This window comes from Cellulomonas sp. P1_G12_2 (genome assembly GCF_056405535.1).
The window spans coordinates 754,694-866,603 of the sequence record NZ_JBFUBX010000002.1; the positions used below are offsets into that span (position 1 = coordinate 754,694).

A 111,910-nucleotide genomic window follows, 5' to 3' on the forward strand; every position below is an offset into this window, starting at 1 on the left:
CCGGGAAGCTGGGCTACATCTACGCCATCCCGATCCCGCAGACCCTGGCCAACATCAACGCGTTCACGCTCGGTGCGCAGTCGGTGCGGCCGGACGTCGACGTCACCGCGGTGTCGACGACGAGCTGGTGCGACCCGGCCACGCAGGCCGACCGTGTGGCGTCGCTGCTCAGCTCCGGTGTGGACGTGATGACGCAGCACCAGGACTGCACCAAGACGATCATCGAGGCGACCGAGGCCGCCGGCGCCTTCACGGTCGGCTACCACGCGGACGCGTCGTCGCTGGCGCCCACGGGCTGGCTCACCGGGTCCGAGTGGAACTGGGGCCCGCTGTACACGGACATCGTGCAGACGGCGATCGACGGCGGCTTCACCGGCAGCGAGTACAACGGCAACTACCGCGCGAACATGGCCAGCGGCGAGAACCCGTTCGTCGCCTCCGCGTTCGGCCCGAGCGTGTCCGACGAGACCAAGGCCCTCATCGCGGCGGCGGCGGAGGAGCTCGAGGCCGGCGGCAGCCCGTTCACCGGCCCGATCACCGCGCAGGACGGGACCGTGAAGGTCCCGGACGGCCAGACCCCGCCGATCGAGACCATCGAGCAGATGGACTACTTCGTCCAGGGCGTCACCGGCACCGTCTCCTGATCCTCCCCGGGGCCGGTTCGTGCGAGCCGGCCCCGGGCTCCCACCCGAGGAGACACCATGCACGTCACCGGCACCACGCCGTACCCCTGGCCGTTCGACGGCGACCTCGACGGCACCCGCACGGCGCTGCTCGTCGTCCTGCCGGCGGGGGACTGCGAGCTCGCCGCGCCCGTGGGGCCCCTCGCCTCGGCGGTGCAGGCCGCGGGGGGCAGGGTGATCGTCGTCCGCACGACGGCGCCGGCTCCGGACCCGGCGGCGGGCCCTCACCCGCACGGGCTCACGGCGGACCTGGAGATGCAGGCCGGCGGGGTCGACGGCTTCTACGCCAGCGACCTCGACCTGGTCCTGCGCACCGGCCGCACCCGGCGGCTGGTCGTCGTCGGCGTCGGCCTGGAGACCTGCGTGCACTCGACCCTGCGGGACGCGAACGACCGCGGCTACGAGTGCCTGCTCGTCGTCGACGCCTGCGTGCCGATCGACCCGTCCCTGGTGGCCGCGTCGATCTCCAGCATCGAGATGTCCGGCGGGATCTTCGGCGCGGTGGGGTACTCCACCGAGGTCGTCGAAGCACTCGCACCCCAGCCCGCCCTGCGCTGACCCGAGGAGACCACGATGACCGACCAGCTCACGACGACGACGGTGGCGTACGGACCCGTCGTCGCCGACCCCTACGCCTGGCCCTACGACGGCACGTTCTCCGCCGAGACCACGGCCGTGCTCAACATCGACTGGCAGCAGGACTTCTGCGGCCCCGGGGGATACGTCGCCGCGATGGGCTACGACCTGGAGCTGACCCGGGCAGGGCTGGCGCCCACGGCGGCGATGCTCGAGGTGGCACGCGAGCTGGGCTTCCATATCATCCACACCCGGGAGGGACACCGTCCCGACCTGTCCGACCTGCCCGCGAACAAGCTGTGGCGCTCGCGGCGGATCGACGCCGGCATCGGGGACCTGGGGCCGTGCGGCCGGATCCTCACCCGCGGCGAGCCCGGGTGGGAGATCGTCCCCGAGGTGGCGCCCCTGCCCGGCGAGGTGGTCATCGACAAGCCGGGGAAGGGCTCGTTCTACGCGACGGACCTCGACCTGATCCTGCGCAACCGGGGGATCACGCACATCATCCTCACGGGCATCACCACCGACGTCTGCGTGCACACCACCATGCGCGACGCCAACGACCGCGGGTACGAGTGCCTGCTCCTGTCCGACTGCACGGGCGCCACGGACTACGGCAACTACCTGGCCGCGCTGAAGATGGTGACGATGCAGGGCGGCGTGTTCGGCGCGGTCGCGGACTCGGCGGCCCTGCTGGCCGCACTGGCGAACCCGGTGACCGTCTAGTCCGAACCATCCGAAGACTGCGGAATCGCCCGAATCTCTTGCTGCAAGTTGCTGCAAGCGGATACGGTCGGCGACACCTGCCTCGCACATCGACGTGCGGGGAGACGAAGGAGTCGCCATGTCGCCCGCCGACGCCCCCGTCCGCCCCCTGTCTCGAGCCTTCGCCGCGCTGACCGCCCTCGCGGTCGTCGGCGTCGGGCTCGTCGCCGCGGTAGGAAGCCCCGCCGCAGCCGCCGACCGCACGGTCGCCCTCGTCGGCAGCCTGCAGAGCGAGCTCGGTTGCCCGGGGGACTGGCAGCCCGACTGCAACACCACGGACCTTGCCCTCACCGCCACGGAGGGGGTCTACTCCGCGGACTTCACGGTCCCGGCCGGAGCGTACGAGTACAAGGTCGCGATCAACGACACCTGGGACGAGGCGTACGGCAAGAACGGCGGTGCCGACAACATCCCGCTGGTCATCGAGGGTCCGTCGACGCTGCGGTTCACCTACGACGACACCACGCACCGCATCGCGCTGACCCCGCTCGACCTGGGTGCGGGCTACACGCCGGCGGACGACGCCCTCGTCGCGACCCCCGTGCGCGACCCCGGTGCGAACCAGCAGTTCTACTTCGTCATGACGGACCGGTTCGCCGACGGCGACGACGCGAACGACACCGGCGGGCTCACGGGCGACCGGCTGGCCACCGGGTTCGACCCCACCGACAAGGGCTTCTACGAGGGCGGCGACCTGGCCGGCCTGCACAGCAAGCTCGACTACATCGAGGGCCTGGGCACCACGGCCATCTGGCTGACCCCGTCGTTCAAGAACCGTCCGGTCCAGGGCACGGGCGCGGACGCCTCGGCCGGGTACCACGGGTACTGGATCACCGACTTCACGCAGATCGACCCGCACCTGGGCACCAACGCCGAGCTCGAGGCACTGATCGCCGACGCCCACACGCGCGGCATCAAGGTCTACTTCGACATCATCACCAACCACACGGCCGACGTCATCGACTACACCGAGGGCCAGTACGGCTATATCGACCAGGCCACCAGCCCGTACACCGACGCGGCAGGCACGGAGTTCGACCCCGCGACCTACGCAGGCACCGACACCTTCCCGACGATGAACGCCGCGACGAGCTTCCCGTACACGCCGGTGATCAAGCCCGAGGACGAGAACGTCAAGGTTCCCGCCTGGCTGAACGACCCGACGCTCTACCACAACCGCGGGAACTCGACCTACACCGGGGAGTCGACGACGTACGGCGACTTCTCCGGCCTGGACGACCTCATGACCGAGAACCCCACGGTCGTGAACGGCTTCATCGACGTCTACAACGACTGGGTCGACCTGGGCGTCGACGGCTTCCGCATCGACACCGCCAAGCACGTCAACTTCGAGTTCTGGGAGAAGTTCGCGACGGCGGTGCGGGACCACGCGACCTCGGTCGGCAACCCCGACTTCTTCATGTTCGGCGAGGTCTACGACGCCGACCCCGCCAAGCTGTCCCCGTACCTGCGCGACAGCGACATGAACGCGGTCCTCGACTTCACGTTCCAGTCGGCTGCCGCCAACTACGCGAAGGGCTTCTCGGCGGGCGGCCTGAAGGCGCTCTACGCGGGCGACGACATGTACACGACCCCGACGACGAACGCGCAGGCACTGCCCACGTTCCTGGGCAACCACGACATGGGCCGCATCGGGTACTTCGTGAAGAGCGCGGACAACCCGGAGCAGCGCTCCGAGCTGGCGCACTCGCTCATGTACCTGACGCGCGGCCAGCCGGTCGTGTACTACGGCGACGAGCAGGGCTTCGCGGGCGTCGGCACGGGCGGGGACAAGGACGCGCGGCAGTCGCTGTTCGCCACGCAGGTGACCGAGTACGCCAACCAGACCCTGCTCGACGGCACGACCGTCGGCTCGGTGGACCGGTACGGCACCGACACGGCGCTGTACGACCACATCGCCGAGCTGGGCGCCCTGCGGTCCGCCCACCCGGCCCTGCAGGACGGCGCCCAGATCGAGCGGTACGCCTCCGGAGCGGTCTACGCGTTCTCCCGGGTCGACGCCGACGAGAAGATCGAGCACCTCGTCGCGACGAACAACGGCACCGCGCCGACCACGGTGACCATCGACACCCTGACGCCGGGCGCGACGTTCGCGCCGCTGTACGGGACGTCGACGAGCGTGACGGCCGCCGCCGACGGCACGGTCTCGGTGACGATCCCCGCCCTGGGCGCGATCGTGCTCAAGGCCGGGACGACCGTCGCCGCACCGGCCGCGGCGGGACCCATCACGCTCACCGTCCCCACCGCGGGCGCCGGGTTGACGGGACAGGCCGCCGTCGGCGCTGACGTGGCCGACGACGTCTGGAGCCAGACGTCCTTCGCTTACCGGGTCCTCGGCGACGACGCGTGGACCTCCTTGGGCACCTCGGAGACGACGTCGCCGCGGGTGTTCCACACGGTCTCCGGTCTGCCCGACGGCGCCGTGGTCGAGTACCGCGCGGTCACCGTGGACGCCGCCGGGAACAAGTCCGCCGCGTCCACCTACGCGAGCGTCGGCGTCGCCATCGACGGCGTGGTCCCCGACACGGGCCCCGTGAGCCCGACGTCGGTGTCCGTGCCCGGGAGCCACAACAGCGAGATGGGCTGCGCCGGTGACTGGGAGCCCGCCTGCGAGGTGGACCAGCTGACCAAGCGCGCGGACGGCGTCTGGTCCGGCACGTTCGACCTGCCGGTCGGCACCTACGAGTACAAGGTCGCCATCAACGGCTCCTGGGACGAGAACTACGGCGCCGGCGGCGTGGCGGGCGGCGCGAACGTGACGTACAGCGTCACGACGGCCGGACCGGTGACGTTCTACTACGACGAGACGACGCACTACTTCTCGTCCACCGCGCAGGGCCCCATCCTCACGGTGCCGGGTTCGTTCAACAGCGAGGTTGGCTGCGACGAGGACTGGGCGCCGTGGTGCATGACGACCTGGCTGCAGGACCTTGACGGTGACGGGACGTTCACGTATGTCGAGTCGGACCTCCCGGCCGGCTCGTACGAGGCCAAGGTGGCGCACAACCTCAGCTGGGACGAGAGCTACGGCGCCGGCGGTTCGCCGACCGGGGGGAACATCCCGTTCTCGGCGCCGGGCGGCAAGCCCGTCACGTTCTCCTACGTGCTGGCCACGCACCTCCTGACCATCACGGTCACCGACCCGCCGCTGCCCGGCACCGGGCAGGCGCAGGCGCACTGGATCGACCGCGACACGATCGCGTGGCCCGCCGCGTGGGCCACCGACCCCACGGCGAGCACCTTCGCGCTGCACGCCTCGCCCACCGGCGGGTTGAAGGTCCAGGACGGCGTGCTGGTCGGCGACGACGGCAACCCCGTCCCGCTGACCTACGACCCGGCCGGGCTCACGGCGGCGCAGCGCGCGCGGTTCCCGGCGCTGGCCACCGGGTACGTGGCGCTGCACCTGCCCGACGACGCCCCGACGGCCGACCTGCTGCGCGGCGCGCTCCTGGTCACCCAGGCGGCGTCCGACGGCACCTACCAGGCGGCGACCGGGGTGCAGATCCCGGGTGTGCTCGACGACGTCTACGCCGGCGACGCCCAGGAGCGGACCCTCGGCGCCACCTGGAAGAAGGGCGTCCCGTCGCTGGCCGTCTGGGCACCGACGGCGCAGAAGGTCGACCTGCTGGTCTGGCCCGGGACCTCGTCGACCGAGCAGCGCGTGGCCGCCACGCGTCAGGCCGACGGCACGTGGACCGTGGCAGGCAAGAAGTCCTGGGCCGGTGCGCGGTACCTCTGGGAGGTCACGGTCTACGCGCCGACGACCGACAAGGTCGAGGTCAACCGCGTGACCGACCCCTACTCGGTGGCGCTCACCCTCAACTCGACGCACTCGGTGCTGGTGGACCTGGCCGACCAGGACTTCCGCCCGCGCCAGTGGGAGAAGGCGAAGCAGCCGGTGGTGCGGCCCGTGGACCAGACGATCTACGAGCTGCACGTGCGGGACTTCTCGATCAACGACGAGACGGTCCCGGCGGCCAAGCGCGGCACGTACCTCGCGTTCGCCACCGACGGCGCCGGGCGCACGCACCTGCGTGAGCTCGAGAAGGCGGGCCTCACGACGATCCACCTCCTGCCGACGTTCGACATCGCGTCGATCCAGGAGGACAAGGCGCTGCAGAAGACCCCGGACTGCGACCTCGCGTCGTACGCACCGGACTCCGACCAGCAGCAGGCCTGCGTGACTGCTGTGGCCGACGCCGACGGCTTCAACTGGGGCTACGACCCGCTGCACTGGACGACGCCCGAGGGGTCGTACGCGGTGAACGCCGACGGCGGCGCGCGCGTCGCCGAATTCCGCACCATGGTCGGGGCGCTGCACGCCGACGGCCTGCAGGTGGTGCTCGACCAGGTGTTCAACCACACGACGGCCAGCGGTCAGTCGCCGCAGTCCGTGCTCGACCGCGTGGTGCCCGGCTACTACCAGCGGCTCAGCAAGACCGGCACCGTCGAGACGTCCACCTGCTGCCAGAACATCGCGACCGAGCACCAGATGGCGCAGAAGGCCATGGTCGACTCCGTGGTGACCTGGGCCCGTGACTACAAGGTCGACGGGTTCCGGTTCGACCTCATGGGCCACCACTCGGTGGAGAACATGGAGGCCGTCCGGAGCGCGCTCGACGAGCTCACCCCGCGGAAGGACGGTGTCGACGGGAAGAAGGTCTACCTGTACGGAGAGGGCTGGAACTTCGGCGAGGTGGCGAACAACGCCCTGTTCACGCAGGCCACGCAGGGTCAGCTGGGCGGCACGGGCATCGGCACCTTCTCCGACCGCCTGCGCGACGCCGTCCGGGGTGGGGGACCGTTCGACGAGAACCCGCGCATCCAGGGCTTCGGCTCCGGCGGCGGCACCGACCCCAACGGTGACGCGATCAACGGCTCGGAGGCCGACCAGCTGGCCCGGGCCGCGCACGACGCCGACCTGGTCCGTCTCGGGATGGCCGGCAACCTGCGCGACTACGCGTTCCTCACCAGCGCGGGCACGGTCCAGACGGGCGCGGAGCTCGACTACAACGGCCAGCCGGCCGGGTACGCCGACTCCCCGGAGGAGGTCATCACCTACGTCGACGCGCACGACAACGAGACGCTGTGGGACTCGCTCACGTACAAGCTGCCCACGGACACCCCCATGGCGGACCGCGTGCGCATGAACACCGTCTCGCTGGCGACGACGGCCCTGGCCCAGACGCCCTCGTTCTGGCACGCGGGCGCCGACCTGCTGCGGAGCAAGTCGCTCGACCGGAACAGCTACAACTCCGGCGACTGGTTCAACCTGCTCGACCTGTCCGGCCAGGACAACGGCTTCGGCCGCGGTCTGCCCCCGGCGGCCGACAACTCCGCGAAGTGGCCCATCCAGCGGCCGCTGCTGGCCGACCCGGCGCTCAAGCCGTCGCCGGCCGACATCGCGACGGCGTCGAAGGCCGCGGACGACCTGCTGCGGCTCCGGTTCTCCACGCCGCTGTTCCGGCTCGGCTCGGCCGACCTCATCGAGCAGAAGGTCAGCTTCCCGGGCTCCGGCCCGGACGCCGACCCGGGCGTGGTGGTCATGGCCATCGCCGACGAGCCCCGCTGGGACTCGGCGACGCGGCGCTGGGCCACGGACGTGGACCGCGCGCTGGACGGCGTCCTGGTGGTCGTCAACGGGTCCGACGAGGCGACGACGCAGACCGTCGCCGACCTGGCCGGGCACCGGCTGGCGCTGTCGCCGGTGCAGGCCTCGGGCAGCGACCCGGTGGTCAAGGCGACCACGTGGGACAAGGCCACCGGCACGGTGACCGTCCCGCCGCGCACGGTCGCGGTGCTCGTGGAGAAGGCGGGCCACGGCCACGGCTGGTGGCCGTGGGGGCGGTGACCTCCTGAGGTGACGACGGGGCAGGGCCGGCACCGGTCCTGCCCCGTCGTCGTGCGGACCCGCGGGACCGCCCCCTACGGTGAGGTCGTGTGCGGGTGCCGCACGCGCGGCCCGGCAGCCTGCGACCACGCCGGCTCGGCCCTCACGGAGGAGGCAGTCGTGGCAGCCCTCGACGACCTGACAGCGTCGATCCCGATCGACCAGCTCGCCGCGAAGCTCGGTGTGGACACCGCGACCGCCCAGAGCGCCGTCGCCGCGGCCCTCCCGGCGCTGCTCGGCGGGATCGAGGCGAACGCCCAGGACCCGGCGGGCGCCGCGTCCCTCTCGGCCGCGCTCGGCACCAAGGACCCGGCGCTCGTCGAGGGCGGCGTGGACCTCGACCAGGTGGACACCGACGACGGCGCCAAGATCGTGCGGAACGTCTTCGGCGCGAACCAGGACCAGGTGGTGGCGGCGCTGGGCTCCGACTCGCGCACGCCCGACCAGTCCATCATCGCCAAGGTGCTCCCGATGCTCGCGCCGATCGTCATGGCGTTCCTGGCCAAGCAGCTGGCCGGTCGGTCGGGAGGCGCGCAGGGCGACGCCGGCGGTGGGGGCCTCGGTGACGTGCTCGGGGGAGTGCTCGGTGGCGGAGGCTCCTCGGGCGGCGGGCTCGGCAGCGTCCTCGGGGGGCTGCTCGGTGGCGGCGGCTCCTCGGGCGGGATCGACATCGGCGGGATCCTGGGTGGCCTGCTCGGGGGCGGCAAGCGCTGACCTCCAGGCACACGTAGGGCCCGCGACCGATGACGGTCGCAGGCCCTACGTGCGTGCCGGGTTGCGGAGACCGCGGCGGGTGGTCACGCCAGGGGGAGTCAGCCCTTGACGGACCCGGACATGAGGCCGCCGATGAAGTACTTCCCGAGCAGGATGTACACCAGCAGCGTGGGCAGCGACGCGAGCAGGGCGCCCGCCATCGAGATGCCGTAGTTGGTGAGCAGCGCACCGTTGGCCAGGTTGTTGAGCGCCAGGGTGACCGGGCCGTTCTGGCTGGAGGAGAAGAACACCGCGAAGAGGAAGTCGTTCCACGCCGAGGTGAACTGCCAGATGAGGACCACGACGAAGCTCGGGACCGAGATCGGCAGCACCACCGACCAGTAGGTCCGCAGCATCCCCGCACCGTCCACGCGCGAGGCCTCGACCAGCTCCTCGGGGATGGACATGTAGTAGTTGCGGAAGATCAGCGTCGTGATCGGCAGACCGTAGATGACGTGCAGGATGATCAGCGACGGGACGCCCGAGGGGATCCCGGCACCGAGGATGAGCTGCAGCAGCGGGATCATCACGGCCTGGTAGGGGATGAACATCCCGAACAGGATCAGGGTGAAGACGATGTCCGCACCCCGGAAGCGCCAGCGCGCCAGGACGAAGCCGTTCATCGACCCCAGGAACGAGGAGATGATCGCGGCCGGGATCACCATCTGGAACGTGCGCCACAGCGACGGCGACAGGGCCGTCCAGGCGGCGCTCCAGTTCTCCGTGGTCCACACCTGCGGCAGGTTCCAGGCGCGCGTCGGGGTGGCGTCACCGAGTCCCTTGAAGCTGGTCACAATGAGCACGTAGACCGGGATCAGGACCAGGAGCGTGAAGAAGATGAGCAGCGCGTACTTGGCGGTGCGTCCCTTCGAGAACCGGCTGCGGGTCAGGTCCGCGGCGGGTGCGGCCGGGCGGCCGAGGGGAGCGGTGAGCTCCGCGGGCGTGACGGTGGTCATCAGTGCTTCTCCGTCCGGTTGAGGTGCACCAGGTACGGGATGATGAGCACCGCGACGATGACGAGCAGGATCGCGCCGACGGCTGCGGCGTTCGAGTAGTCGAAGCTCGACTTGAACACGTACATGTCGATGGCCGGCACCTTCGTCTGGTAGTTGGCCGGCTTCGAGATCGACATGATCAGGTCGAACGCCTTGAGCGACATGTGGCCGACGATGATCACGGCGGACAGGGCGACGGGGCTCAGCTGCGGGAAGATCACGTGCCGGTACGTCTGCCAGTTGCTCGCGCCGTCGATCTGCGACGCCTCACGCAGCTCCTCGGGGATGCCGCGGAAGCCGGCCAGGAACAGCGCCATGACGTAGCCGGACAGCTGCCAGATGGCGGGGATCGCGATGGCCGCGATGCCGACGTCGACGTTGTTCCACCAGTTGTTCTGCAGGAACGGCAGGCCGATCATCTGGAACAGCCGGTTGAGGCCGGAGGCGTTCTCGCCCTGGTTGGAGTTGAGCAGCCAGCGCCACACCACGCCCGAGGCGACGAACGAGACCGCCATGGGGAACAGGTAGATGGAGCGGAAGACGCCCTCGAAGCGCACGGGCCGGTCCAGCAGCCACGCCCAGACGAACCCGAAGAACATGGTGCCCACCAGGAAGACGACGGTGTAGATCACCAGGTTCCGCAGCGAGTGCTGGAACTCGTCCGACTGGAACAGCGAGATGTAGTTCTCGAGGCCGACGAAGCTGACGGGGGCCTTGCCGTTGGCCTGCGCCGCGTTGTGGACGTCCTGCATCGACGTGTTCGCGTTCACCGCGAGGAGGCCGTACACGAAGACGCCGAGCAGGATCAATGTCGGCGAGATGAGCAGGAGGGGAGGCCCCCACTTACGGATCTGTCGGGGCACGCGTGCCTCCTGGAGTCGTGACGAGCATTCGGACGGGTCGGGCGGTCGGGTTCAGCCGACCCGGGTCGAGCGGGCGCTGCACGCGGCCCCGCCCCGGCCCTGGGATCGCCAGGGCCGGGGACGGGACCATGTCATGCGGTGAGCCGGATCAGCCGGCGTTCGCCTCGGCGGCCGCGACCAGGTCGGCCTGGAAGCCGGCGAGGTCGCCACCACCGGTGGTGAACTTGCTGGTGGCGTCCGAGATCGCGTTGGCCCAGGCGGCCGGGGCCGCTGCGCCGTGCGCCAGCGAGGAGACGATGGTGTCCTGACCGAAGGACGTCATCGCGGACTGCTGGTACTCCGAGAAGTCCTCGGGCTTGGCGTCGTTGCGGGCCGGGATGGAGCCCTTCGCCTTGTTGAACGCGACCTGGCCGTCGAGCGACCCGATCGTCTTGAGCCACGCCTTGGCGCCGGCCGGGTGCGGGGCCCCGACGGGAAGCGTGAACGAGTCGGCGAGGAAGTCGAAGACGCCGTCGGTGCCGGGGACCGGCATGTAGACGTAGTCGGCGGGAGCCTTCTTGCCGGCCTCCTCGAACGCGGCCACGGCCCAGTCGCCCATGACGTTGAACGCGGCGTTGCCGTCGATGACCTGCTGCGTCGCGTCGGGCCAGTCGAGACCGTCGCGGTCCTCGTTCGTGTAGCTCATGAGCTTCTCGAAGTCGGTGAGCGCGTCGGTGACCTCGGGGCTGGCCCAGTCGGTCGACCCGTCCCAGAGACCGTTGTAGCCGTCGGCGCCCAGGCTGGACAGGAGGATGGTCTCGAACAGGTTGACCTGGGTCCACGTGGTCGCCACCGAGAGCGGCGTGCGACCCGTCTTCTCCTTGACGGCGTCGAGCGCGACGAACCAGTCGTCGAGCGAGGCGTACGTCGCGGCCGGGTCGAGGCCCGAGTCCGTGAGGAGCTGGGTGTTGGCCCAGACGACGTTGGCACGGTGGATGTTCGACGGGATCGAGTAGATCTTGCCGTCGACGGTCAGGCGGTCGACCAGGTCGGCCGGGAACGCGTCGCGCAGGCCGAACTCGTCGTACAGGGCCGAGACGTCCTCGACCTGGCCGGCGTTGATGTAGTCGGTCAGCTCCGCGCCCGCGTGGGCCTGGAACGTGTCCGGCGGGTCGTTGGCCTGCAGGCGCGTCTGGAGCAGGTCCTTGGCTGCGGAGCCGGCGCCACCGGCGACCGCGCCGTTGACGAACGTGACGTCGGGGTTCTGGGTCTCGAACACGCCGACGAGGGCGTCGAGGCCGAGCTTCTCGGACCCGCTGGCCCACCAGGTGAAGACCTCGACCTCGTCGCCGCTGCCGGTTCCGCCGGTCTCGTCATCGCTGCCGCTGCCGGTGCTGCACGCGGCCAGCGCGAGGCTGGCGACGGCGAGACCTGCGGCCATGGCGGTGAACTTGCGTGCTGTACGCATGTGACTCCTACGCCTTCTTTGCCGTGGGTATGGGGTGCTGCTGGCCGGGGGTGGGGTTCCCGCGGCCCGGGGTGCTCGCCCGGCGGAGCGGGAGCGTCTGCCGGACGATCGGTCGGAGGCCCAACGTCGCGCCTCGCCCGATCCGGGTCACATCACATAGCCGGGGCCACATTGAAGTCAAGAAGTGAACACATGAGTGGCCAAATCGTGATCTCGTCTTCACCCGCTGGAGACGCGGGCCTGCCCGGGTGGCGGCAGACCTCCTGGTCTGGGGCATTTCTCCGCCGTCGTCGCAGGTCGGCGTGCGTGAGCGAGCACTCCCGTCGGTCGGCCGCACGCGCGTCGAGGAGGTTCACCCAGGTGCGCGCCTGCCGCTGTGTATCCTGCGCCGGTGGGCAATGACCGGGTCACCCCGGGCTCGCAGACTTCACTGCGTGAAGCCAACCGGGCGCGGATCGTCAGCGCCGTCCAGCAGCGTGGCTCCCTCACGCAGGTCGAGCTGGCCGGCGTCACAGGCCTGTCCCCAGCCACCGTGTCCAACATCGTCAAAGAGCTGACGTCCGCCGGTGTGCTGCACACGGCGCCGACGTCCCGCAGCGGACGCCGGGCCCAGCAGGTGACCCTCGCCCGCAACCTCGGCCTCGTCGCCGGCATGCACTTCGGGACCCGGTCCCTGCGCGTGGCCCTGTCGGACGTCGCCCACCGGATCGTCGCCGAGCAGCGCATGCCGCTGCCCCCCGACCACCGCGCCGACCAGGGCCTCGAGCGCGCGGCCCTCCTGCTCACCGAGATGGTCGACTCGGTCGACGCGACCCTGCCCGAGGTCCTGGCCGTCGGCGTCGGCGTGCCCGCTCCGGTCGACGTGCGCACCGGCCAGCTCTCCTCGCTGGGCATGCTGCGCGGCTGGGACGGCGCACGGGTGCCGCAGATGCTCGGCGAGCGGCTCGGCCTGCCCGTGTACGTCGACAACGACGCCAACCTCGGTGCGCTGGCGGAGGTCCGCCTCGGCGCGGCCCGCGGCAAGCAGCACGTCGTCTACATCCGCGCCTCCCACGGGGTCGGCGGGGGGCTCGTGCTCGGCGGCGAGGTGTTCCACGGCCGGGTCGGCGCCGCCGGCGAGATCGGGCACACGACGATCGACGACCAGGGCCCCGTGTGCCGCTGCGGCAACCGCGGCTGCCTGGAGATGTACGTCGGCGCCCCGGTCCTGCTCGAGATGCTGCGGCCCAGCCACGGCAACCTCACGCTGCGCGACGTGATCGCCCGCGCCGAGGCCGGCGACACCGGGTGCCGGCGCGTCATCGCAGATGCAGGGCACCACCTCGGCGTCGCCGCCGCCAGCGTGTGCAACCTGTTCGACCCCGAGCTCCTGGTGGTCGGCGGGGAGCTGGCGGACGCGGGGGAGCTGCTGCTCGAGCCTCTGCGCATCGCGCTCGCGCAGCGCACGATCCCGAGCACGGCCGGTCCGGTCCCGGTGGTGGGCGCGGAGCTCGGCGCCGCCGCCGAGGTGCGCGGGGCGCTCGCCGTGGCGCTCGACACGGTCACGATCGCCGGCGCCGGGGCGGTGGTCGTATGACCCGCTCGCTGACGGCGGCCCTCGCCGTGGCGCTCGTCCTCGCGGGGTGTGCGGCCGCCCCGACGGACGCGGCCCCCTCCGACCAGGTGATCGCCTTGCTGCTCCCGGAGTCGAAGACCGCGCGGTATGAGGCGGTGGACCGCCCCGAGTTCGAGAAGGTCGTCCACGACCGGTGCCCCGAGTGCACCGTCGTCTACGCCAACGCCGACCAGGACGCCGCCACGCAGCAGCAGCAGGCCGAGTCCGCGCTGACGCAGGGCGCCGGGGTGCTCGTGCTCGACGCCGTCGACGCCGCGGCGGCCGTGAGCATCGTCGGGCAGGCGCACCGCCGGGGGGTGCCGGTCATCGCGTACGACCGGTTCATCTCCGACGCCGACCTCGACTACTACGTCTCGTTCGACAGCCGTCGCATCGGCCGGTACCAGGGTGAGGCGCTCGTGCGCGAGCTGGCGGCCGGCCGGACCGGGCCCGACGATCCGCCCCAGGGCGTCCTCATGGTCAACGGTGCGGCGACCGACCCGAACTCGGCGGCGCTCGAGGCCGGCGTCGCCGACGCGTTCGCCGACGCGCCCATCGAGATCCTGGCCTCGTACGACACCCCCGACTGGAGCCCGGACAAGGCGCAGGAGTGGGTGACGGGGCAGCTCACGCAGTACGCGGGCCGGGTCGACGCCGTCTACGCCGCCAACGACGGGACCGCCGGCGGGGCGATCTCGGCCATGAAGGCCGCCGGGCTGGACCCCGTCCCCCCGGTGACCGGGCAGGACGCGGAGCTGGCGGCGATCCAGCGGATCGTCACCGGCGACCAGTCGATGACCGTCTACAAGGCGATCGGCGGACAGGCGCGCACCGCCGCGGAGCTGGCCGTCCGCGTGCTGCGCGGCGAGGTGCCGGTCACCACCGCCCGCGTCGCCGGTGTGCCCTCCTTGCTGCTCAGCCCCGTGCCCGTGACCCTGGACAATCTGCACCGCGTCATCGTCGACGGCGGCGTCTACACCACCGAGGAGATCTGTGTGGATCCCTACACCGACGCCTGCGCGGCCGCAGGCCTGCTCGACGGAGGGGCGCCGTGAGCGAGCCGATCCTCGCCCTGCGCGCCGTGTCCAAGAGCTACGGGGCGGCGCGCGCCCTCGTCGACGTCGACCTGCAGGTGCACGCCCACGAGGTCGTCGCCGTCATCGGGGACAACGGCGCGGGCAAGTCGACGCTCGTCGGCGCCCTCACCGGAGCGCTCGTCCCGGACACCGGCGACGTCCTGGTCGACGGCCACCCCGTGACGCTCTCGGACCCGTCGGTCGCGCGCGGGCTCGGCGTGGCGGCGGTGTTCCAGGACCTGGCCCTGTGCGCCAACCTCGACGTCGTCGAGAACCTCTACCTCGGGCACGAGGCCGAGCGAGGGCTCCTGCTCGACGAGGTCACCATGGAGAAGCACGCGTGGGAGCTGCTGAACCAGCTCGCCGCGCGCGTGCCGTCGGTGCGGGTACCCGTCGCCGCCCTGTCCGGCGGTCAGCGGCAGGCCGTCGCCATCGCCCGGTCGCTCCTGGGGGAGCCGCGGGTGATCGTCCTCGACGAGCCCACCGCCGCGCTCGGGCTGCGCCAGACGGCGGAGTTCCTCACGCTCGTCGAGCGGCTGCGCGAGCGCGGGCTCGGCGTGGTCCTGACCAGCCACTCCCTGGCCGACGTGCAGGCCGTGGCGGACCGGATCGTCGTGCTCCGGCTCGGTCGCGTCAACGGCGTGTTCGACGCCGCGCGGACCAGCTACGAAGAGCTGCTGGCGGCCGTGACCGGGATCGCCCGATGAGCGCCGTGGTCGCCGACTCGGGCCTCGTCGCGACGACCTGGCGGCGACTGCGCACCGGCGACCTGGGCGTGCTGCCCGTCGCCGTGGTGCTCGTGCTGATCGGGGTCGTGTTCCAGCTGCTCAACCCGCACTTCCTGTCCAGCGACAACCTGGTCAACCTCACGCAGCAGTCGGCCGCCACGGGCGTGATCGCGCTGGGGGTGGTGCTCACCCTGCACGTGGGGCAGATCGACCTGTCGGTCGGCGCAGTCTCCGGGCTGGCCGCCGCCGTCGTGGCCGTGGGCTCGGTGCAGCTGGGCTGGCCGCTGTGGCTCTCGGTCCTCGCCGCGCTCGCGGTCGGGGTGCTCGTCGGGTCCATCTACGCGTCCTTGCACACGCGGCTGGCGGTGCCGAGCTTCGTGTTCACGCTGGCCGGGCTGCTGGTGGTCACGGGGCTGCAGATGCGCGTGCTCGGGCCCACAGGGTCGGTCAACCTGCCGTTCGAGTGGTGGCTGGTGCGGTTCTGCCAGACCGCGTTCCTGGCGCCCGCGACGTCGTGGGCGATCGTCGCGCTCGTCGTCGTCGCGTACGCCGCCGGACGTGCCATGGACCGCGTACGTCGGCTCCGGGTGGAGCTGCCGGTCGCGCCCCTGTGGCAGGTCGTGGCCCGGGTGGTCGCGCTGGCGGCGGTGCTGTCCGTCGTCGTGGCCTACCTCGGCACCAACCGTGGCGTGGGCGCGGTCTTCGCGCTCTTCGTCGGGCTCGTCGCGCTCACCGACCTGCTGCTGCGCCGGACGCGCTGGGGCCGGTTCGTGCGCGCGGTCGGCGGCGACGCCGAGGCCGCCCGCAAGGCCGGTGTTCCCGTGCGACGCGTGTTCATTTCCGCGTTCGTGGCGTGCTCGACGCTCGCCGCGCTCGGTGGGGTGCTCGCGGTCGGTCGCCTCGCGGCGGCGAACCAGGGCAGCGGCGCCGGGGACACCAACCTCACCGCGATCGCGGCAGCCGTCATCGGCGGGACCAGCCTGTTCGGCGGGCGCGGGTCGGCGTGGTCGGCGCTCGTGGGCATCCTCGTCGTGCAGTCGATCTCCACGGGGCTCACCCTGCTGAACCTGGACCAGTCGGCGCGCCTGGTGGTGACCGGCCTGGTGCTGGCCGTCGCGGTCACGATCGACGCGCTACAGCGCCGCGCCCGCGAGTCCTGAGGCCCAACCGGCGCCGGCCGCGGCCCGCCGGCGGGGAGCCGTCAGGTGCGCGTGCAGGCGGTCCCGTTGAGGGCGAAGCTCGTCGGGGGCGTGTTGGTGCCCGTGTAGGCGCCGTTGAGGCCGAACTGGGTGGAGCCGCCCGCGGGGACGGAGCCGTTCCAGGCGGCGTTCTTCGCGGTCACCACCGACCCGGACTGCGTGGTGACCGAGCTCCACGCCTGCGTGACGGTCTGGCCGGACGGGTAGGTCCAGGTCAGCGTCCACCCGTTCAGCGCGACCGCCGACCTGACCGTGATGTTCGCCGTGAAGCCGGTGTTCCACTGGTTCATGGAGTAGGTGACGGTGCAGGCACCTGAGGGCGTGGGTGCGGGCGTCGTGGGTGCCGGCGTCGTCGGGACGGGTGTGGTCGGGGCCGGCGTGGTGGGCGACGGGGTGCTCGTCGTGTCCAGGCCGAAGAAGTGGATCGCGGCGGCCGCGTCCACCGGCAGGTTGTGGCCGACGCCCTGCAGGCTGATCGCCTCGACGGGTGCCCGGTCGCCGGTCGCGCCGTAGCGGGTACGGGTCTGGCCGCTCGCGGGGGAGTCGGTCGACGCCGGCGTCGCGCTGACGCCCAGTACGTTGGTCCACTGCTTGATCGCCTCGCCGAAGTTCACGTAGCTCAGGGTCGTGTCCTCGGACCCGTGCCATAGCTGCACGCGCGGCCGTGCTCCCGTGTAGCCGGGGTAGGCCGCGCGGGCGAGGTCGCCCCACTGCGCTCCGGTCAGCACTCGGCGACCGCCCGAGCAGTCGCTGTTCCAGGGGGCCTGCGACGTGGTGCCGGGCGGCGGCGACGTCGTTGCGAAGCACGTGGCCGGCACGCCCGAGAACGCGGACCCGGCAGCGAACACGTCGGGGTAGGTGGCCAGCAGCACCTCGGTCATCATCGCGCCGGACGAGACGCCCGTGACAAACACGCGGCTGGTATCGGTCGTGTACTGCTGCTGCACGTGCCGGACCATCGACACGATGCTCGTCGGGTCGCTGGCGCCGCCGTGCGTCAGGGCCCCCGACGAGCTGACGTCGAAGCAGCTGCCGCTCCGGTTGGCCTGCGGGTAGACGACGATGTAGCCGTACCGGGTGGCCAGCTCGTCGAACTGCCCCCCGTCGTAGATTGCCTGGGCGGACCCGGTGCACCAGTGCACGACCACGAGCACCGCGGGCTTGGCCGGCAGCGAGTCCGGCACGAACAGGCTCATGCCGAGCTGGCCGGGGTTGCTGCCGAAGCTCGGGACGCTGACCAGCGACGCGGCCTGCGCGGCCGGTGCGGTGGTCAGCGCGGCGGCCGCGAGACCGAGCACGCCGAGGGCGAGGGTGGTGGCGGCCGCGACGGTGCGGCGCAGGGACGGCTTCATCCCCGGAGCGTGCCCGACCGCCGTCCCCCGAGGTCAGGGCACGAAGCGTTTAGCGAAAGACGATGGTCCGGTGCCCGTCGAGGAGCACCCGGTGCTCCGCGTGCCATCGGACGGCACGGGCCAGGGCGCGGCGCTCGACGTCCTGCCCCAGGGCGACCAGGTCCTCGACGTGGCGGCTGTGGTCGACGCGCTCGACGTCCTGCTCGATGATCGGGCCCTCGTCGAGGTCCCCGGTGACGTAGTGCGCGGTGGCGCCGATGAGCTTGACGCCCCGGTCGTGGGCCTGCGCGTACGGGCGGGCGCCCTTGAACGACGGCAGGAACGAGTGGTGGATGTTGATCACGCGGCCCTGCAGGGCCCGGCACAGGTCGTCGGACAGGATCTGCATGTAGCGCGCCAGCACGACCAGCTCGACGTCGAGCTCGCGGACCAGCTCGAGCAGGCGCGCCTCGGCCTGCGCCTTGGTCGCCGCGGTGACGGGCACGTGGTGGAACGGGATGCCGTAGAAGTCGGCCAGCGGCTCCAGGACCGTGTGGTTGGACACCACCGCGACGAGCTCGATCGGCAGGTTCTCCGAGCGCTGGCGGAACGCGAGGTCGTTCAGGCAGTGCGCGGCGGTCGAGCCCATGACGAGCGTGCGGACCGGCCGGCCCACCACGTCGAGCGACCAGTCCATGGCGAACTGCCGCGCGACCGGCGCGAACGCGGCCTCGAGCTCGTCGCGCGGCGTCGACGCGGTGACCTGCACCCGCATGAAGAACAGCCCGGACAGCGGGTCCCCGAACTGCTGGGACTCGGTGATGTTCCCCCCGTGCTCAGCCAGCAGCCCGGCGACCGCGTGGACGATCCCGGGGCGGTCGGGGCAGGAGAGGGTAAGAACCCAGTGCGTGGCTTCAGAGGAGACGGGGGACACGGTGTCCGAGAGTAGTGGTCGTGCGGATCGGCTGACACGATGGGCCGCATGACGCAGCCCGACCTCGAGATCCGTTCGGTGACCGTCGACGACGCCGGTGAGCTGCTCACGCTGCGTCGCGCGGCGTTCGTCACGGAGGCCCAGCAGTACGGAGACCCGCACATCCCCCCGCTCACGCAGACGCTCGAGGAGCTCGAGGCGGACCTGCAGCGCGACGGCGTCATCACGCTCGGCGGCTGGTACGGGCACCGGCTGGTCGGCTCGATCCGGATGCTCATCGAGGGCACCAAGGCCACGCTCGGCCGGTTCGCCGTGGCTCCCGACCTGCAGGGTCAGGGGTTCGGCACCCAGATGCTCATGGCGATCCTGCCGCACCTGCCCGAGGGCATCGAGGAGGTCTGGGTGTTCACCGGCCGCGACTCGGTGCAGAACCTCGCGCTCTACGCCAAGCACGGGTACGAGCACCAGCACGACCAGACGGCCGGCGACCTGACGTACGCGTACCTGCGCAAGATCCTCGGTGATGGGTCCGACGAGGCCTGAGCCTTGGTAGCCTCTACCCGTCGCGACTGGCGCAGCGGGTGGGTCACCACCGGGGAGCGACGCAGCAGCAGACCAACGGGTCGGACGCCTGGGCCCCCGGTCACCACACACGAGTGTGCGGGTGCCGGACGCGCGCGTACACGCTGACTGCGAAGGAGTGCCATGAGCATCCCCCTGATGGACCAGAACATCTCCCAGCTGGACCCCGAGATCGCCGCCGTCCTCGACGGTGAGCTCGCCCGCCAGCAGGGCACGCTCGAGATGATCGCGAGCGAGAACTTCGTGCCGCGGGCCGTCCTGCAGGCGCAGGGCTCCGTGCTCACCAACAAGTACGCCGAGGGCTACCCCGGCCGCCGCTACTACGGCGGCTGCGAGCAGGTCGACATCGCGGAGAACATCGCGATCGCCCGCGCCAAGGCCCTGTTCGGTGCCGAGCACGCCAACGTCCAGCCCCACTCGGGCGCCACGGCCAACGCGGCTGTGCTGCACGCTCTGATCAACGCGGGCGACAAGATCCTCGGCCTCGAGCTGGCCCACGGCGGCCACCTCACGCACGGCATGAAGATCAACTTCTCCGGCAAGCTCTACGAGGTCGGCGCGTACGGCGTGGACCCGCAGACGTTCCTGGTGGACATGGACGTCGTGCGCGAGAAGGCGCTCGAGCAGCGTCCCGACGTGATCATCGGCGGCTGGTCCGCGTACCCGCGCCAGCTCGACTTCGCGGCGTTCCGGTCGATCGCCGACGAGGTGGGCGCCAAGCTCTGGGTCGACATGGCGCACTTCGCCGGCCTGGTGGCCGCCGGCCTGCACCCGAACCCGGTGCCGCACTCCGACGTGGTGTCCTCCACGGTGCACAAGACGATCGGCGGCCCCCGCTCCGGCTTCATCCTGAGCCGTGAGGAGTACGCGAAGAAGATCGACTCGGCCGTGTTCCCCGGCCAGCAGGGTGGCCCCCTCATGCACGTGATCGCCGCCAAGGCCGTCGCGTTCAAGGTCGCGGCCACCGACGACTTCAAGGACCGCCAGCAGCGCACCATCGACGGCGCCCGGCTCATCGCCGAGCGCCTGTCCGCGCCGGACGTGGCGAAGGCCGGCGTCTCGGTGCTCACCGGCGGCACCGACGTGCACCTGGTGCTCGTCGACCTGCGGCACTCCGACCTCGACGGCCAGCAGGCGGAGGACCTCCTGCACTCCGCCGGCATCACCGTGAACCGCAACGCGGTGCCGTTCGACCCGCGCCCCCCGCGCGTCACCTCCGGCCTGCGCATCGGCACGCCGGCGCTGGCCACGCGCGGCTTCGGCGACGCCGAGTTCACGGAGGTCGCCGACATCATCGCGACCGCCCTGATCAACGGTGCCTCGACCGACCTCGACGCGCTCAAGGCCCGGGTGCTCAAGCTCACCGACGCGTTCCCGCTGTACTCCGACCTGCAGCAGTACTGATGACGGCGCAGCTCCTCGACGGGACCGCGACCGCGGCCCGGATCAAGGCTGAGCTGACCGAACGCGTCGCGGCGCTCGCGGCGCGGTCGGTCACGCCCGGGCTGGGCACGCTGCTCGTCGGCGACGACCCCGGCTCGCGCTGGTACGTGGCCGGCAAGCACAAGGACTGCGCCGAGGTCGGCATCGCCTCGATCCGGGAGGACCTGCCGGCCACGGCCACGCAGGACGAGATCGAGGCGGCGGTCCGGCGGCTGAACGAGGACCCGGAGTGCACCGGGTTCATCGTCCAGCTGCCGCTGCCGAAGGGCATCGACACCAACCGGGTGCTGGAGCTCGTCGACCCCGACAAGGACGCCGACGGCCTGCACCCGACCAACCTCGGTCGCCTGGTGCTCCGGGTCAACGAGCCGGTCACGTCCCCGCTGCCGTGCACGCCGCGCGGCATCATCGACCTGCTGCTCCGGCACGACATCGACCTGCGCGGTGCGGACGTCGTCATCGTCGGACGCGGGGTCACCGTCGGGCGCTCGATCGGGCTGCTGCTCACGCGTCGGGAGATCAACGCGACCGTGACGCTCACCCACACGGGCACCGAGGACCTCGCCGAGCACACCCGGAACGCCGACGTCGTCATCGCGGCGGCCGGCGTCCCGGGGATCATCACGGCCGACATCATCAAGCCCGGCGCGGTCGTCATCGACGTCGGCGTCTCGCGGTCCACCGACCCGGAGACGGGCAAGAGCCGCGTCGTCGGCGACGTCGACCCCGGGGTGCGCGAGGTGGCCTCGTGGGTGTCACCGAACCCGGGCGGGGTCGGGCCGATGACGCGGGCGATGCTGCTGACCAACGTCGTGGAGACGGCGGAGCGACTCCTGGGCTGAGTTCTGCCCCGACCGGGGCCAGGCTGTCCTTGTGACGGCCGGCCCCGGTCGTCGGAGAGGAGCCCTGTCATGGGCATCGTCCGTCCGCACCTCTGGTTCGACGACCAAGCCGTGCCGGCCGCGCAGTTCTACGCGTCGGTGATCCCGCGCACGACGATCCACTCCGTCGTGACAGCACCGCCCGGCACGCCCGGCCTCGCCGAGGGTGCCGAGTTCATCGTGGAGCTGACGATCGACGGCATGCGCACGACGTTCCTCAACGGTGGCCCGCACTTCACGCTCGACGAGGCCTTCTCGTTCGTCCTGGACTGTCAGGACCAGGCTGAGGTCGACCACTACTGGGAGGTCCTGACCGCCGACGGCGGCCGACCGAGCCAGTGCGGCTGGCTCGTCGACAAGTTCGGCGTCTCGTGGCAGGTGGTCCCCGTCCAGCTCGACGACGTGATGTCGCGTCCCGACGCCGAGGGGGTCGCTCGCGCGATGGCGGTCATGCTCACCATGGGCAAGCTGGACATCGATGCCCTCGAAGCGGCTTACGCGGGCACGTGATCGAGACGCGGCCGGAGCTGTCCGTGGTCTGGGGTTGGATGGTCCGGTGCTGACCATCGCGAGCGTGAACGTCAACGGCATCCGGGCCGCCTACAAGCGGGGAATGGGTGCCTGGTTGGAGGCCCGCAACCCGGACGTGGTGCTCCTGCAGGAGGTCCGTGCGTCGGACGAGATCCTGGCGGACCACCTGCCGGCGGGGGAGTGGCACCTGGCGCACGAGGCCAGCGAGACCAAGGGCCGCGCGGGCGTCGCCATCGCGAGCAGGCTGCCGATGACGGCGGTCCGGATCGGCCTGAAGACGGGCGTGACGGGGGACTCCGGCCGCTGGGTCGAGGCGGACCTGGAGCTGCCCGCGCACGAGGGCGCACCCGCACGGAGCATCACGGTGGTGTCCACCTACCTGCACTCCGCCACCGCGGGGATGCCGTCGATGGACGAGAAGTACGCGTTCCTCGACCACGTCACCGGACGGCTGGCCGACATCGCGGAGCAGGGCGGCTACGCGGTCGTCGCGGGGGACGTGAACATCGCGCACCGCGAGGCCGACATCAGGAACTGGAAGGGCAACCTCAAGTCCGCGGGCTTCCTGCCGCGCGAGCGCGCCTACCTCGACCGGTGGTTCGACGACCTCGGCTGGCACGACCTCGGCCGCGAGCTCGGCGGTGAGGGGCCGGGACCGTTCACGTGGTGGTCCTGGCGCGGCAAGGCGTTCGACAACGACGCGGGCTGGCGCATCGACTACCAGCTGGCGACGCCGGACCTCGCTGACGCCGCAGTCCGCGCAACCGTGGACCGCGCAGCGACGTACGCGGAGCGGTTCTCCGACCACGCCCCTGTGGTGGTCGAGTACGACCTCTGACCGGTCCGCACGGAGCGGGCGCGGCGCTCCTTCCGGACCACGCGGCGGGCGTTCCCCGCTGGCTACGGTGGTCGGGTGACGAGCGCGCCGTGGACCGGACCGCCCTGGGGGCGCGTCCGGCCGGGCTGGGTCGTCGTCCCCGCGACCTTCCTCGCACTGGTCACGGTCCTCGGCTGCGCGGCCGCCAGCCGGCGGCATCCGCAGGCCAGGGCGTTCGACCTCCTCGCCGCGGTGCTCCTCCTGCTCGCTCCCGCCGGCCTCGTCGCGGTGGTGCAGCGCGGACCGGTCGCGGTGCTCGGCGCGGTGCTCGCGGTCGCCGGTCCGCTGACCTACCTGGCGCTCGGCTACGAGCCGGGACCGGTGCTCGTGCCGCTGGCCTTCGTGGTGGTGGCCCTGGGCGCGACGCGGCAGCGGTGGCTCTCCTGGGGCGCGGGCACCGCCGGTGCCGTCGGTGTCGCGGTGCTCGCGGCGACGACCCCGTCCCCGAGCCCGGTCTACGCCACTCTCGCGGTGACCGGGCTCCTCGTCGCGATGCTCGTGGGGGAGGGCGCGCGCGGCCGCGGGGAGCGGATGCAGGCGCTGCGGGCGGCGCAGCTGTCCCGGCAGGAGTCGGCGGTCGCGGCCGAGCGGTTGCGGATCGCCCGGGAGCTGCACGACGTGCTGGCGCACTCGTTGTCGGGGATCACCGTGCAGGCCGGGGTGGGCCTGCACCTGATGGAGCGGGAGCCGGAGGCCGCTCGGCGCGCGCTCGTCGAGATCCGGGAGGCCAGCCGGGACGCCCTCGACGAGGTCCGGGACGTGCTGGGCGTGCTGCGCGCGGACGGTGAGGCCCCGCGGGAGCCGGCGCGGACCAGGAGCCTCCAGGGTCTGGTGGACCGGGCGCGCGACGACGGCCTGCGCATCGAGGCGGACGGGCTCGACGCGCAGGTCGGCGACCAGGTCGGCACGGTGGTGCTCCGCACCCTCCAGGAGGCGCTCACCAACGTCCGTCGGCACGCTCCCGGTGCATCCGTGCAGGTCAGCCTGGCTGTGGGCGAGACGGTGGTGCTCGACGTCCGGGACGACGGACCCCCCGTCGGCACGCTGGTCGAGGGGTACGGGCTGCGCGGCATGCGCGAGCGGGCGGAGGCCCTCGGCGGCACGCTGACCGCTGCGTCCGGGCCGACCGGCTTCCACGTCCGGCTGGAGGTCCCGCGGTGATCCGGGTGCTGCTGGCCGACGACCAGGGGCTGGTCCGAGGTGGCTTCCGTGCCCTCATCGACGCCGAGCCGGACATGACCGTGGTCGGCGAGGCGGTCACGGGCGACGACGCGGTCCGGCTCGCGCTCGAGCTCCTGCCCGACGTCGTGCTCATGGACATCCGCATGCCGGGTACGGACGGTCTGACCGCGACGCGCCGCATCGTCGACGACCCGCGCGCCGCGCGGGTGCGGGTGGTCGTGGTGACCACGTTCGAGCTGGACGAGTACGTGGCCGAGGCGATCCGCGGGGGAGCGTCGGGCTTCCTGGTCAAGGACACCGAGCCGGCCGCCTCCTGCGGGCCGTGCGCGTGGTGGCGGCCGGTGATGCGCTCCTGTCGCCGACGGTCACGCGCCGGCTGCTGGCCACCGTCGCGCGGGCGACGCGGGAGGTCGCGGAGCCGGCCGCCCTCTCCAACCTCACCCCCCGCGAGCGCGAGGTGCTCGTGCTCGTCGCCGAAGGGCTGTCCAACGACCAGATCGGCGCGCGGCTCTTCCTGAGCCCGCTCACCGTCAAGACGCACGTGCTCCGGGCGGGCACGAAGCTCGGCGCCCGCGACCGTGCGCAGCTCGTGGTCGTGGCCTACGAGTCCGGGCTGGTGCGCCCCGGCTGGTCCGCCTGACTCCGCTCGGAGCGACCACGACGCTCCGGGGGGACGACGACGGGCGGTCGGTGCCCGAGCGACGGTGGTGGTGCGGTCGACGGTCGGCCGCCGCGTCCTCGGAGGTCGTCATGCTCACCACGCTCGTGTCCCACCCCGTCGGCTACGGCTGGGGGTGGGGACCCGGACCCTGGTTCCTGCTCGTCCCCCTGTTCTGGTTCGGCCTGATCGCCGTGCTCTTCGCCCTGGGTGGCCGCCGCCGCCGGCGCTACTGGGCGGGCTGGGACGGCCAGCGCGACGGGGGAGGCGCACGGACCGTGCTCGCCGAGCGCTACGCCCGCGGGGAGATCGACGAGACCGAGTACCGGGCACGCCTCGAGGTGCTGCTCGCCGCGGAGGGGCCCGCGCGCTGAGGTCAGGCCTCCGTCGCGTCTGCCTGCGGGTCGGCCGAGACGGGGGCGCCCGGCAGGTCGCGCATGCCCAGGAGCGGCGAGACCACGACGGGCACCGCGGCGAGCGCCATGATCCCGACCGACACCCAGAGCGTCGGGAGCACGCCCAGGTGCGTGCCGAGCCAGCCGCCGAGCAGGCCACCGATCGGCATCGAGCCCCACACGATGAACCGCACGGACGCGTTCATGCGACCGAGCAGCGGCGGCGGGCACACGCGCTGGCGGAAGCTCACCTGGGCCACGTTGTAGACGATGACGGCGAACCCGAACGCGGCGCCACCGGCGATGAGCAGCGGTGCGGCCGGGACCACCCCGGTGGACGCCAGGGGCATCAGTGCGGAGGCGGGTGCCATGACCAGCGCGGAGAGGGGGATGATCCGGCCCTCGCCGATCCACTGCGCGAGCCGGCCCGCGACCACGGCTCCGAGCAGCCCGCCGATCGCGCCGGCGGAGACGATCGCGCCCCACGTGGCGGTGCCCAGGTCGAGCGTGCGCAGCACGTAGATCACGGTGACCGCACCGGCGAGCGACCCCGCGAAGTTGCCCAGCGAGGTGCATGCGACGATCCGGCGCAGGTACGGCTCGTGCAGGACGAACCGCAGTCCCTCGGCGATCTCGACCTTCAGCGGCCGGCGCGTGCTGGGGTGCGGGGGCGTCTCGACGTGCCGGATGCGGCCGACGGCGAACGCCGAGACCAGGTACGTGACCACGGTGACCGCGATGAGTGCGGGCGCGGTGATCACCCGGAGCAGCAGACCGCCGAGCGCGGGGGCGGCCACCTGCGCGACCGAGGCCGTGGCCTGCAGCTTCGAGTTGCCCTCGACCAGGTGCTCGAGGCCGACCAGTCCTGGGATGTAGCTCTGGTGCGACACGTCGAAGAACACCGTGGCGGCGCTGATGACCAGGGCGGCGACGACGAGCAACGGGATCGACGCGTGCCCGGTGGCTGCGGTCACCACGACCGCGGCGAGCACGGTGGCGCGCACGAGGTCCGCCACGATGAGCACCCGGCGCTTGCGCATCCGGTCCACCCAGGCGCCCGCGGGCAGCCCGATCACCAGGAACGCGGCGTACTCGGCGGCGGTGAGGACGCCCATCTCCCACTCGGTCGCGGCCAGCTGCTGGACCGCGAAGATCGGCAGCGCCAGGGCGGTCAGCTGCGCCCCCAGCTGGCCGAGGGCGTCGCCCGTCCAGAGTCGGCGGAAGTCCGGGTGGTGCACCAACGAGCGGGGGCGCTCGGGTGCGACAGTGGTGCGGTCGGTGCTCATGCGACCAGCATGGGACGACTGATTGGGAAATGTCAATCACTGTGGGAGGATGGTCTGCGTGACGGAACCCGCACCCGCTGACGACGCCTCGACGGCCGACGCGGACGCCGATGCCCGGGCTCTGGCGAGCACGCTGCGCATCCGGATCCTGCGGCTGTGCCTCGACGAGCCCCTCACCAACCGGGAGATCGCACAGCGGCTCGGCCGCAACCCGGCGACCGTCCTGCACCACGTCCGCACGCTCGTCGACCGGGGGTTCCTCGTCGCCGAGCCGGTGCGCCGGGGGGCGCGCGGCTCACGCGAGGTGCCGTACCTCGCCACCCGGAAGTCGTGGCGCACTCCGGGCGGTCCGGGCATGAGCCGGATCCTCATCGACACGTTCCTCGAGGAGGTCGCGCTCGTGGACCCGCAGGAGGTCCTCGTGACCCGCCTCGGCCTGCGGCTCGACGACGACGGCCTGCAGGAGCTGCTGTCGCGCGTGCAGGCGATCTTCGAGGAGTTCGCCGCGCGACCGACCGAGCAGACGCAGACTCCCTACTCCGTGTTCTGGTCGCTGCACGAGGACGTGACGCGTCAGACGCCCCCGCGCAGCGCGGCGATGGGTTCGATCGATGCGGCCTTGAGCGACGGGTAGAGCCCGGCGAGGAGCCCGATGACGCCGCCCGCCAGGGCCGCGACGCCGACCATCCGCAGGTCGAGGATGGGGGTCCACTCCTGCGCGGCGCTGACCCCGACGACGACGGCCACCCCGAGGGCGGCCCCCAGCATCCCGCCCAGCAGCCCGACGACCACGGACTCGACCATGAACTGCGCGCCGATGTCCCGCCGGGTGGCCCCCAGCGCCCGCCGCAGACCGATCTCGCCGACACGCTCCAGCACGGACAGCAGGGTCACGTTCGCGATGCCCACGCCGCCGATGAGCAGCGCCACCCCGCCGAGCGCCAGGAAGATCGTGTTCACGTCCGCCTGCACGCTCTGCCGCACCTTCGAGGTGGCCGGCGGCGTCTGCACGTCGATGGTCTCGGGTGCGTTGGGGTCCAGCGCGGTCGCCAGCTGGCTGCCCACCACGGGCCCGGCGCCGACAGCGAGGTGCAGGTGGAGCTCGCCGGGCGCCGCCAGGGCGAAGTCCGCTCGCGCGGTCCCCTCCGGCATCAGCACGCCGCCCAGGACGTCGGAGCGCCGCACCACGTCGTCGATGATGCCGATGACCTGGTAGGCGCGGTCGCCGATGAAGATCGACGGCTGGCGGTCCACGCGGACCACGCCGAGCCGCCGGGCCGCGTCCACCCCGAGCACGACCACGCGATCGGCGCGGTCGTCGTGCCCGGCGTCGAAGTAGCGGCCCTGGACCACCCGGCCGCCGATGGCGTCGAGCGCCCCGGGTGAGGTGGCGATGACGTCGGGCGCGGCCGTGCGGGCGGCCGACGGGTCGTGCACCGGCACCGCGGTGATCTCCGCGTCGCCGACGTCCACGGTGGAGAAGGTCCCCGCCGCCTCGACGCCCGCGAGGCGCTCGGCGCGCTCCGACGCGTCCCACGGCAGTGTGCCGATCGCGCGCTCGGAGCCGTCCCAGCCGTTGTTGGTCTCCGGCTCGGCGACCGCCTGCGTCGCGGCGACCGCGTCGAACTGCTTGTTGATCTGCCCCGACGCGGTCTGCGCCAGCCCGACGGTCACCACCACGGACGCGATGCCCAGCACGGTGCCCAGGATGGTCAGCAACAGCCGACCCGGGCGCGCACCGATGCCGGCCGCGGCCTCGGCGAGCAGGTCCCGGAACCCGAACCGGTCGGTCCGCGCCACCCGCTGCGCCAGGGCGGTCACGGGATCTCGCGCAGGTAGCCGTCGGCGATGCGCACCCGGCGCTGCGCACGCGCGGAGACCTCGTCGTCGTGCGTGATCACCAGCAGGGTCAGCCCGCCCGAGTGCAGCTCGTCGAACAGGTCGAGCACGCTCGCCGAGCTCTCGGAGTCGAGGTTCCCCGTCGGCTCGTCGGCGAGCAGCACCCGCGGCTGCGCCACGACCGCGCGCGCGACGGCGGCCCGCTGCCGCTCGCCGCCCGACAGGACCGTGGGGACGAAGTCGACCCGGTGGCTGAGCCCGACCCGGTCGAGCGCGGCCACCGCGCGGTCGCGACGCTCGGACCGGGGCACCCCGCTGTAGAGCGTGGCGAGCAGGACGTTCTCGAGCACGGTCCGGTGCGGCATGAGGTGGAAGGCCTGGAACACGAACCCGATGTGACCGGCCCGCAGCGCAGCGCGCTCGCGCTCGCCGGCCCCGGCCGTGGGGATCCCGTCGAGCAGGTACTCGCCCTCGGTCGGCTTGTCCAGCAGGCCGAGCAGGTTCAGGAGCGTGGACTTGCCCGAGCCGGAGGGCCCGACGACCGACAGGTAGTCGCCGGACGCCACCGCGAGGTCGGCCGGGTGCAGCGCGTGCACCGGAGGGTCGCCGGGAAACTGGCGGGCGGCACCCCGCAGCTCGAGCACCGGCGCCTGTGGCTCGAGCTGCTCGGGTGCGTCGAGCAGGTCGAGGACGGTCACTCGTCCGCCTCCGTGTCCGTCGTCTTCTTCTCGGTGTCGGCGACGCCCACGACCACCAGGTCGCCGGCCACGAGCGGGCTCTCGGCGCTCGAGATCTCCACGAAGCCGTCGGCCGCCAGCCCGGTGGTGACGGTCACCAGCGAGCTGGCCTTCCCGCCCGTGCCGGCGAGCTCGACCCGGGACTCGCCACCCGGCCCGGCCGTCAGCGCGGCAAGCGGAACCGCGAGCACCTCGCCCTGCGTCGAGCTCACGGGCACGCGCACGCGCACGTTGGTGTTCTGCAGCGCGAACACCTGCTCGGGCGTCAGGCTCCCCAGCGTGAAGACGACCGCCCGCCGGTCACCCTTCGGCGCGGCGGGCTGCTCGGGCTCCTCGCCCTCCGGCGTCCCGGGCTCGGTGGTCGGCGTCTCGACGGAGTCCTTGACCGCAGCGACGGTGACCGGGAGCTCCTGGTCGTCGAGCGTGATCGACCCCGTCGCGCCGACCGTCAGCAGCTCCGCGTCGGCGCGCGTCGCGCTCCCCGTGATCTGGATGGTGGCACCGGAGACGCTCATGAACTCGCCCGTGACCGTCCCGCCGCGGATCGCGCTGACGACGTCCACCCGACGGGGGAGCGTCGGCACGAACACGACCTCGCTGGCCGGCAGCGGCGTGAGCGTCGCCGCCTGTGCCTCCGTCTGGAGCTCCCGGGCGGCCGTCAGCTGCGCCTGCGCCGACGTCACCGCGGCACGCTCGGACGCGACGTCCTTCGCCGTGCCGGCCTCGGCGCGCTCGGCCTCGGCCTGGGCGAGCGCGCCCTGCGCCTGCACCAGCGCGGCCTGGCTGCACGGCGCGTCCTCGGTGGGTGCCGCGCAGCGGGTCTGCTCGTCCGCGAGCGTCTGGCGCGCGACCGCGACGGCGGTGTCCAGGCCGATGATCACCGACGACGCCGGCCCGGCGGCAGCAGCGGCCAGCTCGCGCTGGGCGGCTGCGAGCCCGTCCTGCGCGGACCGGACACCCTCGCGCGTCGCGGTCGCCGTGTCCTGCAGGTCCTCGCCCGCGGCAGGGGGCTCGTACCCGACCTTCTGGTACAGCGCGCGGACGCCCGCCGCGGTGGCGGAGTCGTACGTGTCGGTGGCCGGGTCGCCCGCGTCGATGCCGAGCGAGGCGAGCGCGGCCTTCAGCTGGCGGACGTCCGGGCCGGAGACCCCGGCTCGGAGCGACCGGTACGTGGGGAGGTCTCCCGGCAGGACGATGACGGGCCGGCCGACGATCTCGAGCGCGACCGAGGCCGCCCCGATCTGCGCACCCACCTGCGGCACCTGCCCGGTGACGACGGCGGGACCGCCGAGGTCGCCGGTCTCGACGCGCAGGGCGACCGGGTCGTCGTACCCGACGTCGCCGCGGATCACGAGCTCGTTCGAGATCACGCGGTTCTCGACCGGCACCGTGATGGGGCCCGCGGTCGGGGGAGCGGCGTCGGCGGCTGCCTTGCCCGGCGACACGATCAGCTGGCTCAGGAACAGTCCTGCGGCGAGGCAGACGACGGCGACGACCGCCATCACGACGATCGTGCGGCGCCCTCCGGTGACGTGGGTGCTCACGTCTTGTCCGCCTGCGCCGCCTTCTCGACCATCGCGTCGAGCTCGTCCTTGTGGGCGTCGATGAAGTCCTGCTCCACCGCGAACTGCGCCTCGAGCGCCGCTCGCGCCGAGCCCGTGCTCGTCTGGCACGTGCGGTCGGCCGTCGCGGTCGCGATCTCCTCGTCGCGGAGCTCGGCCAGCGCCGCCGGGTCCTGCGAGCCGTCCTCCTCGTCGTACGGGATCTCGTTGACCGCCTCGTAGACGCTGTTCTGCGCCTCCTGCGGGTTGGCGAAGTCGTAGCCTTCCTCCGCCATGCACTCCGCCCACTCGCGGTAGGCGGCGATGGTCCGCTCGTCCTTCTCCACGTCCGTGTACAGCTCGGACATGCCGTCCATCAGGTCCTTGAACTCCGGGTCGTCGTAGACCTGGCCCTCCTCGTAGACCTCGTGCTGGGCCTTGCCCTGGCAGCCGGCCGTCGTCCAGTCGTACTCCTGCTCCACCGCGGTCTCGTCGTCGGTGGGCTCCTCGGACATCGTCTGCTTGCCGTACAGCGCCTCGTAGAACGCGGTCTGCTCACCCTCGCTCATGGTCGCCAGGTAGTCGGCGTTCGGGTCCACCCACTCCTCGCCGCCGCCCTTGTTCATCGGCATCTCGGCGTACGTCGTGGCGCCGTAGCCGTACTGCTCGGCGAACTCGAGGGAGTCCCAGGCGGGCATGTCGCCCTCGTCCTCGATGCTCTGGGTCATGCCCGAGGCGTCCTGCGGCGTGTACTCGAAGCCCTCGTCCTGCATGCAGGCGGCGACGATCTCCTCCGACCGGGCCTGCTGGGCCTCGGCGTCGGAGGGGTCCTGCGAACCACCCAGCTGCTCCCAGTACACGGCGAGCGGGCTGTCCTCGTAGGTCAGGGTGCCGTCGTCCGTGGGATCGCTCCCGCCGCTGCCGCAGCCTGCGAGCAGCGTCACCGCGACCGCCGCGGCGGCGAGCGCGGAGGTGGTGCGCGTGGATCTCATCGTGTCGGCCCCTTCGGCGGTGGAGTCACAGGTGGTCTCACTCGTGTCGACGATGACCATAGCGGCGCAAAGTGGGTCAAAGATCCACCTTGAGGGTGATCTCCTGGGCGCCGTCGTGACGAGCGCCGGGCGTCCGCCCCTCCGCGGACGCCCGGCGTCGTGGTCACGCCCTCGACCGTAGGGAGCCGGTGTGCCGTCGCACATCCACCGCAGGTCGCACAACCTTTTCGCCCTGTCAGACGTCAGTATCGGATGGCGTCGATCACCTTGACCCGGACGGCGACGATCGCGGGGATCAGTCCGGCGAGGGCGCCGACCGCGACGGCCGCGGCCATGCCCACCAGCGCGGCGCTGACCGGGAGCGGTGGCATGTCCTGGATGCCGCTGCCGAAGATCCGCTCGACGGGGATGTTCTTGATGATCGCGACCGCGAGGACGACGCCGACGAGCCCGGCCACGACCGTCGCGACGACCGACTCGAGCATGACCCCGAAGAACACGCGCCCGGAGGTGGCGCCGAACGAGCGCCGGATCCCGATCTCCCGGATGCGGTAGCGCACGGTCACCAGCGCGATGTTCACCAGCCCGAGCCCGCCGAGCAGCAGCGCGAAGGCGCCGATGCCGATGCCGACCCACTTCGTCGCCCGGTCGAGCCCGCCGGTGTCGTAGTTGTTGTCCTGGACGTCCACCTGCCAGCCCGGTGCGACTGCCTGCATGTCTCGCTTGATCTGGTCGGCGAGCGCCGTCGACTGCTCGGTGGGCACCCACAGGAACATGGACGGCACCTGCGGGGGCATCATCGGGTTGGGCACCACCGGTCCGGAGCCGCCGGACTGCATGCCGGAGCCGTCCGGGCCGATCCACCGGTGGTACTGGTCGTACAGGACGTAGGCGACGGGTTCGGCATCGGACCAGTCGTCGTGCAGCACGCCGACCACGGCAGCCGTGACCGGCGCCCGGTCGCCCAGCTGCACCGTGGGGTGCGACGAGAGGTCCGACAGCCCCTGGGCCTCGAGGAACGCCTCGTTGACCACGAGCGTGGGCGCCATCGCCTCCTCGTCGGCGTCCGTGAACCAGCGGCCCTGCACCGGCACGATCCGGTTGATCGTGCCGAGGTCGGCGTCGACGGCCTGGACCTGCGTCGCCCGCGTCCCGTCGGGGTACCGGACCACGGCCTGCGTCCACTCGTTGCGGCTGGCGTAGGTGATGTCGTAGCGCTCGAGCACCTGCTCGAACTCGGCGTCCCAGCCCGTCGGCGGGGTGGCGTCCTCCCCGGAGGACCAGGCGTTGACGTTGAGCGTGACCACGCGGCCGGACTGGCGCTCGGTCTGCTCCTTGAACGACTGGTTGAGCATGGAGACCAGCGCGGTGACGCCGGTGATGGCGGTGACCGCGCAGGCCACGCCGATGAGGGCGAGCAGGACCCGGAGCTTGTGGATCCGCAGCTCTCCCCAGGCCTCGACGATCGCGCCGACCGCGCCGGTCATGCGAGCACCTCTGCCTCGCCGGTGGGCTCGGGCAGCCGACGCTCGGTGCGGGCGGACCGGTCCGCCACGAGCGTGGGCACGTCGCCCACCCAGTCGGCGGTCGTGTCGAGGCTGATCGGCACCAGCACGCCCTCGGTCAGCCGGTACTGGCGCTCCGCCCGTGCCGCCACCGCGAGGTCGTGCGTGATGGTCACCAGCGCGGCGCCGGTCTGCGACGCGATCTCGTCGAGCAGGTCCATGACCTCGGCGCCGGTCTCCACGTCGAGGGCGCCGGTCGGCTCGTCGGCCAGGATGACCCGCGGCCCGCGCACGAGCGCCCGGGCGATCGCGACCCGCTGCTGCTCGCCGCCGGACAGCTTGTCGGGCATGGTGTCCACCCGGTCGCCCAGGCCGACGCGCTCGAGCATCTCCGCGGCCAGGCGCGTGCGCGACCAGAACTGCCGGCCCCGGGCGTAGAGCAGCGGAGCGGACACGTTCTCGAGCGCCGTGCGACCGGGCAGCAGGTTGAACTGCTGGAACACGAACCCGAAGTCCCGCCCGCGGCGCTTGGTGCGCGTGCCGTTCGAGAGCTTGCCGATCGGCACGCCCTCGAGCAGGTACTGGCCCGTGGTCGGCGCGTCGAGCAGGCCGAGGATGTTGAGCAGCGTCGACTTGCCGGTGCCGGAGCGGCCGACGATCGCGACGTGCTCGCCCGCGTCGACCGAGAGGGTCACGCCCTGGAGGATGTGCAGCAGCCGGTCGTCGGGCAGCCGGACCGTCCGCGTGACGTCGGTGAGCTCGAGGAGGCTCATCCGCCGCACACAGCCGGGTCGTAGTTGAGGGTGCAGTCGACCGGCTTCCCGGCGCCGCCGGGCACCGGGATGAACTCGAGGATCGTGTCGCCCGCGGCCAGGCCCTCGGTGATCTGCACGTTCTCGCCGTCGGTGAGGCCCAGCCCGACGGGCCGCTTCTCGTCGCTGCCGTCGGCGGCGACCACCCAGACGTTCCCCTTCTGGACCGTGCCCTGCACCGCCGTGATCGGGACGACCACCACGTCGGCGGCCGTGCCGTTGGTGATCTCGACCGACGCGCCGAGGCCGGGAAACGCCGTGACGCCCGCCGGGATCGCGCACGTGACCGTGCCCGACGCGCTCGTGACCCCGGTGGAGTCGGGTTCGGAGCCCGTGGCGGGGGCTGCGCCGACGCGCAGCCCGGTGCAGTCGAACGGTGCCGGCCCGCCCGTGAGCGTGACGCTGGCCTGGGTCGGGGCGCCCACCAGGCGGTACTGCTGGTCGGGGGTGAGGGTCCCGGTGACCGAGAGCGTGCCGGGGGCCACCTTGCCCACCTCGTCACCGACCGAGACCACCTGGTCCTTGAGCGTGGGCAGCGACAGGGTCCCCGCGACCGGCGCCTTCACGGTCTCGATCACGACCTTCGGTTTGCGCTCGGTGGTGGTCACCTCGCCCGTCTCCGGGTTCGTCTTCACGATCGGGTCCTGCGGGGTCTCCTGCCGGATCTCCAGGATGGGAGCGCCCGCGGCGACCGCCGCGCCGTCCGCGGCGAGCAGCTTGGACACCGTGCCCGCCAGCGTGGCCCGCACGACGACGGCCGGGTCGGAGGTGACCGACGCCTGCACGGTCACCGCGTTGGTCACGGTGCCGGTCGCCACCTCGACGGTCGGCTCGACGATCGCCCCGGTGGGCTGCAGGGAGTTGTCGACGGTGCTGACGTCCGCACCGGCGAACGCGATCTTCACCAGGGCGGCCGCGATGATCGCCCACAGGATCAGGCGGATGGTCGGGAAGATGATCCGGCGGGTGACCCCCACGGTCGGGCTCCTCGTTGTCGATGGGACGGCCAGCGGTGCGACCGGAACGTACCGACCCCGCGCTGATCAGGGGATCCGTCGGGAGGATGATGTGCGTCCGGTATCGCGGGCCAGACACTACTGCGCGGTGCGTACTAGACGTCAACCACCGTCGCGGCGTGTCACGACGGCGAAGGTGCAGGCCAGCTCAGCTCCCACGCGTCCAGCTCGGCTCGGTGCTCGTCGACGTAGGTGCGCTGCGCGACGGCGACCAGCCCGTCCCGGGTGCGGGTGAGCCCGACCTCCTCGTCGCACCCTCGTTCGGTCGTGGCCAGCTGGATCTCCCGCTCGAGCAGCGCCGGTCGGACGTCGACCGGGATGCTCCCCGACCCGGTGGACTGGTACGGCGCGACCTCGTCCGCGATGAGGCGCATCCCGTCGCCGAACGCGTCCAGCTCGGGATGGCCGCGCTCGGCGGCGCACGCTCGCCACTGCGTGGCGGCGGCGGTCACCTGCGCGTCGTCGTCGACGGCGTCCTCGATCCGGGTCGTCTCGTCCCGGAAGTGCTGGTAGGTGGCGTCCTCCCACCACGTCCACGCGGCCTGGTCCGCCGGCCCTGCGCAGCCGTCGACGTCGGCCTGCGGGTCGTCCGCCGCCGCGCCGAGCAGCGCCTGGTCGTAGGCGGTGCGCTCGGCCTCGGACATGGCCGCGAGCGTCTCCTCGTTCGGGTCCGGGGCTGCGGTCGACACCGCGGTGCCGACGCCGTCGACCAACCCGTAGCCGTGCTCCTCCGCCCACGCCAGGGTGGAGTGCTCCGCGGTCACCTCGACCAGCTCGGAGTGCCAGGCGCCCTCGGGGCGAGGCACGTAGTCGAAGCCTTCCGCGTGCATGCAGGACGCGATCGCCTCCTCGGCGGCGACCGCGCGCGCGTGGTCCCCGGTCTGCATCCTCGCCGCGTACTCGCCGAGGTAGTCGCTCAGCGGACCACCGCCCTGCGCACCCGAGGCGCCCGAGCACCCCGCGACCAGGACGAGACCGACCACCGTCGCCGCGCGCGCACCCCGCATGACGCAGGACGCTACGAGCGCGCGACCGTGGCTCGCATCGAGCGCGGGGCGGACAACGAAACCCGCCGCTCGTTCGTCAGGTCAGGACGCGGCGCCCGCGGCCGTCGCCACCAGGAACGCCGGTGCCCGCAGACCCTGCGCCGCGAACGCGTCCGCGACCGCCTGAGCCACTCGGTCCACCTCGTCCGCGGCGACCAGCGCGATCGCGGACCCGCCGAACCCGCCCCCGGTCATCCGCGCTCCCGTGGCACCCGCCTCCCGAGCGGTGTCGACGACGAGGTCCAGCTCCCGGCACGACACCTCGTAGTCGTCGCGCAAGGAGGCGTGCGACTGGTTCATCAGGGTGCCGACGAGCCCGACCTCGCCGGCGTCGAGCAGGGCGACGAACCAGGTGACCCGGTTGATCTCGTTGACCACGTGCCGGACGCGGCGCACCTGGACGTCGTCGTCCAGCTTGCCGAGCGCCCACTCCAGGCCGCGGGGGTCGTCCGAGATCTCGCGCAGCGTGTCGACGCCGAGGCGCTCCGCCGCCGCCTCGCACGACGCGCGGCGGGCCGCGTACTGACCGTCCACGAGGGCGTGCTCGGCGCGGGTGTCGACGACCAGCAGGGCCAGGTCGTGCGCGGCGAGGTCGAAGGGGACGTGCCGGACGGAGCCGTCGAGGCAGTCGAGCAGGAGGGCGTCACCCTCCTGGGCGCGAAGGGCGGCGGCCTGGTCCATCCCCCCCGTCGGCGCCCCGGCGATCTCGTTCTCGGCGCGCACGCAGAGCGACGCCAGCGTCGCGCGTCCGTCGTCGGACCCCGCCAGGCCGAGCGCGAACACGGCGTCTAGGGCGACAGCCACCGAGGCCTCGAGCGCGGCGGACGACGAGAGCCCGGCGCCGTACGGCACGCACGAGTCGACCGCGACGTCGAACCCGGAGACCGTGTGCCCCGCCTGGCGCAGCGCCCACGCGACGCCGACGACGTAGCCGGCCCAGCCCTCGACCGTGCCGGGTGCGACGTCCGCCAGCTCGATCGTCCGCAGCCCGGCGGGCTCCTGCGCGGAGACGAGCCGCACCGTGTCGTCGTCTCGCCGCCGCAGGGCCACGTAGGTGCGGTGGGGGAGCGCGATGGGCAGGCAGAGGCCGCCGTTGTAGTCCGTGTGCTCGCCGATGAGGTTCACGCGGCCCGGCGCCGACCAGGTGCCGTCGGGCTCCGCCTCGAACCGGGTGCGGAACAGCCCGGCGGCGCGGTCGGCGCCCTCGGCGGGGGTCCAGGCCTCGAGCCACTCGGGTGTCATGCCAGCTCCTGCAGTCGGGTCGCGATGCGCTCGGGGGTGGTGTCGCTGATCCAGGCACCCATGCCGGACTCGACGCCCGCAAGGTACTTGAGCTTGCCCGGCGCGCGCAGCACCGAGAACAGCTGCAGGTGCAGGCGGGAGTCGTCGCGACCCTCGCGCACGGGGGCCTGGTGCCAGCCGGAGATGTACGGCAGCGGGATCGCCTCGCCGTCGGGGCCGACGAAGAACCGGTCCAGCCGCTGCAGCAGCGACAGGTAGACGGTCGACAAGTCCTCGCGCTCCGCGTCGGTCAGCGCCGGCAGGTCGGGCACGTCGCGCCGCGGGGCCAGGTGCACCTCGACGGGCCAGCGCGCCGCGAACGGCACGTACGCCACCCAGTGCTCAGACTCCAGCACGATCCGCTCGCCGTGCGCCAGCTCGGCGTCGAGCACGTCGCGGCCCAGCAGGCGGCCGGTCTGCTCCCGGTGCGCACGCGCCTGCGCGAGCATCGCGGTCGTCTTCGGGGTGAGGTACGGGAACGCGTAGATCTGCCCGTGCGGGTGGTGGAGAGTGACGCCGATCTCCTTGCCGCGGTTCTCGAACACGAACACCTGCTCGATGCCCGGCAGAGCGTTCAGCGCCTCGGTCCGCTGCGCCCAGGCCTCGACGATCGTCCGCATCCGGCCCGGCGTCACCGTGCTCAGCGACGCGGTCGAGTCCGACGAGAAGCAGATGACCTCGCAGCGGCCCGCGGCCGGGCGGACGGTCCACAGGGGCGCGCCGTCGCGCTGCACCGGGACGTCGGGGATACCCGGCACGGCGAGCAGCGACGGGAACCGGTTCTCGAACACCACGACGTCGTAGTCCTCCGCCGGGATCTCGCCGTCCTGGTAGACCGCGCCGGGCTTGGCGGGGGCGAGCGGGTTGGCGTCGGCCGGCGGCAGGAACGTGCGGTTCATGCGCTGGGCGGCCATCGGGATCCACTCGCCCGTGAGGGGGTCGCGGCGCAGCTCCGGGCCGGTGACCGGCTGCGGGACGCCGTCGGCGTCGGGGACAGGGGCGAACCGGTCGACCAGGGGGCGTGCGTCCTCGAGCGTGCGGGTGGCCGCGCCGGAGACGTAGGGCTCGGAGTCGTCGAAGTAGAGCAGCTCCCGGCCGTCGGCGAGCGTGGTCGTGGTCAGTCGGACGGTCACGGGGTGGCTCCAGAGGTGTCGACCAAGACCAGGGTGGTCGCGGTCAGGTGTCGTCGGGCGTCGGCGGGCAGGCCGTCGTCGGTGAGCAGGGTGTCGACGTCGTCGAGCGGGGCGATGCGGGCCAGGCCGACCACCCCCCACTTCGTGTGGTCGGCGAGCACGGTGGTCGCCGCTGCGCAGGCCATGAGCGCGCGGTCGGTGGCGGCCTCCGCGAGGTTCGGGGTGGTCAGGCCGTGGGCGTCGAGCCCGTGCACGCCGAGGTAGGTGCGGTCGACGCGCAGGCTCGCCAGCGTGGCGTCGGCGACAGGGCCGACGAGCGCGTCGGACGGCGTACGGACTCCGCCGGTGAGGATCACCTCGATGCCGTGGGCGCCGTGCAGGGCGTCGGCGATCCGCAGGCCGTTGGTGACGACCGTGAGCGGACCGATGCCCGAACCGGCGAGCAGCTCGGCGAGCAGGTACGTGGTGGTGCCGGCGGAGAGCGCGACGGCCTGCCCGGGCTCGATCGTCGCCAGCGCCGCGCGCGCGATCGCCGCCTTCTCGGCGCCCGCCCAGGAGCGCTTGGCCTCGAAGCCCGGCTCGTCGGTGGGTCGTCCGGGTGCGTCGGGGGCGACCGCTCCGCCGTGCACCCGCCGGACCAGGCCGGCCCGGGCCAGCTCCGCGATGTCCCGCCGGACCGTCATGTCCGAGACGTCGAGGCGCTCCACCAGGTCGGCGACCCGCGCGGCACCCTCGGAGCGCACGGCGGCGAGGATCCGCTCCTGGCGCTGGGAGGCAAGCACCCGAACAGCATCGCACTCAAACAAACAAACTTCAACACGCGCTGGTCTCGATGCCGGCCGGCGATCTGCGACGTCCGCACATGAGGCTGCTCTGGCGCTCGGATGTGCGGACGTCGCGGGAGAGTGCTGGGCAACGTCCGCACATCGGGTCGCCAGGGCGCTCGGACGTGCGGACGTCGTGCTCGCTACCGCGGGGCGCGCGTCGAGCGTCAGCGCCCTGCGGGGGTCAGACCCAGGGAGCGGCCCGCCAGGCCGCGGCGGCGGGCGGCCAGGGAGCGGGCGACCTCGCGCAGAGCCTGCGCGGCGGGGGAGTCGGGGGCGCTGAGCACCACCGGGGTCCCGTCGTCGCCGGCCTCGCGCAGCCGGACGTCGAGGGGAACCTGGCCGAGCAGCGGGACGTCCCCGCCCGTGATCCGGGTGAGGTTGTCGGCGACGGTCCGCCCCCCACCGGAGCCGAAGATCTCCAGCCGCGAGCCGTCCGGCTGCTCGAGCCACGACATGTTCTCCACCACGCCGACCACGTGCTGGCGCGTCTGCACGGCCACGGACCCGGCACGCTCGGCGACCTCCGCGGCGGCCACCTGCGGGGTGGTGACGACGACGAGCTCGGAGCTCGGCAGCAGCTGCGCGACGGAGATCGCGATGTCCCCGGTGCCGGGCGGCAGGTCGAGCAGGAGCACGTCGAGGTCGCCCCAGAACACGTCGGCCAGGAACTGCTGCAGCGCGCGGTGCAGCATCGGCCCGCGCCACACGACCGGCTGGCCGGGCGGCACGAACATGCCGATGGAGACCACCAGGACGCCGAACGCCTCGGGCGGGAGCAGCATGTCGTCCACCCGCGTCGGCTGCCGGGTGACCCCGAGCATGCGGGGGATCGAGAAGCCGTAGATGTCGGCGTCGACGATGCCGACCTTCAGCCCGTCTGCCGCCATGGCGACCGCGAGGTTGGCCGTGACGGAGGACTTGCCGACGCCGCCCTTGCCGGACGCGATCGCGTACACCTTGGTCAGCGACCCGGGCTGCGCGAACGGGATGACCGGCTCGGTGTCGGTCCCGCGCAGCAGCGTCCGCAGCGCTGCGCGCTGCTCGGGTGACATCACACCGAACACCACGGACACGTCCGCGATCCCCTCGACGGAGGCCGCCGCGGCGCTGACGTCGCGCGTGAGCGTGTCCTTCAGCGGGCAGCCGGGGGTGGTCAGGTCGATCCCGACGGTCGCGCGCGCGCCGTCGACCTCGACGGAGCGCACCATGCCGAGCTCGGTGATCGGGCGCTTGATCTCCGGGTCGAGGACGTGTGCGAGCGCCTCGCGGATGGCAGCGAGCAGGGGGTCGGTGGGGTCCGGCATGCGGCCCATCGTAGGCGGCGAGCGGACTAGCCCCGGGGGGCCTTCCGTCCCCGTTCCGACGGCTCCGGGCTCTTGTCGGGCTCGGCATCGCGCTCCGCCGTGAGGTCCTCGAGCATGTTGCGCAGCTCGGAGCGGACGAAGTCGCGGGTGGCCACCTCGGACAGGGCGATGCGCAGCGCCGCCATCTCGCGCGCCAGGAACTCGGTGTCCGCGAGGTTGCGCTCGGAGCGCTGCCGGTCCTGCTCGGCCTGCACGCGGTCGCGGTCCGTCTGCCGGTTCTGCGCGAGCAGGATCAGCGGGGCGGCGTACGACGCCTGCAGGGAGAGCACGAGGGTGAGGGCGGTGAACCCGTTGGCCGCCTTGTCGAACCGCAGGTCGTCCGGGGCGTACACGTTCCAGGCGATCCAGACGAGGCAGAACAGCGTCAGGTAGATGATGAACCGCGGCGTGCCCAGGAACCGGGCGATGCTCTCCGAGATCTTGCCGGACGCGTCCTCGTCCAGCTGCGGCTTGCGGATGAACCGGCGCCGCGTCTCCAGCGGGGTGTCGAGGCGCTCAGCCACGGGTCACCCCCGGCCCCGGCCCGCCGAGCACGCCCGTGCCCGAGAAGTTGCCCTCGTCGTCCGTCTCGCGCCAGTCCTCGGGCAGCAGGTGGTCGAGGACGTCGTCGACGGAGACCACCCCGAGCAGGCGCTTCTCGGAGTCCACCACCGGCAGCGCGAGCAGGTTGTAGGTGGCCAGGTTGCGCGTCACGGCCAGCAGCGGGGCGTCGACGGGGATGGACTCGATGTCGGTGTCGACGATCGAGCCGATGGCCTCGTGCGGGGGCTCGCGCAGCAGCCGCTGCAGGTGCACGACGCCGATGAACCGGCCGGTGGGCGTCTCCAGGGGCGGTCGCGCGACGAAGACCATCGACGCCAGCGCGGGCGTCAGGTCCTGGCGGCGCACGTGCGCGAGCGCCGCGGCGATGGGGGTCTCCGGCCCGAGGATCACGGGTTCGGTGGTCATCAGACCGCCCGCGGTGTTGTCCTCGTAGGCGAGCAGGCGCCGGACGTCCTTGGCCTCCTCGGGCTCCATGAGCTCGAGGAGCTCGGCGGCCTGCTCGTCGGGCAGCTCGCCGAGCAGGTCGGCGGCGTCGTCGGGCTGCATGGCCTCGAGCACGTCCGCGGCGCGCGTGCGGGCCAGGCCCTGCAGGATGCCCACCTGGTCGTCCTCGGGCAGCTCCTCCAGCACGTCGGCCAGCCGCTCGTTGTCCAGCGCGCTGGCCACCTCGAGCCGTCGCGTGAGGCCGAGGTCGTGCAGGACGTCCGCGAGGTCGGCCGGCTTGAGGTCCTCGTACTGCGCGAGCAGCAGCTCGGCGCCCTGGGCGGCGCTGGCCTGGCCGAGCCCGGTGACCTCGTCGACCGAGACCAGCAGGGTCTCGCCGCGTCGGCGCAGGATTCCTCGCCCGCCCGGCGGCTGGCGGCGGACGAAGATCTTCGAGATGACCCAGTCGCCGTTGCGCTGGAGCTCGATGGCGACGTCCTCGATCGTGGCCGGGCCGGAGCCGTCGACGAACTCGACCGTGCGGTCCAGCAGCTCGCCCACGGCGAGGGTCTCGAACGCGCGCTGCTCGAACCGGCGCATGTTCACCAGGCCGGTCGAGATGACCTGCCCGGAGTCGATGGAGGTGACGCGGGTCAGGGGGAGGAACACGCGCCGTCGGGCGGCCACCTCGACGACGAGCCCGACGGCCCGGGGCATGCCCTTGGGGCGCACCAGCACGACGACGTCGCGCACCCGTCCCACCTGGTCACCGAGGGGGTCGAACACGTTGGTCCCGGCAAGGCGCGCGACGAACACCCTGGTCCCGACGCTGCTCACGTCGGCCAGCCTAGACCGGGCTCCGGCTGCCGGCCGCCGCCATGCCGGTCGTCCGGGCCTGGCGATCCCTGCGACGCTGGGGGAGGATCGCCGCATGTCGTTCTCCGGTAACGCTCGTGCCCCGCGCACCCCCACGCCACCGCAGGGTGAGACGGTCGCGTCCTACGCCACCTACCTCGAGGCGCAGAAGGCGGTGGACCACCTCGCGGACAAGGCGTTCCCCGTGCAGCTGGTCACGATCGTCGGCGCCGACCTCAAGATGGTCGAGCGCGTCACCGGGCGCCTCTCCTATCCTCGGGTGGCCCTCGGCGGGTTCCTGTCCGGCGCCTGGTTCGGCCTCTTCGTCGGCCTGCTGCTCAGCCTGTTCACCACGCCGGGCGCGCAGAGCCCCTTGGTGCCCGCGATCTTCATCGGTGGCGCCTTCGGGCTGCTGTTCTCGGTGATCACGTACTCGTTCACGCGGGGCAAGCGGGACTTCACGTCGACCAGCCAGATCGTCGCGTCGTCCTACGCCGTGCTGTGCCGGGCGGAGCAGGCGCACAAGGCCCGCGAGCTGCTGCGGGAGATCGGTGGCGTCCAGTCCGGCTGGCCCGCGCGGCCGGCCGCCCCGATCACCACCACCAGCCCGTCGGATCCGTCGGCTGCGTACCCGCCGGCTGCGGCCCCCGCGGACCCGTGGGGCTCTCCGACCGTGCCGCCGGTCGCGCCGCCCGGACCACCCGCTCCGCCGACCGGACCGCCGTCCGACCAGCCCGTGCCTCCGCCCGCGCCGAGCGTGCCTCCGCCCGCGCCCTGAGCCGGGCGGCCCGGCGCTCGCGGAAGGTCGGCTCCGGGTCGACCTGCGGGGCGTCGGGGAAGCCGCTGCGTGCCTCCCGGAGCGTCGCGGCCTTCGAGAACAGCAGTGCGAGGTTCGGGCCGTCCATGTCTGCCTCCTGTGTCGGGGATGTCCCTCTCACAGGTGGTGACGCGGGCGGGCGCGCCCGATCGACACTCAGCGGGCGAGCAGTCCCGCCATCCATGCCTCGATGGCGTCGGGCTCGCGGGGCAGGGCCGCGGACAGGTTCTCGTTGCCGTCGGACGTGATGAGCACGTCGTCCTCGATCCGCACGCCGATGCCCCGGTACTCCTCCGGCACCAGCAGGTCGTCCGACTTGAAGTACAGGCCGGGCTCGATGGTGAACACCATGCCGGGCTCCAGCACGCCGTCGAGGTAGAGCTCGGCCCGGGCGACCGCGCAGTCGTGCACGTCGAGGCCCAGGTGGTGGCTGGTGCCGTGCACCATCCAGCGGCGGTGGTGCTGGTTCTCGGGCAGCAGCGCCTCCTCGGCCGTCACCGGGAGCAGACCCCACTCCTCGAGCCGCTCGGCGATCACCACCATCGCGGCCTCGTGCACGTCGCGGAACCGGGCACCCGGCACCGCGGCCGCGAAGCCGGCGTCGGCGGCGTCCAGCACGGCCTGGTAGATCCGGCGCTGCACCTCGGTGAACTCGCCGTCGATCGGGAGCGTCCGGGTGACGTCGGCCGTGTAGAGCGAGTCGACCTCCACGCCGGCGTCCACCAGGACCAGCTCGCCCGGCGTCACCTGGCCGTCGTTGTCGATCCAGTGCAGCGTCGTGGCGTGGTCGCCGGCCGCGGCGATCGTCTCGTAGCCGACCGCGTTGCCCTCCTGGCGGGCGTGGCCGACGAACGTGCCCTCGATGACGCGCTCGCCGCGCCGGTGCGCGACCGCCTGCGGCAGCGCGCGGACGATCTTCTCGAAGCCCTCGATCGTCGTGTCGACGGCGAGCCGCATCTGCTCGATCTCGTGCGCGTCCTTGACCAGCCGCAGCTCGGACAGTGCCTCGGCCAGCCGCTCGTCGCGCTGCCCGGCAGCCTCGGTGGCGCGGATCTCCTCGACCAGCTCCTCGATCGCCTCGTCGGCCTCGGGGACCACCCGCACCTGCACGCCGTCCTCGCCGACGTCCTTGGCCAGGGCGTCCCGCAGGTCGTCGAGGTGCGCGGTGCGGATCCCGGTGAGCGTCTCCAGGTCCTCGAGCGTCGGGCGCGCGCCCACCCAGAACTCCCCGGAGCGCGAGTCGGAGAAGAACTCCTCGGTGTCCCGGCCGGCCAGCGGGCGCATGTACAGGACGGCCCGGTGGCCGCCGCCGTCGTCGCCGGTGCCGTCCTCGACCGGGTGCAGGACCAGCACGGCGTCCGGCTCCTGCTCGGCGCCCAGCCCGGTGAGGTGAGCGAACGCGGAGTGCGGGCGGAAGCGGTAGTCGGTGTCGTTGGAGCGCGGCCGGTGAGTGCCGGCGGGGATCACGAGCCGCTCGCCCGGGAACTGCGCGGAGAGGGCCGACCGGCGCGCGGCGGTGTGGTCGGCCGCGGGGCCGCGCTGCAGGGCCGACGGCGGGCGCTCGCCCCAGCCGGAGGTGACGAACCGCAGGAACTCCGCGGAGCCCGGCCGCTGGGACCGGTTGCTACCCCGGTCGGCGAGCGGCTGGGTGGGGGCGGTCTCCGGCGTCAGGTCCTCACTCATGGCGTCATCCTCCCACCCGTCCCGGTTACCGTGACCCCGTGCGCATCGACCTCCACACCCACTCGACGGCGTCGGACGGGACGGGCGCACCCGCGCAGGTGGTGGCGGACGCGGCCGCGGCGGGTCTCGACGTCGTCGCCCTGACGGACCACGACACGACGGCCGGCTGGGCCGAGGCGGAGCAGGCGGCGCACGTGCACGGCATCGTGCTGGTCCGGGGGACCGAGGTGTCGGCCCGGTCCAGCGGCATCAGCATCCACCTGCTGTCCTACCTGCAGGACCCGACGCATCCCGCGCTGACCGACGAGCTCGACCGGACGCGCGACGCCCGCCTGAACCGTGCCCGGCAGATCGTGGAGCTGCTCGCCGTCGACGTGCCGATCACCTGGGAGGACGTCCTGGAGCAGGCGCGCGACGCCGTCGTCGTCGGACGGCCGCACATCGCCGACGCCCTGGTCGCACGTGGCGTGGTGCCGGACCGGGACGCCGCGTTCGTGCACCTGCTGGCCTCGGACGGGCCGTACCACGTGCCGCACTACGCCCCCGACGGTCCCGCGGCCGTCCGTGCCATCCGCGAGGCCGGCGGGGTGCCCGTCTTCGCACACCCCGGCGCCGACGCCCGCGGCCGGATCGTGCCCGACCGCGTGTTCGACCGCCTCGCCGCCGCCGGCCTCGGTGGCCTCGAGGTGGACCACCGCGACCACTCACCCGCCCAGCGGATGCGCCTGCGGGGCATCGCCGACCGCCTCGGCCTGCTGGTCACGGGGTCGAGCGACTACCACGGTGACGGGAAGGCCAACCGGCTGGGGGAGAATCTCACCGCGCCCGAGGTGCTCGCGGCGATCGAGGAGCGAGGGACCACCGACGTGATCAGACCATGACCGACGTGTTCGACGCCTATCTGTTCGCGTCGGTGTTCATCACGCTGTTCGTGATCATGGACCCGCCCGGGGTGGTGCCGATCTTCCTCGGCCTCACCGGTGCGATGACCCGCCAGCAGCGCAACCGCGCCGCGCGGCAGGCAGTGCTGGTGGCCCTCGGGGTGATCGTGGCGTTCGCCCTGTTCGGGCAGTCGCTGCTCGACTACATGCACATCACGCTGCCCGCCCTGCAGGCCTCCGGCGGGCTGCTCCTGCTGCTCATCGCCATGGAGCTGCTGACCGGGAAGATGGAGGAGCCGCAGCCGTCGGGCAACGGGAAGGTCAACGTCGCGCTCGTACCGCTGGGCACGCCGCTGCTGGCCGGCCCCGGCGCCATCGTCGCCACCATGGTCTTCGTCCAGCAGTCCGACAAGACCGTCGCCGACTGGACCGCCATCGCCGCCGGGGTGGTCGCCGTGCACGTGGCGCTCTACCTGGCGATGCGGTTCGCCAACGTCATCCACCGCATCCTGGGCGACTCCGGCACCATCCTGGTCACCCGGATCGCCGGCCTGCTGCTCGCGGCCATCGCCGTCCAGCTCGTGGCCGACGCGGTGACCGCGTTCATCCAGGCGGCATAGCGAGAGGGCGCGTGCTCCGCTGAGCACGCGCCCTCTCGTCCGTCCTGCTGTCAGGCCTCGGTGGCCGTCGCCTGCGGGGCGCCGCCCTCGCTGGCCTGGCCGCTGCGCGTGCGACGACGGCTGCGGCTCCGGCGGCCGCTGCCCCCGGTCGACGCACCCTCGGCACCCTGCTCGGGCGCGGCGCCGTCCACCGGGGCGGAGCCCTCGGCACCCTCGCCGCCCTCGCCACGACCGCGTCCGCGGCCGCCACGGCGACGGCGGCTGCCCTCGCGCGCCTCGCCGGAGTCGTCCGCCGGCCGCTCGGTGCGCGGGCCTGTGCTCGTCGGCGCCGACGACGCGGACCGCGTCTCGCCGGAGCGCGCGCGGGAGTCGCCGGAGCGAGAGTCGCCCCGACGCGAGTCGCCCCGCCCGCCGCCGCGGATCGCGTCCGAGTGCGTGGTCGCCGGACGCCCCCCGCCGCGCTTGCCCGTCTCGCCGAGGTCCTCGAGCACCTCGGCGCCCAGGCCCTCGCGGGTCTGCTGCGACTTGGGCAGACGTCCCTTGGTGCCCTCGGGGATGTCGAGGTCCTCGTACACGTGCGCCGAGGAGGAGTACGACTCGATCGGCTCCGGGATGCCCAGGCCGAGCGCCTTGTCGATCAGGCCCCAGCGCGGGATGTCGTCCCAGTCCACGAACGTGACCGCGGTGCCCTTGGCGCCCGCGCGGCCCGTGCGGCCGGTGCGGTGCAGGTAGGTCTTCTCGTCCTCGGGGCACTGGTAGTTGATGACGTGCGTGACGGCCTCGACGTCGATGCCGCGGGCGGCCACGTCGGTGGCGACGAGGACGTCGACCTTGCCGTGGCGGAACGCGCGCAGCGCCTGCTCGCGGGCGCCCTGGCCGAGGTCGCCGTGCAGCGCGCCGGCGGCGAAGCCGCGCTCGACCAGGTCGTCGGCCACCTTGGCGGCGGTGCGCTTGGTGCGGGCGAACACGATGGTCAGGCCGCGGCCCCGGGCCTGCAGGATGCGGGCCAGCATCTCGACCTTGTCGAGCGCGTGAGCGCGGTAGACGACCTGCTTGATGTTCTTGACCGTCTGGCCGTCGTCGTCCGGGTCGGCCGCGCGGATGTGCGTCGGCTGCGTCATGTAGCGACGCGCCATCGCGACGACGGCGCCGGGCATGGTGGCCGAGAAGAGCATGGTGTGACGACTGGCCGGCGTGGCCGCGAGGAGGGTCTCGACGTCGGGCAGGAAGCCCAGGTCGAGCATCTCGTCGGCCTCGTCGAGCACGACCGCCTTCACGTGCGACAGGTCGAGGTGCTTCTGCTTGAGCAGGTCGATCATGCGCCCGGGCGTGCCGACGACCACGTCGACGCCGGTGTTCAGCGCGGCGATCTGCGGCTCGTACGCGCGGCCGCCGTAGACCTGCAGCACGCGGACCTTCCGGCGGGAGCTGGCGGTGGCCAGGTCGCCGGCCACCTGGACGGCGAGCTCACGCGTGGGGACGACGACGAGCGCCTGCGGCTTGCCGGCGTGGGGCAGCTGCTCGTAGCCCTCCTCACCGGGGGCGACCACGCGGTGCAGCAGCGGGACGCCGAAGCCGAGGGTCTTGCCGGTGCCGGTCTTGGCCTGGCCGATGATGTCGTGGCCGGACAGCGCGACCGGCAGGGTCATCGCCTGGATGGGGAACGGGTGGGTGATGCCCGCGTCGGCCAGCGCCTGGACGATCTCCGGGCGGACGTCGAAGTCCGCGAACGAGGCCTCGACGGCCTGCACGGAGGACCAGGTGTTCTTCAGGGGGCGGGTCATGGGCTCGGCCAGAGCAGAGACCTGCTCCGGCGTCTCGTCGGTGGTGGTCACGAGGACTCTTCACTGCGAAGGGTGGTGTGCCGCGCGCTGCCGGGGCCGACGGGTGTCGGAGCGTCCCGGGCGACAGCGGAGTTCACCACGCGGGTTGGCCGGCAGCCGATCGTGCAAGTCGACTCGCGCGCGTCGTCCGGACGGGTCCGGGGCTGCGCGAGAATTGGTGTGATCGTCGAACGAACGGGGATACCGAGACGACCGGGCAACCGAATTACCTGCACAGTCTATCCGACGCCTCCCGCCGGCCGGTCGACGCCCCGCCGGGGCTACGATCCTCGGATGACGACGACGCACGCAGGCACCGGTGCCGAGGCCTCCCCGACCGCGACCGCGGCCCCTCCGGTCGGCTCCCTGGAGCACGCGGACGCCGTGGAGCTGCTCGGACTGGTCGCCCAGCTGGAGCACGTCGCGTTCGCCCGCCTCGCAGCCGACTCGGCCCTCGCGCCGACCATCGAGCAGCGCCTCGAGCTCAGCCGGTTCGCCGCTGCCGCCGTCGAGCGACGGGACCGCGTCCTGGCCCGCATCGCCGAGATCGGCGGGGACCCCGTCGCCGCCGTGCGGGTGTACGGCGACGTGCTCGACGACTTCGACGCCCGCACACCCCCCGGCTCCTGGTGGGAGCGGCTGCTCAAGGCGTACGTCGGGTACGGCGTGGCCGACGACTTCTGCCGGCTGGCCGCGGAGGGCCTGGACGCCGGGTCGCGCACGGTGGTGCTCGAGGTGCTCGACGACGCCTCGCACGCGGAGCTGGCCGTCGCGGAGCTTGACGCGGCGGGGTCGGCGGACGGGGTGCTCACCGCGCGGCTCGCCCTGTGGGGTCGACGCCTGGTCGGCGAGGCGCTCGGGGTGGTGCAGAGGCTGCTCGTCCAGCGTCCGGCCCTGGTCCGGCTCGTCGCACTCGGCTCCGCGAGCCAGGCCGACGCCCCGCCGAACGCCCCGACCAAGCTCTTCGGTGAGCTGACCGCCCAGCACACCCGCCGCATGGCCCGCCTGGGCCTGACCGCCTGACGCACGCGAGAGCCCCGCCCGGACGGATCCGGGCGGGGCTCTCGCGTGCGTCTGTCAGATGTTGCCGAAGCCGACGCGTCCCTTGCTCTCCGAGCCGATCTCGACGTAGCCGAGGCTGGCCGTCGGCACGATGACGCGGCGGCCGCGCACGTCCACCAGCTCGAGGGCCGGCCGGCCGCTCAGTGCGGCGGCCACGGCGGCAGCGACCTCGTCCGGCGTCTGGTCGGACTCGAGGCTGATCTCCCGGGGCAGGTTCTGCACGCCGATGGTGATCTCCACCGTCATCTCCTTCACGTCCTTACTCCACGCTGTGGTTCTCGGGCGGCCTCGGCCGGTGGGCCGTGGCACGTCGTCCGATCCTAGGCGTCCTCGTAGACGAAGTCGGGCCGGATCAGGGCGGACACCCCGCCCCAGGCCAGCTGCGTGACCAGCTCGACGGTCCGTTCAGGCCCCACGTCGCTCGGCTGGCGTAGCCGGTGCGTCGCCGCGCCCTGCGCCATCGCGATCAGGGAGATCGCCAGCATGCCCGCGTCGTCCAGCGACAAGGCTGTGACCTGCGAGAGGACCACGGTGATGCGGCGAGCGGCCTCGGAGGAGGCGTGCTCGACGCGGGCGCGCACGTCGGCGTCGTGCGTGACGTCGGACTCGAAGAGCAGCGCGGAGGACTCTCCTGCGCCCTCGACGAACATGATGTACGCCTTGACGATCGCGGCGATGACGTCACGCCCGTCCCCGCGTCGCACCGGCCCCTGCTCGATGCCGGCCACGGCCTTCTCGACCGCGACCAGCAGGTCGGCGCCGTTCTGGTCGACGACGGCCAGGTACAGGTCGAGCTTGGAGGGGAAGTGGCGGTACAGGACGGGCTTGCTGACCTCGGCGCGGTCCGCGATGTCGTCCATCGAGACGTGGTGGAAGCCCTCGGAGGAGAACAGCTCCTGGGCGACGCGGAGCACCTGGGCGCGGCGCTCGTCGCGCGCCATCCGGGGGCTGCGGTGCCTCGGGGTCGAGTCGTCTGTCCCGTCCGTCATCCCGCGATGGTAGCCACGGGATGTGTCCGGGATGCGACGATGGCTCGGTGACGGCCCCGGAACTGCTCCGGACGGACCAGGGATCGACGCGTGCGTCTCGACGCCCGTCGGTCCCTCGTCGTCGTCCGCGCGCGGGCCACCGCCTCCGCTCCGGCTCCGCGCGGCGCATGCTCCCCGGCCTCGTCGCGGTCGCGCTCGGGCTCACGCTCGGTGCGGGCGGCGGGTTGTGGGCGGTGAGCGCGCCGCGTGCCGCCGCGATGGTCGACGACGTGCTGGGGACCTCGTCCGCCGCCCCGGTCGAACCCGTGGAGCGCATCGGCTCGCAGAGCCGGGCGCTCGGCGAGCGGGCGTCGCTCCTGCCGAACCCCGTGGCGGTCCCGCACGGGATGCTGCCGACGGAGCAGCCGCCGAGCATCGTGGCGCTGCCGCCCGGGCTGACCGCCGCCGACGTGGCCGCGGGCCTCCTGTCGAACGAGATCCCCGAGTCGGGACCGGGCACGCTGAGCGTCGTGCCCGGCACGGACCCGGGGCCCGGCACCGGGACGGTCCGCACGGTGCGCGTGGAGGTCGAGGACGGGCTCGCGGTCGACGGTGCCGCCTTCGCGGCGACGGTGATGGCGACCCTGAACGACCCCCGCGGCTGGGGCGCGGACGGCTCGCTGTCGTTCGCGCGCACCGACGGGGAGGCCGAGCTCCGGGTGGTCCTGGCGTCGCCGTCGACCGTGGACGACCTCTGCGCGCCGCTGCGCACCGGCGGGGAGGTGTCCTGCGGGCGCGACGGCCACGCGGTGCTCAACCTGCGTCGGTGGGTCCTGGCGACCGCGGAGCTGGCGCAGGACAAGGTGATGTACCGGCAGTACCTGGTCAACCACGAGGTCGGCCACCTGCTCGGGCACGGGCACGAGCGGTGCGGCGGCGCGGGCCAGCTGGCGCCCCTGATGCAGCAGCAGTCGTACAAGGCGGCGCCCTGCATCCCGAACGCGTGGCCGTTCCCCTGAGCACCTGAGCACGGTGCGCGGGTCGTGCGCACGGGTGTCGGTGGCTCGTGATGGGATCGACCGCGTGACCAGCTCTCCGCACGCCCTGCGCCTCGTGCGCCCGGCGTTCGCGGACGTCCCCGTCAGCGGCCCGGGGGCTGTCGTGGAGCTGGACCCCGACCAGGCGGCGGCGGTGTCCGCCAGGGACCGCGCGCTGCTCGTGCTCGGCGCGCCCGGCACCGGGAAGACGACGGTCGCGCTCGAGGCGGTCGTGGCGGCGGTCGAGGCGGGGATGTCGCCGGAGGACGTGCTCGTCCTGTCGTCGGGTCGCCGGGCGGCGGCGGACCTGCGGGACCGGCTGTCGGCGCGGCTGCGGCGGACCTCGGGGCGACCGCTCGTGCAGACCGCGGCCGCGGCGGCCTTCTCGGTGCTGCGCGCCCGGGCGTCGCTGCTCGGGGAACCGCCGCCCACGCTCGTCTCCGGGGCCGAGCAGGACCTGCTCATCGGCGACCTGCTGGCCGGGCACGCGGCGGGCGAGGGCGTTCCGCTCGCCTGGCCGCCCGAGGTCCGGCCGGACGTGCTGGGCCTGCGCCCGTTCCGCGACGAGCTGCGCGACCTGCTGATGCGCGCCGCCGAGCGCAGCCTGACCCCCGTCGACCTGGCCGCGCTCGCGGACCAGCACGGTCGGCCCGCGTGGGCCAGCGCCGCGCGGCTGTACGAGGAGTACCTCGACGTGGTGCAGCTGCGCACCGGCACGCCGGACCTGGGCGCCCGCCTCGACCCGGCGGTGGTCGTCGACGAGGCGGCGCAGGCGCTGCTGACCTGGGAGGACGAGGTGCCGGGCACGGTCCGCCCGCGCTGGCGGCTCGTGGTGGTGGACGACCACCAGGAGAGCACGTCGGCGACCGCGCGCCTGCTGCGGGTGCTCGCGGACGACGGTGCGCGCGTGCTGCTCCTGGCGGACCCGGACGCGGCGGTGCAGACGTTCCGGGGCGCGACACCGTCGCTGGTCGGCCGAGCCGGTCTCGACGGTCCGGGACCGGGGGAGCTCGGTGCTCGCACGGTCGTGCTGCGCACCGCGTGGCGGCACGACCCGGAGCTGCGCGACGTCGTCGGCCGGATCGCCGAGCGTGTGGGTGCGGTGGGCGGCGTCCAGCACCGGCGCGCGGTCCCGGCGCGGGCGGGCGGCGGGGAGGTCCGGGTCGCCGTGCTGCCGAGCACTGCGCAGGAAGCGGCCTTCGTCGCGCACGCGCTGCGCAGTGCGCACGTGGAGCGGGGCGTCGCGTGGAGCGAGATGGCGGTCGTCGCCCGCTCGGGGGCACAGGTGACCGCGCTGCGGCGCGCGCTTGCCGAGGCGTCCGTGCCGGTGAGCGTGCTGGGCAGCGACGTCCCGCTTCGCGAGGAGCCGGCTGCGCGGCCCGTGCTGGACGCGATGCGCGTGTGCGTCGGTGCAGCCGCGCTCGACGCCACGACGGCCGCGCGCCTGGCCTGCTCGCCCCTCGGGGGCCTCGACGCCGTGGGTCTGCGGCGCGTCCGTCGTGCCCTGCGCACGCACGAGCTCGCCGCGGGCGGCGGGCGCACCAGCGACGCACTCCTCGTCGAGGCGCTCTCGGGTGACGGTGCGGACGCACTGCCGGCGGCTGCGCGTCCGATCGCCCGGCTCGCCCGCGTCCTGGCCGCGGGGCGCCTGGCCGCGTCGCTCCCCGCCGCCGACGCGCAGACCGTGCTGTGGGCCCTGTGGCGTGCGGCAGAGCAGGCGGAGCCGTGGCGGCGGTCGGCGCTCGCCGGGGGAGCGGCGGGCGAGCGCGCGGACCGGGATCTCGACGCGGTCCTGGCGCTGTTCCGCGCGGCGGAGACGTTCGTCGACCGGATGCCGCGCTCGTCGCCGGCCGCGTTCGTCGACTGGCTCCAGGCGCAGGACCTGCCCTCGGACTCGCTCGCGGCGCGCGCCCGGCGGGCGTCGGTGCAGGTGCTGACCCCGGCGGGAGCGGCCGGCCGGGAGTGGGACGTCGTCGTGGTGGCCGGGGTCCAGGAGGGCTCCTGGCCCGACCTGCGGCTGCGTGACTCCCTCCTGGGCGCGCAGGAGCTCGTCGACCTGGTGGCCGGCCGCGCGGTTCCCGGTACCTCCGACGACGCCGAGTCCGCCGCGGCGGCGCGCGACGCGGTGCTGGCGGACGAGTTGCGCTCCTTCGTGGTGGCGTGCTCGCGTGCCCGTCGCTCGCTCCTGGTCACGGCCGTGGACGACGCCGACCACCAACCGTCGCCCTTCGTCGACCTGGTCGACCCGTCCGACGACGAGGGTGAGACCCGCCGCACCAGCGTCCCCAGCCCGCTCGACCTGCGGGGGCTCGTGGCCCAGCTGCGGGCCCACCTGGAGCAGGCGGCGCTGGACGGTGTCGAGCCGGACCCGGCCGCGGCCCGCACCCTGGCGCGGCTGGCCGCGGCGGACGTCGCCGGTGCCGACCCCGCGCAGTGGCACGGCCTCGCGGAGCCGTCGAGCGAGGCGCCGCTGTGGGAGCCGGACGAGCGCGTGCCGGTCTCTCCGTCCAAGGTGGAGACCGCGCAGCGGTGCGCCCTGCGCTGGGCGCTCGAGGCCGCGGGCGGGACGTCGTCGGCGAGCGGTGGGCAGAGCCTGGGCACCCTGCTGCACGCCATCGCGCAGGAGCACCCGCGCGGCTCCGAGGAGGAGCTGTCCGCGGCGCTCGACCGCCGGTGGGGCGAGCTCGGGCTGGGCTCGGGCTGGCCGGCGCTCGCGACCCGGCGCAAGGCGGACGCGATGGTGCACCGGCTCGCCGTCTACCTGCGGACGGCCGGTGAGCCGCTGCTGGTCGAGGGGTCCTTCGCCGTCGACACCGACCGTGCGTCGCTGCGGGGGTCGGCGGACCGGATCGAGCTCGTGCAGGACGGTCCCGCCGGACCGGTGGTGCGTGTGGTGGACCTGAAGACCGGTGCCAGCCCGCCGAGCGTCGGCAAGGCCGCCGAGAACCCGCAGCTGGGTGCGTACCAGCTGGCGGTCGACGCCGGCGCGTTCGACGGGCTGCCCGAGGGAGCCACGAGCGGGGGCGCGCAGCTGGTCTTCCTCGGCACCGGGGCGACGGCCGTGATCCGGTCCCAGGAGGCGCTCGGGCCGGAGGTCGACGAACCCAGCTGGGCGCGCGCGATGGTCGACCAGGTGGCCGACAAGATGGCCGCCTCGACGTTCCAGGCCACCACCAACGACCTGTGCGACCGCTGCCCCGTGCGGCGCTCGTGCCCGGTCCGTGGCGAGGGCGGACAGGTGGTCGCATGACCCTGTCCGCCGCGCAGATCGCTGCCCTGGTGGGCCAGCCGCCGCCCACGTCCGAGCAGCGTGCCGTGATCGAGGCGCCCCTCGGGCCGTCGCTCGTCGTGGCCGGTGCCGGGTCCGGCAAGACGGAGACCATGGCCGCACGGGTGGTCTGGCTGCTCGCCAACGGCATCGTGGCCCCGGACCAGGTGCTGGGTCTGACGTTCACGCGCAAGGCGGCCGGCGAGCTGGCCGAGCGGGTGCGCAAGCGGCTGCGGACCCTCGCGCGGGCGGCCGCGGCCCAGGGCGTGGTGCTGGGCGGCGAGGTCGACCCCGAGCGCGGTGCGGGCCTGGCGGGCCTGGCGCGGCCGACGATCTCCACCTACAACTCCTACGCGGCGTCGCTGGTGTCGGACCACGCGCTGCGGCTCGGGCTCGACCCGTCGGCGCGGCTGCTGGGGGAGGCGGCGCAGTGGCAGCTGGCGTCCGAGGTGGTCGAGGCGTGGAGCGACGACCTGGACACCGACGCCGCCACGTCGACCGTGATCGAGGCGGTGCTCGCGCTCTCGGGTGCGCTGGACGAGCACCTGCTCGACGCGGGCGGTGCCCGGAGCGGGATCGAGGGCATCATCGAGGCGATCGCGTCGACGCCGGCGGGCTCCCCGCCGCGCGAGCCGTACGCCGAGATCAAGAGACTGCTGCGGTCGCTGGGGGAGCGGGTCCGCGTCCTCGAGCTGGTCGGCGAGTACCGGGCGAGCAAGCGGGCGAGCGACGCGATCGACTTCGGCGACCAGGTCGCCCTGGCCGCGCGGCTCGCCCTCGACGTGCCCGAGGTCGGTGCCGGCGAGCGGCAGCGGTTCCGGGTGGTCCTGCTCGACGAGTACCAGGACACGTCCTACGCGCAGCTGACCCTGCTCGGCGCCCTGTTCGGCGGCGGGCACCCGGTGACCGCGGTGGGCGACCCGCACCAGTCGATCTACGGCTGGCGCGGGGCGAGCGCCGGCGGGCTCGAGGGCTTCCCGACGTCGTTCCCCCGGGTGCACCCGGACGGCTCCCGGTCGCCGGCGGACGTCCACCTGCTGTCCGTCTCGTGGCGCAACGACCGGCTCATCCTCGCGGCCGCCAACCACGTGGCGGCACCGCTGCGAGCGTCGGCCACGCGCGTCGCGGCGCCTGTCCTGGAGGCCCGACCGGGTGCGGGCGAGGGGCACGTCCACGCCCACGTCGCCGAGACGGTCGAGGACGAGGCGCGGGCGGTCGCACAGTTCGTCCGCGACCGCTGGCGGCCCGCCGGACCGGGACGCGACCGGGTCACGGCGGCGGTCCTGTGCCGCAAGCGGTCCCAGTTCGAGACCCTGCGCCGCGCCCTGCGCGATGCGGGGCTCCCGGTCGAGGTCGTCGGGCTCGGGGGGCTGCTCTCCGCGCCCGAGGTGGTCGACCTGGTCGCTCTCCTGCAGGCCGCGCACGACCCGTCCCGCGGCGACGCCCTCATGCGGCTGCTCACGGGGGCGCGCACGCGGCTCGGTGCCGCGGACCTGCACGCGCTCGCGGCGTGGTCCGGCGAGCTCGCGGCGCGCCACGGTGGCGACTCCCGGTCGCGCGGGCGGGCGGCCGCCGTCGCGGGCGACGACGTGGTGGTCGAGGCGGACGCGGTCGACGAGCGCAGCATCGTCGACGCCCTCGACGCGATCACCGAGCTCCCGGTCGACGGCTGGACCAGCCGCGGCGGTCGGACGCTCAGCGCGGTCGGCCGGGCGCGGCTCGCCGACCTGGCGCTGTCCCTGCGTGTGCTCCGGGCGCACACCTACCTGTCCGTGCCGGAGCTGGTGGGCGAGGCGGAGCGGCTCCTCGGGCTCGACATCGAGGTCGCCGCGCGGGCCAGCACGTCGCCGGGCCGCGCGCGGGCACAGCTGGACGCGTTCCGGGACGTGGCCGTGGAGTTCGCCCGGTCTGCCGACCACCCGAACCTGGGCGGCTTCCTCGCGTGGCTCGAGGCCGCCGACTCGCGCGAGAACGGTCTGGACATGCCCGTCTCCGAGCCTGACCCGGACGCGGTGCAGCTCATCACCGTGCACGCGGCCAAGGGCCTCGAGTGGGACGTCGTCGCGGTCGCCGGGCTGGTGGACGGCGGGCTGCCCGCCACGGCGACCCAGGGCAAGGACGGTCCGAAGGACTCGGCGTGGCTGACCGGGCTCGGCTCGCTGCCCTACCCGCTGCGCGGCGACCGCCACGACCTGCCGGTCTTCGCGTACTCCGGGGCCGACGACCCCAAGGAGCTGGAGGAGCGACGCAAGCAGTTCCTGCTCGACGCCGGGGACCACGAGGTCGCCGAGGAGCGCCGGCTGGCCTACGTCGCGCTCACCCGCGCGCGGTCCGACCTGCTGCTCACCGCGGCGTGGTGGGGCGACGGCACCCGGGTCCGCAAGGTCTCGACGTTCCTCACCGAGCTCGCCGACGCCGGTCTGGTGCAGACCGGCGGCTGGGACGAGGCCCCGGACGGCACCGGGACGAATCCGCGCGCCTCGCTGGTGCTCACGGCCACCTGGCCCGCCGACCCGTTCGGCACCGACACCGGGCCGACCCGGCGCGCGCACGTCGAGGAGGCGGCCGCTCGGGTGCGCGCAGCGATGGCCCGGCACACTTCGCGCGGGGCGGACGAGGCCCGGCAGCTGACGGCCGACCCCGCCGACGACCCGCCGGTGCCGGACCAGGAGATCGCCGCGCACCCCTGGGACGTCCTCGCCGAGCGTCTGCTCGCCGAGCGCGAGCGGGCACGCACACCCTCGGGCGAGGTCGAGCTGCCCGCCCACCTGTCCGCCTCCGCGCTGGTCCGGCTCGAGGGCGACCCGGCCGAGTTCGCACAGCACCTGCGCCGCCCGGTGCCGGCCGAGCCGTCGCCGCAGGCCCGCCGCGGTACGCGGTTCCACGCCTGGGTCGAGGGTTGGTACGGCAGCGCCTCCCTGGTGGACGTCGACGCCCTCCCCGGTGCCGACGACGACTCCGCGGTCCTCGACCTGGACGAGCGTCAGCTCCGCGAGGCGTTCCTGGCCACGGAGTGGGCGAACCGCTCCCCGGTCGCGGTCGAGGTGGACATCGAGATATCGGTCGACGGCTACGTGCTGCGCTCGCGGATCGACGCGGTCTTCCCCGACCTGGCGGCCGGCGACGGAGAGCCTGGAGTGGTGGTGGTCGACTGGAAGACGGGTGCTCCGCCGAAGGACGCGGCCGCCCGTGCCTCGCGCGAGCTCCAGCTGGCCGTGTACCGGCTGGCCTGGTCGCGGTGGACCGGTACCCCGCTCGACCGGGTGCGCGCCGCGTTCTGCTACGTCGGTGCGGGCGTGACCGTCTACCCGGAGCGCCTGCTGGACGAGACGGAGATCGCCGAGCTGCTGAGCGCGGCGACCCGCGGTCCGCAGGCTCCGGGAGCCGTCACGCCGCAGGTCAACCGACGCGGCGCGCGGCCCAACACCCCCCACCGCAGCCGTGGGGGCTGGGAGGCGTCGAAGGCGCGACCGCGACCGGCTGCCCCGACCCTGTTCGAGACCGACTGAGTGCCGGTCACGCCATCAGCGGCTCGGCCTCGGCGTCCCGGCCCTCGTGCGTGTGCGCGTCGAGGTCCTCGAGCATGGCGACGGCGTCGTCGATGATCTCCGTGTCCTGGGTGCGCACCCCGTAGAGCAGCCAGCGGGCGAGCGCGAGCTCCCCGGCGAGCAGGGCGCGGTCGACCAGGTGCGGGTCGGTGAGCTCGGTCCGGCGCAGCTGGTACGCCTCCATGACCGAGTCGGTGGCGTCCGGGTGGGCCGCGACGAGCAGCCAGGCGAGATCGTCCGCGGGGTCGGCGACGCAGGCGTCTCCCCAGTGCAGGATCCCGGTGACCTTGTCGCCCTGCACGAGCACGCGGTCGCTGGTGAGGTCGCCGTGCACGACGGTCGGGCGGAAGCGCCACATCGCGACGTCCTCGAGCCGCTCCTCCCAGCGCCGCAGCAGCGCGGGCGGGACCTTCCCGGTGCGGGCGGCCTCGTCGACCTCCGCCTGGCGGCGCTGGCGGTACTCGCCGGCGTCGTACGCGGGCAGGCCGGCGTTCTCGACGATGACGGTGGGCAGCTCGTGCACCGCGGCGATCGCGCGGCCGAGCGACGCGGCGAGGCCCGGGCCCGGAGCGAGGCGCTCGAGCCGCAGCGGGTCGCCGGGGATCTCCGCGTGCACGGCCGCGCGCCCGCCCTCGGGCAGGTGCGCGAAGCCGGCGGGGGCGGGCACGGCGAACGGCAGCTTCCCGCGCTCGGACTCCGCCGCGAGCATGGACAGGAGCACGACCTCGGCCTCGAGGGCCGCACCGGCCGCGGCGTGCTGCGGGGCCCGCACGACCCAGCGGTTGCGGTGGGCGTCGATGACGACCGCCGTGTCGAAGTCGGACCCGGGCTGGGCGGGTCGTCGGACGTCGAAGGCGTCGAGTCCCGGGACGGCGACGGTCGCCAGCGCTGCCAGGGCGAGGGGGGATCGGACCACGCGCCCAGGATAGGCGGGCTGTGCAGCCGTCCCGCCCGAGGCGCTCGGCGTGTTGCGCCCGATTGATCCCGCCGCGCCCGTTTCCGCGAGCCCGGTCGTGGCTCCCCGCGTACGGTGACCGGCGTGATCGTTCCGGATGACCTCCCGCTGTCCCGTGCCGGCATCGACCGGGCAGCGCTGCTGCGCACCGAGGACGGGTTCGTCCGCACGGCCCTCGCCGACCCCGCCACGCGCGTGCTGCTCGTGTGCGACGCCGCCGTGGTCACTGCGGCGGGAGGCCGGACGGTCGCGCTGCTCGACCCCGCGGACGTGGCCCGGCTGCTGCCGGCCGACGACGAGGCCTGGCTGCTGCTCGGCCAGGGCGACGGCGGCGAGGTCTACCTCGCGTGCCGGGTGGCGGACCGCCGGCCCGCGCCCGCGGTGGGGGAGGCGTCCGACGTGCTCGTGCACGCGGCGCCGACCAGCACGGGGCCCGCGATCGCGCCCACGCTGCCCGACGGAATGACCTGGACCGGGCTGCGGGACATCGGCGCGGACCTGTCGGCGGACGAGGCGGGGCTGGCCACGACGGCGGTGGCGCTCGACGCCTGGCACGCCCGGCACCCCCGCTGCCCGCGGTGCGGCGCCGAGACGCGGGTGGCGCAGTCGGGCTGGACGCGGGTGTGCGTGGTCGACGGGTCGGAGCACTACCCGCGGACCGATCCCGCGGTGATCATGGCGGTGGTCGACGCCGACGACCGGATCCTGCTGGGCCACGCGGCCCACTGGCCGGCCGGTCGGTGGTCCACGCTCGCGGGGTTCGTCGAGGCGGGCGAGTCGCTCGAGCACGCGGTCCGGCGCGAGGTCGCGGAGGAGACGGGAGTCGTCGTCGGCGAGGTGTCCTACCGGGGCAGCCAGCCGTGGCCGTTCCCCGCGTCGCTCATGATCGGCTTCCGCGCGCAGGCCGAGTCCACGGACGTGCACGTGGACGGCATCGAGCTCACGGAGGCGCGGTGGTTCTCCCGCGCCGAGCTCGCGGACGCCGTGCGGACCGGCGACGTCATCCCGCCGGGGCGCGCGTCGATCGCGCGGGCGCTGGTCGAGGAGTGGTTCGGGGGACCGCTCAGCTGAGGCGGTCGCGGACCTGCGCGAGCGACGGGTTCGTCGCGGCGGACCCGTCGGGGAACACGATCGTGGGGACCGTCTGGTTGCCACCGTTGAGCGACTCGACGAGCGCGGCCGCGTCGGGGTGCTCCTCGATGTTCACCTCGGTGTAGCCGATGCCCGCGGAGTCCAGCTGCGTCTTGAGCCGGCGGCAGTACCCGCACCAGCTGGTGGAGTACATCGTGAGGGTGCCGGTCTCGGGCAGGGTCTGCGTGGTCATCGGTCCTCGTCGGTCGGGAACTGTGGGCGTCCTAGGCGAGATCGTCGCCCAGGGCAGCAACGTCCGCAAACCCGGAACACTTCCCGGGTCGCTCGAACGGGCGTTGTCCACCGGTCGCGTCGGGGGTGTGGGCCGGTGCTGCGAGACTGTGCCCGATGTCCGCCGAAGCCCTCCTGGACGCCCTCGACCCCGAGCAGCGTGCCGTCGCGACGACCCTGAGGGGACCCGTCCGCGTGCTCGCCGGTGCGGGCACGGGCAAGACCCGGGCGATCACGCACCGCATCGCCTACGGCATCCAGGTGGGGGCCTACCGGCCGGCCAACGTGCTCGCCGTGACGTTCACCGCCCGCGCCGCGGGGGAGATGCGGACCCGGCTGCGGCTGCTGGGCGCGTCCGGTGTCCAGGCCCGGACGTTCCACGCCGCGGCGCTGCGCCAGCTGGGGTTCTTCTGGCCCAAGGTCGTCGGCGGCCCACCGCCCCGGATCCTCGAGCAGAAGGTCAAGCTCGTCGCGCACGCCGCGCAGCTGGTCGGCATCGAGACGGACCGGGAGAGCGTGCGGGACCTGGCGTCCGAGATCGAGTGGGCCAAGGTCTCCCTGGTCACGGCCGACGACTACGCGAAGGCGGCCGCAGCCACCGACCGGCCGGGGCCGGGGGGCATCGATCCGCAGTCCGTCGCGCGGCTCATGGCGGCGTACGAGTCCGCCAAGGACCAGCAGGGCGTCATCGACTTCGAGGACGTGCTCCTCCTGCTCGCGGCCATGCTCGCCGAGCGGCGGGACGTGGCGGACTCGGTCCGGGAGCAGTACCAGCACTTCGTGGTCGACGAGTACCAGGACGTCAGCCCGCTCCAGCAGTACCTCCTCGACATGTGGTTGGGCGGGCGGCAGGAGCTGTGCGTCGTCGGCGACCCGAGCCAGACCATCTACTCGTTCGCCGGCGCCTCCGCCCACCACCTCACGTCGTTCACCGCCACGTACCCGCGCGCCACCACCGTCGAGCTCGTCCGTGACTACCGCTCGACCCCGCAGGTGGTGAGCCTGGCCAACCACGTCATGCACGCGTCGCGCAAGGCGGGCGGACCAGCCCCGCTGGAGCTGCGGGCGCAGCGCGCCGACGGGCCCGACGTCTCCTACGTGACCTACCCGGACGACGACGCGGAGGCGGCCGGTGTCACCGCGGCGATCGCCGAGCTGGTGCGCGGTGGCGTGTCCGCCGCCGACATCGCGGTCCTGTTCCGGACCAACGTGCAGTCCGAGGCGTTCGAGGCGGCCCTGTCCGACCGGGGCATCGCCTACCAGGTCCGGGGGAACGCGCGGTTCTTCGCGCGGGCGGACGTGCGCAAGGCGATGGTCCTGCTGCGCGGTGGTGCGCGGGCGGTGGATCCCGACCTGCCGATGCCGGACGCGGTCCGGGACATCCTGCGCAACGCGGGCTGGACGGAGAACCCGCCGGAGGGCCGCGGCGCGGCGCGCGAACGCTGGGACGCCCTGCAGGCACTCGTGACGCTGGCCGACTCGCTGGCTGCGGCCCCACCGACGGGCAGCGGTCCGCCGACCGTCTCCGACCTGGTCGCCGAGCTCGACGAGCGCGCGTCCGCGCAGCACGCCCCGACGGTCGAGGGCGTGACCCTGGCATCCCTGCACGCGGCCAAGGGCCTCGAGTGGGACGCGGTGTTCCTGGTGGGGCTGTCCGAGGGGCTGCTCCCCACGGTCCAGGCCCAGACGGACGCCGCCCTGGCCGAGGAGCGGCGCCTGCTCTACGTCGGGATCACCCGGGCGCGCGTGCACCTGCACCTGTCGTACTCCCGTGCCCGTCACCCGCGTGCCCGGGCGAGCCGCACCGTCTCGCGGTTCCTCACCGACCTCTGGCCCGACGAGCGCCGCCGCCCGGGTGTGCCGCGGCGCGAGCTCGACGACCGCCAGCAGGCCGTCGTCGACGCCCTCACTGCGTGGCGCGACGCCCACGCGGCCGAGCTGCGCCGCCAGCCGGCGTCGGTCCTGACCAGCGCAACCATCCGCGCGATCGCCGAGCGGTGCCCCGGCACGCTCGAGGAGCTGGGCTCGGTCCGCGGGGTCGGACCGATGACGCTGGCGGACGTCGGCGAGGACGTGCTGGAGACCGTGCGCGCGACAGTCCGCCAGCCCGCCCGTTGAGCCGATCGGGCGATGGCAGAAACTCGTCGAGGAAACTTCGGTTATTCGGTTGTCCGCCCCGCGAGCCCGGTCCTAGTCTGGGCGACGTCCTTGTTGAGGGACCGCGCCGAGAGGTGAGGGTCCGAGCCGGAGAGGGGGTGGGTGCACCGATGAACACAAAGATCCAGACGCCGGACGCTTACGCGTTCCTGCCGCGATCTGTCGCGCCCACCATGTTCCGGTTCCAGGGGATCGCTGCGCCCATCGGCGGCAGCACCCTCGAGCTCACCGGCGGGTCGAAGCGTCGCACGGCGACCGATCCCCGCACGCAGCTGATCCGGACTCCCATGATCTGACCTCGACAGAGGCATCAGGCCGCGGAGTCCGAACTCGGACCCGCGGCCTTTCTGTTTCTCCCGGTTGATCCGGGTGGGACGGGTTGGCAGTCGGTCCGGCACCGACGCAACACGCTCACCAGCAAGGACATCAGGAGGACATCGTGCGGCTCACGACGCTGCTCGACACGGTGAACCAGGGCGGATCCGGCGCGTGGCCCCTCACCGACAGCACTTCGGCGACCGACGACCGCCAGACGTTCGACCAGCTCGTCGCCGACTTCATCCCGTGCCGGGCGGGCGACCCCGAGCTCTGGTTCGCCGAGCGGACGGCCGAGGTCGAGCAGGCCAAGGCCCTCTGCCGGGAGTGCCCGCTGATCGAGGGATGCCTGGCCGGCGCCATCGAGCGCGCCGAGCCGTGGGGCGTCTGGGGCGGCGAGGTGTTCGTCGGTGGTGTGGTGGTCGCGACCAAGCGTGGTCGCGGCCGGCCGAGGAAGAACGCGGCCCCGGCGGCCTGAGGCACTCAGCCCGGCGCGCCCACCAGCGACGCCGGGAGGGCGGTGCACCCACACTCGGGGTGCACCGCCCACGTGCGTCTGCGGGGCACCGCGTCCGGCAGGGCGACCTCGTACGTGACACCGGCGCCCAGGCCGACGAGCCCGTCCAGGTGACCGAGAACGACCGCGGCACCGATCCCCGCGCAGACCGCGGCGGTCACCGCCGGCTCGCTCGGGGTCGCACCCGTCCGCAGCTGGGCGGCCAGCGTCGGCCACGCCTCGTCGGCGTCGCCGCGGTGCAGGTCCAGGCAGCGCAGGCACGGACCGGTGCCCGGCACGACGAGCGGGCCGACGACCGTGTCGGCCTCCCGGACGACGACCCCGAGGTGTGCCGTCGCCCCGGAGACCAGCGCGGGAGCGCGCACGGGGTCGGCCGCTCCGTCCTCCACCAGCACTACGACGTCCGGCCGGCGGTCCGAGACCGTCGAGACGTGCGGCGCCACGTCGCGCAGCAGCCGCGCCGCCACGTGCTCGCGCGCGGACCCGGCGTCCGCCCACCGGTACCCGCAGACGCCGACGTCGGTCGACCGCACAGGACGCTCGTCGTCGAGCAGCAGGGTGCCGACGCCCGCGGCCGCCAAGCCGACGGCGACGCCCAGCCCGGTCGGCCCCAGCCCGAGGACGGCGACCACCCGATCCGCCCGTGCCCGGACGAGACGGCTGCCGTCCCCGTCGGGCCGCAGCAGGGACCACACGTCCGCGTCGACCGCCACCGGCCCGCGCAGGACGGCTGCGGGCGGCCGCGCGTCGGTGAGCTGCGCGTCGACGAGCACAGCCACTAGCGCGAGGGCGCACTCGGCATCGGCCGCGCGCGCGACGAGCTCGGTCAGGTCCGTCCGAGGGTCCACCGACATCAGGAGGTCCGCGTCCCCGGGGGTGAGGTCCGTCAGGCGGACGGCCCAGCGCGGGTCGGTGCCCACCTGGACCTCGGTGGTGGTGCGTCGCAGCACCCGCAGCCCGGCACGCAGTCGCATGGGTCCCCTCTCGGCGTCGGGGCCACCCTGGCAGCCCTGTCGCGGACCGCGCGGGCGTCGTCCACAGGGCCGGACATGCCGAAGGGCACCGTCCGTCGCGGACGATGCCCTTGGGCGGGTGTGGTGGTGCTCAGGCCTTGCCGAGGATGCGGTTGAGCTTGGTGCCGCACACCGGACAGACGGCCTTGGCCATCCTGCGACCGGATTCCGAGATCACGACGTCGCCCTCGGCCTCGCGCTTCTCCTTGCACTTCACGCAGTAGAACTCGCCTGCATACGTCTCAGCCATGTGGCCCTCCCTCGGTGTCCGTGCACCGGACCGGGGAACCGCCGGCCGGCGGCTCGGACGTGCTGGTGCAACAACGCCCGCGCGACGTCCACGGTAGTGCTCAAGACACCCACAGCCCGCGGAATCGTGCAGGACGCGCCGTGCGCCGACGGGTGAACCGGAGCCCGTGGGCCCTGCGCGCTAGCGTGCACCTGTGCAGCCCACGCAGGACCTGTCGCAGGTCGAGATCCGCCGCTCACGCAAGCGCGTGCGCACGGTGACGGCCTGGCGCGAGGGCGACCGGACGATCGTCGCCATCCCGGCACGGTTCACGCGGGCGCAGGAGCGCGAGTGGGTGCGCCGCATGCTCACGCGCCTGGCCACGCAGGAACGCCGCCGCCGCCCGTCGGACGACGAGCTCATGTCCCGCGCCACGGAGCTGGCCGCCAAGTACCTCGGCGGTCGCGTGCAGCCGACGTCCGTCCGGTGGTCCACCAACCAGGGCCGCCGGTGGGGGTCGTGCACGCCGTCGGACGGCTCCATCCGGATCTCCGACCGCGTGCGCGGCATGCCGCGGTGGGTGCTCGACTACGTGCTCCTGCACGAGCTCGCGCACCTGCTGCACGCCGGGCACGGCCCGGACTTCTGGGCGGAGCTCGACACCTACCCGCGGACGTTGCGCGCCCGGGGGTTCCTCGAGGGGTACGCGTACGCGGCGGAGCGTGGAGCCCAGGCGTCGCCGGGGGAGTCCGACGAGGACGCGGACCGGCCGGCCGACGAGGTGGACGACGGCGGGATCGACGAGCCGGAGGACGTCGTGTCCGACGAGGTGGACGTCGACGAGCTCACGACCGGCACCGACGACGAGGCGCTCGGGCAGCTCGAGCTGGACTTCGACGACCCGGGAGCGCGAGAGGCGCGCTGACGCGGCAGCCGATGGCGGGCAGGGCCGCGGTCAGGCCGTCGGGTCGGCGTCCGGGTCCTCGCCGAGGATCTCGGCCAGGGCGCGGTCCACCTCGGCGGCGTCGTCGACCGCGGTCGCGCGGCGGGCCGCGTAGCCGGACGGGTCGTCGAGGTCCTCGGTGCCGGGCAGCAGGTCGGGGTGGTCCCACACGGCGTCGCGCGCCGAGGCGCCGTTGTCGCGCGTGATCTGCGCCCACAGTGCGGCGGCGTCGCGCAGGCGCCGGGGCCGCAGCTCGAGGCCGACCAGGTTGGCGAACGTCTGCTCGGCAGGCCCGCCCGCGGCACGGCGGCGGCGGATCATCTCGCGCAGGGCCATGGTGTGCGGCAGGTGGGGGAGCGCAGCGGTGGCGGTGACCTCGTCGACCCAGCCCTCCACGAGCGCGAGGGCCGTCTCCAGCCGCTCGAGCGCAGCCTTCTGCGCGTCCGTCGTGTGCGGGGCGAACACCCCGCCGGAGAGCGCCTGCTGGAGCGCCGCCGTGTCGGTGACGTCGATCGAGCGGACGGCCTCCTCCAGCTGGTCGGCGTCGATCGTGATGCCGCGCGCGTACGCCTCGACGGTGGCGAGCAGGTGCGAGCGCAGCCACGGGACATGGGTGAACAGGCGGGTGGCGGCCGCCTCCCGCAGAGCGAGGAAGAGGCGAACCTCCTCCGCGGGGGCGTCGAGACCCTCGGCGAACGCGTCGACGTTGGCCGCCACGAGCGCAGGGGCAGGCTTGTCCAGGAGGGGGAGTCCGATGTCGGTGGTGCCGAACACCTCGTGCGCGAGGGTGCCCGCGGCCTGGCCCACCTGCATGCCGAAGACCGCGGACCCCAGCTGCCGCAGCAGCTGAGCCGGCTCGATCCCGCCGGGCAGCGCGAGCTCGCCGTCCGACCCGTCGGGCAGGGCACCGCCGAGCGCGCCGACGAGGGCGACGGACAGCGACGACGCGACCGGTTCGGTCAGCGTGCGCCACGTCGGCAGGGTCGCCTCGACCCACTCGGCGCGGCTCCACGCGCGGGGCGTGCCGGTGGACGGGGGCAGGTCGGTGGCGGCGTCGAGCCACAGCTCGGCGACCGCGAGGGCGTCGATCACCTGCCGGGTCTGGCCGGTGCTCAGGGACGGGTCGCCGCCCGCGGCGGCCTGCTGCCGCGCCAGGTCGTGGGCCATCTGCCAGTTGACGGGGTCGTCGCCCGAGGCGGACAGCAGGGCCTGGACCTGGGCGAACACCTGCTGCAGCGCAGCCGGGTCGTCGGGCAGCCCGGACGCGGCGGCCATCGCGCCGGGGTCGAAGCCGCGCTCCTGCAGCTCACGGATGGCGTCGTCGGCTCCCTCGCCGAGCATCGCGCGCATGACCTGCTCCCAGGCGGGCACGCCACCATCGGCTCCGGGGACAGCGGAGTTGTCGGGGCTCACGTGGACCTCCTGCGACGATGGGGCCGGCTGCGAACCACGGTAACCACGCAGCACAGGAACGAGGGATGGTGGCCGGGCAAATTCGCTCAGGGCGCAGCGCGCGACCGGGGACCTCTCGCGGCGCAGGACCGGGTGAGCCCGAGCGCCCCGACGACGTCGTGGTGATCGGGCGGGGACCGATCGCGTCGGCCGTCGGGGCCGCCTGGGGTGGGCACGTGCGGACCCTTGACGAGGTCCCGGAGCAGAACCCGCAGGACGCGCTGGCGGGCGCCACGGTCGTCGTGCTCGTCACGCACTCCGGGGACCTGGTCGCGCCGGTGGACAAGGGGCGCCGCGAGCGGGAGGCGGCGATCGTCGCGCACACCCAGCGGGTCCTCGGTGCCGCGCGGGCGGTCGGGGCGCGGCACGTCGTGGCGATCGGGTCCGCGGTCGTCTACGGCGCCTGGGCCGACCGGCCGGAGATCAACGACGGCGACCCGCTGCCCCGCACGGAGGACGCTGCCCGGGACGGACTGGTGGGTGACCTCCTCGCCGCGGCGGCCGTGCTCGAGCGCGGGGCACGCCGCAGGTCCCCGCTGGTCACGCAGCTGCGGCCGGCGGCGGTGGTCGGCGCCGGCGTCGACACCTTCGTCACCCGGCACTTCGAGGCTCCCCGCCTGCTCACCGTGCGCGGCGCCGTCCGTCCGTGGCAGTTCGTGCACGTGGACGACCTGGCCGCCGCGACGCGGTTCGCGGTGGACCACGCGCTCGCGGGCGTGCTCACCGTGGGGGCGCCGGACGTGCTCGATCCCGCCCAGGTCGAGGCGGCGTCGGGGATGCGCCGGGTCGAGCTGGCGGCCGCGACCGCGTTCGGCACGGCGGAGCGGCTGCACCGCGTGGGAGTCCTGCCGGCGCCCGCCTCGGAGCTCGCTTTCGTCGTCTACCCGTGGACCGTCGCGTCGGACCGTCTGCGCGCGGCGGGGTGGGAACCGCGGTGGTCCAGCGCCGCCTGCCTCGACGTCCTGCTCGAGGGGGTCCAGGGCCGGCTCGCCGTCGCCGGACGCCGGGTGGGCACGCGGGACGCCGCCGCGCTCGGGGCGGCGGGAGCTGCTGTCGCGCTCATCGGCACGGCAGCCGTGTGGCGGCAGGCGCGGGCGCGTCGGCGGGGGTGAGCGCGACAGGGGATGATGTGGGCGTGCTGGAGCAGCCCACCTCCCCGTTCGATGTCGACGAGCCCCCCGGCGAGCCCGAACGCGTCAGCCCGCGCTCGCTCACGCTGTCGGTCGGCATGCTGGTCACCGCGCTGCTGCTCGCCGTGCTCGTCATCCTGCCGGTGCCCTACGCGATCAGCAGCCCGGGCCCGACGCGCGACGTTCTCGGTGAGCACGACGACACGCCGCTGATCCAGATCGAGGGCGCCGAGACGTTCGAGTCCACCGGTGAGCTGCGCCTGACCACAGTGTCCGGCACGGGCGGTCCCGGCTTCCCGTCCAGCGCGGTCGGCGTCGTCCAGGGCTGGCTCTCGCGCTGGACCGTGGTCCAGCCGGTCGAGCTGCTGTACCCGCCGGACCAGACCCAGGACGAGATCGACGAGTCCAACGAGGCGGAGATGGTCTCCTCGCAGGAGAACGCCGCGGTCGCCGCGCTCACCGAGCTGGGGTACGAGGTCCCCGCGACGCTCGTCGTGGCCGGTGCCGTCGAGGGGACCGACGCCGAGGGCAAGGTCGAGGAGGGGGACGTCATCGTCGCCCTGGACGGCATCGCGGTACCCGACTACCAGGGGCTGATCGCGCAGCTGGAGCAGGTGGAGCCGGGGGACACCGTCACGCTCACCGTGCGCCGGCACGGCCAGGCCGTCGACATCCCGGTCGTCACCGGGGAGAAGGACGACGGTCGCGCGCAGATCGGCGTGTTCATCGACCCGTCCTTCGACATGCCGGTGGACGTGACCATCAGCATCGACGACATCGGCGGACCGAGCGCGGGGACCATGTTCGCGCTGGGGATCATCGACAAGATGACGCCCGAGGACGAGGCGAACGGCAAGGACATCGCGGGGACGGGCACCATCGACGTCACCGGCGAGGTCGGTCCGATCGGCGGGATCCGGCAGAAGCTTGCGGGCGCCACGCGCGACGGGGCGACCTGGTTCCTGGCGCCTGCCTCGAACTGCGACGAGGTCGTCGGGCACGTGCCGGACGGGCTCCGCGTCGTCTCCATCGAGACGCTGCACGACGCCCGCGAGGCGATGACCGCGATCGGCGCCGGGACGGCCGACGACCTGCCGACCTGCCGCTAGTCAGTCGAGCGTCGAGCGCACCGCGGAGACCAGGCCCGGCACCAGGTCGGGACCCTGACCCACCTGGTCGGCGCTGTCGTTCGCGCGGCTGCGGACGGCGCACCACGACGGCCCGTCGCGCAGCGCCCCCACCACCAGGCGCACGTCCTGGCGCTCGGGATGGGCCAGGAGGTACTCGAGCGCGGCGTCGGTGTCCCGCGGCATCGCCTCCTCGGCGGCCGGTGGGAGGACGACGCGCTCCACGGTGACCGCCATGCCGTCCACCGTCGACGGCCACGACAGGCCGGCGAGCAGGGTCTCCAGGTCCGGCGCCGCAGGCAGCTCCTCCTGCTCGACCGACGTCAGGTGGTCCGGGTCGGACCGCGCCGCGACCAGCACCGCCGGGTCCAGCTGAGCGGCGAGGCCGGGCTCGGTCTGCAGCATCGCCTGCGTGCGGACGAGCGCGAAGACGCGGACCGGCCCGTCCCAGCCTGCCTCGGCGACGTGCTGCTCGATCTCGCGGACGGATCCGGCCAGGGCGGCCAGTGCGGGGGTGGGTTCAGTCACGGGTTCATGGTCGCATTCCTGTGGGAACCTGTGCCTCGACCGGCACGTTCAGCGTGCGAGTGGTGTGCGTCCTGTGCGTGCCCCGCTGTCAGCTCTTGTTCCCGATCTTGTACCCGATGACGAGGACCGCCACGCCGTGACATTCGGAAGCCCGCCGCCGCCCCGGACCAGCCCGCCCCGCGCGCGCCGGCGCGGAGCACTCGCACCCACGCTGGTCGTTCTCGGCGTGCTCGTCGTCCTCGTGCTCCTCCTCGCCCAGGTGTGGACGGAGGTGCTCTGGTACCGCCAGCTCGGGTTCGGGGGAGTCATCGCCACCGAGTGGGGCACGCGCGCCGTGCTGTTCACGCTCGGGTTCCTCGTCATGGGCGGGGCCGTCTACTGGAGCCTGAACTTCGGCTACCGGTCACGTCCCGTGTACGCCCCGTCGACGCAGGAGCAGGCGAACCTCGACCAGTACCGCGAGGCCATCGAGCCGCTGCGCCGCCTGGTGATGATCGTCGGCCCCGCCGTGCTCGGCCTGTTCGCCGGTGCGGCCGCGTCCCAGCAGTGGCAGACCATCCAGCTGTGGATGCACGGGGGGACGGTCGGCAAGACCGACGCCCAGTACGGCATCGACCTGGGCTTCTACCTGTTCACGCTGCCCGGCCTGCGGTTCGTCGTCTCGTTCCTCATGGCCGTCACGGTCCTGGCCGGCATCGGCGCCGTGGCCACCCAGTACCTGTACGGCGGCCTGCGCGTGGGCGGTCCGAGCGGCGGGACCCCGCGCACGACCCGCGCCGCCCGGGTCCAGCTGACGACCATCGCGGCCGTGCTCATGCTGCTCATCGCGGCGAGCTACTGGCTGGACCGCTACTCGATCCTCATGAAGTCGGGCCAGAAGTTCGTCGGCGCCTCGTTCACGGACGTGCACGCGGTCATCCCGTCCAAGGCGATCCTCGCGGGCATCGCGATCTTCGTCGCCGTGATGTTCATCGTCACCGCGATCCGCGGCAACTGGCGCCTGCCCGCCATCGGCGTCGGCCTGATGATCGTCGCGGCCATCGCCGTCGGCGGCATCTACCCGGCAGTCGTGCAGCGGTTCCAGGTGCAGCCGAACCAGCAGGACGCCGAGGCGGAGTACATCCAGCGCAACATCGAGGCGACGCTCGACGCGTACGGGCTCGACGACGTCAAGACGACGGAGTACAACGCGGAGGTCACTGCCGAGGCCGGCGCGCTGCGCGAGGACGCCGACACCACCGCGTCGATCCGCCTGCTCGACCCGCAGATCGTCAGCCCGTCCTTCAAGCAGCTCGAGCAGATCCGCGCGTTCTACGACTTCCCCGACTCCCTGTCGGTCGACCGCTACGAGGTCAACGGCGAGAGCCGCGACACCGTGATCGCCGTGCGCGAGCTGTCGCTCGAGGGGCTCGACGAGCAGCAGCGCAACTGGACCAACGACACCACGGTCTACACCCACGGCTTCGGCGTGGTCGCCGCCTACGGCAACACGACCGCAGGCCGCGGGGCGCCCGACTTCTGGGAGGGCGGCATCCCGTCCACCGGCGACATGGGCGAGTACGAGCCGCGGATCTACTTCAGCCCGAAGGCCCCGACCTACTCCATCGTCGGCGCCCCCGACGGTGCGACGCCGTGGGAGCTGGACTACCCCTCCGACGAGGGCTCCGGCGCGCAGAACAGCACGTTCCCGACGCAGGACGTCTCTGCCGGCCCGTCGATCTCGAACCCGTTCACCAAGCTGCTCTACGCGCTGAAGTTCGGCTCCGAGCAGATCGTGTTCTCCGACCGTGTGACGAGCGACTCGCAGATCCTCTACGACCGCGACCCGCGCGACCGGGTGCAGAAGGTGGCCCCGTACCTGACGCTCGACGGCCGCGTGTACCCGGCGGTCGTCGACGGCCGGGTCAAGTGGATCGTCGACGGCTACACGACGACGGACCAGTACCCGTACGCGGCGTCGCGGTCCCTCGACGACGCGACCACGGACTCCCTGACCGAGACGTCCGAGACCGTCCAGGCGCTCCAGCCGAAGACGGTCAGCTACATCCGGAACTCGGTGAAGGCCACCGTGGACGCCTACGACGGATCGGTCACGCTGTACGCCTGGGACATCGAGGACCCCATCCTCAAGGCGTGGGACTCGGTGTTCCCGTCGACGCTCGAGCCCCTGTCGTCGATCGACGGCGCGCTCATGAGCCACCTGCGCTACCCCGAGGACCTGTTCAAGGTGCAGCGCAACCTGCTCGCCCGGTACCACGTCACCGACGCCGGGCAGTTCTTCTCCGGAAACGACTTCTGGGCCAACCCGAACGACCCCACCAGCAGCGTCGCCGTCCCGCAGCCGCCGTACTACCTCACGCTGCGGATGCCGGACCAGGACGAGGCTCGCTTCTCGCTCATGTCGTCGTTCATCCCGACGGGCAACAACGCCCGCAACGTGCTGACCGGCTACCTCGCGGTCGACGCCGAAGCGGGCAACGAGGACGGCAAGCCGTCGGACGACTACGGCACGCTCCGGCTGCTCGAGCTGCCACGTGACTCGACGGTGCCCGGACCCGGCCAGGTGAACAACAACTTCGTCGCCGACCCGGACGTGTCCAACGAGCTCAACATCCTCGGACGAGGCGACTCGCAGGTGGCCCGCGGCAACCTGCTCACCTTGCCGATGGGTGGCGGTCTGCTCTACGTGCAGCCCGTGTACGTCCAGGCGCGGACCGGCACCACCTTCCCGCTGCTGCAGCGCGTGCTCGTCGCGTTCGGCGACGACATCGGGTTCGCGGACACGCTCGACGGCGCCCTCGACCAGGTGTTCGGCGGAGACTCGGGTGCCGACGCCGGCGACGCGGGGACCGATCCCGACACGGGCACGCCCCCGACAGGCGAACCGACGGCGGAACCGACGGCTCCGCCGACCGACCCGGGGACCGGGACCGGCACGGACGAGACCGCCCGCGCCGACCTCGACCGCGCGCTTCAGCAGGCCAAGGAGGCCATCGCGGACAGCCAGTCGGCACTGGCACGCAACGACTTCGCGGCCTACGGCGAGGCGCAGCAGCGGCTCGACGACGCGGTCCGGGCTGCCCTCGACGCGGAGGCCCGACTGGGCGAGTGACGTGGTCCGGCCGGTGGTGACGCACGCCACCACCGGCCGGGCGTCCACGATTTGGTGGCCCCTGGGGCGTGGGGTAAGTTGTACTCACCGACGCGGGGTGGAGCAGCTCGGTAGCTCGCTGGGCTCATAACCCAGAGGTCGCAGGTTCAAATCCTGCCCCCGCTACAAACGAAGTTGCAGGTCAGAGGCCCTTTCGCTCAGCAGAGCGAGAGGGCCTCTCTTGTCGTCAGTCGACGACGACCTCGTCGATGAGCCCGGTGAGGGATCGCACGGTGCGAACACGCGGGCGCGCCAGGTTGTAGATCGCGACCCGTGAAATACCGCCGATGCGGTAGTCGGGTCGCGCCATCCGGCCGATTCGCCCGCAGGGCGGCGTCGCGACGATTGACGACGTCAACCTGAACCTTTCCACGGGAGTTGAGATCCATGTCAACGTTCCTCGCACAGCTCGGGCGCTTCAGTGCCCGTCACCGAGCGGTGGTGGTGATCGCATGGATCGCTGTCTTCGCCGGTCTCACAGGCATCCTCGGTGCCAACGGAATGGGCGAGTCCTCCGAGGACAGCATCCCCTCATCTCGCGCCACGCAGACGCTCGAGCGCATGTCCCAGGAGTTCCCGGGCGGCACGCCGACCGAGGGTTCGCAGAGCCTGCAGCTCGTGTTCCACCCCGACTCCGGCACGGTCACCGACCCCGCCGTCGCGGCTCAGATCCACGCCGTGTTGAACGACGCCGCGTCGCTCCCCGGTCTCGAGTCGATCAGCGACCCGCTCGACCCCCAGACCCCCTACGTCTCGGCTGACGGGAGCCTCGCAGTGTCGACGCTGTCCTTCGTGGGCCTCGACGAGGATGCGCAGGAGACCTCGTACGACGCAGCGCTCGCTCTCCAGGAGTCGGCACCGGACGACCTCGGCGTCGAGCTCGGCGGCAATCTCGTTCCGCTCGGCGCTCCCGAACAGGGTGTCGGCGAGATGCTCGGCGTGCTCGCGGCGTTCCTCGTCCTCCTGCTCACCTTCGGGTCGTTGCGCGCTGCCGGCGCCAACCTCCTGGTTGCCGCGTTCGGCGTCGGGGTCGGCATCCTCGGAGTGTTCGCGTACGGCTCGATCAACCCGATCGGCGCGAACACGATCATCCTGGCGTCGATGCTCGGCCTGGCTGTCGGCATCGACTACGGCCTCTTCATCGTCTCCCGCTTCCAGCAGGAGCTCCGCTCCGGAAGGACGGTTACCGACGCCATCGCCCGCGCCACCGGGACTGCCGGGACCGCCGTCGTGTTCGCGGGCGCCACGGTGATCGTGGCTCTGGTGGCACTCATGGTCGCCAAGATCGGGTTCATCACACAGATGGGCATCGCTGCGGCGTTCGCCGTCCTCGTCGCCGTCCTCCTGTCGCTGACGCTGCTCCCCGTCCTGCTCAAGACCATGGGTCTGAAGGCGTTGTCCAAGAAGCACCGCAAGGACCTCGCCGACGGACGGCTCTGGACCGACGAGAGCGCGAGCAAGCGCACCTTCCTGCGTCGATGGGGCGCCTTCGTCGTCAAGCGACCCCTCCTCTCTCTGGTCGGGGGAATCGCAGTGCTCGTCGTTGCCGCACTGCCGGTCCTGTCCATGAAGACCGCCTTTCACGTCCCTGGTGGCGCCGACCCCGAGTCCACCGAACGCACCGCCTACAACCTCATCGTCGACGAGTTCGGCGGCATCCAGAGCCCGATCATCGTCCTGGCCGACGGTGAGAACGTCGCCAGCAGCACCCAGTCGCTCGAGAACACGCTCGCCGCACTTCCCGGGGTCGCCTCGGTGACGACCGCCGAGCTCAACGACCGCGGCGACGTCGCCCGCTTCACGCTGATCCCAACAGGCGGTCCGATCGACGACTCCACGACGAACCTCGTCCACGAGCTCCGCGAGAACGGCGACTCGATGGGGCCGGGGGTCACTCTCGAGGTCACGGGTGAGGCCGCCATCGGCATCGATCAGACGGCCGCTCTCAACACGGCACTCATCAAGTACGTCATCGTCATCGTCCTGATCTCGATGGCTCTGCTCATCCTGATGTTCCGCTCGATCCTCATCCCGGTCATCGCCACCGCGGGTTACCTGCTGTCGCTCCTCGCCTCGTTCGGTGCGAGCACGGCCGTCTTCCAGTGGGGCTGGAACTTCCCCCTGATCCAGGCGCCTCAGGGTGACCCGATGATGAGCCTCCTGCCGATCCTCCTCGTCGGGGTGCTGTTCGGCCTCGCCATGGACTACCAGGTATTCCTCGTCTCCCGGATCAAGGAGATGCACGACCGCGGGTCGGCGCCGAAGGACGCCATCRTCGAGGGCTTCTCCCGTGCAGCCCCGGTACTCGTCGCCGCAGCGACGATCATGGCGGTCGTGTTCGCCGGGTTCGCCTCGTCGACATTCAGCATCGCCGCGTCGATCGCGTTCGGGCTGTTCGTCGGCGTTCTGGCCGACGCCTTCATCGTCCGGCTGATCCTCATGCCGGCCGCGATGTCTCTGCTCGGCCAGTCGGCATGGTGGATTCCCCGGTCGCTCGACAAGGTGCTACCCCGGGTCGACACCGAGGGACACGCACTCGACGTCGGCCTGAACGAGCGTGAGCTCGAGGCTGCGAGCGTCTGACCCCCCGGGGTCGACGTCTGGGAGCTGTCGCCACAGGCGACGGCTCCCACGCTTTCGCCTACCGACACACTGGACGCCTCGACCTCCCGCGGTTATGTCGTGGTCCGAGGCACGCACTGGTCATGCTGAACCGACGTCGACCGTGAGAGGCAGATGCTGACGTGAGAAGTGACTCGAGGGGTCTCGTCGGGGGTGCCAGGGCGCTCGCGAGGGCGGGGCGCGGAGGTCGACCCACCCCGGCGGGGTGGCTCTTGAACGCCGTCGCACTCGCCACGATGCTCACAACCGCGTGGGTCCGCACGGGTCACGCGGTGCGGCCGAGCGCCGCCCTGCTGACCCTCACGCTCGTCGCCTGGGCGCCCCTGCTGATCCGGACCTACCGACCCCTGGTCGCGCTGGTGGGGACCGTCGTCGCAGACGCGTGCATCATCGCCTTCCTCGCGGTCCCGACGTCGGTCGCTGAGCTGTCGATCGGCATGGGTGCCTACCAGCCGGCTCCGATCGCCACAGTGATTGCGGCGTACACGCTTGCCTCGCGCGTGCCCCTGCGCTTCGGGTGGATCGCCGGCGCGGCCGCCGGCGCGATCCTGTTCGCGGTCAGCTTCCTGACGAGTCCTACGGACTTCCTGCTCGCCGACCTCGTCATGTTCTACCTGGTGCTGACGGGCACGGGCATCGGTTCGATCGTGACCGCCAGGCGGGAACGGGTGCGCCGTCAGCAGGCCGAGCGTGCCGAGCTCACCGACCGTGCCGTCCTCGACGAGCGGCTGCGGATCGCGCGCGAGCTGCACGACGTTCTGGCGCACAACCTCACGCTGGTCAACGCTCAAGCCGGCGTCGCGGAGTACCTTCTGCAGACGAACCCGGGCGCGGCTGCGAGTGCGCTGCGCGACATCACCAACCACACGACTCGTGCCATCGAGGACCTCCACGCCACGATCGGACTGCTCCGGCGTGACGACGGCACGGCAGCCGAGTCCCGGGCGCCGGCACCCGGCCTCGCGCAGCTGGACGACCTCGTCGGCTCGTTCGTCTCAGCCGGGACGAGCGTCGAGGTCACCACGGACGGTGCCTCCCGAGAGCTCAGCGAGATGTCCGATCTCGCGGCGTACCGCATCGTCCAGGAGTCGCTCACCAATGCGACCAAGCACGCACCCGGCGCGACGATCCGCCTGAGCCTGCGGTGGTCGCCGACGTCGCTCGAGCTCGAGATCACGAACGCGCTTCCCTCGACGAACGGCCACTCGACGGCGCCTGGCACCCGTCACGGGCTGATCGGCATGCGAGAGCGTGCCACGGCTGCGGGCGGCACGCTGGTGACCGGCGCGATCCCCGGACCGTCGTTCCGGGTGCACGCCACGCTGCCCTACGACTCGGTCCGCGCCGGCGGTGCGGACGAGGAAGGATCGACGTCGTGACCATTCGTGTGCTGCTGGCCGACGACCAGGAGCTGCTGCGGGCGACGTTCCGGCTGCTGCTCGACTCGACCGACGACATCGAGGTGGTCGGCGAGGCATCGACCGGTCGGGAGGCGGTCGACCGCACCAGGGCGACACGCGCCGACCTCGTGCTGATGGACATCCGCATGCCTGGCCTGGACGGGATAGCCGCGACCCGTCTCATCACCAACGACGAGGCGCTGGCGGGCGTCAAGGTGCTGATCCTCACGACGTTCGAGACCGACGAGCTCGTCCTGGAGGCGATCCGAGCAGGCGCCTCAGGCTTCCTCGGCAAGGGGACCGACCCCGCATCGCTCCTCTCCGCGATCCGCACGGTCGCCGACGGTGAGCAGCTCCTGTCGCCCGCAGCGACCCGTGCGGTGATCGAGCAGATCGCGAGCGCCCCACCCTCGAGACCTCGTCCGGGGATCGACGACCTGACGGACCGCGAGCGTGAGATCACTGTCCTGGTTGCGCGCGGGCTGTCGAACACCGAGATCGCGGAACAGCTCTACATCAGCCCCGCGACGGCCAAGACGCACGTCAACCGCGCCATGATGAAGACGGCGGCACGCGACCGGGCGCAGCTCGTCGTCTTCGCCTACGAGTCGGGGTTGATGTAGCCCCGCCGGCGGCCAACGGACGGTCGGCGCGGAGTCTCGGCGTCTCACACCCCGCCGCGGTAGGTAGCGATCGCACGGTCGCGTGAGGCGAGGAACAGCTCGACGATCCCGACAACGACGCAGTACTGCCCAACCTGCATGACGAACAACGGGAGTACGCGGCCCGCAGTCGAGAACGTGATCCGCCCTACCAGCACTGGATCTAGCACTGGATCGAAGAGCGGTCGGCGTCAGGTTCGTGACGCGTCGTGATGCCGGGGCCGTACTCGAGCCTCTTCAGTCGCTCTCGGGGGGCGCCGGGGCGCCGTCGCGCTCGTCGCGTTCAGCCCAGCGCAGCAGCGGCGCCAGGTCGAAGACCGCGTCATCGATGCCGGCGTGGAGGTCGCCGAGCTCGGCGTAGCGCGCGGGGACCGTGCGCAGGGTGCAGTCGCGGGGATCGACGTCGTCGATCTCGTCCCAGCGCAGGGGCGTCGACACGGTGGCGTCCGGGGTACCGCGGACCGAGTAGGCCGAGGCGATGGTGTGGTCGCGGGCATTCTGGTTGTAGTCGACGAACACGAGCGACGGGTCCCGGTCGCGCCGCCACCACGCGGTCGTGACGTCGTCGGGTGCACGGCGCTCCACCTCCCGCGCGAAGGCGAGCGCCGCTCGTCGCACGTCCGCGAACCCGTGCTCGGGCGCGATCCGGACGTAGACGTGCAGGCCGGAGCCGCCGGAGGTCTTCGGCCAGCCGACAGCGCCCAGCTCGTCCAGGACCTCGTGCGCCACGTGCGCGACCCGCCGCACCCGGTCGAAGGGGCAGTCCGGCATCGGGTCCAGGTCGATGCGCCACTCGTCGGGGCGTTCGGTGTCGGCCCGGCGGCTGTTCCACGGGTGGAACTCGACGGTCGACATCTGCACCGCCCAGATCACGTGGGCCAGCTCGGTCACGCACAGCTCGTCAGCGGTGCGGCCGTAGCGTGGGAAGTAGACCTCCACCGTCTCCATCCACGGCGGAGCCCCGCGCGGCAACCGCTTCTGGTGCACCTTCTCCCCGGCCACACCCGTGGGGTAGCGGTGCAGCATGCAGGGCCGCTCGTACAGCGCACGCACGATGCCGTCGCCCACGGCGAGGTAGTAGTTGGCGAGGTCGAGCTTCGTCGCCCCGTTGGCGGGGAAGTAGACGCGGTCGGGGTGGGAGAGCCGCACGGTGCGGGACCCGACCTCGAGCTCGACGGCGGGGGAGCTGTCCGGGGCCATGCCTCATTCAAGCGCGCTGCGTACGTCCGCGGCCGCAGGGTGGAACCCCACAGAGGCGGACGGGCGTGCTCAGCGGTCGGCGGTCCGCGCCATCTGGTCGCTCACGACGGGGTGCCCGTGACCGAACTGTGAGCCTGAACGCGCCTCGTCGAGCACGGAATCGCTGGACACTTCCGGTGTGGTCGCCGAGCGCAGTCGCCGAGGAGGTGTGCGTGGTGTGAGCGCGATCGTCGTCGTGGTGGCCCTGGCCGGCTGCTCGAGCCCGGCACAGCCGGCAGCAGCGCCGGTGGGCGCGCCGACGCGCGACGCGACGGTCGGGCCCGTCGCGGTGGACGGGCTCCTGCGGTGGGCGGACGGCAGCCCGGTGGCGAGCGACCCGATCGACGTCGCCGCCGCGCGCCTCGCCGTGCCCGGGACCGACTACGAGGTCGTCTACACGGTCCCGTCCGGCGGTGTCGACGACGGGTACCTGATCCCGCTGCGGCTGAGGGCGGACGGGCGGGCGGTGGTAGCTCAGGTGCCGGCGGACTCGTTCGACGACGGCCCGTGGCTGACCGCGCCCACCACCATGGGCTCACTCGACGGGGCAGCGTTCACGCCCTTCGTGGCGGCACGGCCGATCGCGGGGGACCACCCGCGGCAGGCGTTCGGCGCGTCGGTGGCTGATGGGGTCGCGGCGTGGCTGGAGACGGACAGCACCCAGGTCGGCACGCCGAGGTGGCGGGTCTTCGCGGCGGGCGCGGACGGTCGCGCCACCCTGGTCGCGCGTGCGGAGGAGGTCGGCGACGGCGGTTCCGACATGGCGGGGTGGACGACCGTCTCGCTCGGGCGCGTCTACTGGGCGGCGGGAGCGTCCGGCCACATGGATGTCTTCTCCCGCGCGGCTGACGGCAGCGGGCCTCTGGTCATGGTCGCGACCGGGGTCTCCCAGCCCACCGACTCGTCGGCGGGCGTCGTCGTCGTCCGGTCGGAGTTCCACGATCCCGCCGTGCCGCCCGGCGAGGCGTCGGTCGAGCGGGTGGTCGACGGGGAGCAGCCGCAGGTGGTCGTCCGCCGGTCCGGGGCTCCTGGGTCCGCGCTCGTCCAGCTCGTCGCCGACGGAGACGTCCTGGCCTTCGTCGCGACCACGCCCGCACAGTCGGGGGGCACGCTCTACGTCGTCGACACCCGTGCGCGAACGGCGAGGACGGTCGCCCTGCACGGGTCGGGACGTGAGGCGTCCCTCGCGCTGTGCGACGGCCGGCTTCAGTGGTCCGAGGCCGACGCGCAGGGCCTCGGCACCTCTGTCCCCACGTACGTGCTCGACCTGCTGTCGGGCGACCTGGCGAGGATCGACGTCGGCCGCGCGTTCTCCGGGGCGCTGTGCGGCGGCCGGTACCTCGCCTGGAACCAGCACGATGGGGCGGCCGGCTCGTCGGCCAGCACCGTCGTGGCGCGCTGGAACCGATAGGACCTGAGCGCGCTGGCCTCATGGGGACCTTCGCCCCTACGTGACGTCACCGCGCGAGCGAGAACCTGGAGATGCGGCCAGGTCGGGCCTCGTCCCTGACCCGTCGCTGGAGGACGTCGACGCGATCGTCGAGCACGACCCGGTGTTCCGTGTGGTCCGCGGCGGCGCGAGTCGGGAGGGTGGCTGATGGTTCAGCACACGGGCGAGATCGTCGCGGGAGCCCCGGTCCGGGCGGAGCGGGCTGCCGACACGTGGGGCCCGCTCTACCGCGCCGGGGCACTCTGCGCGGGACTGGCGGTCGCCTGCTACGCCGTCGCCCTGGTCGTCGTCGCCACGACGACCGCGCCCCCGACGTCGGACGGCGCGAGCGTGCTGGCTTTCGTCGACGCGCACCGGACCGAGTACATCGTCCGGCAGCTGCTCTGGTTGGTGCCCAGCCTGTTCCTGATGGTCGTCTTCCTGGCGCTGGCGCTGGCCGTGGCGCTGCGCGTCGAGAGCAGGAGCCTCGCGGCGATCGCCGGTCTGATCGCGGTGACGTCGTGGGCGGTGTCGTTCGCGTGGCCGACCACGGGTGACGGGTCGTTGGCCATGGTGGTGCTCAGCGACAAGTTCGCTGAGGCGAGTACCGCGGTCGAGCGGGCTCCGTTCGTCGCCGGCGCGGAGGTGCTGATCGCACTGAACGACGTGCCGGCCGTCATCGGGGTGCTGCAGACCCTCGGGATCCTGCTGATCTCGCTGCTGATGCTCCGGGGGATGTTCGGGGCAGGGGTCGCCTGGCTGGGCGTGGCGACCGGCGCGCTCGGGATCGTCGCCGAGGTGCTCCGACCGCTGCTCGGCTGGGCCTATGCGATCTACGGGCTGCTGCTGTTCGTGTGGCTGGTCTGGGTCGCGGTCGCGCTCTGGCGCCACGCGGCGGAGCAGCCGTCGGAGGCGCTGGTCGCGGCCTAGGGTCGGTTCCGGACGGCTTGTGTCCGGAACCGGAGGTCGGCATGGTCGGCGACGCGAACCCCACGGCCCGGGCGCTGCTGGCGCTCGAGCTCATCCAGGCCAGCCCCGGCATCACCGCGGACCGGCTCGCCGACAGGCTCGGCGTCTCGGACCGGGCCGCGCGGCGCTACGTCGCCACGTTGCGTGACGCCGACATCCCGATCGAGTCGGTGCGCGGTCCGTACGGCGGCTACCGGATCGGTCGTGGGCTCCGGCCGCCGCCCCTCATGCTCACGGCGGCCGAGGCGTTGGCGCTGGTCATGGCGGTGCTGGACGGGCACCACGACGCCGACGACCCGGCGCAGCCCGTGGGGACCGCCCTGAGCAAGATCGTGCGGTCGCTGCCTGCCGCGGTGGCCGGTCCCGTGCAGGCGGTCCGGGAGACCACCGCGCCCGCGCCCGACCGCGGGGCCGCCCGGCCGGACCCGACGACGGCGACGGCCCTGGTGCAGGCCTGCTCCGCGCACCGGCGCGTCCGGGTGGCCTACCGCTCGGAGGGCGGCAACGCGTGGCAGACGGTGGTGGACCCGTGGGCGGTGGTCGTGCGGCACGGCCGCTGGTACCTGCTGTGCCACTCGCTGTCGTCGGACGCCCGCCGTGCGTACCGGGTGGACCGGGTCGAGGGCGTCGAGCTGCTCGACGAGACGTTCACGCCGCCCGAGGACCTCGACCCGGTGGCCGAGCTCGAGGCGCACCTGGCCGTCGGGTGGGAGTTCGACGTCGACGTGCTCCTGCAGGCACCCGCGCACCGCGCGCAGCAGTGGCTCCCGCGCGACCTGGGCAGGGTCGAGGCGGTGGACGGGTCGACGTCGAGGCTGGTGGGGTCGACGAGCAACCCGCCCTGGTACGCGGAGCGGCTCGCCGTCGTCCCGGTCGGCTTCCGGGTGGTGGGTGGACCGGAGCTGCGGGCCTGCGTCGGCGCGCTGGGCCGGCGCATGCTCGCGGCCGCGGACGAGGTCAGCCCCGTCTGATCCACGTGAGCGCCGAGCCGGAGACCGGGCGCCAGTCGTTCGGGGGGTCCTCGCCGACGCGCCCGTCGACCACCTCGCGCAGCAGGTCGGCGTGCCCGGTGTGCCGGCCGTACTCCTCGATCAGGTCGAAGAGCAGGCGGCGCAGGCTGGCATGGTTCCCGCGGTCGTCGCCGTCGTTCACGTCCTGGTCCAGCCCGCCCTCGGCGAGAGCACCGTCGAGCCGGGCTCGCGACCGGGCGACGGCGTCGTCCCAGGCCGCATAGAGCTGTTCGGGGGTGTCGTGCACGGCCGAGAGGATCTCGGTGTCGTTCTCGCTCCAGCTCGCGGGGTCCCACATCGGACCGGGGTGCTGACCCGCGAGCTTCCAGCTGAACGTGGTGTCCTCCACCGCGGCGAGGTGCTTGAGCAGCCCGCCGAGAGTGAGGGCGGAGGCGCCCACGTGCTGGGCGAGGCCCGCGCGGTCGAGCCCGTCAGCCTTCCAGCGGAACGTCGTGCGCAGCCTGTCGAGGGCCCCGACGAGGTGGTCGAGCTCGGTGCCGGCGAGGGGCGGTTCCCAGGGGATCGTCGTCGTCATGCGCCCGACCGTACGACCGGTTCCGGACGTTCTGCGTCCGGATGAGCGGCGAGACAGAACGCGTCCGACAGGTGAGACGCCTTGACAGCATGTGGACGCCGTCTCACACTCGTCGCATGCCCGTCGCCCGGCCCGTGCTCGTGACCCCGCTCCACGCGGGGTCCGTCGCCGTGCCGTCGATGCGCCGGTGTCTCTGTCGAATGTGTCACTGACGACCCAGTCGTCCCGGTCCCCGCAGCTCTGAGGAGCTCGCCGCGGGACCCCCGTGCCGCTCAGCGGCACAGCCCGTGATCGACCTCCCCGCGGTGAACCCTGCGGCGTCGGTCCGGACCATCCAGACACATCGCGAGACCATCGATGGAGCAGACCGTGCCGAACCGTACCCGTATCGACCTCCTGCCGATCCAGGAGGCCGTCGCCGTCGCCTCGCCCAGCGCGTGGCAGGACGGACTCGTCTCCCACCAGGCGCCCGGCGCCCTCACGGTCGCCCTGCTGGACGGCCGCGTGGCCGAGCTGACGACCAGCGCGACGCCCGCGATCGGGGAGCCCGTCGCGGTGCACCTGGTCGCGGAGGTCGTCGCCCTCGGGGGCGCGTGGTACTCCGCGCGTCCCGTGGTCAGCTAGGCATCGAGGCCATCGCCGAGCGGCACGCCTCGACCATCGCCGTGCAGGCGGACGCGCAGATCCGGCAGTGCTCCGACATCTCGGCGTGCATCATGCACTCGGCCGCGCAGGCCTCGCCCATGGTCATGCAGGCCGTCATCATCGACCGCATCACGCCCATGTCGTAGCCGTTCGGGCGCATCATCATCCGCATCATCGTCGTGGCGACGTCCGCGGTGTTCATGCACATGGACGCACATCGCCCCATGTTCTCGGCGCCGTCGGCGTCCGCGCACATCGTCGCCGCCATGGAGGCCGCGGAGCACGCCTCGATGCAGCCCTGCATCATCGACATGTCCATGCCCGTCGTCGCCGGCATCGGCATGGACTTCATCATGTCCGCCATCATGCTCATCGTCGTTCCGCCCTCGTCGTCGCGTGATCGCTGATCGGACGACGCTACGCCGAGCACCGGCTGCCCCGCCATGGTCTGCGGCGGAACCTCAGATCCGGAACTGCCCGACGAGGCCGCGCAGCTCTCCGCTCACCCGCGCCAGGTCCGCGCCGGCGGCCTCGCTCTCGACGACCGCGATCGAGGTCTGGGTCGCAGCGGCCGCGACGTCGACGATGGTGGAGGCGATCTCGCTCGAGCCGGCCGCCACCTCGGTCACCGAACGGCTCATCTCCTGCGTCACGGAGGTCTGCTCCTCGATCGCACTGGCGACGGTGGTCTGGTAGTCGTTGATCCGGCGCACGACGTCACCGATCTCGCCGATCCCCGCGACGGCACCCGCGGTGTCGGCCTGGATGGCCTCGATGCGTGCGGTGATGTCCCCGGTGGCCTGCGCGGTCTTGCGCGCGAGCTCCTTGACCTCGTTCGCGACGACGGCGAACCCCTTGCCCGCGTCGCCTGCGCGAGCCGCCTCGATGGTGGCGTTGAGGGCGAGCAGGTTGGTCTGCTCGGCGACGGACGTGATGACCTTGACCACCTCGCCGACCTCGAGGCTCGAGGCCCCGAGGCGCGCGACCAGGAGGGTCGTGGCCTCGGTGACCTCGACGGCATGCAGGGTGACCCGGGAGGCCTCGCCCGTGCTGTGGGCGATCTCCCGGATGGACGAGCCCATCTGCTCGGCGCCGGTGGACACGGACTGCACCTCGCGGGAGACCTCCTCCGCCGCCGCCGCGACCACCTCCGCCTGGCTCGAGGAGCTCAGGGCGTTCCGCTCGATCCGCGCGTTGGCGCCGGTCAGCTCGGTCGAGACGACACCGAGCTCGTCCGCGCTCGCGGCGACGCGGCGCACGACACCGTGCAAGTCGTCCATGAAGGCGTTGAACGCGGTCGCGAGGGCACCGATCTCGTCGTCGTGCTCGATCCTGACGCGCGCGGTCAGATCGCCGTCGACCTCCTCGATCTGGCTGCGCAGCCGCCCGATCGGCGCGAGCACGCCGCGAGAGAACATCACCCAGAGGGCTCCCAGCAGGAGCATCGTCACCGCCAGCACCGACCCGGCGACGAGCTGCAGGGTCTTCTGATGGGACTGCACCGCGGCGAGCTGCACGCTCGTCGTCGCGTCCACCTCGGCCTGGACCGCGTCGAGGTCGGCACCGATGGCGTCGCTGACCTCGACGTTGCGGGTCGTCACCGAGGCGGCCGCCGCCGTGAAGTCGCCTGTCACCACCTGGTCGTGACCCTCGGCGAAGAAGGCGTCGTAGCCGTCGATCGAGGCGCGCAGCTCGGCGAACACCGGGGCGAGGTCGGTCCCTGCCGCCAGCGCGTCCGCTGTGTCGAGCTCGGCCTCGAGCGCAGTGGACCAGTCCACCGCCTGGTCGTACGTCGTGCTCCACAGCTCAGAGCCCTGGTCGCCGCCCGTGGCCGCGACCAGCACGTACATGTTGTTGGCGCCGTCGTAGGCGAAGAAGTCGCTGCGCATGTGGGACACGGCGGTCTGCATCGCACTGGTGTCCGCGCGGAAGTCGGTCACGGTGGCGGCGGAGCTCGTCGCCTGCTGCAGCACGAACCCGTCCACCCCCGCCAGGACGATCGTCAACGCACCTAGCGCCGCAGCGCTCTTCCGGCCGAGGCTGGAGCTCACGTGGGACGGCTTTCTGGTCTGCGGCTGATTCCCGACTGGCGCAGGGCTCGCCACGGTATGAGTCCCACCCGCCGCGCGAGCATGGGGTCATCTGCCCGCCTCATCGGCACCCGACACCTGTGGTTGAGAGGTCGGATGGCGGGAGATGTGACGCCCCGGTTCGACGGCCGCTCGCGCGACGGTTCCGGCGGAGCGGCGAGACTCAGCCGGGAGGTGCGGGCAGGCTCGGCGACCTCCGCGTGCGGCCGGGAGAGACGCCGACCTCGCGCTTGTACGCGCGGCTGAACGATGCCTCCGAGTCGTACCCGAGCTCGGAGGCCACCTCGCGCACCGTGGCGCGGCCGTAGCCGAGCCGGTCGGCGGCGACGTGCATGCGCACCCGGGTGACGTACTGCATCGCGGGCTCTCCGACGACCTCCGTGAAGCGCGCGGAGAACGCGGACCGGGACATCGCGGCCTCGTGGGCCATCGTCGCGACGGTCCACGGCCGGCCAGGCGCGCGGTGCACGGCGGCGATCGCTGTGCCGAGCTGCGGATCGCGCAGGGCACCGAGCCAGCCGGTGGTGACCTGCTGCGCGTCCAGCCAGGCGCGGATCGACTGGATCACGAGGATGTCGGCCAGGCGGGTGGTGACGGCCTCGCCGCCCGGCCGGGCGTGGGTCAGCTCGTCGGTGGTGAGGGCGAGCGTGGCCGCCATCCACGCCCCGCCCTGCCGACCGTCGACGTGCACGACCGAGGGCAGCAGGTCCAGCAGGAGCCTGGAGGATGCCCCGTCGACCGAGAGCACTCCGCAGATCAGCTCTACCCGGGGTCCGGAGCCCCGGTGGCGCAGGACGGAGTAGTTCGGGCTGAGGAACTCCTGCGGCAGCTCGTCGACCCGGCCCAGCGACGGTACCCCCGGCGCGCTGCGCAGCAGGTGGCCGCGTCCGTGGGGAACGAGCGCGAGGTCGCCCGGGACCAGCCGTACGGGCGGCGCACCCTCGACCTCGACCCACGCCTCGCCGACCGTCACCACGTGGAAGCTCACGCAGTCGCCGAACGCGGGCATGTCGACCGCCCAGGGGCCGTCCGCCTCGGTCTTGCTGTAGAAGACGCCCGTGACGCGCAGGTGGCGCAGGGCCTCGCCCACGGGGTCGACGGGGGTCCAGGGCAGATCGACGACGAGCTGCGACATGATCCCTCCCTGGATGATCTGCGATGAAATGGCGACGGCTCATCATAGACCGTCCAGCGGAGGGCTGGTGGGGTGGAAGCACGGAATCCCCACCACACCGAAGGAGACAGATCATGAAGGTTCTCGTCGTCGGGGCGACGGGCGGCTCCGGCCGCGCCGCAGTCACCGAGCTGGTCGCACGCGGGCACGACGTCACCGCGCTGTCGCGCCACGCGTCGTCGCTGCCCGGGGTCCGGGGGATCGACGGAGACGCCACCGACGCCGCGCTCGTGGACCGGCTGGTCCAGGGGCAGGACGCCGTGGTCGTCACGCTCGGCATCAGCGAGAGCGCGGCCCGGGTCCGCCTGCGCGGTCCGTCGGGCACTCCGCTCGACATCCGGTCGCGGGGCACGCGGACCGTGCTGGACGCGATGCGCCGCCACGGGGTGCGTCGCGTGGTGGTGCAGACGTCCTACGGCACCGGGCCCTCGAGCGCCGGCCTCCCGCTGGTCAACCGCGTGATCTTCGCGCTGTTGCTGCGCCCGCAGATCGCGGACACCGAGCGCCAGGGCACTGAGCTGCGCGCGAGCGGACTCGACTGGGTGGAGGTCCAGCCCGTCACCCTCACCGACGAGCCGTGGGCCGGTCCGCCCGTGACCTCGACCGGCGGGGAGATCGAGGTGACGCGGGTCTCGCGTGCGCAGGTCGGGTGGGTCCTCGCGGAGGCCGTCGACGACGCGAGCCTGGTGCGTCAGACGGTCGCCGTATCAGCCGGCGCACGCGTGCCGGACGCCGTCAACGCGTGAACGACCACACCTGCCCGGCACGCAGGTCGACGCGCTCCTGCGCGGCGCCGTGGCGGACCAGGACCGTGACGTCCTGGTCCGCCACCAGCCGCGCGGACGCGAGCGTGTGGTCGCTCCACGCCAGGTCGACCGTCAGCGCGCCGCGCGCGCAGGCCGCGCACCGACCCGGACGGTCAGGCGTGCGGGAGCGTCGGCAGCAGGTGGACCTCGCGCACCCGTCCGTCACCGCGTGCGACTGGAGCAGGAGCTCGGCGACGCCGGCCGTGAAGCCGAAGTTGCCGTCGATCTGGAACGGCGGGTGCGCGCAGAACAGGTTCGGGTAGACGCCCCGCCGTGGTGCGCCGGGCCGGGCCACGGGGCTGCGGGTGGCGGGCCACGACCTGGAGGTCGAGGTCGACGGCGACGGCCACGTGCACTCCGCGCGCGCGGACGCCCCCGTGCGTGTCGTCCACCCGGTCCAGCCGGGGCCGGGGACGGCACCAGACGTGGAGGAGTGAGCCGCACGAGCGAGTCTGGTCGGCTACGCCCCGTCGTCGACCGGTTCCAGCCACAGCGCGCGTCGCGGGCAGGCGCGCACCGCGCGTCGGGCCGTCCGCAGGTCCGCATCGGCGACTACCGGGCCCAGCACCGGAAACCCCCACCGGTCGAGCAAGACCGCCGCGGTGATCTGGGCGCACACGCCGATGCCCTCGCACGCGACGGGGTCCACGCGCAGCCGGGACTCGGCCTCGACGCGCCTCATCGGTGCCCCGCAGGGACCGGGAAGGCGGGTGCGTGCGACAGCGGGCAGACCCGGCCGTGCAGGTGCGCCTCGATCTCGTCGCGGAACGTGGCCAGGGCCGAGGCCACTAGCCGGGTCGCGCCGTCCGGGTGGTGGCACGCGCCGCGTCCCTCGATGGTCTCCGCGTCCGCGAGCAGCCGGTCGAGCGGTCCCCGCGAGGACGATCCCGCCGCCAGCGCAGCAAGGTGCTCGGCGAGCGCGGGCAGGCCGAACGTGCACGGCCCGCACTGCCGGGCGCTCATGGCGGCGAGGTACGCGACGACCGACGCGGTCTCGGCGACCCCGCAGGTCCCCGCCGGCAGCGGAGCGAGGACCCCGGCGCCGAGGCTGAGGCCGTCGGCGCGCAGGACGCGCTCGTCCGGCCTGTGGTGCTGCAGACGCTCCCACGACACCCACTGACCGCCGAAGCCGCCGAGCAGCACACCGCGCGGCGGGACGTCGCCGGGCCGAGCCAGCGCCGCGAGCACGTCGGACACGCACGTCGACCGTTCCACCTCGACGACGTGGCGACCGTCGGGCAGAAGCACCGTGAGCAGGGTCGTGGCCGTGGGGGCGTGGCCGCGCGCCAGCAGGGCGACGCGGGCCAGGGTCTCGACGTTCTGCACGAGTGTCCGTGGGGCGCCCGGGGGCGCGGGCCGTCGCATCGTCGGCAGCGCGGGGCCGCCGGACAGCGCGCGGGCGATCGCGCCGGCCTGGCCGGCCAGGTAGTGGATCGGGCCGCGCACCAGCTCGACCGCCGGCTCGGACCCGTGCGCGCGGCTTCGCTCCGCTAGCGCACGGGCCAGCGCGAGGTGTGCGCCGTCGTCGTCGCCGTGCAGCCAGACGACGGCCCGCTCGGCGCCGAGGGTCTCCGCCGCGAGCAGGAGCCCGTCGAGGACGAGGTGCGGACGCTGCCGCAGAAGGGTGCCGTCCTTGGCGCTGACGGGTTCGCTCTCGGCGCCGTTCGCGACGACGGTGAGCGACCCCTGCTCCCGTAGCGCGCGCCGCCAGCGCAGGGCGGTCGAGACGTGCGCGCCGCCGTGGCCGTGCAGGTCGCCGCGCTCGACGTCCTCGAGCACGGTGCTCGAGCCGGGCGGGCGCGGACCGAGACGCGCCTCGTGCTCCGCCACGCTCTCGACCGGACCGGGCCGCAGCGAGTCGGCGGGACCCGTGCGGGGCAGGGCCATGGGCGCCAGGAGCAAGCACGACCGCGTTGTCCTCGTCGCGCCGGTGCGGACCGGTGCCGTCGTCGCGATCGTCATCGCGCGGCTCTCCGTCGGTCGACCAGGAGCTCGTCCGTCAGCTCGGCCAGCCGGTCCGCCGGGGTGCGCGCGGCGTAGCGGGTGAGGGCGAGCCCGAGGACCGCGCACCCCGACGCCAGGTAGAAGCCGCGCAGCGCAGGCAGATCCGAGCCCGCCAGCACGCTGTGCGCCCAGACGAGGACCAGCGAACCGATCGCCACCTTGTGGATCGGCCACCAGGCCCTCGGGGCGATCCGCCCGGCGAAGCGGGCCGTCAGCCCGGTGAGCAGGCCCGCCCAGACCGCGAGCACGCCGAGCGTGACGGCGACCGGCCGATACGTCGACGCCATCGGCAGGACCGCGCCACGCCAACCGACCTGCGCCCACGGGTCGGTGGCGAGCACCACGACGTGCAGGACGGTGAACGCGAGGGTGAACGTCGCCAGCCCGGCATGCAGGCGCAGCCGCACGGCCGGCGACGGTGCGCGGAGGTGCCGCGCCCAGGGGTGGGCCAGCACCAGGCCCGTGCAGACGAGGGCGACGAGCAGCACGTACGACGTGAGCCCGCTCGCGCGGCCGAGCAGCCAGGCGACCATCTCGCCGCCGAGGGCGTCCCGCACCAGCCTGACGACGGCGGCCACCGACGCGACGGCGGAGATCGCCAGGACGGCCATGCCTGCGCGTGCCGCGGGGTCCCGCACGCCGTCAGCCACGGTCACGCCGCCAGACCACGAGGGGGTCCATCGCGGGCGACGTGCCGACGATGCCGTCGGTGGTGACCCACGCGGCCGCGAGACCGCGGTCCTGCGCCGCGGTACCGATGGCGCCCGCGCCCGCGAGGAACAGCGTCTTCGACCACACCTCGGCCCAGGCCGCGTCGGGGCCCACGACCGTGACGGAGGCGAGCCCAGCACCGCCGGGGCGACCCGAGCGCGGGTCGACGAGATGGTGCACCGGGGTACCGGCCGAGGTCCAGCGGCGCAGGCGCGTGGATGACGTCGCGCAGCCTGCGTCGCGCACGGCGAGCACGAGGACCGGGGAGGTCCCACCCAGGGGATCCTCGACGCCGACCCGCCAGCCGTTCCCCGCGGGTCCGGCTCCGCCGAGGTACTCGTCGCCGCCGGCGTCGACCAGCCAGGACGCACCCGACCCGGCGAGCTCCGCGGCCGCCCACCGGACGGCGAGGCCCTTCCCGATGCCGCCGAGGTCGATCGGTCGCCCGCCGAGGCGCAGCGCCGGGCGCGCCCCGGGTCGCGTCATGGGCCGCCAGCGTTCCACGAGAGACATCGCGGGCGCGCTCGCAGCGGTCGTCACGTCGCCCTCGGCGAACGGCAGGGACCGGTCGTACCCCCACGCGAGCAGAGAGTCGAGGACCCGCGGGTCGAAGAGGCCGTCGGTCTCGCGGTGTGCGCGCTCGGCCTCGAGCACCGCGTCGGCGAGCATGCCGGGCACCGCGTGCCAGGCGTCGGGCGCAGCATTCGCCCGCGACAGGGCGCTCGTCGGGTCGAACCGGCTGCAGTGCCGCGCCACCTCGAGGACGACGAGCTCGGCCCGCTCGAGGCAGGTGGCTGCGTGCGGGTGCGGGTCGACGACGCGCAGCTCCACCGGGCTCGCCATGGCACGGAAGGAGCGGCTCAGCATCGCCGCACCCGGCGTGGTCGTCGGGCCGTTCATCCGGATGCCTTGGTCATGGTGTCGACCGGCGGCGGGGGCACCGGAGCGGCGGCGGCCGGCGCCGGCGGTGCGGATGCCGGTGGGGACGTCGGGGTGCCCTCGGACCCGGCCCGCGGTGCCGCCGCCCCGGCGGACCGCTGGTCGAGGATGGCCCGGACCGCCGCGACACGCGCCTGCGCAGTGGCCACCTGGGCCGCGAGCTGGTCGATCCGTGAGTCGACGGGCACCGCGGTGGCCGGCGCGGGTGCAGACGGGTCGTTGGCGTCGGCCCACATCACGCCCGCGCCGAACAGCCCGGCCGTGAGCGGGACGAGGACCAAGGTGACGAGGGCGCGCCCACGGTCAGTCATCGGAGCCGTGGTCGTCCGAGCCGTGGTCATCGGAGCCGTCGTCGTCCGAGTCGGAGTCGTCCGAGTCGGAGTCGTCGGAGCCGCGGTGCGCGCGCTCGGAGGCCGAGTCGTCGGTGGCCCAGTCGTCGTCCCCGGGGGAGTCGTCCACCCCGGTCACCCGGTCGTCGGTGGCGTCGTGGCTCGGCGGGTCGTCGCTGCGGGGCGACGCCGAGGGGGCGGACCCGTTCGTCGGCACAGCGGTCGGGGTGCTCGAAGCGGCCGCGGCGAGGCTGTCGATCTCGCTGTTCAGCGCGGCGAGCGAGTGCTCGAGCTCCGCCGTCCGGGGGTCTGTCGTGGTGGTGGTGGTGATCTCAGGCGTGGGGTCCGCGGACGGTGACGTGGCGGCAGCGACCGCCGCCGTGCCCAACCCGATCAGGACGACTGCCGACGCACTCGCTACGGCGGTGCGGCTCTTCCAGGTCATCGTCGTGCTCCTCACTCGTCGGCACCCCGGTGGTGCCCTGAGTCACCACCGTGGCGGTGGCCGGGTGAGGGCGGCGGCAACCCTGGGCTAAGAGTCGGCTAAGGCGACCGGGAGCTCGAGAGCGACCGACGCGCCACCGCTGTCCGGGTGAGCCGGGTCGGCCGCGGGCGTGATGACGAGGCGGCCTCCGCCGCGCTCGGCGGTGCGTCGCGCCACGTCGAGCCCCAGCCCGGTGGACCCGGTGCCGCTGCGCCCGCGCTGGGCGAGGTCGTCTGTCGGCAGGCCGGGCCCGTCGTCGCCGATCTCGACGCGCACGAGGCCATGGGCGACCGTGACCGCGAGAGTGAACGCGGTGCCCGCAGTGGTGTGCCGGAAGACGTTGTCGACCAGCACGTCGAGCGCCGCGCCGAGCTCATCGGCCGCGACGGCGACCGGCGCAGGCCCGCCGGGCACACGCACGCGCATCTCCCGTCCCTGGTCGACAGCCAGCACCTGCCAGAAGCGGGCTCGGTCCTGGACCACCTCACCGGCGTCCGACCTGCCAGGGGTCGCCGCTCCTCGGCGACGCGTCGTGGCGATGACCTGGTCGACCGCGTCCACGAGGTCGTCGACGTGCGAGGCCATGCGCTCGCGCTCCTCGGGGTCGCCCAGCAGGTCGACGTCGAGGCGCAGCGCGGTGATCGGCGTGCGCAGCCGGTGCGACAGGTCGGCCACCGCCTCGCGCTCGTCCGCCAACAGCCCGGCAACCCGGTCGCCGAGTCCGTTGAGCACGGTGCCGACGGACGCGACCTCGGGCGGACCGGACGGGGTGACGCGCGCGTCGAGGTCCCCGGCGCCGAGCCGGTCGGCCACGCTCGCGAGGTCCCGCACCGACCGCGAGAGGCGAGCCGCCACGCGATCACCCGCGACGGCCGCGCCCGCCAGCAGGGCCGCACCGACGGCCGCCAGGACCGCCCACGACCGCGACACGCCGTCGGTCAGCACCGCGTCGGGGACGAACGTGCGCACCACCGAGACGCCCTCCGTCCCGCCCACCGGGAGGAGCACCTCCACCCCACCGTCCGTGCGGGCGGTGAGTGCGCGCCCGCGGCCGGCGAGCTCGACCGCGGGCGAGGGGTCCGCCGGGGCGCCGACCGTCGTGCCGTCGGGGAGGAAGACGGTGGTCCGACGGTCGCCGTCGTTGACGCCGAGCACGGCTGCCGTCAGCCGGGCGTCGTCCTGACCGGCCCCACCGGCGAACACCGCGACTCCCTGAGTGTCCTGGCGCGCGGCCGCGAGGGCCCGGTCGGCGGCCAGCGAGCGCGACAGCAGACCGAGCGGCACGAGGAAGGCGATGAGGACGACCGAGGCCATCGCCACGCCGTACCGGACGAGCAGGCCCCTCACGGCGGGGGGACCAGCTTCACGCCGACGCCCCGGACCCGGTGGAGCAGGCGCGGCTCGTCGGCGCTCTCCCCGAGCTTGCGGCGCAGCCAGTGCAGGTGGACGTCGACGGTCTTGTCCGACCCGCCGTACGGCTGGTTCCACACCTTCGACAGCAGCTCGCGCTTGCCCACCACCTCGCCGGGGCGCTCCGCGAGGTAGCTGAGCAGGTCGAACTCCTTGGGGGACAGCTCGAGCGGGATGCCGTCCAGCTCGGCGGTCCTGGCGCGCGCGTCGACGACCAGCGGCCCGACGACCAGCGGGCCGGGCGGACGGGCGGTGTCCGAGCGGCGCAGCACCGCACGGATGCGCGCCTCGAGCTGGTCGGCGGCGAAGGGCTTGACCAGGTAGTCGTCGGCACCCGCGTCGAGCAGGGCGACGATGCCCGCCCCGTCGTCGCGCGCGCTGATGACGATCACGGGGACGGCGCTGACCGCACGGATCATCGCGAGCAGCGACGCGCCGTCCAGATCGGGCAGGCCGAGGTCGAGGAGCACCACGTCGGGCGGGTGCGCGACGAGGCTCTGCAGACCGTCGAGTGCCGTCGGCGCGGTCATCGTGGAGTGCTCGCGAGCCGACAGGGCGCGCACGAGAGCAGTCCGGATGGTCGCGTCGTCCTCGATGATGAGCACGTCGGCCACACCCCGGACGGTAGGCCATCGACGGCGGCGATGACCGTCACACAGCCCGACGCGCGCAGCCTTGTCGTAGCCTTAACCCCGCCTTTCCCGGCCGGCCGGGCACGATGGGGCCATGCGGACCGCGACACCGACGGGACGCCCGCGCCGGGTCACCCGCGTGGGCGTCGTCGCCGTGCTCACGTGGGTGCTCGCGGTCGTCGTCGGGAGCGCCATCACGTGGCGCGCCCTCGCCGTCGTCGACTCCGGGGAGCGCACGGGTGTGCTGAGCCAGTCCGAGGTCGACGCGGCACTGGTGCAGGCTCGCGCCCCGAGGACGCCTGCGCCGTCCGGGACGCCGACGCCGGCCGGGACACCGACGGCCGAGCCGACACCCACGACCGCTCCCGCGCCCACGACGGCCGAGGTGGCCCGCACCTGGACCGTGCCCGGGGGGATCGTCGCGGTCTCCTGCCGCGGTGAGGTGATCACGCTGCTGTACGCCACCCCGTCGGACGGATGGACCGTCGAGGTCGGCGGGGCAGGCCCGGAGCGCGTCGAGGTGGAGCTCCACCGGGACGATGCCGAGACCAAGCTGAGCGGGACGTGCGTGGCCGGTACACCCGAGCCCCGGATCGACTCCGACGACGACGGGACCCAGAGCGGTTCGGACGACGGGTCGGCCCACGACTGAGCGGTCGCCGACCTAGATCCCGCTGATCCCGACCAGCTGCCCGATCCCGTAGGTCACGGCCATGGCCAGCGCGCCGCCCACCACGAGCCGCAGGACGGCCCGCCGTTGCCCGGACCCGCCGAGCGTCGCGCTGATCCGCCCGGTGAGCGCGAGTGCGACGAGCACGGCGACGAACGTCACCGCGACGCGGACGGACGCGGGCGCGAGCGCCACCGCGGCGATAGGGAGGATCGCGCCGGCGGTGAAGGCGATGCCGGACGAGACCGCGGCGTGCACCGGGTTGGTGAGGGCGTCGGGGTCCAGGCCGAGCTCGGCGTCGAGGTGCGCGGCGACGGCGTCGTGCGCGGTGAGCTCGAGAGCGACGACCCGCGCGGTCTCGGGCGAGATGCCCTTGGAGCGGTAGATCGCGGTGAGCTCGGCGAGCTCGCCCTCAGGATCGTCGCGGAGCTCGGTGCGCTCCTGTGCGATGAGCGCCCGCTCGGCGTCGCGCTGGCTGCTGACCGACACGTACTCGCCGAGCGCCATGGACACCGCGCCCGCGACCAGCCCCGCGATGCCCGCGGTGAGGATGGGCCCGATCGCGGAGGTCGCGCCGGCGACACCGAGCACCAGGCCGGCGGTCGAGATGATCCCGTCGTTGGCGCCGAGCACCCCGGCCCGCAGCCAGTTCAGCCGCGACGCGTTGCGGCCCTGCCCGCCATCGACCACCAGCTCGTCCGATGCGTGTCCGGCCTGCCCCGACGGATCGGCTCTCCGTGCCCTACGCACGTCCCCTCGACCCTGCGAGCCATCGGGCTGCCGCGGCCGACTCGCCCAGCCCCACGGCGAAGAACACCCACTGCACCGGCGACCCCCAGCCGATGAGCGGCAGCTGGGCGAGCACCCACCCGGTCAGGACGACGCCCGCGGCGAGGCTCACCTCGGGCGCGCGTGGGTGTCGGCGCAGCCCGAGCGTCAGGGCGACCGCCTGCGGCAGCCCGACGCACAGTCCGAGGGCGAGCGCGGGGACTGCGGGGCCGTCGACGAAGTCCAGCTGGTCCACGAGCGGCTCGAACTGACCGGAGAGGAAGCCCTGGACGCCGGCGATCGCGCCGGCGGCCGTGAGACCGGCGAGCGCGAGCGACCAGCGCCGGGCGCGCGGTGCCGCATCCCGCGTGAGGAGGTGCGTCTCCGTCATCGCACCAGGTGGATCTCGTGCACCTCGAGGTCCTCGAGATCGTCGGACGTGGCCTGCAGCAGCCGGTCGGCCAGCTGGCGCAGGGCGCGCGCGGCGGCGAGCTCGGTGCCGACCTCCGGCACGTCGAGGTCGTAGGAGCTGAACTGCGCGCGGCCCCAGCCGTCGAGGGTCGCGCCCGTCGACGTGGTGAGGACGGCGTGTGCCCCGGTGACCACTCCGTGGGTCGTGTCGTCGTCGGCGAAGAGGTAGATCGCCACGTTCCAGGTCTCGTTCACGACTGGGCTCCTTCGCCGTCGGTGCTGCGCCCCGTTGGTGGCGGTCTGCCCCACATCGGCAGCTGCTTCGAGCGTGCGCTGCCGCGGAGCCGACGGACCAGGGCACAAGGTCCCACGCATTCGCCCCGATTCGCCCGGTCCCGGGGTGCGGGTGCGACCCACCGCGCCTAAGGTCTGGCCACATGCTGGAACACGTCGATGGGTCGCGCCCGGACCCGGTGGACGATGCGCCGGAGCCCGAGGTGCTGGGCGACCGGTACCGGCTGGACGCGGTCCTGGGCCGGGGCGGCATGGCGACCGTGCACCGAGCGCGTGACCTCCTGCTGGACCGTGACGTCGCCGTCAAGGTGTTCCCGCCGGTCCACGAGGACACCGACGACCTGCTGCGCAACCGTGCCGAGATCCGCGTGCTGGCCACGCTCAGCCATCCCGGCCTGGTCACGCTGCACGACGCCGGCACCGTGCACCACGACGACGGGTCGCAGCAGGTGTTCCTCGTGATGGAGCTGGTGGACGGGCCGACGCTCGCCGAACGGCTGCGGGAGGGCGTGCTCGGCGTCGAGGAGACTGCGGAGGTCGGCCAGGAGGTCGCCTCGGCGCTCGCGTTCGTGCACGAGCGCGAGATCGTCCACCGGGACATCAAGCCGGCCAACATCCTGCTGACCCTGGGGAGCGGCGGGACGACCGCGAAGCTCGCCGACTTCGGGATCGCGCGGCTCGAGGGTGCGACCCGGCTGACGATGACCGGGATGACGCTGGGCACGGTGAGCTACCTGAGCCCGGAGCAGGCGACCGGCAGCGCTCTGGGGCCACCGAGCGACGTGTACGGGCTCGGTCTGGTCCTCATCGAGTGCGTGACCGGACGTCCCGCGTTCTCCGGGACGGCGGCCGAGGTGGCGGCCGCCCGGCTCACCACCGCCCCGGCGATCCCTGACCAGCTCGACGCTCGGCTCGCGGGCGTGCTGGCGCGGATGACGCGCATGGCACCGGAGGAGCGTCCCACCGCCCGGGAGGTGGCCGACGACCTCGCGGCGATCGCGGCCTCTCCGTCCGACGAGACTCTCGTCCTCCCGTCGGTACCGGGCCCGGGCGACGACCCGCTTCCGCCGACGCGGGCAGTCCCTGTCGCAGGCCAGCCCCCGACCCGCCGGTGGGCGCGCGTCCGGTCCGGCCGGGCCGCCCTCGTCGGGGGAGCCGCCGTGCTCCTCGTGGGCGGCGCGCTGCTCGTCGGGCAGCTCGTGTCGGGTGACGGCACGCCGCACGAGCCTCCCGCCTACCCGTCGGTCGAGGGCACGCTCGGCGAGTCCCTGACGCAGCTCCAAGAGAGCGTGGAGCCGTGAGGCGCCGCGCCGGGTGGGCTGCGCTCGTCGTCGCGACGGTCCTGCTGTGCGGATCGTGCGCCGGCACCCCTGAGCTGACGGACGACCGCGCGCAGACGCTCCAGCAGTCGGTGCTCGCCGTCTCGCAGGCGGCCGCGGAGGCGCGTTGGGCCGACGCCCAGGCGCTGCTGGCCGAGACGCGGACCGCACTGGACGCCGGAGCTGATGCGGGCGACGTGTCGACGCAGCGGTACCGCGAGATCGATGCGGCCCTGGATCAGGTGGCCACCGACCTGGCCGCGCAGAAGGCGGCAGCCGACCAGGCCGCCGCCGAGCAGGCGGCAGCGGAGCAGGCCGCGGCTGAGCAGGCTGCTGCCGAGAAGGCGGCCGAGCAACCGGCCGCCCCTGCGCCCCCCACCCCGAAGGGGAAGCCCAAGGACCCGGGCAAGGGGGAGGGCAACAAGTAGGGCATCTCAGGGTGGGGATCGGGGCGATCACCGATGCGGTCGGCACGCCCGTGGCGGCATGCTGGGGGAGTCCGGTCGCACTGGCCGGCGCGAGAGGAGCAGCACCATGGGCAGCATCCACGACGGCATGGCTCGACAGGGCCTCGTCCGGCCGGTCGACGGCCGTGTGCTGGGCGGTGTGTGCGCCGGCCTGGGCCGACGCTTCGGCATCGCCCCGTTCCACGCGCGGCTGCTGTTCGTGCTCATCCTGTTCGTCGTCCCGGGCAGCCAGCTCCTGGTCTATCCGCTGCTGTGGATCCTGATGCCCGCCGAGCGCTGGGCGCCCGCGGCACCCGCTGCGCCCGGCACGGCCGGCTGACGGAGGGCGAGCCGGTCAGACGGTGCCCGACGGCGTGAGGTGTCGCGGCCGGCGCGGTGTGGGGACGTCGCCGAGGCTGGGTGCGGGGAGCGCCTTGGTCAGCTCGTCGACGACGGCGCGCCAGCACCGCTCGGCCGCCCGCAGCTGCGAGGCCACGAGCTCGGGCGCCACGTGCCCCACGGAGCCGACGCCGTTCGCCGCGTCGAGCGCGTCGAGACCGCGGTCGATGGCCTGCACCGACGTGCGGTAGTTCGTCGTGTCCCGGGCCGTGGGCAAGGTGAGCACCTCGAGCGCGGCCGCCGCGTCGTCGAACATCGAGCGGACGAGCGCGACGGCGTGCGGCCGGTCGCCCATGGACAGGCGTTCCGCGGAGTCGGCGACGGCCGAGACGATCGTCGAGCGCGCCAGCCGGTCGATCGTGGCGGTCAGGGTGCCGGGCACGACTTGGATCTGCAGCAGCAGGACGACGGTCCGGCTCAGCAGCGTCTCGGAGCGCAGTCGCTGGATCCGGCGACGCTCCGCCGCCCGGCGGGCCTCGTCCTCGGCGCGCAGCTCGTCGGCCAGGGCCTCGCGCTCGCGCCGCTCGACCTCCTGCCGCGCCTCGGTCGACCGGCGTGACACCACCTCCGTGGCCACGCGCACGTGGTGCTCGGACTCGGCCTGGGCACGCTGCACGAGCTCGACCGCGCACGCGTTCGCCGGGCTCGCGTAGCCGGTGTCGGTGTACCCGAACAGGGCCATGCGGCGCTCTTCGGCCCACAGCACGGCGGTCTTGGTGAAGCCGGAGCGGGAGTAGAAGACGGCGACGAACGAGCCGGCCGCGGCGCGGAGGTCCTCCAGGTCGATGCGACCGACGGGGCTGCGGCGGTGCTCGACGCGGGCGGCGAAGTCGATGCCCACGAGGTCCAGCTCGACGGCGGAGCCGGGTCCCGTCACCCGGACGTCGGTCCGCGCGAGGACGGTCCGGGCGTGACGCTCCGCGAACCGCTCGGCGTCGCGCCACTGCGGGTCCTTGCCCGTTGCGCTCACGTCCGCCTCCTCAGCCGCCCCCCGTGATCAGACGTGCCTCGACGGTAATGAGCCGCCCGCACGCCAGACTCGCCCGTCCGGGTGACCCGGTGGCGCAAACCCCGGCAGGCGGGACGAACCTCCGGGTGAACTGCGTCACGTGCGCGCCGCGCTCCAGCCCGTCCAGCGCGTCACGCGGGCGCGGATCAGCGGACCGCCCGGCGGGACCTCCCGATAGGCGGGGTAGCGCTCCTGGAGCGCGGCGAGCTCTGCCCGCGTCGGAGCCCCGTCCGCCACCACCGCGGTCGCGTCCGCGCGCACCCACCAGAGGTCCGACCAGTCGGCCGACCAGTGGTCGACCAGGAACGCGACCGACGGGTTCTCCCGGATGTTGCGCAACCGGCGCAGGTCGACGGTGCGCTTCGGCTTGTGGTCCACCGTCACGACGACGACGTCGTCGAGCACCGCGAACGTCACCGGCACCGGGTGCGGGCGCTGGTCCGCCCCCGTGGTCGCCAGCACCGCGCGCTCGGCCGCGACGAACCGCCTCCGGCACTCCTCGGGCTCCACGCGGTCCAGTCTGGCGCCACGGTGGCAGTCTGTGGGCATGACGGCACGGTGGCCGGACCTCGCCCCGGCGCTCGAGCGCGCGACGCACCACGCCCGCGAGTGGCTGACGTCCCTGGCTGAGCGTCCCGTGCGACCGCGCGCCGACGCCGACGCCCTCGCGGCCGTGCTCGGCGGCCCCCTGCCGGACGGCCCGACCGCCCCGGAGACGGTCGTCGACGAGCTCGCCGCCGGCGTCGAGCCCGGTCTCATGGGGATGCCCTCGGGCCGGTTCTTCGGCTGGGTCATCGGCGGCACGCTCCCGGCCGCGCTCGCCGCCGACTGGCTGACCAGCGCATGGGACCAGAACACCGCGATGCGGCACGCCACGCCGGGCGTCGTGGCGGCGGAGGAGGCCGCGGCCGCGTGGGCGCTGGAGCTGCTGGGGCTGCCGGCGGGCGCCGACGTGGGGTTCGTGACCGGCGCGACGATGGCCAACTTCACCGGGCTGGCGGCGGCACGCCAGCAGGTGCTCACCGACGCCGGGTGGGACGTCGAGCGCGACGGCCTCGCGGGCGGTCCGCGGGTCCGGGTCCTCGTCGGCGAGGAGCGGCACGGCACCCTCGACCTCGCCCTGCGCTACCTCGGGCTGGGCACACCGACCGCCGTCTCCGCCGACCGTCAGGGGCGGCTGGTCGTCGACTCCCTCGCCGAGGCCCTGGCCGCGGGCGATGGCCCGACGATCGTGTGCCTGCAGGCCGGCAACCTGCACTCGGGCGCGTTCGACCCGATGGCCGACGCCATCGAGGTGGCCCACGCGCATGGTGCCTGGGTGCACGTCGACGGGGCGTTCGGGCTGTGGGCGGCGGCCTCCCCGCGGCTGCGGGGACTGCTGGCGGGCCACGAGCGGGCGGACTCGTGGGCGACCGACGCCCACAAGACCCTCAACGTGCCGTACGACTGCGGACTCGCGATCGTCGCGCACCCCGAGCCGCTGCGGCGGGCGTTCGGCATGAACGCGGAGTACTTCGCCGCGTTCCAGGGCGCCGGCGACCCGATGGAGCGGGTGCCGGAGCTGTCCCGCCGCGCCCGAGGCGTGCCGTTGTGGGCGGCGCTGCGGTCGCTGGGCCGGACGGGTGTCGAGGACCTCGTCGACGGTCTCGCGGCCAACGCGCGGGCGATCGCCGACGGGATCCGCGCGATCGACGGCGCCGAGATCCTCAACGACGTCGTGTTCACGCAGGTCAGCGTCGCTTTCGACAGCGACGAACGCACGCGTGAGGTCACCGGGCGCGTGCTCGCGGACGGGGTGACCTGGATGTCCGGGTCCCGTTGGCAGGGCCGGGACATCCTGCGCGTGTCCGTGAGCAACTGGTCCACCGACGCCGAGGACGTGGCGCGCTCGGTGGACGCGGTGCGCCGCGCGGCCGCGGGCTAGTCCCGGGACATCACCACGCGCCACGGCCGCACCGTGACCGCGAGCACGCCGTCGACGACCGCCTGGTCGTCCTGCGTCGCCAGCTGGTGGGCCTCCTCGGCGGACTCCACCTCGAGGATGGTCATCCCCGCGCCCTCGGTGTCGAGGAACGGGCCGGCGAGGACGAGCTGACCCGCCGCGTGACGCCGTCGCAGGAACGCGTAGTGCCCGGCGATGCCCGCCTGCTCCCCGACCGTCTGGCCGTCCGGGACGGCCGGACCGCGCACGTGGAGCAGCGCGAACATCGCCATGGTCAGCGGGGCTCGTGCTCGTCGGGCGGGACGGGCCCCGGCACCGAGGTCACGACGGCGGGCGCCGGCCGGCCGATCGGGCCCGTGGCGCGGCGACGCCGGTTCCAGCGGACCGCGGCGACGACGAGCGCGGCGACCGCACCGCCGAACGCGAGCCAGGGGAGGAGCACACCGACGACGATAGCCAACCCGCTCGCGACGTCGACCAGGGCGGCCCAGCCGGCCGCCAGCCCGTCGAGGAACGACTGCGGTCCGGTCTCCGGCTCCACGGGCGCGACCGGCGCGAGCTCGGGGCCGTAGAGCACCACGTGGATGGTCGACAGGCGCACCTTCTCGGCCAGCCGGGCCCGCTCGGACTGCAGCTGCTCGAGGCTCGACTGCCGCTCGGTCAGCGCGCTCTCCGCCGCGATGAGCTGCTCGTTGGTGGTGGCCCGGGTCAGCAGGTCCTCCATCCGCGCCACCGAGAGCTGGAGCGCCCGGATGCGGGCGTCCAGGTCCTGCGCCGTGCCCGTGACGTCCTCGCTCGTGAGGTTCAGCTCGTCGATCGTGCCGAGCTCGCGCAGACCGTCGACGGCTCGGCTGACCTCCTCGGCGGGCAGGCGGATGGTCAGCTCGGCCGTGCCGACGTCGTCCTTGGTGGCGGCGTGCTCCGACCGGTCGTCGACGCGGCCCCCAGCACCTTCCGCGAGGACGACCACCGCGTCCGCGGCGTCGAGCGGGTCCTTCACGGTCATCCGGACGTCACCGGTCTGGATCACCTGCCGGTCGGCGTCGGCCGTGCTCGCGGCCTGCTCGACGCTGCCGTCCGCCGGCTGCTCCGCGGTGCCGGAGCGGGCCTCGCCGCCGAGCGCGCCCGAGGTGCCGCCCTCGTCGGCGGCGCTCATGTCGTCTCCGCTCGCGCTGCACCCGCCGAGCACAGCGGTCAGGGCGATGATGCCGGCGACCATGAGGCGGGTGGACCGGGCGCGGAGCTGCGGTGCAGGGTGTGTCGTCGTCGGCGTCATGCGGCGACCGTAGGGCGAACGGGGGTGGCCGCGGGGGGCGCGTGACGCAATCGTGACAGCGGGGGTGGGTGCCGGTCGGAATCGTGACCGTGCCGTCATCGGAACGCGTTCCCCCTGCTCACAGGCCGTACGCGGTGGCGGCCCACAGGTGCACGGCGGCGTACGCCCGAAGCGGCCGCCAGGGCTCGGCCGTGCGCGCCACCTCCGCCGCGCTCTGGGCGGAGAGTGCCCGTCGCAGGACCAGGTCGCCGACGGGCAGCGCGTCCCGGTCGCCGAGCACCCGCAGCGCGAGGTAGTCGGCCGTCCACGGACCGATCCCGGGCAGGGCGAGCAGGTGTGACCGCGCGTCCGGATTGCCGGGCACCAGAGCGAGCCCGTCCGCGCACGCCTGCGCCAGGGCGTGCAGGGTCCGCGCGCGCGAGTGGGTGATCCGCACGACGGCCTGCAGCTCCACCGGGTCCACGCCGGCGAGCTCCTCCGGCGAGGGGTAGCGGATCAGCCCGCCCGGCCCGGGTCGTCCGTAGGCGGCGGCGAGCCGCCCTCCGAACGTGCGCGCGGCTGCGAGCGAGACCTGCTGGCCGAGCACCGTGGTGGCGGCGGCCTCGAAGCCGTCCGGGTGGCCGAGGATCCGCAGCCCGGGCCTGGCGCGCACGAGCGGGCCGAGGACGGGGTCGTCATCGAAGGCGTCGAGCACCAGGTCGAGGTCGTCGGCCAGGCCGAACCAGCGCTCGGCCAGAGCGGTGAGCTCGGCCGGGGTGCCCGCCGCGGCACTCACGTCGATCCGGTCGGCGCTCAGGGTCGCCTCGACCAGCACGACAGCGCCGCCGAGCCGCACGAGCCGGCGGACCGTGCTGCCCGCGACGGACTCGACGCCCGGCACCGCGTGGGCGACGAGCGAGGCCAGGGCGGGCGCGGGGTCGAACGGGCGTCGGACGACGACGGCGGGGCTCATGGTCTCCTCGGTCTGGTCGAATCCATACGATCCCGGCGTCGACCTTCTTTGCCAACACAAGATCGACACATGGAAAGGATGCGGTACACGCGTGACAGTGCTAGAACTGTTGTAGCTGATCGACCGGGAGACCGGGCGACCAGCCGGTCGCAAGAAGGGCCGCGTTGCCGAGGGTCACGGCGAGAGCCGGGCCGCCCGTCAGGGTTCAGGGAGTGCGCCAAGCCTCGTGCCGGCGAGACGCCTCTCCGTTGCGCCCCGTCCCCCAGAAGCGGGGACGGGGCGCACCTACGTCCGGGCACTGCCTACGCTGAGAGGCGTGCTCCCCCTCCTGCTCCGCGGCGCCACCGACGAGACCGTGGCCGATGACGTCCAGGGTGTCGTCGTCCCGACGCTCTCGCTCCTGGCCGCCGTCGTGGTCGCCTACCTCGCGGCGACGCTCCTGTCCGTGCTGGTCCGCCGGGTGGCGCGCAAGTCCGCCGTCGCGGCCGACCTCTCCCGACGCTCGCGCCGTCCCATGCGCGCGGTGCTGCTCGTCGTCGCCGTGTGGATCGCCCTGCGGCTGAGCACCGACCCGTCGGACTGGACGCGGACCGTCGAGCACGTGCTGCTCATCGCGCTGATCATCACCGTGGCCTGGCTGATCGGCAGCCTCGCGTTCGTGCTCGAGGACGCCGCGCTGCAGCGGTACCGGATCGACGTCGCCGACAACCGGCACGCCCGCCGTGTCCGCACCCAGGTCCAGGTGCTCCGACGCATCACTGTGGCCATCCTCGTGCTCTGCGCGATCGCCGCGATCCTCCTGACGTTCCCCTCGGCCCGCACGCTCGGTGCCAGCCTGCTCGCCTCCGCCGGGCTCATCTCGATCGTCGCCGGCCTGGCCGCCCAGAGCTCGCTGGCCAACGTGTTCGCCGGCCTGCAGCTCGCCTTCACCGACGCCATCCGCGTGGACGACGTGGTGGTGGTCAGCGACCAGTGGGGCCGGATCGAGGAGATCACGCTCACCTACGTCGTCGTGCACGTCTGGGACGACCGCCGCCTGATCCTGCCGTCCACGTACTTCACGACCACGCCCTTCGAGAACTGGACGCGGCGCGCGGCCGACCTCCTGGGCACCGTGGAGCTGGACGTGGACTGGGAGGTTCCCGTCGAGGCGATGCGCACCGAGCTGGCGCGGCTGCTGCTGGACACCGACCTGTGGGACCGGCGGGTCGGCATCCTGCAGGTCACCGACGCCGTCGGCGGTCTGGTCCGCGTCCGGGCGCTGGCCAGCGCGGTCGACGCGCCCACCCTGTTCGACCTGCGCTGCTACGTGCGCGAGGGGCTGGTCGGCTGGCTCCAGCGGGAGGCGCCGCAGAGCCTGCCGAAGACCCGCTGGGAGGGCACCGCGCCCGCACCGGCATCGGGCCGACGGGCAGCGCGCCCCGAGACCGCCCCGACGCCGACCCATCCCGTCCCCGGAGGGTGGTCGGCCGACGACACGCAGACCATCCAGACGGGCGGCCAGGACTCGCGGCTGTTCACGGGCAGCATCGACGCGCTCGAGCGGTCGCGGCACTTCTCCGGGCCGGGGCAGGACGTCATCGACGAGCGCGAGCAGGCCGCGGGGGACACCGAGGGTCGGCAGCCCTGAGCCAGATCCGGCCCGTGACGCAGGAGGTGCTCGTCGACCTTCTCGTCGATCGCGTGAGGGAGTGCCCCGGATGGGCGCGCGTGCTCGTCGACGGGGCTCCGCCGACGATGCCGTCGGTGCTTGCCGATGCCCTCGTCCAGCCTCTGCGAGCGGTGGGTCGACCGGTGGTCCGGGTACACGCCGAGGACTTCCTGCGGCCCGCCTCCCTCCGGTTCGAGCACGGACGGCAGGACGCCGACGCGTACCTGGAGGACCGGCTCGACGCCGGCGCGCTCGGGCGTGAGGTGCTCGATCCGTTCGCCGCGTCCGGCCGTTACCTGCCGACGCTCTGGGACCCGCGGACCGACCGGGCGACGCGTGCCGGGTACGAGAAGGCTCCCGACGAGGCGGTCCTGGTGCTCGACGGCAGCCTGCTGCTCGGTCGGTGGCTCGACGCCGAGCTCGCGGTGCATCTGGCGGTCCGGCCGGCCACCCTGCAGCGACGGACCGCGGAGGAGGACCGGTGGACCCTGCCCGCGTTCGCGCGGTATGACGCGGAAATGGTGCCGGGGGACGTGGCGGACGTCGTCGTGCACGTGGACGACCCGCGGCATCCGGCGATCGAGGTGGGCATCGCCTGAACCGTGGCTGATGTCGGTCGCGCTACGCGCCGACGGATGCCGTCGCTCGGTCCGCGAGGCGGCGCATCGCGTCGGCGAGCTCCGGGGGACCGATGACGCGGAGCGGAACGCCGAACATGGCGAACCGGGCCGCGACCCCGTCCCACGACCACGCGCTGAGCGCGGCGCGGCTGCGGTCCTGGTCGAGCGGCTCCACCAGGGCGTCCCGACCGGCCCAGGTGGCGACCTCGGTCGCGGGCATGTCGACCTCCGCCTCGCCCCGGCACGGCCACGGTGTGACCGCAGCGAACCGTTCGGCGATGAACGCCGCGACGTCGGACGCCGGGAGCGGGCGGGGGGCGAACCGCGGGCCGGATCCCGTCTTGGGGGTCATCCGGTCGACGCGGTAGGTGCGCCAGTCGGCGCGTTCCAGGTCGTACCCGACCAGGTACCACCGGTCGCCCCACGTGACCAGGTGGTGCGCCTCGGCGCGCCGGGCGGGCCGCGGACCAGCATCCGTGCCGCCCTCGTAGTCGAACCGGAGGACCTCGCGGGAACGGACGGCGGCGCCGACGGCCAGGAGCACGTGCTGGTCGACCTGGGGGAGGTTGCCGCGGCGGGTGACGGCCGTGACCTGGAGGGCGTCGGCCGCGGTGCGCAGCCGCGCGGGCATCACCTGACGGAGCGTGGCGAGCGCCCGCACGGCGGCCTCGTCGACCCCTGCGACCCCGGTCGACGCGGTCTGGAGGACGACGACGAGCGCGACGGCCTGCTCGTCGTCGAGCAGGAGGGGTGGCATCTGCGTGCCGGCATCGAGCCGGTACCCGCCGTCCGGACCCTTCGTGGCGTGCACCGGGTAGCCCAGCTCGCGGAGGCGGTCCACGTCCCGCCGCACGGTGCGCGGGCTCACGCCGAGGCGGTCGGCCAGCACGCCGCCCGGCCAGTCGCGGCGCGCCTGCAGCAGCGACAGGAGCGAGAGGAGGCGGGAGGACGGCGTTGACATGTCCTCAGGATGGCACCGATAGAGGACAGGAACTGGCCGCTATGGAGGTCAGGGTGGTCCCGTACCCATCGACCGAGGGAGAAGCCCATGATCCACACGCGAGGACTCACCAAGGACTTCGTGGTGAGCCGCACCGAGACCGTGCACGCCGTGCGCGGGATCGACCTCGACATCGCACCCGGCGAGCTCGTCGCGGTGCTGGGACCGAACGGTGCCGGCAAGTCCACCACGATGCGGATGCTCACCACCCTGATCCGCCCGACCTCCGGCACCGCGACGGTCGCGGGCGTCGACGTCGTCGCCGAGCCGGCGACCGTCCGGCGGCACATCGGCTATGTCGGGCAGGGCAACGGCGCGGGCCACCAGCAGCGCGCGGGCGACGAGCTGACGATGCAGGGTCAGGTCTACGGACTCGACCGGGCGGCGGCACGGCGGCGTACCGGGGAGCTGCTGGAGGCGCTCGACCTGACTTCGCTGGCGCGGCGCAAGGTCGGCGACCTGTCCGGCGGCCAGCGTCGGCGGCTCGACGTGGCGCTCGGCCTGGTGCACGCGCCCAGGCTGCTGTTCCTGGACGAGCCGACCACCGGCCTGGACCCGCACAATCGCGCGAACCTGTGGGACCACATCACCCGGCTGCGCGCCGAGCACGACATGACGATCGTGCTCACCACGCACTACCTCGACGAGGCGGACACCATGGCGGAGCGCGTCGTGGTGGTCGACCACGGCCAGGTCATCGCCGACGACACCGCCGACGGGCTCAAGCGGACCCTGGCCGGCGACCGCGTGGTGCTCAAGGCGGCGGTCGGCGGGACGGCCTCCCGGGTCGCGACGATCGTCGAGGCGCTGCCGGGTGCCCGCGACGTGACCGTCGACGGTGCCCGCATCGAGGCGCGGGTGGCCGATGCCGCGGCCGCCGTCCCCGAGCTGGTCCTCGCCGCCTCCGCCGCCGGGACACCGTTGCTCGAGGCGCTCGCGGTGCGTCCCACTCTCGACGACGTGTTCCTGGCCCTCACCGGCCGCAGCCTGCGCGACGAGGGTCCGCAGACGAGCGACAGCAGCGACGACGCCACGCAGGAGGCAGCAGCATGAGCACGATCACCGCCACCCGGCCGAGCACCGCCACGACGACCGGACGACGCCCGTGGCTCGCGGACGTCTGGCTCGTGATGACCCGCGAGCTCCGGCCCGTCGTCCGTGAACCCTTCTCGGTGGTCTTCGGCCTCATCCAGCCGCTGGTGTTCCTCGGCCTGTTCGGCCCCCTGCTGGCCGGGTCCGTCGGGGCGTCCGCCGGCTTCGACGGAGCCGAGGTCTGGCAGTGGTTCGTGCCGGCGATCCTCGTGATGACCACGCTGTTCGGCACGTCCACCACGGGCGCCAACCTGCAGTTCGAGATGCAGACCGGAGCGCACGAGCGGCTGCTCGTGACGCCCCTGTCGCGGTCGTCGCAGCTGGTGGGCCGGTCCCTGAAGGAGATGGTCCCGCTGGTCGCCCAGGCGATCATCCTCATCCTGGTGATGCTGCCGTTCGGGTTCCGCGCCGACCCCGTCGGAGGTCCGCTCGGGCTGGCCATGCTCGCGGTGCTCGGCGTCGGCCTGGGTTCGCTCAGCTACGCGCTGGCCATCGCGGTGCGCAAGCAGGAGTGGATGTTCTGGGCGGTCCAGCAGACGGTCCTGTTCCCGCTGCTCATCCTGTCCGGCATGCTCCTGCCGCTCGAGACCGGTCCGCAGTGGATGAAGGTGGCCTCCGCGTTCGACCCGCTGCGGTGGGTGGTCGAGGCCGAGCGGGCGCTGTTCGCGGGCGACCTGACCAGCAGCGCGGTGGCCGCCGGCTGGGTCGCGGCGGTGCTGACGGCGGTCGTCGGGCTGGCGGTCGGGGTCCGGACCCTGCTGCGCAGCACCGACTGAACCTGCACCTCACACCGCCCGCCCGTCGCGCGTCTTCTCCTCGAGAGCGCGCGACGGGCGGGCGTGTCAGTGGGTGGGGGAATGATGGCGACCATGACGGTCCAGGACGACGTGACACAGGATCTGCGGCTCCTCGAGGAGGTCCGCATCGTGCACACGGTCGTGCCGTCGCCCCTCGGCCCCATCACGCTGGTCGCCCACGACGGCGGACTGTCGGCGCTCCTGCTCCCGGACTCCAAGTACGAACCGGTGCAAGGACCGTTCGGCGAGCGGGCGGACGACGAGTTCGACCACGTGCAGACGCAGCTCGACGAGTACTTCGCTGGGACGAGGACCGAGTTCGACCTCCCGCTGCACTTCGTGGGGACCACGTTCCAGTGCCGGGTGTGGGAGGGGCTGCTGCGCATCCCGTACGGGCAGACGCGCTCCTACGGGGACCTGGCCGCGGAGATCGGGCTGGATCCGCGCACGTCCTCGCGGGCGGTCGGTGCCGCCAACGGGCGCAACCGGATCGCGATCGTGGTGCCGTGCCACCGGGTCATCGGAGCGGACGGGTCGCTGACCGGGTTCGCCGCCGGGCTGGACCGCAAGCGGTTCCTGCTCGGGCTCGAGGCCAAGGGCCGGCCACGCGAGCACCTGCTGTTCTGACGCGGCGGACCGGGGGTCTGCCCCACCCCGGCTCGGGGGAGTGCTCCATGGTGGACGGCTGCCGCCGGTCGACAGGCTGAGATCATCCGATTCCGAGGAGATCTCATGAAAGTCCAGCCGCCCGCCAGCAGCTCGACCCCGCAGCGGTACCGCCGGGCACGCGCCGTCGCCACGGTCGCCGCGCTGTGCGCCGTCGCGACGACCGGTGCGCTCGTCGCCGGCACACCCGCCTACGCCTCCGGCGGGTCCGCGCCKCCCGCGTCGCGCGAGGTGCAGCGGCAGCTCGACGGACTCGTCCGCGACGCCGGCTTCCCCGGAGCGCTCGCGACGTACGAGGACGCGCGCGGACACAGTCGTGACTACGCCGCCGGCGTCGGCAACCTCGAGACGGGCGCCCGGGTGCCGCTCGACGGCCAGGTGCGCGTCGGCAGCAACAGCAAGACCTTCCTCGCGGTGGCACTGCTGCAGCTCGTCGACGAGGGCGAGATCGACCTCGATGCGTCCGTCGAGACCTACCTGCCCGGCCTGGTGCACGGCGACGGCGTCGACGGCTCCCTCATCACCGTCCGCCAGGTCCTGCAGCACACGAGCGGCATCCCCAACTACACCGCCGTGATGAACCTGGACTTCCTGTCGACCAGGCACCACTACGTCGAGCCGCGCGAGCTGCTCGACCTCGCCCTGACGCAGCCGGGCACGCCACCCGGGGAGCGGTGGGACTACAGCAACACCAACTACGTGGTCGCCGGGCTGATCGTGCAGAGGGTCACCGGCCGGCCGCTGGCCGAGGTGATCACCGACCGGGTGGTCGAGCCGCTGGACCTGCGGGACACGTACGTGCCGGAGCGCGGCGAGGAGACCCTGCGTGAACGCCACCCGCTCGGCTACCACGCGTCCGAGCCCGGCGGCGAGCTGCAGGACATCACGGTGCTCGACCCGGCGTGGGCGTGGGGCGCGGGCGACATCGTCTCCACCCCGAGCGACCTGAACGCGTTCTTCGTGGCGTTGATGGGTGGCGAGCTCCTGCCGCCCGCGCTGCTGGCTCAGATGCAGACGACCGTCGAGACCATGCCCGAGCTGCACGGCATGCGGTACGGCCTGGCTCTCATGAGCACCCCGTTGAGCTGCGGCGGGGTCGCCTGGGGCCACGGTGGCAGCATCCCGGGGTACGAGACCGGCGGCGGCGTGGGACCGGACGGCCGATCCGTGACCGTCGCGGTGACCGCGCTGCCGGCCGCGACCGCCGACCCGGAGCGTGCCGCCGAGCTCCTGGTCGAGGCCGTCGACGCGGTGCTCTGCGCATAGTCGGACGCCCTCTGCGGTGGCAGCATGTGGCCATGGCGCTCGTCCGTTACACGGCGGCTGCCGCCGAGGCCGCCGGCACCGTCGCCGAGCAGGTGCCCGCCTCGACGGTCGGTGAGCTGCGGGCGCAGGTGCTCACCCGGCACGGCGGCGAGCTGGCCCAGCTGATCGGTCGGTGCTCGTTCGTGGTCGACGGGGTGACGTCCGACGACGGGGCCGTGCTCGGGCCGAGCGACGTCGTCGACGTGGTCCCGGACCTCTGAGGACGCGGTCCGCGATGCGGGTGGGCGCAACTGGTGCGAGCGTGTGCGCATGAGAGTCGTCGTGGTCGGTGCCAGCGGGAACGTCGGCACGGCACTCCTGCGGCGGTTCAGCGACGACGCCTCCGTCACCTCGGTGGTCGGCGTCGCCCGGCGCGTGCCCCGAGGCACGCCCCCGGCCCCGTACGACGTCGCCACGTGGGTCGAGTGCGACGTCGCCTCGCCGACCGCGGTCGACGTCCTGGTCCCCGCGTTCGCCGGCGCCGACGCCGTGGTCCACCTCGCGTGGGCCATCCAGCCCAGCCACGACCGCCGCCGGCTGCACGACGTCAACGTGTCGGGCACCCGGCACGTCCTCGACGCGGCGCGGCGGGCGGCAGTCCCGCACGTCGTGGCCGCATCGAGCGTCGGCGCCTACTCGCCCGCTCCGGACGACGTCCCTCGCGGCGAGGGCTGGGCGACGGGCGGGGTGCGGTCGTCGTCGTACAGCGTGGACAAGGCGGCCGTCGAGCGGACGCTCGACGAGTTCGAGGCGGTGCATGCGGACCTCGCGATCGCCCGGGTGCGGCCGGCGCTCGTGTTCCAGCGGGCGGCCGGGCACGAGATCTCGCGGTACTTCCTCGGCCCGTGGGCGCCCAGGCGCGCGATCGGTGGGCACCTGCCGGTACTGCCCTGGCCCGCGGGGCTGCGGCTCCAGGCGGTGCACGCCGACGACGTCGCGTCCGCGTACCGGGAGGCCGTCGTCCGCCGCGTGCGAGGGCCGTTCAACGTCGCCGCGCCGGACGTGCTGCGCGGCCA

The 111,910-nt window shown here is 73.3% G+C and carries 107 protein-coding genes, 1 tRNA gene, 2 pseudogenes and 1 riboswitch (2 of these 111 cut by a window edge); of the genes and pseudogenes, 56 read left to right on the forward strand and 54 right to left on the reverse strand.

The window, feature by feature from the left end; genetic code table 11:
• The 5 genes from AC1DXT_RS11645 to AC1DXT_RS11665 all read left to right on the forward strand — a co-directional run.
• Positions 1–644: the 3' portion of a BMP family ABC transporter substrate-binding protein gene (locus tag AC1DXT_RS11645; RefSeq protein ID WP_477061472.1), read on the forward strand. Its footprint begins 508 nt before the window's first position; only the last 644 of its 1,152 coding nucleotides appear in the window; its start codon lies beyond the left edge, outside the window; its stop codon occupies positions 642–644.
• 57 nt (positions 645–701) lie between these two features.
• Positions 702–1,241 (forward strand): cysteine hydrolase family protein, encoded by a 540-nt coding sequence (locus AC1DXT_RS11650; protein ID WP_477061473.1) that lies wholly within the window; start codon positions 702–704, stop codon positions 1,239–1,241.
• Positions 1,242–1,256: 15 nt separating this feature from the next.
• Complete coding sequence (gene biuH, locus AC1DXT_RS11655; protein ID WP_477061474.1) at positions 1,257–1,982, forward strand: biuret amidohydrolase; 726 nt, start codon at positions 1,257–1,259, stop codon at positions 1,980–1,982.
• Between the two features lie 118 nt (positions 1,983–2,100).
• Positions 2,101–7,893 carry a pullulanase-type alpha-1,6-glucosidase gene (gene pulA, locus AC1DXT_RS11660; RefSeq protein WP_477061475.1) on the forward strand — a complete coding sequence of 1,931 codons (5,793 nt, stop codon included), beginning with the start codon at positions 2,101–2,103 and terminating at the stop codon, positions 7,891–7,893.
• Positions 7,894–8,052: 159 nt separating this feature from the next.
• On the forward strand, positions 8,053–8,646 hold the full coding sequence (locus AC1DXT_RS11665; protein WP_477061476.1) for a DUF937 domain-containing protein: 594 nt from the start codon (positions 8,053–8,055) through the stop codon (positions 8,644–8,646).
• A 98-nt stretch (positions 8,647–8,744) separates the two neighbouring features.
• Here the strand turns inward: AC1DXT_RS11665 and AC1DXT_RS11670 are convergent, their stop codons facing one another.
• The 3 genes from AC1DXT_RS11670 to AC1DXT_RS11680 form a co-directional block, all read right to left on the reverse strand.
• Complete coding sequence (locus tag AC1DXT_RS11670; protein ID WP_477061477.1) at positions 8,745–9,641, reverse strand: carbohydrate ABC transporter permease; 897 nt, start codon at positions 9,639–9,641, stop codon at positions 8,745–8,747.
• Positions 9,641–10,543, reverse strand: coding sequence for a carbohydrate ABC transporter permease (locus AC1DXT_RS11675; RefSeq protein WP_477061478.1), 903 nt, complete (start codon positions 10,541–10,543; stop codon positions 9,641–9,643). The genes AC1DXT_RS11670 and AC1DXT_RS11675 overlap by 1 nt, the downstream gene beginning before the upstream one ends.
• A gap of 148 nt (positions 10,544–10,691) precedes the next feature.
• A complete protein-coding gene (locus tag AC1DXT_RS11680) occupies positions 10,692–11,990 on the reverse strand; it encodes an ABC transporter substrate-binding protein (RefSeq protein ID WP_477061479.1) in 1,299 nt (432 codons plus the stop codon).
• Positions 11,991–12,381: 391 nt separating this feature from the next.
• On the opposite strand from AC1DXT_RS11680, the gene AC1DXT_RS11685 reads away from it, so the two are divergent.
• Genes AC1DXT_RS11685 through AC1DXT_RS11700 form a run of 4 tightly spaced genes read left to right on the forward strand, consistent with a single transcriptional unit; the run spans position 12,382 to position 16,548 of the window.
• The gene (locus AC1DXT_RS11685) at positions 12,382–13,566 is read left to right on the forward strand and encodes an ROK family transcriptional regulator (protein WP_477061480.1); all 1,185 of its coding nucleotides are present in this window, start codon (positions 12,382–12,384) and stop codon (positions 13,564–13,566) included.
• A complete protein-coding gene (locus AC1DXT_RS11690; protein ID WP_477061481.1) occupies positions 13,563–14,639 on the forward strand; it encodes a substrate-binding domain-containing protein in 1,077 nt (358 codons plus the stop codon). The genes AC1DXT_RS11685 and AC1DXT_RS11690 overlap by 4 nt, the downstream gene beginning before the upstream one ends.
• Positions 14,636–15,367: an ATP-binding cassette domain-containing protein gene (locus AC1DXT_RS11695; protein ID WP_477061482.1), complete on the forward strand. Its 732-nt coding sequence runs from the start codon at positions 14,636–14,638 to the stop codon at positions 15,365–15,367. The genes AC1DXT_RS11690 and AC1DXT_RS11695 overlap by 4 nt, the downstream gene beginning before the upstream one ends.
• Positions 15,364–16,548, forward strand: coding sequence for a sugar ABC transporter permease (locus tag AC1DXT_RS11700; RefSeq protein ID WP_477061483.1), 1,185 nt, complete (start codon positions 15,364–15,366; stop codon positions 16,546–16,548). Before AC1DXT_RS11695 ends, AC1DXT_RS11700 begins: the two co-directional genes overlap by 4 nt.
• A gap of 41 nt (positions 16,549–16,589) precedes the next feature.
• Here the strand turns inward: AC1DXT_RS11700 and AC1DXT_RS11705 are convergent, their stop codons facing one another.
• The gene (locus tag AC1DXT_RS11705; protein WP_477061484.1) at positions 16,590–17,939 is read right to left on the reverse strand and encodes an extracellular catalytic domain type 1 short-chain-length polyhydroxyalkanoate depolymerase; all 1,350 of its coding nucleotides are present in this window, start codon (positions 17,937–17,939) and stop codon (positions 16,590–16,592) included.
• 49 nt (positions 17,940–17,988) lie between these two features.
• Positions 17,989–18,852, reverse strand: a complete 864-nt coding sequence (purU, locus tag AC1DXT_RS11710; RefSeq protein WP_477061485.1) for a formyltetrahydrofolate deformylase — start codon at positions 18,850–18,852, stop codon at positions 17,989–17,991.
• A gap of 48 nt (positions 18,853–18,900) precedes the next feature.
• Between purU and AC1DXT_RS11715 the strand changes: the two genes are divergently transcribed.
• The 8 genes and pseudogenes from AC1DXT_RS11715 (at position 18,901) to AC1DXT_RS11750 (ending at position 25,380) form a co-directional block, all read left to right on the forward strand.
• Positions 18,901–19,395, forward strand: coding sequence for a GNAT family N-acetyltransferase (locus AC1DXT_RS11715; protein WP_477061486.1), 495 nt, complete (start codon positions 18,901–18,903; stop codon positions 19,393–19,395).
• A gap of 12 nt (positions 19,396–19,407) precedes the next feature.
• Positions 19,408–19,496, forward strand: a riboswitch (ZMP/ZTP riboswitch).
• Between the two features lie 61 nt (positions 19,497–19,557).
• Positions 19,558–20,838, forward strand: a complete 1,281-nt coding sequence (glyA, locus tag AC1DXT_RS11720; protein WP_477061487.1) for a serine hydroxymethyltransferase — start codon at positions 19,558–19,560, stop codon at positions 20,836–20,838.
• Positions 20,838–21,719 carry a bifunctional methylenetetrahydrofolate dehydrogenase/methenyltetrahydrofolate cyclohydrolase gene (locus AC1DXT_RS11725; protein ID WP_477061488.1) on the forward strand — a complete coding sequence of 294 codons (882 nt, stop codon included), beginning with the start codon at positions 20,838–20,840 and terminating at the stop codon, positions 21,717–21,719. Before glyA ends, AC1DXT_RS11725 begins: the two co-directional genes overlap by 1 nt.
• A gap of 69 nt (positions 21,720–21,788) precedes the next feature.
• Positions 21,789–22,268 carry a VOC family protein gene (locus tag AC1DXT_RS11730; RefSeq protein ID WP_477061489.1) on the forward strand — a complete coding sequence of 160 codons (480 nt, stop codon included), beginning with the start codon at positions 21,789–21,791 and terminating at the stop codon, positions 22,266–22,268.
• 46 nt (positions 22,269–22,314) lie between these two features.
• On the forward strand, positions 22,315–23,127 hold the full coding sequence (locus AC1DXT_RS11735; RefSeq protein WP_477061490.1) for an exodeoxyribonuclease III: 813 nt from the start codon (positions 22,315–22,317) through the stop codon (positions 23,125–23,127).
• Positions 23,128–23,202: 75 nt separating this feature from the next.
• Entirely contained in the window at positions 23,203–24,327 is a 1,125-nt protein-coding gene (locus AC1DXT_RS11740; protein ID WP_477061491.1) for a sensor histidine kinase, read from the forward strand.
• A pseudogene (locus AC1DXT_RS11745) lies at positions 24,324–24,988 on the forward strand (response regulator). The gene AC1DXT_RS11740 and the pseudogene AC1DXT_RS11745 overlap by 4 nt, the downstream one beginning before the upstream one ends.
• A 110-nt stretch (positions 24,989–25,098) precedes the next feature.
• The gene (locus AC1DXT_RS11750) at positions 25,099–25,380 is read left to right on the forward strand and encodes an SHOCT domain-containing protein (protein ID WP_477061492.1); all 282 of its coding nucleotides are present in this window, start codon (positions 25,099–25,101) and stop codon (positions 25,378–25,380) included.
• A 2-nt stretch (positions 25,381–25,382) separates the two neighbouring features.
• Here AC1DXT_RS11750 and AC1DXT_RS11755 read toward each other — a convergent pair whose 3' ends face one another.
• Positions 25,383–26,687 carry an MFS transporter gene (locus AC1DXT_RS11755; protein ID WP_477061493.1) on the reverse strand — a complete coding sequence of 435 codons (1,305 nt, stop codon included), beginning with the start codon at positions 26,685–26,687 and terminating at the stop codon, positions 25,383–25,385.
• Between the two features lie 58 nt (positions 26,688–26,745).
• Here AC1DXT_RS11755 and AC1DXT_RS11760 point away from each other — a divergent pair, with 58 nt between their 5' ends.
• Positions 26,746–27,321 (forward strand): ArsR/SmtB family transcription factor, encoded by a 576-nt coding sequence (locus AC1DXT_RS11760; protein WP_477061494.1) that lies wholly within the window; start codon positions 26,746–26,748, stop codon positions 27,319–27,321.
• Here AC1DXT_RS11760 and AC1DXT_RS11765 read toward each other — a convergent pair.
• The 14 genes from AC1DXT_RS11765 to AC1DXT_RS11830 all read right to left on the reverse strand — a co-directional run bounded on the left by AC1DXT_RS11765 (position 27,261) and on the right by AC1DXT_RS11830 (position 42,583).
• Complete coding sequence (locus AC1DXT_RS11765; protein WP_477061495.1) at positions 27,261–28,508, reverse strand: ABC transporter permease; 1,248 nt, start codon at positions 28,506–28,508, stop codon at positions 27,261–27,263. The genes AC1DXT_RS11760 and AC1DXT_RS11765 overlap by 61 nt on opposite strands.
• On the reverse strand, positions 28,505–29,224 hold the full coding sequence (locus AC1DXT_RS11770; RefSeq protein WP_477061496.1) for an ABC transporter ATP-binding protein: 720 nt from the start codon (positions 29,222–29,224) through the stop codon (positions 28,505–28,507). The genes AC1DXT_RS11765 and AC1DXT_RS11770 overlap by 4 nt, the downstream gene beginning before the upstream one ends.
• Positions 29,221–30,807: a peptidoglycan-binding domain-containing protein gene (locus AC1DXT_RS11775; RefSeq protein WP_477061497.1), complete on the reverse strand. Its 1,587-nt coding sequence runs from the start codon at positions 30,805–30,807 to the stop codon at positions 29,221–29,223. Before AC1DXT_RS11775 ends, AC1DXT_RS11770 begins: the two co-directional genes overlap by 4 nt.
• Positions 30,804–31,796, reverse strand: coding sequence for a hypothetical protein (locus tag AC1DXT_RS11780; protein WP_477061498.1), 993 nt, complete (start codon positions 31,794–31,796; stop codon positions 30,804–30,806). Before AC1DXT_RS11780 ends, AC1DXT_RS11775 begins: the two co-directional genes overlap by 4 nt.
• A gap of 242 nt (positions 31,797–32,038) precedes the next feature.
• On the reverse strand, positions 32,039–33,283 hold the full coding sequence (locus AC1DXT_RS11785; protein WP_477061499.1) for an ABC transporter permease: 1,245 nt from the start codon (positions 33,281–33,283) through the stop codon (positions 32,039–32,041).
• Complete coding sequence (locus AC1DXT_RS11790) at positions 33,280–34,074, reverse strand: ABC transporter ATP-binding protein (RefSeq protein WP_477061500.1); 795 nt, start codon at positions 34,072–34,074, stop codon at positions 33,280–33,282. Before AC1DXT_RS11790 ends, AC1DXT_RS11785 begins: the two co-directional genes overlap by 4 nt.
• Positions 34,071–35,090 (reverse strand): permuted SH3 domain-containing protein, encoded by a 1,020-nt coding sequence (locus tag AC1DXT_RS11795; protein ID WP_477061501.1) that lies wholly within the window; start codon positions 35,088–35,090, stop codon positions 34,071–34,073. The genes AC1DXT_RS11790 and AC1DXT_RS11795 overlap by 4 nt, the downstream gene beginning before the upstream one ends.
• A gap of 161 nt (positions 35,091–35,251) precedes the next feature.
• Entirely contained in the window at positions 35,252–36,136 is an 885-nt protein-coding gene (locus AC1DXT_RS11800) for a hypothetical protein (protein WP_477061502.1), read from the reverse strand.
• An 81-nt stretch (positions 36,137–36,217) separates the two neighbouring features.
• A complete protein-coding gene (gene galK / locus AC1DXT_RS11805; protein WP_477061503.1) occupies positions 36,218–37,417 on the reverse strand; it encodes a galactokinase in 1,200 nt (399 codons plus the stop codon).
• Positions 37,414–38,589: a galactose-1-phosphate uridylyltransferase gene (gene galT, locus AC1DXT_RS11810; protein ID WP_477061504.1), complete on the reverse strand. Its 1,176-nt coding sequence runs from the start codon at positions 38,587–38,589 to the stop codon at positions 37,414–37,416. Before galT ends, galK begins: the two co-directional genes overlap by 4 nt.
• Positions 38,586–39,371, reverse strand: a complete 786-nt coding sequence (locus AC1DXT_RS11815) for a DeoR/GlpR family DNA-binding transcription regulator (protein WP_477061505.1) — start codon at positions 39,369–39,371, stop codon at positions 38,586–38,588. Before AC1DXT_RS11815 ends, galT begins: the two co-directional genes overlap by 4 nt.
• Before the next feature lie 209 nt (positions 39,372–39,580).
• Positions 39,581–40,720: an Mrp/NBP35 family ATP-binding protein gene (locus AC1DXT_RS11820; RefSeq protein ID WP_477061506.1), complete on the reverse strand. Its 1,140-nt coding sequence runs from the start codon at positions 40,718–40,720 to the stop codon at positions 39,581–39,583.
• Positions 40,721–40,746: 26 nt separating this feature from the next.
• Positions 40,747–41,283: a DUF1003 domain-containing protein gene (locus tag AC1DXT_RS11825; protein ID WP_477061507.1), complete on the reverse strand. Its 537-nt coding sequence runs from the start codon at positions 41,281–41,283 to the stop codon at positions 40,747–40,749.
• Complete coding sequence (locus AC1DXT_RS11830; protein ID WP_477061508.1) at positions 41,276–42,583, reverse strand: magnesium transporter MgtE N-terminal domain-containing protein; 1,308 nt, start codon at positions 42,581–42,583, stop codon at positions 41,276–41,278. Before AC1DXT_RS11830 ends, AC1DXT_RS11825 begins: the two co-directional genes overlap by 8 nt.
• 94 nt (positions 42,584–42,677) lie before the next feature.
• Here AC1DXT_RS11830 and AC1DXT_RS11835 point away from each other — a divergent pair, with 94 nt between their 5' ends.
• Positions 42,678–43,379, forward strand: coding sequence for a YflT domain-containing protein (locus AC1DXT_RS11835; protein WP_477061509.1), 702 nt, complete (start codon positions 42,678–42,680; stop codon positions 43,377–43,379).
• A 195-nt stretch (positions 43,380–43,574) separates the two neighbouring features.
• Here the strand turns inward: AC1DXT_RS11835 and AC1DXT_RS11840 are convergent, their stop codons facing one another.
• Positions 43,575–45,101, reverse strand: a complete 1,527-nt coding sequence (locus AC1DXT_RS11840) for an aminopeptidase P family protein (RefSeq protein WP_477061510.1) — start codon at positions 45,099–45,101, stop codon at positions 43,575–43,577.
• A gap of 38 nt (positions 45,102–45,139) precedes the next feature.
• Between AC1DXT_RS11840 and AC1DXT_RS11845 the strand changes: the two genes are divergently transcribed.
• Both AC1DXT_RS11845 and AC1DXT_RS11850 read left to right on the forward strand, forming a co-directional pair.
• Entirely contained in the window at positions 45,140–45,982 is an 843-nt protein-coding gene (locus AC1DXT_RS11845; RefSeq protein WP_477061511.1) for a PHP domain-containing protein, read from the forward strand.
• Complete coding sequence (locus AC1DXT_RS11850; RefSeq protein WP_477061512.1) at positions 45,979–46,602, forward strand: MarC family protein; 624 nt, start codon at positions 45,979–45,981, stop codon at positions 46,600–46,602. The genes AC1DXT_RS11845 and AC1DXT_RS11850 overlap by 4 nt, the downstream gene beginning before the upstream one ends.
• A 50-nt stretch (positions 46,603–46,652) precedes the next feature.
• On the opposite strand, the gene AC1DXT_RS11855 is transcribed toward AC1DXT_RS11850, so the two are convergent.
• Complete coding sequence (locus tag AC1DXT_RS11855) at positions 46,653–48,386, reverse strand: DEAD/DEAH box helicase (RefSeq protein ID WP_477061638.1); 1,734 nt, start codon at positions 48,384–48,386, stop codon at positions 46,653–46,655.
• Between the two features lie 333 nt (positions 48,387–48,719).
• On the opposite strand from AC1DXT_RS11855, the gene AC1DXT_RS11860 reads away from it, so the two are divergent.
• Positions 48,720–49,448, forward strand: coding sequence for a ferritin-like fold-containing protein (locus AC1DXT_RS11860; RefSeq protein ID WP_477061513.1), 729 nt, complete (start codon positions 48,720–48,722; stop codon positions 49,446–49,448).
• A 54-nt stretch (positions 49,449–49,502) separates the two neighbouring features.
• Here the strand turns inward: AC1DXT_RS11860 and AC1DXT_RS11865 are convergent, their stop codons facing one another.
• Both AC1DXT_RS11865 and AC1DXT_RS11870 read right to left on the reverse strand, forming a co-directional pair.
• On the reverse strand, positions 49,503–49,733 hold the full coding sequence (locus tag AC1DXT_RS11865; protein ID WP_210768092.1) for a DUF3107 domain-containing protein: 231 nt from the start codon (positions 49,731–49,733) through the stop codon (positions 49,503–49,505).
• Between the two features lie 74 nt (positions 49,734–49,807).
• Positions 49,808–50,476 carry a TetR/AcrR family transcriptional regulator gene (locus AC1DXT_RS11870; protein WP_477061514.1) on the reverse strand — a complete coding sequence of 223 codons (669 nt, stop codon included), beginning with the start codon at positions 50,474–50,476 and terminating at the stop codon, positions 49,808–49,810.
• A gap of 47 nt (positions 50,477–50,523) precedes the next feature.
• Between AC1DXT_RS11870 and AC1DXT_RS11875 the strand changes: the two genes are divergently transcribed.
• From AC1DXT_RS11875 to AC1DXT_RS11885, 3 genes are all read left to right on the forward strand, one after another.
• Positions 50,524–51,474, forward strand: a complete 951-nt coding sequence (locus AC1DXT_RS11875) for a DUF3152 domain-containing protein (protein WP_477061515.1) — start codon at positions 50,524–50,526, stop codon at positions 51,472–51,474.
• 64 nt (positions 51,475–51,538) lie between these two features.
• On the forward strand, positions 51,539–54,742 hold the full coding sequence (locus AC1DXT_RS11880; RefSeq protein WP_477061516.1) for an ATP-dependent helicase: 3,204 nt from the start codon (positions 51,539–51,541) through the stop codon (positions 54,740–54,742).
• On the forward strand, positions 54,739–58,269 hold the full coding sequence (locus tag AC1DXT_RS11885) for a UvrD-helicase domain-containing protein (protein ID WP_477061517.1): 3,531 nt from the start codon (positions 54,739–54,741) through the stop codon (positions 58,267–58,269). The genes AC1DXT_RS11880 and AC1DXT_RS11885 overlap by 4 nt, the downstream gene beginning before the upstream one ends.
• A gap of 7 nt (positions 58,270–58,276) precedes the next feature.
• Here AC1DXT_RS11885 and AC1DXT_RS11890 read toward each other — a convergent pair whose 3' ends face one another.
• The gene (locus AC1DXT_RS11890; RefSeq protein ID WP_477061518.1) at positions 58,277–59,224 is read right to left on the reverse strand and encodes a phosphotransferase; all 948 of its coding nucleotides are present in this window, start codon (positions 59,222–59,224) and stop codon (positions 58,277–58,279) included.
• 123 nt (positions 59,225–59,347) lie between these two features.
• Here AC1DXT_RS11890 and nudC point away from each other — a divergent pair, with 123 nt between their 5' ends.
• A complete protein-coding gene (nudC, locus tag AC1DXT_RS11895; protein ID WP_477061519.1) occupies positions 59,348–60,334 on the forward strand; it encodes an NAD(+) diphosphatase in 987 nt (328 codons plus the stop codon).
• Here nudC and AC1DXT_RS11900 read toward each other — a convergent pair.
• Complete coding sequence (locus AC1DXT_RS11900) at positions 60,327–60,587, reverse strand: mycoredoxin (RefSeq protein WP_477061520.1); 261 nt, start codon at positions 60,585–60,587, stop codon at positions 60,327–60,329. The genes nudC and AC1DXT_RS11900 overlap by 8 nt on opposite strands.
• Positions 60,588–60,742: 155 nt before the next feature.
• Here AC1DXT_RS11900 and AC1DXT_RS11905 point away from each other — a divergent pair, with 155 nt between their 5' ends.
• The 3 genes from AC1DXT_RS11905 to AC1DXT_RS11915 all read left to right on the forward strand — a co-directional run bounded on the left by AC1DXT_RS11905 (position 60,743) and on the right by AC1DXT_RS11915 (position 63,575).
• Positions 60,743–62,743, forward strand: a complete 2,001-nt coding sequence (locus AC1DXT_RS11905) for an ATP-dependent helicase (protein ID WP_477061521.1) — start codon at positions 60,743–60,745, stop codon at positions 62,741–62,743.
• Positions 62,744–62,892: 149 nt separating this feature from the next.
• Complete coding sequence (locus tag AC1DXT_RS11910; RefSeq protein ID WP_477061522.1) at positions 62,893–63,078, forward strand: hypothetical protein; 186 nt, start codon at positions 62,893–62,895, stop codon at positions 63,076–63,078.
• 143 nt (positions 63,079–63,221) lie between these two features.
• The gene (locus tag AC1DXT_RS11915; RefSeq protein WP_477061523.1) at positions 63,222–63,575 is read left to right on the forward strand and encodes a WhiB family transcriptional regulator; all 354 of its coding nucleotides are present in this window, start codon (positions 63,222–63,224) and stop codon (positions 63,573–63,575) included.
• Positions 63,576–63,580: 5 nt separating this feature from the next.
• Here AC1DXT_RS11915 and AC1DXT_RS11920 read toward each other — a convergent pair whose 3' ends face one another.
• Complete coding sequence (locus tag AC1DXT_RS11920) at positions 63,581–64,588, reverse strand: thiamine biosynthesis protein ThiF (RefSeq protein ID WP_477061524.1); 1,008 nt, start codon at positions 64,586–64,588, stop codon at positions 63,581–63,583.
• Positions 64,589–64,718: 130 nt separating this feature from the next.
• Positions 64,719–64,877, reverse strand: coding sequence for a DUF5679 domain-containing protein (locus AC1DXT_RS11925; protein WP_175348182.1), 159 nt, complete (start codon positions 64,875–64,877; stop codon positions 64,719–64,721).
• A gap of 193 nt (positions 64,878–65,070) precedes the next feature.
• Between AC1DXT_RS11925 and AC1DXT_RS11930 the strand changes: the two are divergent.
• Positions 65,071–65,628: pseudogene (locus tag AC1DXT_RS11930) on the forward strand (SprT-like domain-containing protein); the annotation flags it as partial.
• Between the two features lie 183 nt (positions 65,629–65,811).
• Here the strand turns inward: AC1DXT_RS11930 and AC1DXT_RS11935 are convergent.
• Positions 65,812–67,212, reverse strand: a complete 1,401-nt coding sequence (locus AC1DXT_RS11935) for a zinc-dependent metalloprotease (RefSeq protein ID WP_477061525.1) — start codon at positions 67,210–67,212, stop codon at positions 65,812–65,814.
• Between the two features lie 215 nt (positions 67,213–67,427).
• Here AC1DXT_RS11935 and AC1DXT_RS11940 point away from each other — a divergent pair, with 215 nt between their 5' ends.
• The gene (locus AC1DXT_RS11940) at positions 67,428–68,363 is read left to right on the forward strand and encodes an NAD-dependent epimerase/dehydratase family protein (RefSeq protein ID WP_477061526.1); all 936 of its coding nucleotides are present in this window, start codon (positions 67,428–67,430) and stop codon (positions 68,361–68,363) included.
• 23 nt (positions 68,364–68,386) lie between these two features.
• Complete coding sequence (locus AC1DXT_RS11945; protein ID WP_477061527.1) at positions 68,387–69,490, forward strand: YlbL family protein; 1,104 nt, start codon at positions 68,387–68,389, stop codon at positions 69,488–69,490.
• Here AC1DXT_RS11945 and AC1DXT_RS11950 read toward each other — a convergent pair whose 3' ends face one another.
• Positions 69,491–70,036 (reverse strand): PPA1309 family protein, encoded by a 546-nt coding sequence (locus tag AC1DXT_RS11950; RefSeq protein ID WP_477061528.1) that lies wholly within the window; start codon positions 70,034–70,036, stop codon positions 69,491–69,493.
• Between the two features lie 136 nt (positions 70,037–70,172).
• Between AC1DXT_RS11950 and AC1DXT_RS11955 the strand changes: the two genes are divergently transcribed.
• Positions 70,173–73,148, forward strand: coding sequence for a UPF0182 family membrane protein (locus tag AC1DXT_RS11955; RefSeq protein WP_477061529.1), 2,976 nt, complete (start codon positions 70,173–70,175; stop codon positions 73,146–73,148).
• A gap of 91 nt (positions 73,149–73,239) precedes the next feature.
• Positions 73,240–73,313, forward strand: a tRNA-Met gene (locus AC1DXT_RS11960).
• Positions 73,314–73,374: 61 nt separating this feature from the next.
• On the opposite strand, the gene AC1DXT_RS11965 is transcribed toward AC1DXT_RS11960, so the two are convergent.
• On the reverse strand, positions 73,375–73,497 hold the full coding sequence (locus tag AC1DXT_RS11965; protein ID WP_477061530.1) for a hypothetical protein: 123 nt from the start codon (positions 73,495–73,497) through the stop codon (positions 73,375–73,377).
• A 77-nt stretch (positions 73,498–73,574) separates the two neighbouring features.
• Between AC1DXT_RS11965 and AC1DXT_RS11970 the strand changes: the two genes are divergently transcribed.
• From AC1DXT_RS11970 to AC1DXT_RS11980, 3 genes are all read left to right on the forward strand, one after another.
• A complete protein-coding gene (locus AC1DXT_RS11970; protein WP_477061531.1) occupies positions 73,575–75,770 on the forward strand; it encodes an MMPL family transporter in 2,196 nt (731 codons plus the stop codon).
• Positions 75,771–76,045: 275 nt separating this feature from the next.
• Positions 76,046–77,188 (forward strand): sensor histidine kinase, encoded by a 1,143-nt coding sequence (locus AC1DXT_RS11975; protein ID WP_477061532.1) that lies wholly within the window; start codon positions 76,046–76,048, stop codon positions 77,186–77,188.
• Positions 77,185–77,832: a response regulator transcription factor gene (locus AC1DXT_RS11980; protein WP_477061533.1), complete on the forward strand. Its 648-nt coding sequence runs from the start codon at positions 77,185–77,187 to the stop codon at positions 77,830–77,832. The genes AC1DXT_RS11975 and AC1DXT_RS11980 overlap by 4 nt, the downstream gene beginning before the upstream one ends.
• A gap of 276 nt (positions 77,833–78,108) precedes the next feature.
• Here AC1DXT_RS11980 and ligD read toward each other — a convergent pair whose 3' ends face one another.
• A complete protein-coding gene (gene ligD, locus AC1DXT_RS11985; RefSeq protein ID WP_477061534.1) occupies positions 78,109–79,071 on the reverse strand; it encodes a non-homologous end-joining DNA ligase in 963 nt (320 codons plus the stop codon).
• 217 nt (positions 79,072–79,288) lie between these two features.
• On the opposite strand from ligD, the gene AC1DXT_RS11990 reads away from it, so the two are divergent.
• The 3 genes from AC1DXT_RS11990 to AC1DXT_RS12000 all read left to right on the forward strand — a co-directional run bounded on the left by AC1DXT_RS11990 (position 79,289) and on the right by AC1DXT_RS12000 (position 82,479).
• Positions 79,289–80,521: a hypothetical protein gene (locus AC1DXT_RS11990; protein WP_477061535.1), complete on the forward strand. Its 1,233-nt coding sequence runs from the start codon at positions 79,289–79,291 to the stop codon at positions 80,519–80,521.
• 186 nt (positions 80,522–80,707) lie between these two features.
• Positions 80,708–81,469 carry a hypothetical protein gene (locus tag AC1DXT_RS11995; protein WP_477061536.1) on the forward strand — a complete coding sequence of 254 codons (762 nt, stop codon included), beginning with the start codon at positions 80,708–80,710 and terminating at the stop codon, positions 81,467–81,469.
• A 41-nt stretch (positions 81,470–81,510) separates the two neighbouring features.
• Positions 81,511–82,479: a helix-turn-helix transcriptional regulator gene (locus tag AC1DXT_RS12000; protein ID WP_477061537.1), complete on the forward strand. Its 969-nt coding sequence runs from the start codon at positions 81,511–81,513 to the stop codon at positions 82,477–82,479.
• On the opposite strand, the gene AC1DXT_RS12005 is transcribed toward AC1DXT_RS12000, so the two are convergent.
• Positions 82,466–83,053 (reverse strand): mycothiol transferase, encoded by a 588-nt coding sequence (locus AC1DXT_RS12005; RefSeq protein ID WP_477061538.1) that lies wholly within the window; start codon positions 83,051–83,053, stop codon positions 82,466–82,468. The two genes, AC1DXT_RS12000 and AC1DXT_RS12005, sit on opposite strands and share 14 nt — an antisense overlap.
• 369 nt (positions 83,054–83,422) lie before the next feature.
• Between AC1DXT_RS12005 and AC1DXT_RS12010 the strand changes: the two genes are divergently transcribed.
• A complete protein-coding gene (locus AC1DXT_RS12010; protein WP_477061539.1) occupies positions 83,423–83,677 on the forward strand; it encodes a nuclease in 255 nt (84 codons plus the stop codon).
• On the opposite strand, the gene AC1DXT_RS12015 is transcribed toward AC1DXT_RS12010, so the two are convergent.
• The 3 genes from AC1DXT_RS12015 to AC1DXT_RS12025 form a co-directional block, all read right to left on the reverse strand.
• A complete protein-coding gene (locus AC1DXT_RS12015) occupies positions 83,670–84,071 on the reverse strand; it encodes a four-helix bundle copper-binding protein (protein WP_477061540.1) in 402 nt (133 codons plus the stop codon). The genes AC1DXT_RS12010 and AC1DXT_RS12015 overlap by 8 nt on opposite strands.
• 88 nt (positions 84,072–84,159) lie before the next feature.
• Positions 84,160–85,704, reverse strand: coding sequence for a methyl-accepting chemotaxis protein (locus tag AC1DXT_RS12020; protein ID WP_477061541.1), 1,545 nt, complete (start codon positions 85,702–85,704; stop codon positions 84,160–84,162).
• Between the two features lie 247 nt (positions 85,705–85,951).
• A complete protein-coding gene (locus tag AC1DXT_RS12025; RefSeq protein ID WP_477061542.1) occupies positions 85,952–86,923 on the reverse strand; it encodes an AraC family transcriptional regulator in 972 nt (323 codons plus the stop codon).
• Between the two features lie 113 nt (positions 86,924–87,036).
• On the opposite strand from AC1DXT_RS12025, the gene AC1DXT_RS12030 reads away from it, so the two are divergent.
• Entirely contained in the window at positions 87,037–87,708 is a 672-nt protein-coding gene (locus AC1DXT_RS12030; RefSeq protein WP_477061543.1) for an NAD(P)-dependent oxidoreductase, read from the forward strand.
• Here the strand turns inward: AC1DXT_RS12030 and AC1DXT_RS12035 are convergent.
• The gene (locus AC1DXT_RS12035; protein ID WP_477061544.1) at positions 87,698–88,063 is read right to left on the reverse strand and encodes a glycosyl hydrolase family 95 catalytic domain-containing protein; all 366 of its coding nucleotides are present in this window, start codon (positions 88,061–88,063) and stop codon (positions 87,698–87,700) included. The genes AC1DXT_RS12030 and AC1DXT_RS12035 overlap by 11 nt on opposite strands.
• Positions 88,064–88,073: 10 nt before the next feature.
• Between AC1DXT_RS12035 and AC1DXT_RS12040 the strand changes: the two genes are divergently transcribed.
• Positions 88,074–88,205 carry a hypothetical protein gene (locus tag AC1DXT_RS12040; protein WP_477061545.1) on the forward strand — a complete coding sequence of 44 codons (132 nt, stop codon included), beginning with the start codon at positions 88,074–88,076 and terminating at the stop codon, positions 88,203–88,205.
• Positions 88,206–88,228: 23 nt separating this feature from the next.
• On the opposite strand, the gene AC1DXT_RS12045 is transcribed toward AC1DXT_RS12040, so the two are convergent.
• The 8 genes from AC1DXT_RS12045 to AC1DXT_RS12080 form a co-directional block, all read right to left on the reverse strand.
• Complete coding sequence (locus tag AC1DXT_RS12045) at positions 88,229–88,450, reverse strand: ferredoxin (protein WP_477061546.1); 222 nt, start codon at positions 88,448–88,450, stop codon at positions 88,229–88,231.
• Positions 88,447–89,655, reverse strand: a complete 1,209-nt coding sequence (locus tag AC1DXT_RS12050) for an NADH-ubiquinone oxidoreductase-F iron-sulfur binding region domain-containing protein (RefSeq protein WP_477061547.1) — start codon at positions 89,653–89,655, stop codon at positions 88,447–88,449. Before AC1DXT_RS12050 ends, AC1DXT_RS12045 begins: the two co-directional genes overlap by 4 nt.
• A 71-nt stretch (positions 89,656–89,726) precedes the next feature.
• Positions 89,727–90,428 carry a ferric reductase-like transmembrane domain-containing protein gene (locus tag AC1DXT_RS12055; RefSeq protein ID WP_477061548.1) on the reverse strand — a complete coding sequence of 234 codons (702 nt, stop codon included), beginning with the start codon at positions 90,426–90,428 and terminating at the stop codon, positions 89,727–89,729.
• Positions 90,415–91,383, reverse strand: a complete 969-nt coding sequence (locus AC1DXT_RS12060; protein ID WP_477061549.1) for an FAD:protein FMN transferase — start codon at positions 91,381–91,383, stop codon at positions 90,415–90,417. Before AC1DXT_RS12060 ends, AC1DXT_RS12055 begins: the two co-directional genes overlap by 14 nt.
• Positions 91,380–91,733, reverse strand: coding sequence for a hypothetical protein (locus tag AC1DXT_RS12065; protein WP_477061550.1), 354 nt, complete (start codon positions 91,731–91,733; stop codon positions 91,380–91,382). Before AC1DXT_RS12065 ends, AC1DXT_RS12060 begins: the two co-directional genes overlap by 4 nt.
• A complete protein-coding gene (locus AC1DXT_RS12070; protein ID WP_477061551.1) occupies positions 91,726–92,196 on the reverse strand; it encodes a hypothetical protein in 471 nt (156 codons plus the stop codon). Before AC1DXT_RS12070 ends, AC1DXT_RS12065 begins: the two co-directional genes overlap by 8 nt.
• 87 nt (positions 92,197–92,283) lie before the next feature.
• The gene (locus tag AC1DXT_RS12075; RefSeq protein WP_477061552.1) at positions 92,284–93,582 is read right to left on the reverse strand and encodes a sensor histidine kinase; all 1,299 of its coding nucleotides are present in this window, start codon (positions 93,580–93,582) and stop codon (positions 92,284–92,286) included.
• Entirely contained in the window at positions 93,579–94,259 is a 681-nt protein-coding gene (locus tag AC1DXT_RS12080; RefSeq protein WP_477061553.1) for a response regulator transcription factor, read from the reverse strand. Before AC1DXT_RS12080 ends, AC1DXT_RS12075 begins: the two co-directional genes overlap by 4 nt.
• Before the next feature lie 112 nt (positions 94,260–94,371).
• Here AC1DXT_RS12080 and AC1DXT_RS12085 point away from each other — a divergent pair, with 112 nt between their 5' ends.
• Positions 94,372–94,929 (forward strand): hypothetical protein, encoded by a 558-nt coding sequence (locus tag AC1DXT_RS12085; protein ID WP_477061554.1) that lies wholly within the window; start codon positions 94,372–94,374, stop codon positions 94,927–94,929.
• A gap of 12 nt (positions 94,930–94,941) precedes the next feature.
• On the opposite strand, the gene AC1DXT_RS12090 is transcribed toward AC1DXT_RS12085, so the two are convergent.
• Genes AC1DXT_RS12090 through AC1DXT_RS12100 form a run of 3 tightly spaced genes read right to left on the reverse strand, consistent with a single transcriptional unit; the run spans position 94,942 to position 96,381 of the window.
• Positions 94,942–95,637 carry a VIT1/CCC1 transporter family protein gene (locus AC1DXT_RS12090; RefSeq protein ID WP_477061555.1) on the reverse strand — a complete coding sequence of 232 codons (696 nt, stop codon included), beginning with the start codon at positions 95,635–95,637 and terminating at the stop codon, positions 94,942–94,944.
• A 52-nt stretch (positions 95,638–95,689) separates the two neighbouring features.
• Positions 95,690–96,106: a hypothetical protein gene (locus AC1DXT_RS12095; protein ID WP_477061556.1), complete on the reverse strand. Its 417-nt coding sequence runs from the start codon at positions 96,104–96,106 to the stop codon at positions 95,690–95,692.
• Positions 96,103–96,381: a dsRBD fold-containing protein gene (locus tag AC1DXT_RS12100; RefSeq protein WP_477061557.1), complete on the reverse strand. Its 279-nt coding sequence runs from the start codon at positions 96,379–96,381 to the stop codon at positions 96,103–96,105. Before AC1DXT_RS12100 ends, AC1DXT_RS12095 begins: the two co-directional genes overlap by 4 nt.
• A 182-nt stretch (positions 96,382–96,563) precedes the next feature.
• On the opposite strand from AC1DXT_RS12100, the gene AC1DXT_RS12105 reads away from it, so the two are divergent.
• The 3 genes from AC1DXT_RS12105 to AC1DXT_RS12115 all read left to right on the forward strand — a co-directional run bounded on the left by AC1DXT_RS12105 (position 96,564) and on the right by AC1DXT_RS12115 (position 98,525).
• Positions 96,564–97,721, forward strand: coding sequence for a serine/threonine-protein kinase (locus AC1DXT_RS12105; RefSeq protein ID WP_477061558.1), 1,158 nt, complete (start codon positions 96,564–96,566; stop codon positions 97,719–97,721).
• A complete protein-coding gene (locus tag AC1DXT_RS12110) occupies positions 97,718–98,167 on the forward strand; it encodes a hypothetical protein (protein ID WP_477061559.1) in 450 nt (149 codons plus the stop codon). The genes AC1DXT_RS12105 and AC1DXT_RS12110 overlap by 4 nt, the downstream gene beginning before the upstream one ends.
• 106 nt (positions 98,168–98,273) lie before the next feature.
• Complete coding sequence (locus AC1DXT_RS12115) at positions 98,274–98,525, forward strand: PspC domain-containing protein (RefSeq protein ID WP_477061560.1); 252 nt, start codon at positions 98,274–98,276, stop codon at positions 98,523–98,525.
• A gap of 15 nt (positions 98,526–98,540) precedes the next feature.
• On the opposite strand, the gene AC1DXT_RS12120 is transcribed toward AC1DXT_RS12115, so the two are convergent.
• Positions 98,541–99,554 carry a hypothetical protein gene (locus AC1DXT_RS12120; protein ID WP_477061561.1) on the reverse strand — a complete coding sequence of 338 codons (1,014 nt, stop codon included), beginning with the start codon at positions 99,552–99,554 and terminating at the stop codon, positions 98,541–98,543.
• A 135-nt stretch (positions 99,555–99,689) separates the two neighbouring features.
• Positions 99,690–100,103: a TIGR03668 family PPOX class F420-dependent oxidoreductase gene (locus tag AC1DXT_RS12125; protein WP_477061562.1), complete on the reverse strand. Its 414-nt coding sequence runs from the start codon at positions 100,101–100,103 to the stop codon at positions 99,690–99,692.
• A gap of 37 nt (positions 100,104–100,140) precedes the next feature.
• Here AC1DXT_RS12125 and AC1DXT_RS12130 point away from each other — a divergent pair, with 37 nt between their 5' ends.
• Positions 100,141–101,517 (forward strand): pyridoxal phosphate-dependent decarboxylase family protein, encoded by a 1,377-nt coding sequence (locus AC1DXT_RS12130; RefSeq protein ID WP_477061563.1) that lies wholly within the window; start codon positions 100,141–100,143, stop codon positions 101,515–101,517.
• Here AC1DXT_RS12130 and AC1DXT_RS12135 read toward each other — a convergent pair.
• The 3 genes from AC1DXT_RS12135 to AC1DXT_RS12145 all read right to left on the reverse strand — a co-directional run bounded on the left by AC1DXT_RS12135 (position 101,514) and on the right by AC1DXT_RS12145 (position 103,763).
• Positions 101,514–101,807, reverse strand: coding sequence for a YciI family protein (locus AC1DXT_RS12135; RefSeq protein WP_477061564.1), 294 nt, complete (start codon positions 101,805–101,807; stop codon positions 101,514–101,516). The two genes, AC1DXT_RS12130 and AC1DXT_RS12135, sit on opposite strands and share 4 nt — an antisense overlap.
• Before the next feature lie 2 nt (positions 101,808–101,809).
• The gene (locus tag AC1DXT_RS12140) at positions 101,810–102,811 is read right to left on the reverse strand and encodes a DUF4349 domain-containing protein (RefSeq protein ID WP_477061565.1); all 1,002 of its coding nucleotides are present in this window, start codon (positions 102,809–102,811) and stop codon (positions 101,810–101,812) included.
• A 118-nt stretch (positions 102,812–102,929) separates the two neighbouring features.
• Positions 102,930–103,763, reverse strand: a complete 834-nt coding sequence (locus tag AC1DXT_RS12145) for a DNA-3-methyladenine glycosylase family protein (protein WP_477061566.1) — start codon at positions 103,761–103,763, stop codon at positions 102,930–102,932.
• A gap of 307 nt (positions 103,764–104,070) precedes the next feature.
• On the opposite strand from AC1DXT_RS12145, the gene AC1DXT_RS12150 reads away from it, so the two are divergent.
• Both AC1DXT_RS12150 and AC1DXT_RS12155 read left to right on the forward strand, forming a co-directional pair.
• Positions 104,071–105,393 (forward strand): mechanosensitive ion channel family protein, encoded by a 1,323-nt coding sequence (locus AC1DXT_RS12150; RefSeq protein WP_477061639.1) that lies wholly within the window; start codon positions 104,071–104,073, stop codon positions 105,391–105,393.
• A 14-nt stretch (positions 105,394–105,407) separates the two neighbouring features.
• A complete protein-coding gene (locus AC1DXT_RS12155) occupies positions 105,408–106,013 on the forward strand; it encodes a nucleoside/nucleotide kinase family protein (protein WP_477061567.1) in 606 nt (201 codons plus the stop codon).
• 22 nt (positions 106,014–106,035) lie between these two features.
• On the opposite strand, the gene AC1DXT_RS12160 is transcribed toward AC1DXT_RS12155, so the two are convergent.
• The gene (locus tag AC1DXT_RS12160; protein WP_477061568.1) at positions 106,036–106,995 is read right to left on the reverse strand and encodes a helix-turn-helix transcriptional regulator; all 960 of its coding nucleotides are present in this window, start codon (positions 106,993–106,995) and stop codon (positions 106,036–106,038) included.
• 87 nt (positions 106,996–107,082) lie between these two features.
• Here AC1DXT_RS12160 and AC1DXT_RS12165 point away from each other — a divergent pair, with 87 nt between their 5' ends.
• The 6 genes from AC1DXT_RS12165 to AC1DXT_RS12190 form a co-directional block, all read left to right on the forward strand.
• Complete coding sequence (locus AC1DXT_RS12165; protein ID WP_477061569.1) at positions 107,083–108,087, forward strand: ABC transporter ATP-binding protein; 1,005 nt, start codon at positions 107,083–107,085, stop codon at positions 108,085–108,087.
• Positions 108,084–108,902, forward strand: coding sequence for an ABC transporter permease (locus AC1DXT_RS12170; protein WP_477061570.1), 819 nt, complete (start codon positions 108,084–108,086; stop codon positions 108,900–108,902). The genes AC1DXT_RS12165 and AC1DXT_RS12170 overlap by 4 nt, the downstream gene beginning before the upstream one ends.
• 93 nt (positions 108,903–108,995) lie before the next feature.
• Complete coding sequence (locus AC1DXT_RS12175) at positions 108,996–109,550, forward strand: methylated-DNA--[protein]-cysteine S-methyltransferase (protein WP_477061571.1); 555 nt, start codon at positions 108,996–108,998, stop codon at positions 109,548–109,550.
• A gap of 105 nt (positions 109,551–109,655) precedes the next feature.
• The gene (locus tag AC1DXT_RS12180; RefSeq protein ID WP_477061572.1) at positions 109,656–110,855 is read left to right on the forward strand and encodes a serine hydrolase domain-containing protein; all 1,200 of its coding nucleotides are present in this window, start codon (positions 109,656–109,658) and stop codon (positions 110,853–110,855) included.
• A 32-nt stretch (positions 110,856–110,887) separates the two neighbouring features.
• Positions 110,888–111,115, forward strand: coding sequence for a MoaD/ThiS family protein (locus tag AC1DXT_RS12185; protein WP_477061573.1), 228 nt, complete (start codon positions 110,888–110,890; stop codon positions 111,113–111,115).
• Positions 111,116–111,164: 49 nt separating this feature from the next.
• Positions 111,165–111,910 carry the 5' portion of an NAD-dependent epimerase/dehydratase family protein gene (locus tag AC1DXT_RS12190; protein WP_477061574.1) on the forward strand. 280 nt of this gene lie beyond the right edge of the window, so the window shows 746 of its 1,026 coding nt (coding positions 1–746); it begins with the start codon at positions 111,165–111,167; its stop codon lies off the right edge, out of view.

What these genes read in the sequence shown, in the direction of transcription:
- AC1DXT_RS11650 (WP_477061473.1), top strand. Translation starts at nt 702, where the DNA reads ATGCACGTCACCGGCACCACGCCGTACCCCTGGCCGTTCGACGGCGAC.
- biuH (WP_477061474.1), top strand. Translation starts at nt 1,257, where the DNA reads ATGACCGACCAGCTCACGACGACGACGGTGGCGTACGGACCCGTCGTC.
- pulA (WP_477061475.1), top strand. Translation starts at nt 2,101, where the DNA reads ATGTCGCCCGCCGACGCCCCCGTCCGCCCCCTGTCTCGAGCCTTCGCC.
- AC1DXT_RS11670 (WP_477061477.1), bottom strand. Translation starts at nt 9,641, where the DNA reads ATGACCACCGTCACGCCCGCGGAGCTCACCGCTCCCCTCGGCCGCCCG.
- AC1DXT_RS11680 (WP_477061479.1), bottom strand. Translation starts at nt 11,990, where the DNA reads ATGCGTACAGCACGCAAGTTCACCGCCATGGCCGCAGGTCTCGCCGTC.
- AC1DXT_RS11690 (WP_477061481.1), top strand. Translation starts at nt 13,563, where the DNA reads ATGACCCGCTCGCTGACGGCGGCCCTCGCCGTGGCGCTCGTCCTCGCG.
- AC1DXT_RS11700 (WP_477061483.1), top strand. Translation starts at nt 15,364, where the DNA reads ATGAGCGCCGTGGTCGCCGACTCGGGCCTCGTCGCGACGACCTGGCGG.
- AC1DXT_RS11705 (WP_477061484.1), bottom strand. Translation starts at nt 17,939, where the DNA reads ATGAAGCCGTCCCTGCGCCGCACCGTCGCGGCCGCCACCACCCTCGCC.
- AC1DXT_RS11715 (WP_477061486.1), top strand. Translation starts at nt 18,901, where the DNA reads ATGACGCAGCCCGACCTCGAGATCCGTTCGGTGACCGTCGACGACGCC.
- glyA (WP_477061487.1), top strand. Translation starts at nt 19,558, where the DNA reads ATGAGCATCCCCCTGATGGACCAGAACATCTCCCAGCTGGACCCCGAG.
- AC1DXT_RS11725 (WP_477061488.1), top strand. Translation starts at nt 20,838, where the DNA reads ATGACGGCGCAGCTCCTCGACGGGACCGCGACCGCGGCCCGGATCAAG.
- AC1DXT_RS11730 (WP_477061489.1), top strand. Translation starts at nt 21,789, where the DNA reads ATGGGCATCGTCCGTCCGCACCTCTGGTTCGACGACCAAGCCGTGCCG.
- AC1DXT_RS11750 (WP_477061492.1), top strand. Translation starts at nt 25,099, where the DNA reads ATGCTCACCACGCTCGTGTCCCACCCCGTCGGCTACGGCTGGGGGTGG.
- AC1DXT_RS11755 (WP_477061493.1), bottom strand. Translation starts at nt 26,687, where the DNA reads ATGAGCACCGACCGCACCACTGTCGCACCCGAGCGCCCCCGCTCGTTG.
- AC1DXT_RS11780 (WP_477061498.1), bottom strand. Translation starts at nt 31,796, where the DNA reads ATGAGATCCACGCGCACCACCTCCGCGCTCGCCGCCGCGGCGGTCGCG.
- AC1DXT_RS11785 (WP_477061499.1), bottom strand. Translation starts at nt 33,283, where the DNA reads ATGACCGGCGCGGTCGGCGCGATCGTCGAGGCCTGGGGAGAGCTGCGG.
- AC1DXT_RS11790 (WP_477061500.1), bottom strand. Translation starts at nt 34,074, where the DNA reads ATGAGCCTCCTCGAGCTCACCGACGTCACGCGGACGGTCCGGCTGCCC.
- AC1DXT_RS11800 (WP_477061502.1), bottom strand. Translation starts at nt 36,136, where the DNA reads ATGCGGGGTGCGCGCGCGGCGACGGTGGTCGGTCTCGTCCTGGTCGCG.
- galK (WP_477061503.1), bottom strand. Translation starts at nt 37,417, where the DNA reads ATGACACCCGAGTGGCTCGAGGCCTGGACCCCCGCCGAGGGCGCCGAC.
- AC1DXT_RS11820 (WP_477061506.1), bottom strand. Translation starts at nt 40,720, where the DNA reads ATGCCGGACCCCACCGACCCCCTGCTCGCTGCCATCCGCGAGGCGCTC.
- AC1DXT_RS11835 (WP_477061509.1), top strand. Translation starts at nt 42,678, where the DNA reads ATGTCGTTCTCCGGTAACGCTCGTGCCCCGCGCACCCCCACGCCACCG.
- AC1DXT_RS11840 (WP_477061510.1), bottom strand. Translation starts at nt 45,101, where the DNA reads ATGAGTGAGGACCTGACGCCGGAGACCGCCCCCACCCAGCCGCTCGCC.
- AC1DXT_RS11850 (WP_477061512.1), top strand. Translation starts at nt 45,979, where the DNA reads ATGACCGACGTGTTCGACGCCTATCTGTTCGCGTCGGTGTTCATCACG.
- AC1DXT_RS11855 (WP_477061638.1), bottom strand. Translation starts at nt 48,386, where the DNA reads ATGACCCGCCCCCTGAAGAACACCTGGTCCTCCGTGCAGGCCGTCGAG.
- AC1DXT_RS11860 (WP_477061513.1), top strand. Translation starts at nt 48,720, where the DNA reads ATGACGACGACGCACGCAGGCACCGGTGCCGAGGCCTCCCCGACCGCG.
- AC1DXT_RS11865 (WP_210768092.1), bottom strand. Translation starts at nt 49,733, where the DNA reads ATGACGGTGGAGATCACCATCGGCGTGCAGAACCTGCCCCGGGAGATC.
- AC1DXT_RS11870 (WP_477061514.1), bottom strand. Translation starts at nt 50,476, where the DNA reads ATGACGGACGGGACAGACGACTCGACCCCGAGGCACCGCAGCCCCCGG.
- AC1DXT_RS11885 (WP_477061517.1), top strand. Translation starts at nt 54,739, where the DNA reads ATGACCCTGTCCGCCGCGCAGATCGCTGCCCTGGTGGGCCAGCCGCCG.
- AC1DXT_RS11900 (WP_477061520.1), bottom strand. Translation starts at nt 60,587, where the DNA reads ATGACCACGCAGACCCTGCCCGAGACCGGCACCCTCACGATGTACTCC.
- AC1DXT_RS11905 (WP_477061521.1), top strand. Translation starts at nt 60,743, where the DNA reads ATGTCCGCCGAAGCCCTCCTGGACGCCCTCGACCCCGAGCAGCGTGCC.
- AC1DXT_RS11910 (WP_477061522.1), top strand. Translation starts at nt 62,893, where the DNA reads ATGAACACAAAGATCCAGACGCCGGACGCTTACGCGTTCCTGCCGCGA.
- AC1DXT_RS11920 (WP_477061524.1), bottom strand. Translation starts at nt 64,588, where the DNA reads ATGCGACTGCGTGCCGGGCTGCGGGTGCTGCGACGCACCACCACCGAG.
- AC1DXT_RS11925 (WP_175348182.1), bottom strand. Translation starts at nt 64,877, where the DNA reads ATGGCTGAGACGTATGCAGGCGAGTTCTACTGCGTGAAGTGCAAGGAG.
- AC1DXT_RS11965 (WP_477061530.1), bottom strand. Translation starts at nt 73,497, where the DNA reads ATGGCGCGACCCGACTACCGCATCGGCGGTATTTCACGGGTCGCGATC.
- AC1DXT_RS11975 (WP_477061532.1), top strand. Translation starts at nt 76,046, where the DNA reads ATGCTCACAACCGCGTGGGTCCGCACGGGTCACGCGGTGCGGCCGAGC.
- ligD (WP_477061534.1), bottom strand. Translation starts at nt 79,071, where the DNA reads ATGGCCCCGGACAGCTCCCCCGCCGTCGAGCTCGAGGTCGGGTCCCGC.
- AC1DXT_RS11995 (WP_477061536.1), top strand. Translation starts at nt 80,708, where the DNA reads ATGGTTCAGCACACGGGCGAGATCGTCGCGGGAGCCCCGGTCCGGGCG.
- AC1DXT_RS12000 (WP_477061537.1), top strand. Translation starts at nt 81,511, where the DNA reads ATGGTCGGCGACGCGAACCCCACGGCCCGGGCGCTGCTGGCGCTCGAG.
- AC1DXT_RS12005 (WP_477061538.1), bottom strand. Translation starts at nt 83,053, where the DNA reads ATGACGACGACGATCCCCTGGGAACCGCCCCTCGCCGGCACCGAGCTC.
- AC1DXT_RS12015 (WP_477061540.1), bottom strand. Translation starts at nt 84,071, where the DNA reads ATGAGCATGATGGCGGACATGATGAAGTCCATGCCGATGCCGGCGACG.
- AC1DXT_RS12025 (WP_477061542.1), bottom strand. Translation starts at nt 86,923, where the DNA reads ATGTCGCAGCTCGTCGTCGATCTGCCCTGGACCCCCGTCGACCCCGTG.
- AC1DXT_RS12030 (WP_477061543.1), top strand. Translation starts at nt 87,037, where the DNA reads ATGAAGGTTCTCGTCGTCGGGGCGACGGGCGGCTCCGGCCGCGCCGCA.
- AC1DXT_RS12045 (WP_477061546.1), bottom strand. Translation starts at nt 88,450, where the DNA reads ATGAGGCGCGTCGAGGCCGAGTCCCGGCTGCGCGTGGACCCCGTCGCG.
- AC1DXT_RS12050 (WP_477061547.1), bottom strand. Translation starts at nt 89,655, where the DNA reads ATGGCCCTGCCCCGCACGGGTCCCGCCGACTCGCTGCGGCCCGGTCCG.
- AC1DXT_RS12060 (WP_477061549.1), bottom strand. Translation starts at nt 91,383, where the DNA reads ATGAACGGCCCGACGACCACGCCGGGTGCGGCGATGCTGAGCCGCTCC.
- AC1DXT_RS12065 (WP_477061550.1), bottom strand. Translation starts at nt 91,733, where the DNA reads ATGACTGACCGTGGGCGCGCCCTCGTCACCTTGGTCCTCGTCCCGCTC.
- AC1DXT_RS12070 (WP_477061551.1), bottom strand. Translation starts at nt 92,196, where the DNA reads ATGACCTGGAAGAGCCGCACCGCCGTAGCGAGTGCGTCGGCAGTCGTC.
- AC1DXT_RS12085 (WP_477061554.1), top strand. Translation starts at nt 94,372, where the DNA reads ATGCGGACCGCGACACCGACGGGACGCCCGCGCCGGGTCACCCGCGTG.
- AC1DXT_RS12095 (WP_477061556.1), bottom strand. Translation starts at nt 96,106, where the DNA reads ATGACGGAGACGCACCTCCTCACGCGGGATGCGGCACCGCGCGCCCGG.
- AC1DXT_RS12105 (WP_477061558.1), top strand. Translation starts at nt 96,564, where the DNA reads ATGCTGGAACACGTCGATGGGTCGCGCCCGGACCCGGTGGACGATGCG.
- AC1DXT_RS12115 (WP_477061560.1), top strand. Translation starts at nt 98,274, where the DNA reads ATGGGCAGCATCCACGACGGCATGGCTCGACAGGGCCTCGTCCGGCCG.
- AC1DXT_RS12130 (WP_477061563.1), top strand. Translation starts at nt 100,141, where the DNA reads ATGACGGCACGGTGGCCGGACCTCGCCCCGGCGCTCGAGCGCGCGACG.
- AC1DXT_RS12135 (WP_477061564.1), bottom strand. Translation starts at nt 101,807, where the DNA reads ATGGCGATGTTCGCGCTGCTCCACGTGCGCGGTCCGGCCGTCCCGGAC.
- AC1DXT_RS12140 (WP_477061565.1), bottom strand. Translation starts at nt 102,811, where the DNA reads ATGACGCCGACGACGACACACCCTGCACCGCAGCTCCGCGCCCGGTCC.
- AC1DXT_RS12145 (WP_477061566.1), bottom strand. Translation starts at nt 103,763, where the DNA reads ATGAGCCCCGCCGTCGTCGTCCGACGCCCGTTCGACCCCGCGCCCGCC.
- AC1DXT_RS12160 (WP_477061568.1), bottom strand. Translation starts at nt 106,995, where the DNA reads ATGTCAACGCCGTCCTCCCGCCTCCTCTCGCTCCTGTCGCTGCTGCAG.
- AC1DXT_RS12165 (WP_477061569.1), top strand. Translation starts at nt 107,083, where the DNA reads ATGATCCACACGCGAGGACTCACCAAGGACTTCGTGGTGAGCCGCACC.
- AC1DXT_RS12170 (WP_477061570.1), top strand. Translation starts at nt 108,084, where the DNA reads ATGAGCACGATCACCGCCACCCGGCCGAGCACCGCCACGACGACCGGA.
- AC1DXT_RS12175 (WP_477061571.1), top strand. Translation starts at nt 108,996, where the DNA reads ATGACGGTCCAGGACGACGTGACACAGGATCTGCGGCTCCTCGAGGAG.
- AC1DXT_RS12185 (WP_477061573.1), top strand. Translation starts at nt 110,888, where the DNA reads ATGGCGCTCGTCCGTTACACGGCGGCTGCCGCCGAGGCCGCCGGCACC.